Annotated in this window: 96 protein-coding genes, 7 tRNA genes and 1 pseudogene; 42 read left to right on the forward strand and 62 right to left on the reverse strand. The window is 57.8% G+C overall.

Annotated elements, in window-relative coordinates; all coding sequences use genetic code 11:
* Positions 1-68: 68 nt before the first annotated feature.
* The 8 genes from BM395_RS01150 (at position 69) to BM395_RS01185 (ending at position 6,370) form a co-directional block, all read left to right on the forward strand.
* On the forward strand, positions 69-1,127 hold the full coding sequence (locus BM395_RS01150; protein ID WP_069898953.1) for an ABC transporter substrate-binding protein: 1,059 nt from the start codon (positions 69-71) through the stop codon (positions 1,125-1,127).
* Between the two features lie 152 nt (positions 1,128-1,279).
* Positions 1,280-2,086 carry an alkaline phosphatase family protein gene (locus BM395_RS01155; protein WP_090508593.1) on the forward strand — a complete coding sequence of 269 codons (807 nt, stop codon included), beginning with the start codon at positions 1,280-1,282 and terminating at the stop codon, positions 2,084-2,086.
* Positions 2,083-2,937 carry an ABC transporter permease gene (locus BM395_RS01160; RefSeq protein ID WP_425287560.1) on the forward strand — a complete coding sequence of 285 codons (855 nt, stop codon included), beginning with the start codon at positions 2,083-2,085 and terminating at the stop codon, positions 2,935-2,937. The genes BM395_RS01155 and BM395_RS01160 overlap by 4 nt, the downstream gene beginning before the upstream one ends.
* The gene (locus BM395_RS01165; RefSeq protein ID WP_069898957.1) at positions 2,924-3,724 is read left to right on the forward strand and encodes an ABC transporter permease; all 801 of its coding nucleotides are present in this window, start codon (positions 2,924-2,926) and stop codon (positions 3,722-3,724) included. Before BM395_RS01160 ends, BM395_RS01165 begins: the two co-directional genes overlap by 14 nt.
* The gene (locus BM395_RS01170; protein ID WP_090508595.1) at positions 3,721-4,710 is read left to right on the forward strand and encodes an ABC transporter ATP-binding protein; all 990 of its coding nucleotides are present in this window, start codon (positions 3,721-3,723) and stop codon (positions 4,708-4,710) included. The genes BM395_RS01165 and BM395_RS01170 overlap by 4 nt, the downstream gene beginning before the upstream one ends.
* On the forward strand, positions 4,710-5,363 hold the full coding sequence (locus tag BM395_RS01175; protein ID WP_090508596.1) for an HAD family hydrolase: 654 nt from the start codon (positions 4,710-4,712) through the stop codon (positions 5,361-5,363). Before BM395_RS01170 ends, BM395_RS01175 begins: the two co-directional genes overlap by 1 nt.
* A 219-nt stretch (positions 5,364-5,582) precedes the next feature.
* Complete coding sequence (gene msrB, locus BM395_RS01180) at positions 5,583-6,035, forward strand: peptide-methionine (R)-S-oxide reductase MsrB (protein ID WP_069898963.1); 453 nt, start codon at positions 5,583-5,585, stop codon at positions 6,033-6,035.
* Positions 6,036-6,088: 53 nt separating this feature from the next.
* Positions 6,089-6,370: a DUF427 domain-containing protein gene (locus tag BM395_RS01185; protein WP_090508597.1), complete on the forward strand. Its 282-nt coding sequence runs from the start codon at positions 6,089-6,091 to the stop codon at positions 6,368-6,370.
* 104 nt (positions 6,371-6,474) lie between these two features.
* On the opposite strand, the gene BM395_RS01190 is transcribed toward BM395_RS01185, so the two are convergent.
* From BM395_RS01190 to BM395_RS01200, 3 genes are all read right to left on the reverse strand, one after another.
* Positions 6,475-8,028, reverse strand: a complete 1,554-nt coding sequence (locus BM395_RS01190) for an arylsulfatase (RefSeq protein WP_079235535.1) — start codon at positions 8,026-8,028, stop codon at positions 6,475-6,477.
* A gap of 212 nt (positions 8,029-8,240) precedes the next feature.
* Positions 8,241-9,263, reverse strand: a complete 1,023-nt coding sequence (locus BM395_RS01195; protein ID WP_170860530.1) for an NAD-dependent epimerase/dehydratase family protein — start codon at positions 9,261-9,263, stop codon at positions 8,241-8,243.
* A gap of 123 nt (positions 9,264-9,386) precedes the next feature.
* The gene (locus BM395_RS01200) at positions 9,387-9,902 is read right to left on the reverse strand and encodes a 2,4'-dihydroxyacetophenone dioxygenase family protein (protein WP_090508599.1); all 516 of its coding nucleotides are present in this window, start codon (positions 9,900-9,902) and stop codon (positions 9,387-9,389) included.
* A 370-nt stretch (positions 9,903-10,272) separates the two neighbouring features.
* On the opposite strand from BM395_RS01200, the gene qhpR reads away from it, so the two are divergent.
* On the forward strand, positions 10,273-11,304 hold the full coding sequence (gene qhpR / locus BM395_RS01205) for an AraC-like transcriptional regulator QhpR (RefSeq protein ID WP_090508600.1): 1,032 nt from the start codon (positions 10,273-10,275) through the stop codon (positions 11,302-11,304).
* Between the two features lie 56 nt (positions 11,305-11,360).
* On the opposite strand, the gene BM395_RS01210 is transcribed toward qhpR, so the two are convergent.
* Complete coding sequence (locus tag BM395_RS01210; RefSeq protein ID WP_090508601.1) at positions 11,361-12,569, reverse strand: ammonium transporter; 1,209 nt, start codon at positions 12,567-12,569, stop codon at positions 11,361-11,363.
* A gap of 362 nt (positions 12,570-12,931) precedes the next feature.
* Here BM395_RS01210 and BM395_RS01215 point away from each other — a divergent pair, with 362 nt between their 5' ends.
* From BM395_RS01215 to BM395_RS01245, 7 genes are all read left to right on the forward strand, one after another.
* On the forward strand, positions 12,932-13,249 hold the full coding sequence (locus tag BM395_RS01215; protein ID WP_069898973.1) for an ElaB/YgaM/YqjD family protein: 318 nt from the start codon (positions 12,932-12,934) through the stop codon (positions 13,247-13,249).
* A gap of 12 nt (positions 13,250-13,261) precedes the next feature.
* Positions 13,262-13,645 carry a phage holin family protein gene (locus BM395_RS01220; RefSeq protein ID WP_090508602.1) on the forward strand — a complete coding sequence of 128 codons (384 nt, stop codon included), beginning with the start codon at positions 13,262-13,264 and terminating at the stop codon, positions 13,643-13,645.
* Positions 13,642-13,998: a hypothetical protein gene (locus BM395_RS01225; protein WP_239655485.1), complete on the forward strand. Its 357-nt coding sequence runs from the start codon at positions 13,642-13,644 to the stop codon at positions 13,996-13,998. Before BM395_RS01220 ends, BM395_RS01225 begins: the two co-directional genes overlap by 4 nt.
* Positions 13,999-14,053: 55 nt before the next feature.
* On the forward strand, positions 14,054-15,214 hold the full coding sequence (locus BM395_RS01230; protein ID WP_090508603.1) for an EAL domain-containing protein: 1,161 nt from the start codon (positions 14,054-14,056) through the stop codon (positions 15,212-15,214).
* Between the two features lie 207 nt (positions 15,215-15,421).
* Positions 15,422-16,753, forward strand: coding sequence for a deoxyguanosinetriphosphate triphosphohydrolase (locus BM395_RS01235; RefSeq protein ID WP_069898981.1), 1,332 nt, complete (start codon positions 15,422-15,424; stop codon positions 16,751-16,753).
* 3 nt (positions 16,754-16,756) lie between these two features.
* Positions 16,757-17,818 (forward strand): FUSC family protein, encoded by a 1,062-nt coding sequence (locus BM395_RS01240; protein WP_090509177.1) that lies wholly within the window; start codon positions 16,757-16,759, stop codon positions 17,816-17,818.
* Between the two features lie 87 nt (positions 17,819-17,905).
* The gene (locus tag BM395_RS01245; RefSeq protein WP_090508604.1) at positions 17,906-20,869 is read left to right on the forward strand and encodes an HD domain-containing phosphohydrolase; all 2,964 of its coding nucleotides are present in this window, start codon (positions 17,906-17,908) and stop codon (positions 20,867-20,869) included.
* A 79-nt stretch (positions 20,870-20,948) separates the two neighbouring features.
* Here the strand turns inward: BM395_RS01245 and BM395_RS01250 are convergent, their stop codons facing one another.
* Complete coding sequence (locus BM395_RS01250; RefSeq protein WP_069898985.1) at positions 20,949-21,290, reverse strand: YggL family protein; 342 nt, start codon at positions 21,288-21,290, stop codon at positions 20,949-20,951.
* 234 nt (positions 21,291-21,524) lie between these two features.
* On the opposite strand from BM395_RS01250, the gene dacB reads away from it, so the two are divergent.
* Entirely contained in the window at positions 21,525-22,967 is a 1,443-nt protein-coding gene (gene dacB / locus BM395_RS01255) for a D-alanyl-D-alanine carboxypeptidase/D-alanyl-D-alanine endopeptidase (protein ID WP_090509181.1), read from the forward strand.
* Positions 22,968-23,057: 90 nt separating this feature from the next.
* Here the strand turns inward: dacB and rlmKL are convergent, their stop codons facing one another.
* The gene (gene rlmKL, locus BM395_RS01260) at positions 23,058-25,301 is read right to left on the reverse strand and encodes a bifunctional 23S rRNA (guanine(2069)-N(7))-methyltransferase RlmK/23S rRNA (guanine(2445)-N(2))-methyltransferase RlmL (protein WP_090508605.1); all 2,244 of its coding nucleotides are present in this window, start codon (positions 25,299-25,301) and stop codon (positions 23,058-23,060) included.
* A 426-nt stretch (positions 25,302-25,727) separates the two neighbouring features.
* Between rlmKL and rmf the strand changes: the two genes are divergently transcribed.
* The gene (gene rmf / locus BM395_RS01265) at positions 25,728-25,943 is read left to right on the forward strand and encodes a ribosome modulation factor (RefSeq protein WP_075723314.1); all 216 of its coding nucleotides are present in this window, start codon (positions 25,728-25,730) and stop codon (positions 25,941-25,943) included.
* A 148-nt stretch (positions 25,944-26,091) separates the two neighbouring features.
* On the opposite strand, the gene BM395_RS01270 is transcribed toward rmf, so the two are convergent.
* Both BM395_RS01270 and BM395_RS01275 read right to left on the reverse strand, forming a co-directional pair.
* A complete protein-coding gene (locus BM395_RS01270; protein WP_069898989.1) occupies positions 26,092-27,120 on the reverse strand; it encodes a quinone-dependent dihydroorotate dehydrogenase in 1,029 nt (342 codons plus the stop codon).
* A 217-nt stretch (positions 27,121-27,337) separates the two neighbouring features.
* Positions 27,338-27,586, reverse strand: a complete 249-nt coding sequence (locus BM395_RS01275) for a DUF2835 domain-containing protein (protein ID WP_090508606.1) — start codon at positions 27,584-27,586, stop codon at positions 27,338-27,340.
* Between the two features lie 124 nt (positions 27,587-27,710).
* Here BM395_RS01275 and BM395_RS01280 point away from each other — a divergent pair, with 124 nt between their 5' ends.
* On the forward strand, positions 27,711-28,592 hold the full coding sequence (locus BM395_RS01280) for a DUF6685 family protein (RefSeq protein ID WP_090508607.1): 882 nt from the start codon (positions 27,711-27,713) through the stop codon (positions 28,590-28,592).
* Between the two features lie 145 nt (positions 28,593-28,737).
* Here BM395_RS01280 and BM395_RS01285 read toward each other — a convergent pair whose 3' ends face one another.
* Positions 28,738-33,579: an NAD-glutamate dehydrogenase gene (locus BM395_RS01285; RefSeq protein ID WP_069898993.1), complete on the reverse strand. Its 4,842-nt coding sequence runs from the start codon at positions 33,577-33,579 to the stop codon at positions 28,738-28,740.
* A 303-nt stretch (positions 33,580-33,882) separates the two neighbouring features.
* The gene (locus tag BM395_RS01290) at positions 33,883-34,212 is read right to left on the reverse strand and encodes a DHCW motif cupin fold protein (RefSeq protein WP_090508608.1); all 330 of its coding nucleotides are present in this window, start codon (positions 34,210-34,212) and stop codon (positions 33,883-33,885) included.
* 245 nt (positions 34,213-34,457) lie between these two features.
* Between BM395_RS01290 and BM395_RS01295 the strand changes: the two genes are divergently transcribed.
* Positions 34,458-35,702 carry a cation:proton antiporter gene (locus tag BM395_RS01295; protein ID WP_069898997.1) on the forward strand — a complete coding sequence of 415 codons (1,245 nt, stop codon included), beginning with the start codon at positions 34,458-34,460 and terminating at the stop codon, positions 35,700-35,702.
* Here BM395_RS01295 and BM395_RS01300 read toward each other — a convergent pair.
* Together BM395_RS01300 and BM395_RS01305 are read right to left on the reverse strand one after the other, a co-directional pair.
* On the reverse strand, positions 35,699-36,604 hold the full coding sequence (locus BM395_RS01300) for a GGDEF domain-containing protein (protein ID WP_090508609.1): 906 nt from the start codon (positions 36,602-36,604) through the stop codon (positions 35,699-35,701). The two genes, BM395_RS01295 and BM395_RS01300, sit on opposite strands and share 4 nt — an antisense overlap.
* Positions 36,605-36,807: 203 nt before the next feature.
* Positions 36,808-37,200, reverse strand: a complete 393-nt coding sequence (locus BM395_RS01305) for a GFA family protein (RefSeq protein ID WP_090508610.1) — start codon at positions 37,198-37,200, stop codon at positions 36,808-36,810.
* A 504-nt stretch (positions 37,201-37,704) separates the two neighbouring features.
* Here BM395_RS01305 and BM395_RS01310 point away from each other — a divergent pair.
* The gene (locus tag BM395_RS01310) at positions 37,705-38,784 is read left to right on the forward strand and encodes an endonuclease/exonuclease/phosphatase family protein (protein ID WP_090508611.1); all 1,080 of its coding nucleotides are present in this window, start codon (positions 37,705-37,707) and stop codon (positions 38,782-38,784) included.
* Between the two features lie 77 nt (positions 38,785-38,861).
* Here BM395_RS01310 and BM395_RS23510 read toward each other — a convergent pair.
* A pseudogene (locus BM395_RS23510) lies at positions 38,862-39,143 on the reverse strand (LysR family transcriptional regulator); the annotation flags it as partial.
* Positions 39,144-39,535: 392 nt separating this feature from the next.
* Between BM395_RS23510 and BM395_RS01320 the strand changes: the two are divergent.
* The 7 genes from BM395_RS01320 to BM395_RS01350 all read left to right on the forward strand — a co-directional run bounded on the left by BM395_RS01320 (position 39,536) and on the right by BM395_RS01350 (position 47,186).
* A complete protein-coding gene (locus BM395_RS01320) occupies positions 39,536-40,522 on the forward strand; it encodes an AAA family ATPase (protein WP_069899007.1) in 987 nt (328 codons plus the stop codon).
* A gap of 4 nt (positions 40,523-40,526) precedes the next feature.
* Positions 40,527-41,462 (forward strand): DUF58 domain-containing protein, encoded by a 936-nt coding sequence (locus BM395_RS01325; RefSeq protein WP_090508612.1) that lies wholly within the window; start codon positions 40,527-40,529, stop codon positions 41,460-41,462.
* Positions 41,459-41,953, forward strand: coding sequence for a DUF4381 domain-containing protein (locus BM395_RS01330; protein WP_090508613.1), 495 nt, complete (start codon positions 41,459-41,461; stop codon positions 41,951-41,953). Before BM395_RS01325 ends, BM395_RS01330 begins: the two co-directional genes overlap by 4 nt.
* On the forward strand, positions 41,946-42,971 hold the full coding sequence (locus tag BM395_RS01335; protein ID WP_090508614.1) for a VWA domain-containing protein: 1,026 nt from the start codon (positions 41,946-41,948) through the stop codon (positions 42,969-42,971). Before BM395_RS01330 ends, BM395_RS01335 begins: the two co-directional genes overlap by 8 nt.
* Entirely contained in the window at positions 42,968-44,788 is a 1,821-nt protein-coding gene (locus BM395_RS01340; RefSeq protein WP_090508615.1) for a VWA domain-containing protein, read from the forward strand. The genes BM395_RS01335 and BM395_RS01340 overlap by 4 nt, the downstream gene beginning before the upstream one ends.
* The gene (locus tag BM395_RS01345) at positions 44,785-46,428 is read left to right on the forward strand and encodes a BatD family protein (RefSeq protein WP_090508616.1); all 1,644 of its coding nucleotides are present in this window, start codon (positions 44,785-44,787) and stop codon (positions 46,426-46,428) included. Before BM395_RS01340 ends, BM395_RS01345 begins: the two co-directional genes overlap by 4 nt.
* 206 nt (positions 46,429-46,634) lie before the next feature.
* Positions 46,635-47,186, forward strand: coding sequence for a DUF2780 domain-containing protein (locus BM395_RS01350; protein ID WP_069899019.1), 552 nt, complete (start codon positions 46,635-46,637; stop codon positions 47,184-47,186).
* Between the two features lie 117 nt (positions 47,187-47,303).
* Here the strand turns inward: BM395_RS01350 and BM395_RS01355 are convergent, their stop codons facing one another.
* The 8 genes from BM395_RS01355 to BM395_RS01390 form a co-directional block, all read right to left on the reverse strand.
* A complete protein-coding gene (locus BM395_RS01355) occupies positions 47,304-49,673 on the reverse strand; it encodes an efflux RND transporter permease subunit (protein ID WP_069899021.1) in 2,370 nt (789 codons plus the stop codon).
* A gap of 18 nt (positions 49,674-49,691) precedes the next feature.
* Positions 49,692-50,780, reverse strand: a complete 1,089-nt coding sequence (locus BM395_RS01360) for a WD40/YVTN/BNR-like repeat-containing protein (protein ID WP_244528907.1) — start codon at positions 50,778-50,780, stop codon at positions 49,692-49,694.
* Positions 50,781-51,292: 512 nt separating this feature from the next.
* Positions 51,293-53,950 carry an aminopeptidase N gene (gene pepN, locus BM395_RS01365; protein WP_090508618.1) on the reverse strand — a complete coding sequence of 886 codons (2,658 nt, stop codon included), beginning with the start codon at positions 53,948-53,950 and terminating at the stop codon, positions 51,293-51,295.
* Between the two features lie 104 nt (positions 53,951-54,054).
* The gene (locus BM395_RS01370; protein WP_069899027.1) at positions 54,055-54,885 is read right to left on the reverse strand and encodes a DUF2797 domain-containing protein; all 831 of its coding nucleotides are present in this window, start codon (positions 54,883-54,885) and stop codon (positions 54,055-54,057) included.
* Positions 54,886-54,898: 13 nt separating this feature from the next.
* Positions 54,899-55,162, reverse strand: coding sequence for a YeaC family protein (locus BM395_RS01375; protein WP_069899028.1), 264 nt, complete (start codon positions 55,160-55,162; stop codon positions 54,899-54,901).
* A 126-nt stretch (positions 55,163-55,288) separates the two neighbouring features.
* Positions 55,289-56,152 (reverse strand): rhomboid family intramembrane serine protease, encoded by an 864-nt coding sequence (locus BM395_RS01380; RefSeq protein WP_090508619.1) that lies wholly within the window; start codon positions 56,150-56,152, stop codon positions 55,289-55,291.
* Positions 56,149-57,123, reverse strand: coding sequence for a metallophosphoesterase (locus tag BM395_RS01385; RefSeq protein WP_090508620.1), 975 nt, complete (start codon positions 57,121-57,123; stop codon positions 56,149-56,151). The genes BM395_RS01380 and BM395_RS01385 overlap by 4 nt, the downstream gene beginning before the upstream one ends.
* Positions 57,123-58,013 (reverse strand): NAD(+) kinase, encoded by an 891-nt coding sequence (locus BM395_RS01390; RefSeq protein WP_069899031.1) that lies wholly within the window; start codon positions 58,011-58,013, stop codon positions 57,123-57,125. The genes BM395_RS01385 and BM395_RS01390 overlap by 1 nt, the downstream gene beginning before the upstream one ends.
* 140 nt (positions 58,014-58,153) lie before the next feature.
* On the opposite strand from BM395_RS01390, the gene BM395_RS01395 reads away from it, so the two are divergent.
* Complete coding sequence (locus tag BM395_RS01395) at positions 58,154-59,146, forward strand: DUF1853 family protein (RefSeq protein ID WP_244528908.1); 993 nt, start codon at positions 58,154-58,156, stop codon at positions 59,144-59,146.
* Positions 59,147-59,160: 14 nt separating this feature from the next.
* Here BM395_RS01395 and BM395_RS01400 read toward each other — a convergent pair whose 3' ends face one another.
* The 5 genes from BM395_RS01400 to BM395_RS01420 form a co-directional block, all read right to left on the reverse strand.
* Positions 59,161-60,372 (reverse strand): lytic murein transglycosylase, encoded by a 1,212-nt coding sequence (locus BM395_RS01400; RefSeq protein WP_090508621.1) that lies wholly within the window; start codon positions 60,370-60,372, stop codon positions 59,161-59,163.
* A 134-nt stretch (positions 60,373-60,506) separates the two neighbouring features.
* The gene (locus BM395_RS01405; protein ID WP_090509185.1) at positions 60,507-61,430 is read right to left on the reverse strand and encodes a 1-aminocyclopropane-1-carboxylate deaminase/D-cysteine desulfhydrase; all 924 of its coding nucleotides are present in this window, start codon (positions 61,428-61,430) and stop codon (positions 60,507-60,509) included.
* 8 nt (positions 61,431-61,438) lie between these two features.
* Positions 61,439-62,812, reverse strand: coding sequence for a chromosome partitioning protein ParA (locus tag BM395_RS01410; RefSeq protein WP_090508622.1), 1,374 nt, complete (start codon positions 62,810-62,812; stop codon positions 61,439-61,441).
* A 304-nt stretch (positions 62,813-63,116) separates the two neighbouring features.
* Positions 63,117-63,527, reverse strand: coding sequence for a nuclear transport factor 2 family protein (locus BM395_RS01415; protein ID WP_090508623.1), 411 nt, complete (start codon positions 63,525-63,527; stop codon positions 63,117-63,119).
* A 43-nt stretch (positions 63,528-63,570) separates the two neighbouring features.
* A complete protein-coding gene (locus BM395_RS01420; protein ID WP_090508624.1) occupies positions 63,571-65,604 on the reverse strand; it encodes an NADPH-dependent 2,4-dienoyl-CoA reductase in 2,034 nt (677 codons plus the stop codon).
* Positions 65,605-65,816: 212 nt separating this feature from the next.
* Between BM395_RS01420 and BM395_RS01425 the strand changes: the two genes are divergently transcribed.
* Positions 65,817-66,950, forward strand: coding sequence for a carbon-nitrogen hydrolase family protein (locus tag BM395_RS01425; RefSeq protein WP_090508625.1), 1,134 nt, complete (start codon positions 65,817-65,819; stop codon positions 66,948-66,950).
* Positions 66,947-67,984, forward strand: coding sequence for an AraC family transcriptional regulator (locus BM395_RS01430; RefSeq protein ID WP_090508626.1), 1,038 nt, complete (start codon positions 66,947-66,949; stop codon positions 67,982-67,984). The genes BM395_RS01425 and BM395_RS01430 overlap by 4 nt, the downstream gene beginning before the upstream one ends.
* Before the next feature lie 262 nt (positions 67,985-68,246).
* On the opposite strand, the gene BM395_RS01435 is transcribed toward BM395_RS01430, so the two are convergent.
* From BM395_RS01435 to leuC, 18 genes are all read right to left on the reverse strand, one after another.
* Positions 68,247-68,323, reverse strand: a tRNA-Asp gene (locus BM395_RS01435).
* 105 nt (positions 68,324-68,428) lie between these two features.
* A tRNA-Asp gene (locus tag BM395_RS01440) sits at positions 68,429-68,505 on the reverse strand.
* Between the two features lie 32 nt (positions 68,506-68,537).
* Positions 68,538-68,613: transfer RNA gene (locus BM395_RS01445), tRNA-Val, on the reverse strand.
* Between the two features lie 400 nt (positions 68,614-69,013).
* Positions 69,014-69,787, reverse strand: a complete 774-nt coding sequence (locus tag BM395_RS01450; RefSeq protein ID WP_425287576.1) for an SDR family oxidoreductase — start codon at positions 69,785-69,787, stop codon at positions 69,014-69,016.
* Between the two features lie 14 nt (positions 69,788-69,801).
* A complete protein-coding gene (locus BM395_RS01455; protein WP_069899046.1) occupies positions 69,802-71,013 on the reverse strand; it encodes an O-succinylhomoserine sulfhydrylase in 1,212 nt (403 codons plus the stop codon).
* Positions 71,014-71,168: 155 nt separating this feature from the next.
* A complete protein-coding gene (purF, locus tag BM395_RS01460) occupies positions 71,169-72,674 on the reverse strand; it encodes an amidophosphoribosyltransferase (RefSeq protein WP_069899047.1) in 1,506 nt (501 codons plus the stop codon).
* A gap of 46 nt (positions 72,675-72,720) precedes the next feature.
* Positions 72,721-73,275, reverse strand: coding sequence for a CvpA family protein (locus BM395_RS01465; protein ID WP_069899049.1), 555 nt, complete (start codon positions 73,273-73,275; stop codon positions 72,721-72,723).
* A 140-nt stretch (positions 73,276-73,415) separates the two neighbouring features.
* The gene (locus BM395_RS01470) at positions 73,416-74,045 is read right to left on the reverse strand and encodes an SPOR domain-containing protein (RefSeq protein WP_090508627.1); all 630 of its coding nucleotides are present in this window, start codon (positions 74,043-74,045) and stop codon (positions 73,416-73,418) included.
* A complete protein-coding gene (gene folC, locus BM395_RS01475) occupies positions 74,029-75,336 on the reverse strand; it encodes a bifunctional tetrahydrofolate synthase/dihydrofolate synthase (RefSeq protein WP_090508628.1) in 1,308 nt (435 codons plus the stop codon). Before folC ends, BM395_RS01470 begins: the two co-directional genes overlap by 17 nt.
* On the reverse strand, positions 75,333-76,244 hold the full coding sequence (accD, locus tag BM395_RS01480) for an acetyl-CoA carboxylase, carboxyltransferase subunit beta (RefSeq protein WP_090508629.1): 912 nt from the start codon (positions 76,242-76,244) through the stop codon (positions 75,333-75,335). Before accD ends, folC begins: the two co-directional genes overlap by 4 nt.
* Before the next feature lie 226 nt (positions 76,245-76,470).
* The gene (locus BM395_RS01485) at positions 76,471-77,091 is read right to left on the reverse strand and encodes a phosphoribosylanthranilate isomerase (protein ID WP_090508630.1); all 621 of its coding nucleotides are present in this window, start codon (positions 77,089-77,091) and stop codon (positions 76,471-76,473) included.
* A 56-nt stretch (positions 77,092-77,147) separates the two neighbouring features.
* Positions 77,148-78,014: a tRNA pseudouridine(38-40) synthase TruA gene (truA, locus tag BM395_RS01490; RefSeq protein ID WP_090508631.1), complete on the reverse strand. Its 867-nt coding sequence runs from the start codon at positions 78,012-78,014 to the stop codon at positions 77,148-77,150.
* Between the two features lie 3 nt (positions 78,015-78,017).
* Positions 78,018-81,089, reverse strand: a complete 3,072-nt coding sequence (locus BM395_RS01495) for a motility hub landmark protein FimV (RefSeq protein ID WP_090508632.1) — start codon at positions 81,087-81,089, stop codon at positions 78,018-78,020.
* 140 nt (positions 81,090-81,229) lie between these two features.
* Entirely contained in the window at positions 81,230-82,255 is a 1,026-nt protein-coding gene (locus BM395_RS01500; RefSeq protein WP_090508633.1) for an aspartate-semialdehyde dehydrogenase, read from the reverse strand.
* Between the two features lie 129 nt (positions 82,256-82,384).
* On the reverse strand, positions 82,385-83,497 hold the full coding sequence (gene asd / locus BM395_RS01505) for an aspartate-semialdehyde dehydrogenase (protein WP_090508634.1): 1,113 nt from the start codon (positions 83,495-83,497) through the stop codon (positions 82,385-82,387).
* A gap of 51 nt (positions 83,498-83,548) precedes the next feature.
* Positions 83,549-84,631: a 3-isopropylmalate dehydrogenase gene (gene leuB / locus BM395_RS01510; RefSeq protein WP_069899699.1), complete on the reverse strand. Its 1,083-nt coding sequence runs from the start codon at positions 84,629-84,631 to the stop codon at positions 83,549-83,551.
* Between the two features lie 148 nt (positions 84,632-84,779).
* A complete protein-coding gene (leuD, locus tag BM395_RS01515) occupies positions 84,780-85,424 on the reverse strand; it encodes a 3-isopropylmalate dehydratase small subunit (protein ID WP_090508635.1) in 645 nt (214 codons plus the stop codon).
* A gap of 10 nt (positions 85,425-85,434) precedes the next feature.
* Positions 85,435-86,862, reverse strand: coding sequence for a 3-isopropylmalate dehydratase large subunit (leuC, locus tag BM395_RS01520; protein WP_069899069.1), 1,428 nt, complete (start codon positions 86,860-86,862; stop codon positions 85,435-85,437).
* 134 nt (positions 86,863-86,996) lie between these two features.
* Here leuC and BM395_RS01525 point away from each other — a divergent pair, with 134 nt between their 5' ends.
* Positions 86,997-87,878 carry a LysR family transcriptional regulator gene (locus BM395_RS01525; RefSeq protein WP_090508636.1) on the forward strand — a complete coding sequence of 294 codons (882 nt, stop codon included), beginning with the start codon at positions 86,997-86,999 and terminating at the stop codon, positions 87,876-87,878.
* A 119-nt stretch (positions 87,879-87,997) separates the two neighbouring features.
* On the forward strand, positions 87,998-91,663 hold the full coding sequence (locus BM395_RS01530; RefSeq protein ID WP_090508637.1) for a sensor domain-containing protein: 3,666 nt from the start codon (positions 87,998-88,000) through the stop codon (positions 91,661-91,663).
* 68 nt (positions 91,664-91,731) lie between these two features.
* On the opposite strand, the gene BM395_RS01535 is transcribed toward BM395_RS01530, so the two are convergent.
* Positions 91,732-92,178: an Hsp20 family protein gene (locus tag BM395_RS01535; protein ID WP_069899074.1), complete on the reverse strand. Its 447-nt coding sequence runs from the start codon at positions 92,176-92,178 to the stop codon at positions 91,732-91,734.
* 197 nt (positions 92,179-92,375) lie between these two features.
* On the opposite strand from BM395_RS01535, the gene BM395_RS01540 reads away from it, so the two are divergent.
* Positions 92,376-93,125 (forward strand): SDR family oxidoreductase, encoded by a 750-nt coding sequence (locus BM395_RS01540; protein ID WP_242454987.1) that lies wholly within the window; start codon positions 92,376-92,378, stop codon positions 93,123-93,125.
* A gap of 31 nt (positions 93,126-93,156) precedes the next feature.
* Here the strand turns inward: BM395_RS01540 and BM395_RS01545 are convergent, their stop codons facing one another.
* A complete protein-coding gene (locus tag BM395_RS01545) occupies positions 93,157-94,161 on the reverse strand; it encodes a tRNA dihydrouridine synthase (RefSeq protein WP_090508638.1) in 1,005 nt (334 codons plus the stop codon).
* Between the two features lie 142 nt (positions 94,162-94,303).
* Between BM395_RS01545 and BM395_RS01550 the strand changes: the two genes are divergently transcribed.
* On the forward strand, positions 94,304-94,693 hold the full coding sequence (locus BM395_RS01550) for a hypothetical protein (RefSeq protein WP_090508639.1): 390 nt from the start codon (positions 94,304-94,306) through the stop codon (positions 94,691-94,693).
* An 8-nt stretch (positions 94,694-94,701) separates the two neighbouring features.
* Here the strand turns inward: BM395_RS01550 and BM395_RS01555 are convergent, their stop codons facing one another.
* From BM395_RS01555 to BM395_RS01585, 7 genes are all read right to left on the reverse strand, one after another.
* Positions 94,702-95,151: an acyl-CoA thioesterase gene (locus BM395_RS01555; RefSeq protein WP_069899082.1), complete on the reverse strand. Its 450-nt coding sequence runs from the start codon at positions 95,149-95,151 to the stop codon at positions 94,702-94,704.
* 237 nt (positions 95,152-95,388) lie between these two features.
* A tRNA-Glu gene (locus BM395_RS01560) sits at positions 95,389-95,464 on the reverse strand.
* 77 nt (positions 95,465-95,541) lie between these two features.
* Positions 95,542-95,617, reverse strand: a tRNA-Ala gene (locus tag BM395_RS01565).
* Positions 95,618-95,667: 50 nt separating this feature from the next.
* Positions 95,668-95,743: transfer RNA gene (locus BM395_RS01570), tRNA-Glu, on the reverse strand.
* A 64-nt stretch (positions 95,744-95,807) separates the two neighbouring features.
* Positions 95,808-95,883 (reverse strand) — tRNA-Ala (locus BM395_RS01575).
* A gap of 146 nt (positions 95,884-96,029) precedes the next feature.
* Complete coding sequence (gene gltX / locus BM395_RS01580) at positions 96,030-97,511, reverse strand: glutamate--tRNA ligase (RefSeq protein WP_090508640.1); 1,482 nt, start codon at positions 97,509-97,511, stop codon at positions 96,030-96,032.
* A gap of 142 nt (positions 97,512-97,653) precedes the next feature.
* The gene (locus BM395_RS01585; protein WP_090508641.1) at positions 97,654-98,574 is read right to left on the reverse strand and encodes a LysR family transcriptional regulator; all 921 of its coding nucleotides are present in this window, start codon (positions 98,572-98,574) and stop codon (positions 97,654-97,656) included.
* 104 nt (positions 98,575-98,678) lie between these two features.
* Between BM395_RS01585 and BM395_RS01590 the strand changes: the two genes are divergently transcribed.
* From BM395_RS01590 to BM395_RS01600, 3 genes are all read left to right on the forward strand, one after another.
* Positions 98,679-99,728 carry an HlyD family secretion protein gene (locus tag BM395_RS01590; RefSeq protein ID WP_069899088.1) on the forward strand — a complete coding sequence of 350 codons (1,050 nt, stop codon included), beginning with the start codon at positions 98,679-98,681 and terminating at the stop codon, positions 99,726-99,728.
* The gene (locus tag BM395_RS01595) at positions 99,718-101,277 is read left to right on the forward strand and encodes a DHA2 family efflux MFS transporter permease subunit (protein ID WP_069899090.1); all 1,560 of its coding nucleotides are present in this window, start codon (positions 99,718-99,720) and stop codon (positions 101,275-101,277) included. Before BM395_RS01590 ends, BM395_RS01595 begins: the two co-directional genes overlap by 11 nt.
* A 67-nt stretch (positions 101,278-101,344) precedes the next feature.
* Positions 101,345-102,244 carry an EamA family transporter gene (locus tag BM395_RS01600; RefSeq protein WP_090508642.1) on the forward strand — a complete coding sequence of 300 codons (900 nt, stop codon included), beginning with the start codon at positions 101,345-101,347 and terminating at the stop codon, positions 102,242-102,244.
* Positions 102,245-102,290: 46 nt separating this feature from the next.
* On the opposite strand, the gene BM395_RS01605 is transcribed toward BM395_RS01600, so the two are convergent.
* The 3 genes from BM395_RS01605 to BM395_RS01615 form a co-directional block, all read right to left on the reverse strand.
* Positions 102,291-102,812 carry a DUF2937 family protein gene (locus tag BM395_RS01605; RefSeq protein ID WP_090508643.1) on the reverse strand — a complete coding sequence of 174 codons (522 nt, stop codon included), beginning with the start codon at positions 102,810-102,812 and terminating at the stop codon, positions 102,291-102,293.
* A gap of 57 nt (positions 102,813-102,869) precedes the next feature.
* On the reverse strand, positions 102,870-103,646 hold the full coding sequence (locus tag BM395_RS01610) for a class II glutamine amidotransferase (RefSeq protein ID WP_069899096.1): 777 nt from the start codon (positions 103,644-103,646) through the stop codon (positions 102,870-102,872).
* A 157-nt stretch (positions 103,647-103,803) separates the two neighbouring features.
* Positions 103,804-104,265: an MFS transporter gene (locus BM395_RS01615; protein WP_178115980.1), complete on the reverse strand. Its 462-nt coding sequence runs from the start codon at positions 104,263-104,265 to the stop codon at positions 103,804-103,806.
* Between the two features lie 111 nt (positions 104,266-104,376).
* On the opposite strand from BM395_RS01615, the gene BM395_RS01620 reads away from it, so the two are divergent.
* The gene (locus BM395_RS01620) at positions 104,377-106,404 is read left to right on the forward strand and encodes a S9 family peptidase (RefSeq protein WP_090508644.1); all 2,028 of its coding nucleotides are present in this window, start codon (positions 104,377-104,379) and stop codon (positions 106,402-106,404) included.
* On the opposite strand, the gene BM395_RS01625 is transcribed toward BM395_RS01620, so the two are convergent.
* Positions 106,385-106,720 carry a hypothetical protein gene (locus BM395_RS01625; RefSeq protein ID WP_141124068.1) on the reverse strand — a complete coding sequence of 112 codons (336 nt, stop codon included), beginning with the start codon at positions 106,718-106,720 and terminating at the stop codon, positions 106,385-106,387. The two genes, BM395_RS01620 and BM395_RS01625, sit on opposite strands and share 20 nt — an antisense overlap.
* A 144-nt stretch (positions 106,721-106,864) precedes the next feature.
* Between BM395_RS01625 and BM395_RS01630 the strand changes: the two genes are divergently transcribed.
* The gene (locus BM395_RS01630; protein WP_069899102.1) at positions 106,865-107,227 is read left to right on the forward strand and encodes a YajD family HNH nuclease; all 363 of its coding nucleotides are present in this window, start codon (positions 106,865-106,867) and stop codon (positions 107,225-107,227) included.
* A 57-nt stretch (positions 107,228-107,284) separates the two neighbouring features.
* A complete protein-coding gene (locus tag BM395_RS01635; RefSeq protein ID WP_069899104.1) occupies positions 107,285-107,755 on the forward strand; it encodes an RNA methyltransferase in 471 nt (156 codons plus the stop codon).
* A 1,634-nt stretch (positions 107,756-109,389) separates the two neighbouring features.
* On the opposite strand, the gene BM395_RS01645 is transcribed toward BM395_RS01635, so the two are convergent.
* The 5 genes from BM395_RS01645 to rnd all read right to left on the reverse strand — a co-directional run bounded on the left by BM395_RS01645 (position 109,390) and on the right by rnd (position 113,700).
* Complete coding sequence (locus tag BM395_RS01645; protein WP_090508647.1) at positions 109,390-110,619, reverse strand: hypothetical protein; 1,230 nt, start codon at positions 110,617-110,619, stop codon at positions 109,390-109,392.
* A gap of 111 nt (positions 110,620-110,730) precedes the next feature.
* Positions 110,731-111,180 carry a YcgN family cysteine cluster protein gene (locus BM395_RS01650; RefSeq protein WP_069899108.1) on the reverse strand — a complete coding sequence of 150 codons (450 nt, stop codon included), beginning with the start codon at positions 111,178-111,180 and terminating at the stop codon, positions 110,731-110,733.
* A gap of 145 nt (positions 111,181-111,325) precedes the next feature.
* A complete protein-coding gene (locus BM395_RS01655) occupies positions 111,326-112,258 on the reverse strand; it encodes a D-2-hydroxyacid dehydrogenase (protein WP_090508648.1) in 933 nt (310 codons plus the stop codon).
* A gap of 3 nt (positions 112,259-112,261) precedes the next feature.
* Complete coding sequence (locus tag BM395_RS01660; RefSeq protein WP_069899112.1) at positions 112,262-112,555, reverse strand: YcgL domain-containing protein; 294 nt, start codon at positions 112,553-112,555, stop codon at positions 112,262-112,264.
* On the reverse strand, positions 112,552-113,700 hold the full coding sequence (gene rnd / locus BM395_RS01665; RefSeq protein WP_090508649.1) for a ribonuclease D: 1,149 nt from the start codon (positions 113,698-113,700) through the stop codon (positions 112,552-112,554). The genes BM395_RS01660 and rnd overlap by 4 nt, the downstream gene beginning before the upstream one ends.
* A 309-nt stretch (positions 113,701-114,009) precedes the next feature.
* Between rnd and BM395_RS01670 the strand changes: the two genes are divergently transcribed.
* On the forward strand, positions 114,010-115,071 hold the full coding sequence (locus BM395_RS01670; protein ID WP_090508650.1) for an SMP-30/gluconolactonase/LRE family protein: 1,062 nt from the start codon (positions 114,010-114,012) through the stop codon (positions 115,069-115,071).
* Positions 115,072-115,343: the final 272 nt, after the last annotated feature.

The following is a 115,343-nucleotide window of genomic DNA, read 5'->3' on the forward strand; positions in this document are numbered from 1 at the left end:
CGCGCAAGCCTTAGATTAGCTGGGGTACTGCTGATCTAGACCACTACTTTCATGCAAAGGAGTTTCAAATGAAACAACTGCTGCTGGCTTCACTGATGGGCTCGGCCATTGCTTTGGCAACCAATGCCATGGCCGCTGACATGGATGTACAAGCACTGGAAAAAGCTGCTCGCGCCGAAGGCGAAGTAAACAGTGTCGGTATGCCTGACAGCTGGGCCAACTGGAAGGACACCTGGGCTGACCTGAACAAGCTTTACAGCCTCAAGCACATCGATACCGACATGAGTTCGGCGCAGGAAATCGCCAAGTTTGCGGCCGAAAAAGACAACGCCACGGCTGATATCGGCGACGTCGGTGCCGCTTTCGGGCCAATCGCCGTGCAGCAAGGCGTAACCCAACCGTACAAGCCGACGCACTGGGATCAAATCCCCGACTGGGCTAAAGATAAAGATGGCCACTGGATGCTGGCATACACCGGCTCCATCGCTTTTATCGTCAACAAGCAACTGGTCAAGGACATTCCCAAGAGCTGGGCCGACCTCAAGAAAGGCAGCTACAAGGTTGCGATCGGTGACGTAAGTGCCGCCGCCCAAGCCGTAAACGGTGTGCTCGCTGCAGCAATTGCCAACGGCGGTGACGAGAAGAACATTCAACCGGGCCTCGACTTCTTCGGCGAAATTGCCGAACAAGGACGCCTGTCGCTTTCCAACCCGACCATTCAAACCCTTGAGAAAGGTGAAGTTGAAGTGGGCGTGGTCTGGGACTTCAACGGCCTGAGCTACCGCGATCAGATTGACCCAAGCCGCTTTGAAGTGTTGATTCCATCGGATGGCTCGGTGATTTCCGGCTACTCGACCATCATCAACAAATACGCCAAGCACCCAAATGCTGCAAAACTGGCGCGTGAGTACATTTTCAGTGACGCCGGCCAGATCAACCTGGCTAAAGGCAACGCCCGGCCGATTCGTGCAGATCACCTGACCCTGCCAGCTGAAGTGCAGGCCAAGTTGCTGCCGAACGAGCAGTACGCCAGCGTCAAGCCGATCAAGGATGCCGCTGCCTGGGAAGCGACCTCCAAGGCAATTCCGCAACTGTGGCAAGAGCACGTCATTATCAACATGGAGTGACCGTGCCTGCCGGCGCACGGCAATGGTTACGCAGACCGATGTTACTGCCAGCCATTGCCACCTGCCGTCGAATGCACGCAGGGATGCAGCCCGATGCCCGCCTCTGGCGGGCTGACTGCTTCACTGCTAGCCACTGACAGTTGGAGCACGTAATGCAACACAAGGTAATTCTGGTGATCCTCGACGGCCTCAGCTTTCAGGTCGCCGAGCATGCAATGGGCCATTTACTGGCTTACAAAGAGGCCGGACTGGCTGCGCTGTATAAGCTCGAATGCGCGCTACCCTCGCTGTCCAGACCGCTCTACGAATGCATCATGACGGGCACCGTGCCCATCATCAGCGGCATCGTGCATAACGATGTTGTGCGCCTGAGCAGCCAGCAAAGCATCTTCCACCATGCGCGCGAAGCGGGGCTCACAACTGCGGCCGCGGCGTATCACTGGATGAGCGAGTTGTACAACCGGGCGCCGTTCAATCCGGCACGCGACCGCCACACCGTTGCCGAGAACCTGCCGATTCAATACGGCCACTTCTACTACCGTGACGACTATCCCGACTCGCACTTGTTTGACGACGCCGAGCATCTGCGCGTGCAGCACGCGCCGGATTTCCTCTTGGTTCACCCAATGAATATCGACGACGCCGGGCACAAGCATGGCCTCGACTCACCGCAATACCGCAACAGCGCACGGCGTGCCGACCTGTGCCTCGCCGAATACCTGCAAGGCTGGCTGGATGCGGGTTATCAAGTGCTGGTAACGGCCGACCATGGCATGAACAACGACCGCTCGCACAACGGCCGGCTGCCGGAAGAGCGTTTGGTCCCGCTGTTTGTGCTGGGTGATGCCTTTAGCCTTGATCCAGACGCCAAGCCCCGGCAAACCGAATTATGCGGCACCATCAGCCAGCTGCTGGGCGCGCCGCACAACAAACCCTGGTGCAAGGAGCTGCTCAAGTGAGCACGGACCTGACAACCCGCAAACGCGGCAAGTGGCTGGCCGCTTTGTGCCTGGTGCCGTTTGCACTATTTTTTATCGCGTTTCAGATTGCCCCGCTGGTGTGGGTGGCCGTGCACAGCGTGAGTGTCGACGACGGCTGGGGGCTGGCCAATTTCAGCAAGATTTTCAGCTCGAAGTTTTACCTGCAAGCCATCAAACACAGTTTGCAGATTGCCTTCTGGTCGAGCGTGATCGGCATTTTCATCGCCATCCTTGGCAGCTATTCGCTGCATCAGGTGGACTCCAAGCTGCGTGACTTCGTCATGGCGTTTTCCAACATGACCAGCAACTTCGCCGGGGTTCCGCTGGCCTTTGCATTCGTCATCCTGCTGGGCTTCAACGGCGCAGTGACCCTGATGCTCAAAAAAATCGGCTGGATCGAAGACTTCAACATCTACTCGAAAACCGGCCTGATCGTGGTGTACAGCTACTTCCAGATTCCGCTCGGGGTGATGCTGCTGTTTCCCGCATTTGATGCCCTGCGACAAGACTGGCGCGAGTCGGCAGCATTGCTCGGGGCAGGTTCATGGCAGTTCTGGCGGTTTATCGGCTTACCGATTCTGACCCCCGCCCTGCTTGGCACATTCGTCATCTTGCTGGCCAATGCGCTGGGCGCCTACGCCACGGTTTACGCCCTGACGACTGGCAACTTCAACGTCTTGCCGATCCGGATTGCCTCGATGGTTTCAGGTGACATTTCACTCAATCCGGACATGGCCAGCGCACTGGCGATGATTCTGGTAAGCCTGATGGTCGTCGTGACCATTGCCCATCAGTGGCTGTTAAGAAGGAGCTACCATGTCGCGCGCTGAAGTTGGCCTGATCGGTGGCCTGTATCACCGGATTGTGGTCTGGCTATTGTTCCTGATTCTGCTCCTGCCGCTGGCCGGCACCCTGCTCTACTCGCTTTCGACCAGTTGGTCGGCGACCATTCTGCCGGATGGGCTGACCTTCAAGTGGTACCTGGAGTTATGGAGCGACTCGCGGTTTCTCGCCGCGTTCGGGCAGTCGCTAATCGTCTGTTTCGGCGCGCTGGCGTTATCTGTGGTGTTGATCCTGCCGCTGTTGTTCGTGGTGCATTACTACTTCCCCAAGCTCGACAGCCTGATGAACATTCTGATCCTGCTGCCCTTCGCCATTCCGCCTGTGGTGTCTTCGGTTGGCTTGCTGCAAGTGTATGGCTCCGGCCCGCTGGCGATGGTCGGCACGCCGTGGATTCTGATCGGTTGCTATTTCACCATTGCGCTGCCTTTCATGTACCGCGCCATCACCAATAACCTGCAAGCCATCAACCTGCCGGACCTGATGGACGCTGCGCATCTGCTCGGAGCCAGCACCTGGAAAGCAGCGCTGTTTGTGGTGCTGCCGAACCTGCGCAAAGGCCTGATGGTTTCACTGTTTCTGTCGTTCTCGTTCTTGTTTGGCGAGTTTGTGTTCGCCAACATTCTGGTCGGCACGCGCTACGAAACCCTGCAGGTCTACCTCAACAACATGCGCAACAGCAGCGGCCACTTCAGCAGCGCGCTGGTGATCTCCTACTTCTTTTTCGTCTTGCTGTTTACCTGGGCAGCCAACCACCTGAACAAGGACAAGTCATGAGTTTTCTGAGCATTCAGGGCCTGCACAAAAGTTACGGCGACACGCCTATTTTCAGCGACATCAACTGCACCATCGAACAAGGCGAATTCATCACCCTGCTCGGCCCTTCCGGCTGTGGCAAGTCGACCCTGCTGCGCTGCATCGCCGGCCTTACCAGCGTCAATAGCGGGCAGATTCTGCTGGATGGCCACGATCTGGTGCCGGTCGCGCCGCAAAAGCGTGGCATCGGCATGGTCTTTCAAAGCTATGCCCTGTTTCCCAACATGACCGTTGCCGAGAATGTCGGCTTTGGCCTGCGCATGCAAAAGATTGCCAAGGACGAAAGCCGCCAGCGGGTCAATGAGGCGCTGACCATGGTCGAGCTGCAAGACTTTGCCGAACGCCTGCCGCAACAGCTCTCCGGAGGCCAATGTCAGCGTGTGGCTCTGGCCCGCTCACTGGTGACCCGCCCGCGCCTGTTATTGCTGGATGAGCCGCTCTCGGCGTTGGATGCGCGAATTCGTAAACACCTGCGCGAACAGATTCGCGAGATCCAGCAAGAGCTGAACCTGACCACGATTTTCGTCACCCACGATCAGGAAGAAGCGCTGGTCATGAGCGACCGGATCTTTCTGATGAACGCCGGCAAGATCGTCCAGAGCGGCGACGCCGAAACGCTGTACACCGCGCCGGTCGACAACTTCGCGGCAGGCTTCATCGGGAACTACAACCTGATCGACGCCGAGGTCGCCAGTCAAATGCTCGGCCAGCCAATCAAACGCGGCGTGGCGATCCGCCCCGAAGCCATCACCATTGGCACCGATGGCCCGATCGCCGCTACTATTCGCAGCCATAGCTTGCTGGGCAATGTGATCCGTTACCGGGTTGATGTCAGCGGCGTCGAACTGCTGGTCGATGTACTCAACCGCGATGCCAATGACCTGCACAGCAAAGGCAAACCTGTCACCTTGAGCATTGATAACAGCGCGATTTTGGAGGTGGGCTAATGGCCCTGGCAATTTTTGATCTGGACGACACGATCATCAACGGCGACTGCGCGACCTTGTGGAGCGAGGAGATGGTCAAGCTCGGCTGGGTCGACGGCGAGTCTTTCATGGCCCGCGACCATGAACTGATGGCGCTTTACGCCAAAGGCGAGCTGGCGATGGAAACCTACATGCAGTTCAGCCTCTCGCCGCTGGTCGGGCGCACCGAGGAAGAGCTGGCGTTCGTCATTGAGCCCTTTGTCGAGGAAGTTATCGAGCCACGTTTTTACAGCGATGCAACGCGCTGCATTGCCACGCACCGTAAAAATGGCGACCGCATTCTGGTGATCTCCGCCTCGGCGCACTTTCTGGTCAGCGCGATTGCCGCACGTCTGGGAATCGACGAGGTGTTGGCGATTGACCTTGAACTCAGCCGCGGCACTTACACCGGAAATACCCAAGGCGTTCTGACCTATCGCGAAGGCAAAGTTTGCCGGCTCAAGGATTGGCTGCAGGCCAATGACGAGTCGCTGCAGGGCGCCTATTTCTATTCCGATTCGCGCAATGATCTGCCCTTGCTGCAGCAAGTCGACAAGCCGCACACGGTCAATCCAGACCCGGTGCTCAAGGCCCATGCCGAACAAGCCGGCTGGCCCGTTCTCAACTGGCGCTAGCCAGCCCCCGCCTGTTCAGCGCAGCCGTTCTGGCTGCGCTGTTGTAATTTTTACAGCGATTGCGCGTCTGTTAACCTGTCAGCAGTTGTGCGCCTGAACCCGGCTTTTGCTCGGCAAAACCCGGGCTGTCCACGGCTTATAATCATTGGCCGTGGCCACACTCAGCGCCCGCACTGACATCCGCACTCTATCTGTAGCAACAGGTTATTGGAGCCTTACATGCAAAACTGGAATGACGTAATTGCCCGCGCCACCAACGGCAATCCGGCCCCTGATCGTAAAGTCACCAAGACTGATGCGCAGTGGCGCGAACAGCTCAGCGAAGAGCAATATCGGGTTGCCCGCCAAGCCGGTACCGAACGCCCGCACAGCTCAGGCATGTGCAGCTTGTTCGAGCCTGGCATTTACAAATGCGTATGCTGCGACACCGAGTTGTTTGACGGCAGCAGCAAGTTCGAGTCGCACAGCGGCTGGCCATCATTTACCCAGCCGATCAAAGACAACGTAGTGGCCTACAACGGCGACAACAGCCATGGCATGCAGCGCATCGAAGCGGTGTGCAACGTCTGTGACGCCCACCTTGGTCACGTGTTTCCCGACGGCCCGCCACCGACCGGCCTGCGCTTCTGCATGAACGCAGTCGCCATGGCCAAGGTCAGCACCGAGTCCTAACGCCGCAGTTGGCGCAACGCAAGCTGCGGTGCGCCGACTGTTCAGGAGTGATGATGAAAGCGATATGGAATGACCAGGTAATTGCCGAATCCAACGCCACCGTGATGGTTGAAGGCAATCATTACTTCCCGCCAGAAGCGCTTGTGCGGGTCTATTTCCAACCCAGCGATCACAACACACATTGCCCATGGAAGGGGCAGGCTCACTACTACACATTGCAGGCCGAGGGCAAAACGGCAGTTAACGCTGCCTGGTATTACCCCGAGCCTAAAGAGGCCGCCGCCAATATTCGCGGCCACGTTGCCTTCGGCAGTGGCGTGGTGGTGAGCGACTGATACAAAACAGGCAATCCAAATGTATTACGGGCCACCTTCAAGGTAGCCCGTAATTTTTTTGCTTACTGCAATGTTTGAACCTGCACTGTTTGCAGACGCAGTGCTTAACGGCTCTTGAGATCCAGCAGTTTTTCGGTCATCTGGTCAACTGTGAAGCTGGCCGGACGCTGACGTGGCGGATAATCCTGGAAGGTCATCAGGAAGTTCTGCACGCGGTGCATCGCCGGGAAGCCGACCACGAATACTTTCTTGTCCCACCACAGGTTGTAGCTGTTGGAGTCGGTGTCGGCTCGCTCGTAAGGGTCACGACGCAGGTTGAATATCTTCGGCGCACGCAGGTCTACGAACGGGTCACGCCATACGTCGAAACGACGGGCGCGCTGTTCGGCGAAAACCACTTTCCAGTCACCGTCACGCACGGCAAGCAGCTTGCCGTCATCGCTGAAGTAGTAGAAGTCGGTACGCGGGCTTTTCTCTTCTTTGCCTTCGAGATAAGGCAGCAGGTTGTAGCCGTCCAGGTGCACTTTGAACTGCTTGTCACCCGCCTTGTAGCCCGCCAGCAATTTCTCTTTGACGTCGGGTACGCCAGCCGCTGCAAGCAAGGTTGGCACCCAGTCCTGCGCCGAGACGATTTCGTTGGAAATCTTGTTCGGCTTGATTTGCTCTGGCCAGCGGATCATTGCCGGAACGCGGAAACCGCCTTCCCAGTTGGTGTTCTTCTCACCCCGGAACGGAGTAATACCGGCGTCTGGCCACTGGTTGAAGTGCACGCCGTTATCGGTGGTGTAAATCACGATGGTGTTCTTGGCAACGCCCAGATCATCCAGCTTTTTCAGCAGTGTGCCGACCTGATTATCGTGCTCAACCATACCGTCGTTGTAGAAACCCTGACCCGAAAGGCCCTCGGATTCTTTGCGCAGGTGGGTGTAATAGTGCATGCGCGTGGAGTTAAACCAGACGAAGAATGGCTTGTCGGCTTTAACCGCCTTGTCCATGAAATTCAGCGACGCATTGAGGAACTCGTCGTCAATGGTTTCCATGCGCTTGGTGTTCAGCGGGCCCAGGTCTTCGATCTTGCCGTCGGCCGTGCTGTGAATGATCCCGCGCGGGCGAATGGCTTTATCGATGACCGGGTTCTTGGTCCAGTCCGGATCTTCCGGGCCTTCTTCGGCGTTGAGGTGATACAGGTTGCCGAGGAACTCGTCAAAACCATGGTTGGTTGGCAGGAACTCGTCACGGTCACCCAAGTGGTTCTTGCCGAACTGACCCGAGGTGTAACCCAGCGGCTTGAGCAACTCGGCCAGCGTCGGGTCTTCTTTTTGAATACCGACTGCCGCGCCCGGCACGCCTACTTTGGTCAGGCCGGTGCGCACCGGATGCTGGCCGGTAATAAAGGCCGAACGCCCTGCGGTGCAACTTTGCTCACCGTAATAGTCGGTGAAAATCATGCCTTCGTTGGCGATACGGTCGATGTTCGGGGTTTGGTAACCCATCAGGCCATTGCTGTAGCGGCTGATGTTGGAGATACCAATGTCATCACCCATGATGACCAGAATGTTGGGTTTGTCCGCCGCACTTGCAAACGGCGTGATGCAAACCGAAGCGACTAGCAGCGCCGCCTTGGTAAGCGGCAACAATTGAAACCGAAATCTACTCATGATCAATCCTTTTATTTCTTATTAGGGGCTGCCGCGTCTCTTCAAAACGCCCGGTTGAAAACACTCAAACCAGCAACTTGGCAGTCAATAGTCTTGATTTTCATTGGCGTTGAAGTAGACCTTTTAGCAGTTTCATACGACTTATTAAACCCGTCAGACCCACCATCAACTCCGGCAATAACCGCAGTTGGATCAGCCTGATAACGACCGGATCAGTTCATCTGACCGGTTTCACGCAGCCACGCTTCAGCGCGCCGCATACCCTCCTGCAATGTAACTTTCGGCTGATAGCCGAGCATTTTCGCCGCCTTAGCACTGGAGATATTTCCCGTGCGGGCGAACATGTACATGATGTCCGGGGTTACTTCATCGTCACGTTTGAGCAGAGTATTGACGCCCCACAGTACGCGCGCAAGGCCAACTGCCAGGCACAGCGGTAAGGTTCGCGGTGAACCTTCACGACCGGCCCAACGCCAGTGATGTGTGAAGAATTGTTTGACGGTCACAGGGCCCATGCCGCACAGATGGAAGATCTGGCCACGGCCCTCGGGCAAGCCACTGGCGAGCATCACGCCATCGAGCAAGTCATCGATATAAACCGGGGTGAAGATGCCGTTGCCTTTACCGGGCAGGATAAGTTTGCCGGCTTTGCACATTTTGAAAGTTTCACTGACCCAAGGGCGTGAACCCGGCCCGTAAACATCGCCTGGCCGAATCACTGTGCACTCGATTTCGCCTGCGGCGTGAGCGGCCAACGCCACATGCTCACTGGCACCTTTGGCGACGCCGTAACGGTAGTCAGAGCCGATCACTACATCGGTTTTCTCATCCGCGTTATCCGGATACTGCCAACCCAACGCGGCAATCGAGGAGATCTGCACGAAGCGCTTGGCACCGCTGGCAATTGCCACATCGATGCAACTGCGCACAGCTTGCACTGAGACTTCCCGGTAAAGCTTCCAGGACGCGGCCAACGACACAACTGCTGCGGTGTTGATGAACAGATCACAGCCTTTGGCATGTTCGGCCCAGCGCTGTGGTTGGGTCAGATCACCCGCCACCACGTTGTGACTGGCATCCGCCGTGATATCCATCCCGCGTACATCAGCGCCCAGGGCTTTGTAGCGCAACAATAGCGAGCGACCAATGAAACCATTGGCGCCGGTAATAAACACGGAACGGGGAATCTCCGGGGTCTGACCCTGTGCACCGGCAGGCATCTGAGCGGATGACATAAGCTTTCCTTTCGCGTTGTTGCCGTGCTGCCGAAACCGGCCAACAGCAATTATTATTGTGATGATGCGAACACGAAAATGCGCCGCCGAGAGTATCGGCTGGCGCATTGTTAACCGCTTTGATCAGACCGTGTACTCAGCCTGAGCGGGACGGATGTACTTGGCAGGTTGCAAGCCACGTTCCTTAACCAGATGATCGATTATTTGCATGATGCTGCTGGCGTCCATCAGGTTGACGTAGTTGCCATCGGCATCAAAGTTGATATTGGCACCTTGCACGACCATTACGGTGTCAGTCGGCTCGGTATTGTCAGCCGGAACCGAGAAGGTGTGAACCGAACCGCCCGGCTCAAACAGGTAACTGCCGGCCGTTTGCGGCTGGTTCGGGTATTCAACGTAGTTCCACTTACCGCTCAGGGTGAACAGGTGAACAGTGCCGGTGTGATAGTGGCATGGCAGCGCTACGCCCGGATCAAAGATCACACGAAGTGCCCAAGTACCCGCCGACGGATCCAGAAACAACGGCTGGACGTTGACGCCAGGGAAATGTGGGGCCAAGGCGTTTTCGTAGATGGGGAGTTCCTGAGTATTGAGCGTCAGCAGTTCTTTATGATCAAAAACTGGAATTGGCATTACCATTATTGTTTTCCTTGTAGTTATCCAATCACGGGGGATTGGGGCTCATACTGCCCCGCGCTGGATGACCACGCTTGACAAAGCGCGCCAGCATTTAGCCAAATGGCGACAGCCTTTTCGCCGAAGCCACTGTCCGCGTTTATCGGAAAACACCGCAGCCAAGTCGCCAAAATCTGTGCGCAGCCCAGCAAAACCCGTGATTTTTGCCACAATTGCAGGCATTCCCAACAAAACGATAATGGCGATGCGTGAGTAACTCATGCATCGTGCGCGGGTTAATATTCAGTGCCTGGCGGTTTACGCACGTTGAGCTTGGGTTGCGCGGTGACTCGGCCGGGACTATTCACGAATCGTCTTTTTAGCGACTAAAAACATGTCCGATATTTCACGCGCATCGTCACTTGCCCGTTTTTATGAATTTGCCCAGAGCCAAGGCATAGATCCGTATGAAATATTGAGCGAAGTCGGCTTACCGCGCGATATTGCAGAGCACCCTGAAGAACTTATCTCCTACCGTAAATTCACAGCTACGCTGCAGCTCAGCGCACAGCGCAGCGCTAACCCATTGTTCGGCCTGCAGTACGGTTTGTTTCAAGGGGTTAGCGTTTTTGGCCCGCTGCTCTATCTGATTCGCAATACCAGCAATGTCGGCCGGGCACTGCATGAACTCGCCCACTATTACCACCTGCATTCAAGTGCAGCTCAGGTGGTCATTGAGGTTCACGGCAACCACGCCACCCTGAGTTACACCGCAGAGGAGCAAAGCCTGCCTGGTCAGCGCCAAGCCGCCGAGCTTGCAATGGGTGTAGGTCACCAGCTCATGCGCACCCTGATCGGTAATCGCTGGCAGCCGGAGACGGTGATGTTCCAACATGCGCCAGGGGCTCCGCTGGCCATGTACCGGCGTATGCTCGGCGCCACGCTGCAGTTCAACAGCACCCATAATGCCTGGCTGTTTGACTCACGTTTCATGAATATTCCGCTTGAGACTGCGGATGCTGAATTGCACAGGCTGATGCGTCAGCATGTCGATACCCTGGAACGGGTTACGGTCGATCAACTGCCCGATCACGTTCAACGCGTGCTGCGTAATCTGTTGCCCAAAGGCCGGGTCACGGTTGAGCAGGTTGCCGAATACCTGGTACTTAGCCCAAGAAGTTTGCAGCGATACCTCGCCAATGAAGGCACCTCGTTCAAGATCCTGCTCGATGAAACACGTCAGGCCATGGCCCGTCGCTATCTGAGCGAGTCGACCATCAGCTTCACCCAACTGGCCGGGTTGCTCGGTTATTCGGACCTGAGTGCATTCTCGCGGGCCTTCCAGAACTGGTTCGACATGAGCCCGACGCAATGGCAAAAATCCAATCGTCAAGCAGACACGCCGAATTCACCCGAGCAGGACTGAACATGGCGCTGAACAGCTGCGCAGGCCTGCGCAGCTGTTCAGTCGAACACGCGGCGTCAATCCTGACTGACAGCACCGATTTTATGAATTGAAAGGTCAGCGCCGTAGTACTCCTGCTCCTGCGTCAGACGAATGCCGAGTGATGCTTTGAGTACGCCGTAGACCAGCAAGCCACCGACAAGCGCCACCACGACGCCCAACACCGTGCCCAGCAACTGGCTGACAAGGCTGACGCCGCCCAGCCCTCCCAATGCTTGCTGGCCAAAAATGCCGCAGGCAACACCGCCCCACACACCGCAGAGCCCGTGCAGCGGCCAAACGCCGAGCACGTCATCAATCTTCCACTTCACCTGCGTCGCGGTGAATGCCCAGACAAACAGCGCGCCCGCCACCGCGCCAGTCGCCAGCGCGCCAATCGGATGCATCAGGTCAGAGCCTGCGCACACCGCGACCAGCCCGGCGAGCGGGCCGTTGTGCAAAAAGCCCGGGTCGTTGCGCCCAACCAGCAGGGAGGCGACTGTGCCCCCGACCATTGCCATTAACGTATTGACCGCCACCAAGCCACTGACGCTGCCCAGCGTTTGTGCGCTCATGACGTTAAAGCCGAACCAGCCGATCACCAGAATCCACGAGCCGAGCGCCAGAAACGGAATGCTCGACGGTGCGAATGCGACCAACCGTCCATCACGATAACGGCCATCGCGGCGCCCGAGCAGCAACACAGCGGCCAAGGCCAACCAACCGCCTACCGCATGCACCACGACCGAGCCTGCAAAATCATGAAACGGAGCGCCAAAGCTTGCTTCCAGCCACGCCTGGAAACCGAAGTTGCCGTTCCAGATCAGCCCTTCGAAGAACGGATAGATAAACGCCACAATCAATACCGTGGCGCAGATCTGCGGCCCAAACTTGGCGCGCTCTGCAATCCCGCCCGAGATGATCGCGGGAATCGCAGCGGCAAAGGTCAGCAGGAAAAAGAACTTCACCAGCCCGTAACCGTGATCAGCCGTCAGCACGCTCGCGGGCTGCAAAAAGGTCACGCCGTAGGCCACCCAGTAGCCGATAAAGAAGTACGCCAGCGCCGAAACGGCGAAGTCGGAAATGATTTTCGACAAGGCGTTAACTTGGTTCTTTTGTCGGACCGTGCCGACTTCAAGAAAAGCGAAGCCGGCATGCATGGCCAGCACCATCACGGCGCCGAGCAGAATAAAGAGGGTATTAGAGCCCTGAATCAGGGTCTCGACAGCACTGTTGATTGTTTCCATCAGCGAAGCAGTCTCCACGACAAAAAGCACCAAAGCGAATCATTCAAGGTAATAAACGCACCACAAAGAAGCGCTTGCACCGATCTGGCTTTTGCTTCCGCAAGACCAGACGCACCTTAACTGTTCGCCCTGTTTTTTATTTTTGGCTTTTCTCTATAAATATTAATGGCTTATCCATGCCACACGATTTTTCTATACGCCTGACCAAGCCCCATAAACGGGCAACACTGGAAAACTGCGCACCAGCTTAAAGCAATTCCTGTACCAGCCATTGCGTAACCCAGGCTTATAACTAAGCTGAACCCTCAGGCCGATAAACACTCATATGCATGTACACTGTTATTAACCCAAGGAGTTACGCCATGCCTCGCAAATCATCTTCAAACGCTGGCCAGGACGAACTGCTACAAGAATTTCAGGCACTTGTTAAAGACACGGAAAAGCTGCTTCAGCAATCCGCCGATCTCACGGGTGATAAAGCCGAAGACCTGCGCACCCAGATTCATCAAAGCCTCAGCCGCGCACGTGCCACCATGCACAACGCCGAAGCTTCTGTGCGCGAGCGCAGCAAAGCCGCAGTTGACGCGACTGAGAGCTATGTACAAACCCACCCTTGGCAGTCCATGGGAATCGCAGCAGGCGTTGGCATGTTGCTGGGCATGTTGATTACCAAGCGTTAACGAGACCACGACATGGATGAAACACCGCACGCCTCCAGCAGCCGCGCCAACACGCCACAACGTATTGGCGCCGCCCTGATTGGGCTGTTGCAAGGACACATCGAACTTTTCGGTGAAGAACTCAAGGACCTGCACAAGCACTCACTGCAATTGCTGGTACTCACCAGCTGCTGTGTGGTGTTTGCCTTGCTGCTGGTCCTTGGGTTGTCTGCTGCCCTGCTTATTTATTACTGGGACAGCTATCGCCTCACGGTGATCTTCAGCCTGTGCGGTTTTTATGCCTTTGCGTTGCTTGCCAGCGTGTTGGTTCTGACCTCACGCATACGCAATGCCTCTGCCCCATTCAGCGCCAGCCTTGAAGAGTTGGCCCGTGACCGCGAGCAATTGCTGCCATGAACCCAGCCAACCTGCCTGTTAAGGCCAGCAAAAGTGAACTGCGCAAGGCCATGCTGCGCATGCGCATGGAACTGCATCGTCAGGAACTGCGTCATGAGGCGTTGGTGTTAATGCAACCCCTGCGCAACGCGCAAAATGTCGGCCAATACCTGGGCACCAGCAATGCGCCATTATGGATTGCCGGTGGCGCAGTGTTGATGACGACCTTTCTTGGCAAAAACAGTAATTGGCGCCGCTGGCTGAGAATTGCCTTGGTCGCCTTTCCGCTACTCAGGCGCCGCCCGCCTCGCCCGCCTCACCCAACAATGAGCCCGGTGCCAACGACTGAGAATGGCAACGATCTTGCTAGCTGATTGTATTGGCGTGGTCATCTGCCACGCCGTACCGCCTAACAGCTAAGGATCTAACGTGCTCGACGGTCAACCGATCGCCGTCTTTCAACCGTTCATTGATACCGCCACCGGACGCATTGCCGGCGTTGAAGCGCTCGCACGCCTGCGCGGCGACAACGGCGTTTTGCATTCCGCCGGCCCACTGTTCAGTGATCCGAAAACTCCCAGCAGCGCGTTGCGCCGGCTCGACCGTGAAATCCGTGGTCAGGCGTTGCAGCAATTCCAGCAGGCACCTGCCGATTGGTTTCTCAGCCTGAACATTTCCCCGCGCTGGATCACCCGCCTGCGCGCCGAACAACCGCTGCCCAGTCTCAAGCAACTGCAACTCAGCAAAGTTGACGCAAGCCGTGTGGTGTTTGAAATCACCGAGCTCAGCGGCACCAGCTCGCGCCTGAAAAAAGCCGTGGAGCAATATCGCGAAGCCGGTGCGCGCGTGGCAATCGACGACTTTGGCGCGGGCTACTCGCAGCTCGACCGCGTTCTGGCATTGCAGCCCGATATTCTCAAGCTGGACATGCAACTGTTCCAGGATGCCGCACGCGGTGGCCCAAGCAGTGAAGTGGTTCGTGCGCTGGCTAAAATGGCCGAGAAGACCGGTTGCTGGATCATTGCCGAGGGCGTTGAAACCGAAGCCCAACTGCATTTTGCTCTCGAATGCGGAGCCCGCTATGTGCAAGGTTTCTTGTTCGCCAAACCCTCGCCCACGTTTCATTCAAGCGATGCCTTTGTTGAGCACTTTGCCCAACTGCGCGACCGCTACGTTGCGCAAAAGCTCAACGAGCGACTGACGCAAATCGATCAGCGCAAACACATGCAAGCGCTGCTCAATAGCCTCGCGGCCTGGCCGCTGAATAAACCGCCACCGGCTCTGCCCGCTAGCGACAGTTACCCTTGGCTGATTCGCATCTATCAATGTGACGCGAACGGCAATCAAGTCACCGCCAATTATCAGCGCCACGCAGACACATGGCTGGAAGACAGCCGCTATCTTGGCCACAACTGGTCGTGGCGGCCTTACTTTCACCAGCTGGTCAGCGAGGGCCGTGAAGAGTCGCGCATGATTTGCTCAGGAACCTACCGCGATGCCACCAGTAACCTGTATTGCCTAACGGCCGGGCAATTCATCAATGACGGCCAACATTTACTGCTGATGGATATCGACGCCAGTGGTTTCTAGGCGAACCTCGCACAGAAAAACGTGTCTACACGCAGCACAACCACCGCACGGTTGCCGCGCATATCCACGCTCCAGATCGCTCACCCCTCTTGCGGACACGCGCTGGAACACCGAAGCTAGCAGCTGATTGATGCTGACTGCGGGCATTGGCTCGCGCTCAATACTGCTTTGCAACCGATTAAAGCCACTGAATGGCGAGGATTAGCCTTGGATTGGCAAACACTGCTCACCCGCGAACGACTCGGTAAACCGACCCACAGCAACGATGAACTCGGCCGTAGCCCTTTCCACAAAGACCACGACCGAATTATCTTTTCCGGTGCATTTCGCCGCCTCGGCCGCAAAACCCAAGTGCACCCGGTTTCCAGTAACGACCATATCCATACGCGCCTCACTCACTCGCTGGAGGTCAGTTGCGTCGGCCGCTCACTCGGCATGCGCGTGGGCGAAATGATCCGCGAATCCTTGCCGCAATGGTGTGAGCCCAGCGACTTGGGCATGGTGGTGCAATCGGCTTGCCTGGCGCACGATATTGGCAACCCGCCGTTCGGTCACTCCGGTGAAGATGCTATTCGCCACTGGTTCCAGCAAGCAGCCGGGCGCGGCTGGCTGGACGACATGAGCGACAGCGAGCGCGGCGATTTCCTCAACTTCGAAGGCAACGCGCAAGGCTTTCGCGTGCTGACCCAGCTCGAATACCACCAATTCGACGGCGGCACCCGGCTCACTTACGCAACCCTTGGCACTTATCTCAAGTACCCGTGGACGGCGCGTCATGCGGAGGCGCACGGCTACAAGAAGCATAAGTTCGGTTGCTACCAGAGCGAATTGCCGCTGCTGGAAAACATCGCGCAAAAACTCGGTTTGGCAAAAATTGAAGACCAACGCTGGGGACGGCATCCGCTGGTTTACCTGATGGAAGCAGCGGACGACATCTGCTACGGCCTGATTGACTTGGAAGATGGTCTGGAGATGGAGCTGCTCGAGTACGGCGAAGTTGAAGCGCTGCTCCTCGACCTGGTGGGCGATGATCTGCCGCAAACCTATCGCCAGCTCGGCCCGCAAGACTCAAGAAGACGCAAGCTGGCAATCCTGCGCGGTAAAGCCATCGAACACCTGACCAACGCGGCGGCCAATGCGTTTGTCGATCAGCAGCGGGCCCTGCTCAGCGGCCACCTCACAGGGGATCTGGTCGAGCACATGCATGGCCCGGCCAAGCGCTGTGTGCAGCGGGCGAAAGCCATGGCACGCGAGAAAATATTTCAGGACAAGCGCAAGACGCTGCACGAAATCGGCGCCTATACCACGCTGGAAATCTTGCTTAATGCATTTTGCGGTGCTGCACTGGAACAACATGGAGGTCGCGCACCGTCGTTCAAGCACCGACGCATTCTCGACTTGTTAGGCAACAATGCACCCGACCCGCACGGACCGCTGTATGACTCGTTTCTCCGCATGATTGATTTCATCGCCGGCATGACCGACAGCTATGCAACCGAGATGGCCCGTGAAATGACAGGACGTTCAAGCCCGGTATAAATGATGAAAGCAGCGTTGCAAAAAGTACTCGGCTGGCACGCTGGCCCACCCGCGTGGGGCCCCGCAATCATTGCGGGCCTGGGCTGCGGATTGCCACTTCTGCTTGGGCTGTTCAGTGCACATCCGGGGTTTCTCTGGGCCGCGCTAGGCGCATTCCAGGCTTCACAGGTCAATCCGATTCACCGGCTGGGCATGTTGCGCATGCTGCTGTTGATCAGCCTCGGGGCGTGGAGCGCAGGACTGGGCTTGTGGGCGGCTGCAGACCCGGTACTCAGCCTTTGTCTGTTCAGTGTTTTTGGTTTTTTGCTGGCCTGGCTGCAACGCTTTGGCACCGAAACCGGCAAGCTGGGCATCAGCCTGACCATCTGCCTGTGCATGGGCCAGGGCCAATATGGCCTGAGCAGCCTGAGCAACCCCTATGCCGTGGGCATGTTATTCATTCTGGGCGGTTTGTGGGTGATGTTGTTGGCGTTCGGCCAACGCGGCCTGCACGGCATGCGCATGTGGCCCTACATGCCGCGCTTCATTAGCATACTCAAAGTGCTGTGGCGCAATGCCAAGCGCCAATCCGAATACCGCTGGCGCCTGCATGCACTGGCCTGCACCCTGGCTTTTGGTCTCGCTGGCCTGAGCGTGAACCTGACTGGCATCAGCCACGGGCACTGGATGACACTCGCCGTTCTTGGCACCCTACCATTGAACTGGGCGACCGGTTTGCTTAACACGCTGCGCCCGCATTTCGTCACCCTGTGCACCGCGATCCTGATTTTCCTTTTTGGCTACAGCCTGCACAACCCCGCGATCATGGTCGCCTCTGTGCTGCCCTTGATCGTATTCTGCCGGGCCCTGCAAGCCCATGAATACGGCGCATATGTACTGCAGATAGCCGTATGTTTCTTGCTGCTGGCCGAAAGCCTGTCACGCGACTGGCAAATAGCCCCAACGCGACTCCTGAACAGCACCATTGGTGTGGTTATTTCCGTGGTGATTACCCTGCTCATATACGCCTGCGCGCACTGGCTGAGAGGTCGCAACAGCCAAACTGGCTCCTATAAGACTAAATAACACTTTGTGGTGATACGAAATCTTTCATAATTGCAAACAGCCACTATGCTGATTGCATGATTTCGCATCACTCAGGGAGTTTGGGCCATGCCCGATGCATCAAGGAATGCGCGCTTCAGGTTTCCCCTTCATGTGCACATCAGTGTGTTATTCACCCTCCTGCTTCTCAGCACCGGAATAGTTCTGGGGATTTACAACTACTACCAGACCAGCAAGATTATTCTCAGCAACAGTGATGAGATGTTTGGACTGGTCAGCAATCAGGTGAATGCCGACCTCGATCACACCTACCGGCCAATCCGCAACCTCATCGGCATGCTTGCGTTGGACATGCGCAACAAGGGCATGGATCGTCACGAACGCTTGGCGTTATTGCCGGTGTTCGCTCAAGCGCTGCGTGACAATCCCAAACTGGCTTCGCTGTATCTCGGTTACGGTGATGGTGATTTCTTCATGGTCCGACCGCTGCGAAGCGATGCGCTGAAAGAGCGCTTTGATGCGCCAGCCGAAGCGGTTTATCAAGTCTGGAGCATCAACCGGATCAACTCAGGCACAGCGGTTTCTGAATACCTGTTCTATAACGAAAACCTCGAGCAGTTAAGCACTCAGCAAAATCTCGAAGAAGCCTACAACCCAATTTCACGGCCGTGGTACAGCCATGCGCTGAATATCACAGGCCAGTACACCACGGCGCCGTATCTGTTTTTCTCCACTGGGGACGTCGGTATCACGGTTGCTCAGCACGCCGCCGATAACATCGTTATCAGTGCAGACATAACCCTTGCCAGCCTCTCGGCTACGCTGGCCTCACATAAGATCACGCCCTCCACTCAGGCGGTTATGTACAGCCCCGACGGGCTGGTGGTGGCTTATCCGGATGTCAGTCGTCTGACAAACCCTCAAGACCCGACCCAGCTCACGCCCATTGCCAATCTGGCGCCGGTGCTCGCTGACTTCCAGAAAATGAAACTGGATAAAGACTTTGTCGGCGCCATGGAAATCAAGGGCCGACGCTGGCAAGTCGCCTATCGCATGCTGCCAGCGGCCGGCCCGAACGGGCTGCGGCTGGCATTGCTGGCACCCGAAGATGAACTGCTCGCCGATGCCTACCGGATTCGCTGGCAAGGCGCCGTGCTGACGATTGCAATTTTGCTGCTGTGCATCCCGATTGGCTGGCTGATGTCGCGCATACTGGTGCGTCCGCTCAATGGTCTGGTCAATGAAGCCGAAGCCATTCGCCGGTTCAATTTCAGTCACCCGGCAACTGGTCGCTCGCCGGTGCTGGAAGTGGACGAACTGGCGGTATCGATGGGCCGCATGAAGGACACTATTTTCAGCTTCCTCGAGATTACCGCCAGCCTCTCTGCCGAAACCCGTTTCGACAAACTGCTGGAGCGCGTGCTTCAGGAAACGGTCGGTATCAGCCAGGCCCATGGCGGCGTTCTCTATCTGACCAATGCCGATGGCAGCAGCCTGCTGCCTTACGGAGTATTTCTCAACGGCCAGAAACAAGACGTCAATGAGCACCATATGCCGAGCTACAGCATGGACGGCGAGAACATGCCAACCTGGCTCAAAGAACCGGCGCTTGGCGGCAAAAGCAGCGCGGTGTCGATCGGTTTTGATCAGGCGGGCGAGTTCAAGGATCTGCTCACCACACTCGAGACGCCACGCGCACAAATGGTCGTCACCGGCCTGCACAATCGACAGGGTGCCACGGTCGGCACATTGCTTCTGCTGCACCGTGAAGATGGCATCAGCGCAGACCCGAATATTTTAAGCCCGGCGCGCGTCGCATTCGTCGAAGCTGTCTCCGGGGTGGCGGCATTGTGCATCGAAAGTCAGCGCCTGCTTGAGCGGCAAAAGAATCTGCTCGACTCGTTCATTCAGTTGATGGCCGGCGCAATCGACGCCAAGAGTCCCTACACCGGCGGCCACTGTCAGCGCGTACCGGAAATAACCCTTATGCTCGCCCGCGCCGCAGCGCAAAGCGATGCGCCACCCTTCAAGGACTACAACCCAACAGACGAAGAGTGGGAAGCCCTGCACATCGGCGCCTGGCTGCATGATTGCGGCAAAGTCACAACGCCTGAATACGTCGTCGATAAAGCCACCAAACTTGAGACTTTGTACGACCGCATTCATGAGGTGCGTTGTCGGTTCGAAATTCTCAAGCGCGATGTCTGGATCAGTTATTGGCAAAACTGCGCGCAAGGGGGTGATGCCACGAGCCTTGCCAACACCCGGGATGCCTTGCTTGCTGAGCTCGATGAAGAGTTCGCCTTTGTCGCCAAGAGCAACCTCGGCGGCGAAGCAATGGCGGATGAAGACATCGCGCGGCTCAAGCAGATTGGCCAACGCACCTGGCTGCGAACCCTGGATGACCGGCTTGGAGTTTCGTGGGAAGAGTCAAAACGTCAGGAACGCAGTCCGCCACCGACCTTGCCGGTACTCGAGCCATTGCTGGCAGACAAACCGGAGCACTTGTTCGAGCGCCCAGCCAGCGAGCTAATCGAGGAAGACAACCGCTGGGGCTTTCGCCTTGATGTACCGGCCTACAAATTCAACCGCGGTGAGTTGCATAACCTGGGGGTGACTCGCGGCACGCTGACGGCGGAAGAGCGTTACATCATCAACCACCACATCGTGCAGACCATCATCATGCTCGACCATCTGCCCTTCCCGCCACACCTGCAAAACGTCGCGGAAATTGCCGGCGGTCACCACGAAAAAATGGACGGCACGGGATACCCGAAACGCCTGAGCAAAGAGCAGATGAGCCTGCCTGCACGGATGATGGCCATCGCCGATATTTTCGAGGCACTGACAGCAGTCGACCGACCTTACAAGAAAGGCAAGTTGCTGTCGGAGTCATTGAATATCATGGCCGGCATGTGCCGGGGTGCGCACATCGACACGGACCTGTTCGGCTTGTTTATCAGCAGCAGAGTTTACCGGCGTTATGCCGAGCGCTTCATGCAGCCAGAGCAAATCGATACGGTAGATGAGTCGGCACTGTTGGCCAAGGCGGGATTCAGCGTGGAGTCATAAATGGCTTGGGCTATGCTGGCAGGCAGCGATTACAGCCCACACAACCCGGCATTGCGCCGGGTTGCATAGAACTTGAGGATTACGCCTTGTTGATTGGCGTTTCCGGGTACCACACGTCAAGCAGCGGGCTGACGGTGAAATCGGTCAGCTCGCTACGGCCCTTGAGCCACGCTTCAACGCTGGCACGTTGCTCTTCGCTGACCGAGCCACGCTGGTCCAGGCAAACCAGACCGTAGTCATCGCCACCGACGTAGCCCAGGTTGTTGGCTTCCATGGCTTCTGTCAAAAATTGCTCGAGGAATGTATCGATGACTTCTTCAGTCAGGTCTTCCTTGAAAGTCAGGTTGAGTTCGAAACCCAACTCCTGAAATTCATCTACGCAGAGTTTTTTACGCAGACGACGGGAACGGTTAGTAGCCATGAAACAATCCTCAAAAGTAATTACGCCCACTACTTTAACAGTTTAAGGCCGAACATGCCCGACTCTCGACTAGTCGCGGCCAGTGGCAATTAGCAATCATCAAAGAAATTCAACCGACGGACGCACATGCTTACAAATCCGTTGTAGCCTTGATGCATAATGCGAAGCAATTTTATGCCGCACCTGCAACCTCTCGACGCTTCATTTCAAATCACGCCCAGGGGGCGTTACTTCATGCTTAAAGCCCTGCGCCATTTGGCCATCGCCAGTTTCCTGATCCCCTTGACGCTGCCGCTCACCGTAAGCGCTGCCTCTTACCTGCCGAGCAATGTCGAAAAATCCCTGAAAGCCAGCAAAGTCAGCCCGCAATCTTTATCCGTTGCGGTCGTTCCATTGAGCCGTGCGGGCGATAGCAATTTTTACAACGCCGATGTCTCGGTCAATCCGGCATCGACCATGAAAATCATCACCACTTATGCGGCGCTCGAATTGCTCGGGCCGACCTATCAGTGGCGCACAGACTTCTATGCCGACGGCCCGGTGCGCGGCGGCGTGCTCAATGGCAATCTCTACTTCAAGGGCGGTGGCGACCCGAAGCTCAACATGGAGAAACTCTGGCTGCTGCTGCGCGACCTGCGCGCCAACGGCGTGACCAAGGTGACCGGCGATCTGGTGCTCGATCGCAGCTACTTCAAACAGCCACAACTGCCCGCATTCAATGATGATGGCGGCGACAAGAACAAACCATATCTGGTGACCCCGGACTCACTGCTGGTCAACCTCAAGGCCGTGCGCGTGGTCACCCGCAACGATGGCGGCAAGATCAACGTTTCTATCGAACCACCGATTGCGACCATTCGCGTCGATAACCGGGTCAAAGCCCTCAAGGCCGCCAAATGCCCGGCCTGGCCTGAAGTGCGTCTGAATCCGGTGGCCGAATTCGATGGCACCACGCTGATTGTCGACGGCAAGCTGGCCGATGGTTGCAGCTCACAGGCCTACCTGTCGCTGCTCGATCACCCAAGCTATGCCGCTGGCGCAGTCCGCGCGATCTGGGCCGAACTGGGCGGCAGCATCCTCGGCAAAGACCGTCAGGGCAGTGTCCCGAGCAGCGCCAAATTGCTCGCGCGGGCCTACTCACCGGATCTGGTCGAGATCATTCGCGACATCAACAAATACAGCAACAACACCATGGCCCGTCAGTTGTTTCTCAGTATCGGCGCCAAGTACCGCACCCCTGCCGACGCCGATGATTCGATGGCAGCGCAGCGCGCCATTCGCAGCTGGCTGGCACGCAAAGGCATCACCGCCACGCAACTGGTGATGGAGAACGGCTCCGGTCTGTCGCGCGCCGAACGCGTGAGTGTGCGCGAGATGTCGAAGATCCTGCAGACTGCGTGGAAAAGCCCCTACGCCGCCGAGTTCATCAGTTCGCTGCCGTTAACCGCAATGGACGGCACCATGCGCAAGCGTTTGCGTCGCACTCCAATGGAGGGTCAGGGCCACATCAAGACCGGCACCCTGAACAACGTCCGTGCTATTTCGGGCTTCAGCCGCGACAAGAACGGCGATTACTGGGCGGTCGTGGCAATTCTCAACGACCCTAAACCGTGGGGCGCATCCGCCGTACTCGACCAGGTGCTGCTGGACGTCTACAAGAACCCCAGAACCAAGTAATCCGCAAGCAACAAAAAGCCCCGACAGTCTTTACGACTTCGGGGCTTTTTAATGCCTGAAATAACAGCGCCAGTCTCGCTGGCGCCAGCCTCAACCGCGCGCGGTAATACGCCAGGCGCGGTGAATCTTGCTGTTGCGGGCAAAGTCCGGATCGAGTGTCGAGGCGCTGATCTCTTCAACCGCATAACGCTCAGCCAGATTGTCATCCAGCTGGAATTTACGGAAGTTGTTCGAGAAATACAGCACACCGCCATGCGCCAGTCGGGCCATGGCCAGATCAAGCATGGACGCGTGATCGCGCTGGATATCGAAAATACCTTCCATGCGCTTGGAGTTGGAGAACGTCGGCGGATCAATAAAGATCAGCTCGTATTCGCCACGGTCTTCCGCCAACCACGCCATCACATCGCCCTGCTCAAGGCGGTTCTTGTCAGAGAAGCCGTTGAGCGAGAGATTGCGCCGTGCCCAATCGAGGTAGGTTTTCGACAAATCCACGCTCGTGGTCGTACGAGCGCCGCCCTTGGCCGCATGCACGGTTGCCGTGGCTGTGTAGCAGAACAGGTTGAGGAAGCGCTTACCGGCAGCCTCACGCTGGATACGCATACGCAGCGGACGGTGATCGAGGAACAGACCGGTGTCGAGATAATCCGTCAGGTTGACCAGCAGCTTGACGCCGCCCTCGGTCACTTCCATGAACTGGCCCTGAGTGCTCTGACGCTGATACTGCTTGGTGCCCGTCTGGCGCTCACGGCGTTTGACCACCACTTTGCTCTTGTCGATATTCAATGCCTGCGGAATAGCCGCCAACGCATCGAACAAGCGCGCCGAGGCTTTTTCCGGGTCAATCGAACGCGGCGCTGCATATTCCTGCACGTGAACCCAGTCGCGATACAGGTCGACAGCCAATGCGTATTCCGGCATGTCGGCGTCATACAGGCGGTAGCATTCGATGCCTTCCTTGCGTGCCCACTTGCCAAGCTGCTTGAGGTTTTTCTGCAAGCGGTTGGCAAACATCTGCCCGCCTTCGCTCAAACGCGCCAACTCGACCGGCGCTTGCGCAGGGCTCGGTGCAGCCTTGCTGACCGGAGCCGGCGCTGCGGCCACTTCATTTTGCTCGCGTTCACGCTCACGCTGCTCAGGAGAACGACGCTCGCCGGTTACAAACTGCTCGGGCTGAACCTTGATCAGCAACAGCTTGCACGGCAAGGCACCGTTCCAGAACGAATACTGCTTGTGGCTGCGAATGCCCATGCGCTTGCCCAGATCCGGCGCGCCGGTGAATACCGCCGCTTCCCAGCCCATGCACGCCTGACGCAGACGTTCGCCGAGGTTCTGGTAGAGATACAACAGGCTGGCTTCATCGCCCAAACGCTCGCCGTAAGGCGGGTTACTGATGATCAGGCCTTTTTGATTCTGATCCGGTCGCGGCTCAAACGTAGCGACCTCGCCCTGATACACCTTGACCCAGTCACTCAGACCGGCGCGATCAATGTTGTTGCGCGCCGGTTGGATCAGGCGCGGATCGGCCTCATAGCCGCGAATCCACAGCGGTGGCTTGGCCAAGCCAGCAGCCGCACGCGCCACGGCCTCGTCATGCACCTTGTTCCACAAGACCGGGATGTGGCCCAACCAGCGGCTGAAGCCCCACTTTTCACGATTGAGGTTTGGCGCGATATCGGCCGCGATCATCGCCGCCTCAACGAGGAAGGTGCCCACCCCGCACATCGGGTCAGCCAGCGCGCCGCCTTCGGCAGCAATACGCGGCCAGCCAGCACGGATCAATACCGCCGCCGCGAGGTTTTCTTTCAGGGGCGCAGCACCTTGCTGTAGACGATAACCGCGCTGATGCAGGCTGTGACCAGACAAGTCGAGCGACAGCACCGCCTCACCCCGGTCGAGGCGCAAATGCACGCGCAGGTCCGGGCTGATCTTATCGACCGAAGGCCGGGTGCCGTCGCGCAAACGCAGCTTGTCGACGATCGCATCCTTGACCTTCAGCGCGCCGAAGTGGGTGTTGTCGATGCCGGAACCATTGCCGCTGAACTCAACCGCCAGGCTGCCATCGGACTCAAGGTGCTCAAACCAGTCCACTTCAAGCACGCCTTCGTAAAGGCTTTCGGCGTCCTTGACCGGAAAACGCTTGAGCACCAGCAGCACCCGGTTTGCCAGTCGTGACCACAAGCACAGCCGGAAAGCTGTCTCCATAGACGCGAAACCGCGCACCGCAGACGTCTGCTCGCGCGCGTCCTCCAACCCCAGCTCCCCCGCTTCATCAAGCAACAGGCCTTCAAGGCCTTTGGGACAGGTGAGAACTAGTTCGAATCGATCCGACATGGTAAATCCAGTGCCTCGTGAAATTAACGGCATGTTGAGTCAGTCAACACGGCCAAAATAAGTGACAAAACGTCACAGAGCGACACTTCGTCGGAATAAATATCATTCAACAGCCAGCGCATCCAGCGATGGCAAAACATCAGTATGGCCTGCGCAAAGCCAAGCGCCACAGGGACTTGGCTGCTAACCTTAATTTGTTAGGTCGAGGCCTTATGGCCTAAACCTAATAATTGTTGCACGCTTATGACAAAACGATCATTCCCAGCGCAGCACGCATTGGTTAGAAATCTACACAGGCCGCATCGCAACGAAGCGGCTCAGGAGGCTCGTAACGCCGGCAGCGGACTCCAACGGCAGAACCATTACTGCCTGACCTCACGTCGAGGTCTACAGGACATTACAGTCAACAAACGAGGGCAACACCCTATGAGAAGACTTAAGCGTGATCCTTCAGAAAAAGCTTTTTTGCGCGGTTATCAATATGGCGTCCATGGTAAATCCAGAGAGCTCTGCCCATTCACCAATCCATCTGTCCGCCAAGCCTGGTTAAACGGCTGGCGCGAGGGCCGAGGCGACAACTGGGATGGTATGACCGGTACCGCCGGTATTCATCGACTCAACGAACTTCACGCTGTCGGCTAAACAGGACACGTCCGACTTCATCAAGCACGCCTCAATCAGGCGGCGGGCTTAGGCCCAGAGGGCTCCTTTAAGGAGCCCTTTTTATTGCCGCGGGAAAGGCAAAAATCACGGCCGCAGTCATGCAAACCTGACTGCAGAAAAGCCAAACTCAAGCCTTTTTGGGTAATCCTGCGATAGCGTCAACCGCTTCGCGAATCAGCGCCGGGCCTTTGTAAATGAAGCCGGAGTAAATCTGCACCAGGCTCGCGCCCGCGGCGATTTTCTCGGCGGCGTGTTTACCTTCGGTGATGCCGCCAACGGCAATGATCGGCAAACGACCCGCCAACTCAGCAGCCAGAACCGAAACAATATGCGTGCTCTTGTCACGCACCGGCGCACCCGACAAACCGCCCGCCTCATCGGCGTGATCAAGCCCTTTGACGCCCTCACGGCCCAACGTGGTGTTGGTGGCGATGACCGCATCCATACCGGTTTCAACCAGCGCATTCGCTACTTGCACGGTTTCTTCATCGGTCATGTCCGGGGCAATCTTGATCGCCAGCGGCACACGCTTGCCATGCAACTGGGTAAGATCTTCCTGACGCAGCTGCAACGCTTCGAGCAACTGCTTGAGCGAGTCGCCAAACTGCAAGCTACGCAGCCCCGGCGTGTTCGGCGAACTGACGTTAACCGTCACGTAGCTGGCATTGGCGTAGACCTTGTCCAGACAGATCAGGTAATCATCAACCGCGCGCTCAACCGGCGTGTCGAAATTCTTGCCGATATTGATTCCCAGCACGCCGCGGTACTTGGCCGCCTGCACGCGCTGCAACAGATGATCGACGCCGTGGTTGTTGAATCCCATGCGATTGATGATCGCCTCGGCTTCCGGCAAACGGAACAGTCGCGGTTTCGGATTCCCCGGCTGCGGACGCGGTGTCACAGTGCCGATTTCAACAAAACCGAAACCCAGTTGGGCAAAGCCATCAATTGCATCGCCATTTTTATCCAGCCCTGCCGCCAGCCCCACCGGGTTGGCAAACTCCAAGCCCATCACCTTGACCGGCAAGCTGGCTGGCGCCTTGTTGAACAGGCCATTGAGGCCCATACGGCCACCGGCCCCGATCAGGTCGATCGACAGCTCATGGGACGTCTCAGGGGATAATTTAAACAGCAGCTCGCGGGCCAGGGTATACATGGGCAGGCTTAGCTCGATAAGGGCGAATGAGTAAGACCGGCGATTATACAGCCCATGCGTTAGGCTCGCGAGGCATGTGCGGCATTGAGGCTGGATAAATTGCAGAAATCAGCAAGAATCAATCTGTAACGTCGCGCAAATACCGGTATTGCGGGGCACGCAATCAATCCTGAGTGAAGCGTGTCAGGTCGTTTCGTAGCGTTTGGGCTGCTGTGAGTCAAGCGTATTGATCAGATGAAAACGATGCTGGAGCGCGACGCAAACTAAGAAGTTGACCGGACTCGGTGAATTCCATGATAAAAGTCCCCTGCACGCCCGCATGGCCGATAAAGGGCCGCAAGTGATGGGCAGGGATACTCACAAGACGGCCGTCTCGACTTTTCAATTGAATACGATTGGCCTGACCTTGATAAACTAAACGTAACCGTTCGGCCGGCAGAGATACATCCAGCAGGAGCTTTGGCATGGAGATACTTTGCAAATGAATGCCCTTATATTGCCATATCACGCAGGTATAACCCGCAAGTAAGCATCACTGAAATTGCAATGTTGCCTACTGGCAGCCAAGTACCTGGAGTTCTTGCCCGACCATGTCTCACCCAGAAATACCGGTTTCCATCAGTATGCGCCTGAGTACGCTGGCCAAGAATTTTGGCCTCGGCGGCCGTGCAACGCGTCAGTTGCTCGAACGGGCCAGCGCCCTCAAACTGCCCTTCGCGCCACTGGCCGCCCCCTCGCAAGCAATCCACCTGCAATCAGGCATGCAACTGCAGCGCTTGCTGGACCTGCCGCGCAGCGCACTTTCTGGCCCGGTGCAAGAAGACAAGGCACTGGCGCATGCCGCGCTGAGCAAACTGGTGACCCTGCAAGAACACCGGGAAGACAGCTTCGACCTGCGCAAACTGCACGGTTTCAGCGGCGCCAGCCCAAGCGGTGAGGACTACTTAAGTGTTGAAGCCTTTGCCGCCAGCGAAGCGTGCCGGCATGTGCGAATCATCAGCTACAAGGACTTTGTCCGCACCCTGAGCGTGGCCCTGCCGCGTTTTCTTGCGGGCGAGCCAATCGTGTTGCGCCAGACCAGCTGGAACGGCGACTACCTGTATTGGGCGAGCGACGTGCATACTGAAGAGCTGGCCTGCGCCGTGGGTTACGCACGGGTTCGCCAACTCGAAACCAACCTGCCGGCGCAGATAAGCCGCTATACCTTGAACCGCGCTGCCGTCAAAGCCCTGGAAAAGGATTTTTACGTCTTCAACATGCCCGACGCCGCCTGGCAAGACAGCGCATTCATGAGCCTGCTACTCGACACCGGCCTGCCCTATTCGCGCCTGTCGATGAACCGCACAGCCAGCGGCAATGAAGTGTTGCTGCTGCCCAAAAGTTCAAAAGAAGCCAATGCACTGGGTCAGGGTTTGTTGCTTGCGGGCGCACCCAATGTAACCGAGTACTTGTTGCCGCTGAGCGACGCCTGAAGCGAATCACCGGGCGTTAACCGTTTGCCGCGATTACGGCTCAACCCCCGCGCTTAACACACAGCCTTACCTCCCCTGAATAAATCGCCAGCCATAAAAAACCCCGCATTCTCAGCGGGGTTTTCATGGAGCTTAACAGCGACTATTAGCTGCTTTGAGCCAAGTCGAGCAACTCGCGGTTGGCTACCGAGTACATCGCATAATCGGTACCGGTTGCCGCACGCAGCTCCGCCAGCATGACCTTCCAGCGATCGACCATACGGCGATGCTGCTCCAGCCACACGCCGACACGCTCCTCGATATCAACCGGGCCATCAGTCATCTGCAACACCGAAACGGTAATCGCACGCTGTTGGGTGTCCAGATCATCGCGGAACGCTTCACGCGCCAGTGCTTGCCAGTTGTTCTCGACCGGCAGGCCCGATATCTGCTGCAAGTACCACGACAGCTCGAGCTTGTCGCCCACGGCAAAGTAAGCCACGGCCACATCGGAAGGCTCCTGCACCGTGACATCCGACGCTTCGATAATCGGCAGCAAGGTATACAGGTGACTGGTTCCCGCCACCACACGCGCCAGATCCTCCGGCACACCGGCCTCAACATAACCCTGGAAGCGTGCCAGCCACTGCTCGCGGGCCGGGCCTTCGAGCAATTCGTCGAGGCTCAATGCCAGCGCTGCAATGCGCGGTGCGAAGTGGGCAACATCACGGGCGGCATCAATATCGCTGCGACGGCTGCGCAAGAACCAACGCGTAGCACGACGGCCCAGACGCATCAGCTCGTCCATCATTTGCAGCTGCAAGTCTGCCGGCACTTTGTGATCCAGCGCCTCGATCTGCTGCCACCAGTGCGGCAAGCGGAACACATCACGCACGATCACGTAAGCGCCGGCCACATTGGCCGCACTCATGCCAGTGGACTCCTTCAAGCGCTGCACGAAGGTGATGCCCATGTGGTTGACCAGATCGTTGGCAATCTGGGTGCTGACGATTTCACGCTTGAGGCGATGACGGCGCATCGACTCGCCAAACTTGTCGGCCAGCAACGGCGGGAATGCGGTTTCCATTTCGCGTGCTAGATACTCATCATCCGGCACGGTCGATTTCAGCAGCGATTCCTTGAGGTCGATTTTGCTGTACGAGATCAGCACCGACAGCTCCGGACGAGTCAGCCCCAAACCATTGGCAGTACGCTCGTTAAGCTCCTCGTCAGACGGCAGGAACTCCAACGCGCGGTCGAGCTTGCCGGCATTTTCCAGAGCCGCCATCAGGCGCTTGTACTCGCCCACACGATCGCGAACCCGGTACTGCGCCAGCGACAGCGCCTGCACCTGCTTGTAGTTGTTGCCCAGCACCAGACTGCCGACAGCGTCGGTCATCTCGGCCAGCAGCTTGTTGCGCTGCTTGCCGGTCATGTCGCCTGCGGCCACGGTTTCATTGAGCAGGATCTTGATATTCACTTCGTGGTCGGAGCAGTCCACACCACCGGCGTTATCAATAAAGTCGGTGTTGCTCGAGCCGCCATTCAGGCCGTACTCAACACGCCCCAACTGCGTCATGCCGAGGTTACCGCCCTCGCCCACAACCCGGGCGCGCAATTCGCGACCGTCTACACGCAGGGTGTCGTTGGCCTTGTCGCCAACATCGGCGTGGCTCTCTTTGCTCGACTTGACGTAGGTACCGATACCGCCGTTCCAGATCAGGTCTACCGGTGCCTTGAGCAGCGCGTTGAGCAACTCGGTTGGCGCCATCTTGTCGGCGCTGATGTCGAAACGCTGCTTCATTTCAGCGCTGATCGGGATGCTCTTGGCGCTGCGCAGGAAGATACCGCCGCCTTGCGAAATCAGCGCGGTATCGTAATCGGCCCAGCTCGAACGCGGCAGATCGAACAGACGCTGGCGCTCGACAAAGCTCTTCGCCGTGTCCGGATTCGGGTCAATGAAGATGTGCAGGTGGTTGAACGCGGCCACCAATTGCAGTTTGTCCGACAGCAGCAAGCCGTTGCCGAATACGTCACCGGCCATGTCACCGATGCCGATAACGGTGGTCGGGTCTTCCTGCACATCAATACCGTGTTCACGGAAGTGACGCTGCACCGACACCCAGGCGCCTTTGGCGGTAATGCCCATGCCTTTATGGTCGTAACCGGCAGAGCCGCCCGAGGCAAAGGCGTCGCCCAGCCAGAAGTCGTATTCCGCCGCGATGCCGTTGGCGATGTCCGAGAATGTGGCCGTGCCTTTGTCGGCTGCGACCACCAGATACGGGTCATCTTCGTCGTGACGGACCACGTTCGACGGCGGAACCACTTCACCCTCTTTGAGGTTGTCGGTGATGTCCAGCAAGCCGCTGATGAAGATGCGATAGCAAGCGATCGCCTCGGCCTGAATCTCGTCTCGCGTGCCGCCGGCTGGCAAACGACGCGGTACGAAACCACCTTTGGCGCCGACCGGCACGATAACCGCGTTTTTCACCTGCTGAGCCTTAACCAGGCCCAGGACTTCTGTGCGGAAATCTTCCTCACGGTCAGACCAGCGCAAACCGCCACGGGCAACCTTGCCGCCACGCAGGTGCACGCCCTCAACGCGAGGCGAATAGACGAACACCTCGAACATCGGCACCGGCTTGGGAATTTCCGGAATCAGACGCGGATTGAACTTGAAGCTGAAATACGACTTGTTGTGACCGCTGGCATCCGGCTGATAGAAGTTGGTGCGCAGCGTGGCCTTGATCAGATCAAGGTAGCGCCGCAGGATGCGGTCTTCGTTGAGCACGGCAACGTTATCCAGCGCGCTGGTAATCGCCTGCTCAAGCTTTTGCTGCTTGTCTTCAAGGTCTTCAACGGTAAGTTTGCGGGCCAGATAGAAACGGGTACGGAACAGGCGCACCAGCTCTTTGGCAATGTCGGCGTGATTAACCAGCGTTGCCGCCACATAGCTCAGCGAGAAGCCCAGACGAATCTGCTTCTGATAACGCGCAAAGGCGCGCAGGAAAGCCACTTCGCGCCACGGCATCGCCGCCATCAACACCAGTCGGTTGAAGGCATCGTTTTCAGCGTTGCCACTGACGATATTGACGAAGGCATCTTGCAAGGTGTCGTTAAGTTGCTGGATATCGACATCCAGGCCTTCGGCATAGGTGAAGGCAAAGTCGTGAATCCAGAACTCGCGGCCATTCTTTTGGCGCAGGCGATACGGGAACTCACCAAGTACGCGCAACCCGAGGTTTTCCAGAATCGGCAATACATCAGACAGCGGCAGCGGCGTATCGGCGTGATACAGCTTGCAGTGCAGCAGGTTGTCGCCCTGCGCCAGCGGCTGATAGAAACTCATTACCAGCGGACGCTCGGCATTCAGGCTGAGCAAATGCTGCATGTCGACCACGGCCGAATGCGGCGCAAAACGCTCGCGATAGCCTGCCGGGAAACCACTCGGGAACTCGGCCAGCACGTTGGTGCCATGCGCCTCGCCGAAGCTCTCGACGACCAGACTGGCAAAGTCATCCTTCCAGGAACGGCAAGCCTGAATCACTTCTTTCTCAAGCTGCGCGGTGTCGATCTGGGTTTTGTTCTTCGGGTCTACCCGCAGAATGAACTGCACGCGAGCCAGTACCGACTCGGAGAAGAAGGTCCAGAACTCGCAGTCGGTAGCCTGCAAACGCTCCATGAGCACTTGCTCGATTTTTTGCCGGGTCTCGGTCGAGTACACATCGCGCGGGACATACGCCAGGCAGTAGCAGAAACGCCCGTACGGATCGCGGCGCAGGAATACGCGAATCTTGTTGCGCTCCTGAATCTGCACGATGGACAGCGCGGTGTTGAACAGCTCTTCAGCGGGGGTCTGGAACAGGTCATCACGCGGCAGGACTTCGAGTACCTGCGCCAGCTCCTTGCCCAGATGCGCACGGCTGGCGAAGCCCGAACGCTGCTCGATAATCGCAACCTTGCGGCGGATAAACGGAATATCCCAGACGCTCTCGGCGTACACGGCCGAGGTATAGAGGCCCATGAAACGGCACTCTTTGACCACATTGCCTTTGCTGTCTAGCTCGCGAATCGAAACAAAGTCAGGGTACGCCGGACGATGCACGCGGCTTGGAATCGCCGCTTTGGCGAAAGACAACAACTGCGGTTCACGCAAGTAAGCCAGCGCTTGTGGCTCGATGTGCAGATCTTCCGGCTTGAGGCCGGCGCGCAGCGTCTTGGAAAGGCCAAGCAGGGATTTTTCGTCATAGATGATGTGGCCGCCATCAGCCGCATCCGCAACGGTGAACTCCTCGTAACCGAGGAAGGTGAAATGGTCGTCCAGCAGCCACTGCATGAACACCTTGATCTCATCCAGCTCAGCGGCATCGACCTTAAGCTTGGCTTTGCCCAGCCAGGCGTGCAGCTCTTGCGCCTTGTTGCGCATTGGCTGGAAGTCGGAAACGCTCAGGCGAACATCCTTGAATACGTCGAGAATGGCCTTTTCCAGCGTGCGCATTTCGCCAGCACTGGCGCAGCGGTCGATCTCCAGAAACATCAGTGCTTCTTCGCTGATGTCGTCGCCAGTCGTGCCCTTGGGCAGAATTTCCAGCAGATCGCCCTTCTTGTCGCGGCGTACGCTGAACACACTGTTCTGCAAGGTATGAATGTTGTAGCCGCGACGGTTGAGCTCCATGCGAGCCGAATCAACCAGGAAGGGGCTGTCCGCATGCAGCACTTCAACCGCGGTATGGGTCGATTGCCAGCCATGCTTTTCGTAATCGGGATTGAATACTCGAACTTCGGGCTTGCTCGGATCAAAACGCTCCAGCATGCGCCTGGATGAAAGGGTGCAACCTACCAGGTCTGACAGTCGACGCTGGGTAAGCTCTTCGAGCGCGATGATGCCGAAAAATTGCTCGGCGAACAGTGCCATTTGCGGCAGGTCCTGCTCGCTCACGTGCTGCGCCAGTGCCGCTTGCAGTTGGTGCTGGAAATCGGCTTTGCTGGCCGCCGTAAAGAACGCCATGGGTTGTGCTCCGTTTGGCTTTAAATTCAACTAAGGCAGTTGCGAGTCGTGACTAAGGACTGAAGTTCCTAACAACATTAGTCTACGAGGCGGCGATTGCATTCCAATTGCAGCCTCTCATAGGTATGGCGCTGTCTGCGACTCGCTGGTCACATTTGCCCGTTGAGCTTAACGATGGAAGCCCCGGTGACGCTTGTCGCGCTGCGACATTTTCGTTCAAGAAGCGGGAAAGCCGGGTTTTGGTTGGGCATATCCCAACCCAGGCCTGAGAAGTGACAGCAGATATGACCCGCGGTTTGGGGATTAATCGACAATGAACAAGCGAGCGCCGCTGTGGGTCGAAGAACGGTGTGCTTCGCCGTTATGGCTCACTTGATAGCTCATGCCGGGGCTGAGGGTGAACTGGCGGCCATCGTCCAACTCAGTGATCAACTCACCTTCCAGACACAACAGGATATGGCCCCGTGTGCACCAGTGATCCGCCAGATAACCGGCGCTGTATTCGACCATGCGCACGCGAGTCGAGCCAAACTGACAAGTCCGCCAAAAGGCACTGCCGCTTGCGCCTGCATGCTCGACTGGCTCAATTTTCGCCCAATCGGTAACACCGAAAGAAAAGCCACTGAGATCCATAATTGCCCCAAAGTTGGTTTGATCACTCGACAGTAACCGCTAGGCTGCTAGCCAGACAGATACAGATGGGCAGGATTATTTCGATACGCCACGCGCTTGGCAGACCCGCTTTTCCAAGTTGTCGAGCGCAGCTTGTCTTAAGGCAACTCAGACCTGCTCAGGTATTAGCTAGATGGCAACGTAGCTTTTCGCTGCAGTAATGCGCCGTTCAAAGTAAAAGCCCCACACAAGGACCCTCCTCGCTAATGCTGGACATAATCGCCGCGTTTCTTTGCATCACCGCACTGCTGGCCTATCTGAACCGCCGGTATGTAGGCCTGCCGCCAACCATTGGGGTGATGGCAATTGCGCTGGTGCTCTCGCTGCTGAACATGGCATTGGACAAGCTCGGGTTTCACGCCCTGCACACCTATGAGCAATCGTTGCTGAAGTCCATCGACTTCTCCGAGTTGTTGATGCAGGGCATGCTGTCGCTGCTGCTGTTCGCGGGCGCGCTGCATATTAACTTGTCGCATTTGCGCGCCTTTCGTTGGCAAATTGCCTCACTGGCGGTTGTCGGCACAACCTTGTCGACCCTGTTTATCGGATATGCGCTTTGGTACTTGCTGGCACTGACCGACCTCGATTTGCCGCTGGTCTACTGCTTGGTCTTCGGCGCGTTAATATCGCCCACAGACCCGATTGCAGTTCAGGGCATTCTCAAGTCAGCCGGTGCTCCCGAGAGTGTTGAGTTGGTTATTTCGGGCGAATCGCTGTTTAACGACGGCGTCGGCGTGGTGCTGTTTTCACTGATTCTGGCCATGATCGCCAGTGGCAACACCCCGACCGTTCTGGGCGCATCAGAACTGTTAGTCAAGGAAGCCGGCGGCGGTGCGTTGCTGGGGGCCGTGTTCGGCTTTGTCGTCTATCGAATGCTCAAGAGCATCGACAGTTACCACGAAGAAGTCCTGATCACTCTGGCGTCCGTGCTCGGCGGCTATGCACTTGCGACCCACCTGCATGTCTCCGGGCCGCTGGCGATGGTGGTAATGGGCTTGATCGTGGGTAATCAGGGGCGCTCACATGCGATGTCGGAGCAGACCGAGAAGAACGTCGACATGTTCTGGGAATTGCTCGACGAAATTCTCAACGCCGTGTTGTTCGTCATCATTGGCCTGGAAGTGGTCTTGATTCATTTTTCCAACGCACTGCTGGCCACAGGCTTGATGGTAATCGTGCTGACCCTGGTATCGAGACTGCTGACCGTTGGTGCGCCGATCGCGCTACTGGGTGAACGCTTCCGGTTGCCCAAAGGCTCATGGAGCGTGATCACGTGGGGGGGCCTGCGCGGCGGGATATCGGTCGCTCTGGCGTTGTCGCTGCCACACGGCGATGCCCGCGACATCGTCGTTTCGCTGACCTATCTGGTGGTGGTGTTTTCTATCTTGGTCCAGGGCATGACAATCGGCAAACTGGTCAAACGCGTGATCCCCTGCAGAGACAAGAGTTAGTCCGCAAAGACCACCCGGTCTTTACCCAGTCGCTTGGCATCATACAAGGCGGCATCGGCCCGCTTTAGCGTGTCTTCATATGAACCGTCGGCCGGTAGCATTATTGTCACGCCAACACTTGATGTAGCGGTGCTTGCGCCGACCGAAAAGCGGCTCAACTTCTCGGCGAAACTCTGGTGCAGGCGTTCGGCAAATTGCAAGGCTTGCTCATGCCCGGTGTTGGGCAGCGCGATGACAAACTCATCGCCGCCAAACCGGCAGGCGGTGTCGTTTTGGCGCAAGTGTGATCTGCACATATCGGCCACAGCCATGATCATGTCATCGCCAACATGGTGACCAAACGCATCGTTGACCTGCTTCAGGTTGTCCAGATCGAACATCAGAACAGCTGTCGGTACACGATGACGAACAAAGTTCTGATAGTGACCGGACAAATCACGCTCAAGCTTACGACGGTTATACAGGCCGGTAAGCTGATCGGTATCGCTCAGCTCTCGCAGCCTGACCTCCAACTGGTGGCGCTCGGAGATATTACTGGCGACCCAAAGCACCACATCTTCATCGTCGACCTGAAAGTCCAACGCCTGAATTCGCCCTTCAAACCAAATCGGCTCTACAGGTCCCTCATCAGACAACCCTTTTACGTCCCTGTTGCTTAGTTCGTACTCCTCAACCAGTAGCTTCCCAGTCGCCAGGGCCCGATCAATTTGTTCGAGAAACCAGTTGGCTTTTTCGGTTTTGACCAGATCAGTGATGGTCAAACCGACCAACCCGCTGCCGTCGTGGTAATAGCGCGTGTCACGGCCACCAAAAACCGCGACATATTTACCGCTGCGCGAGAGGATAAAAGCAGGGTCTGGCAAAGCCTCCAATACCGAGGCCATCATTTCGACGTTGATCATTTAATGCATCTTCGGGTGTGCTGCTGACGAGTGACGAGCACTCAGAACGGAAATTCATATGCCGCCAGGCCATAAATTTCAAAATATGAATGCCTAGATTACCCGAGACCCAAAAACCAGTCAGAGCTAATTACCGAAAGCCCGCTGCAGCGCATCTGCGCGCGTGAGGCTAATCAGGCCAGCTGAGCGCGGATTTTGTCTGGCTAGTCTTCAGAACGCCCGCCTCCCTCACGATCACGCTGATAATGGTGTTTAAGGGAGAATGTTGGCAGCCAGGATTCACGGCGGATGACCCAGCTTTCGTAGGTGGGCATCAGTTGGTCAGGTGCATCGAGTGAGCCCAGATGCACCTCTACCTCGTCTGCGCTGCGGGCGAAGACTGACGAGCCGCAGTTAGGGCAGAAACACCGGCCTGCGTAGTCACGCGTTTCGCCCTTGATGCTCACGGCAGTCTCGGCAAATATCGCGCAGGCATTGAATAAGGCCCCGTGGTGTTTGCGGCAATCAATACAATGACAAATGCCCACCCGATAAGGCTGGCCCAACGCCACAATTTGCACCTTGCCGCAGAGGCAACTGCCCGTGTACTGCTGCATCTCAGACCTCCAACATCCAGCCTTTGATGCACCGTTTTATGCCTGAATTCAGCTCACCGCAAGTGATCGTGGCTCACGATCAGCCCGCCCACACAGTGAGTGAGCTGCAACGGCTTTGCAGGAATCTATTGATTTACTAAGCGTGATTGACGTCTCTGTGTGTGGGGCGAGTCGTTTGGCCAGCCTTGGGTTTTTCACTGGGCCGTCATAAAGATGCGCCTGCGTCACACCAAGCGAAAACTTCCAGAACACTAACCAGCCTTACGATCTACGCTGATGGCGAGCGTTCGGTCCTCCGAACAGCGTTAGCCTTGTTCGGACTTTTCGCAATCTTACTGGTCAGATGAAACTGAATGATCTGTTTCAGTTGTCAGAGGTGAATAAAGCCACAATGCCGAAATCCAGCAGATAGGCTTTCTTTAATCTGCATTGAGAGCGAGCCAGGCGCGGGTGGTTCTCGATAATTAATGCTGCAGTGTTTAAAACTCAACCACAGGAAATAGCATGTTAATAGTGTTGACCATCGCCACGTTGTTGATCGTCATCGCCAGTGCGCTGCCGTTATCCAGGCATCAGCATTGGGTCGTCAGAGTGATGGACTTCCCCCGAGTGCAAATCGCTTTCATGGCTGCGGTTTTACTTGTTATTAACTGCTTGTTTCTCGACTTAACTCGCGCATTCAGTTGGTGCTTAGTGGCCGCTGCAGGCGTGTGCTTATTGTGGCAGTTGAAGTGGGTATTACCTTACACACGCGTTTGGTCAAAGGAGGTTAACGCGAGCAAGGGCAGCGATCCTGCTCGCGAGCTCAGCATCATCACGGCAAACGTACTGAAAACCAACCGCAACAGTGACGCTTTAGTGGAGCTGGTCTCGCAGTATCAGCCCGATATTCTAGTCACGTTGGAGTCTGATAAATGGTGGGAAAGCAGGCTTGAAGCAATAGAAGTTGATCTGCCGTACAGCGTTAAGTGCCCGCTGGACAACCTGTACGGCATGCACGTTTACTCCAGACTGCCCTTTAGTGACGAAGTGCTTTCATTTTTAGTGGAAGACGATGTTCCGTCAGTTCATCTGTCGTTGCAGCTGCGCTCAGGCGATAAAGTGTGCATGCACTTTGTTCACCCCGCGCCCCCAAGCCCGACTGAAAATTCAGAATCAACTGAACGCGATGCGGAGTTGATTTGCATCGCTAAGAAAGTTGCGCAAACGCAGGGCCCGGTTATTGTGACGGGTGATCTGAATGATGTGGCGTGGTCTTTCACCACTCGCCTGTTCCGTAAAATTAGCGGTCTGCTTGATCCACGGATTGGGCGGGGAATGTTCAACACCTTCCACGCGGACTACCCGTTTTTACGTTGGCCTTTAGACCATCTGTTTCACAGTGCACATTTCAAGCTCAAGGATATAAAGCGCCTACCTTCTATCGGTTCGGACCACTTTCCATTGTTTACCGTACTGGTGTGTGAGCCTGAACGCGGTGCCAGTCAGAATGGCATTGCAGCTGACAGTGAAGATCACGCTGTGGCACAAGATATAGTCGACGAAAAAGACGTCACTACAGACGATGTGCCAAAACCTAATTAATGCCCTGGACTGAACCCGGTTTCGCAGAGGGCCTGAGCCTCTTCTTGAGCCGGGAACTATCAGCTAGCTTGATTCGCCTAACCTGAGTCGCAGGCAACTAAGCCCTCAATGAAGACTGTTTCTGCCCGGCTCATGTGTTGCTCACGGCTCCACAAAATATGGATATCCACGTCAGCAATGCCTTCTGCGGGCGGTAGCCGCCTGAGTAAGCCCGCCTGCACATCTTTGATCGCTGGTGAAGTTGACGAAGTTTTCTCGTTGTAACTCACCTTCGGCAATGGACTGCTGCCCGAAAAAGGCATGATGACGACCGCCAAAAAAGCCTAGCGCTGACGTAGAAAAAGACGCTGTTCGAGTTTTTGATGCTGTGCTTAAAACTGCGCTTAAGGTTAGCAACAAGCAGTGTCAGGTGAGATCCGAGCCGGTGATCACGCCTTTAAATCCGCACTCTTCACTCTGCGGTCAGCTGCAAGTGACCGTTCACGCGCAGCGCACTGCACCAGCAAAAATGAAATCTTCCTGTTGAGTTGCGCTCGAATCGCTCGAAATCGGCCGCCTGGGCCAGTACGATAGCCGCCACACTTATGCGACCATATGCCGGATAGCGAGAGTGCACCTGCTTTTCATTGCACGGCGTGTAACCATCACCTGCAAATGCTACTGATTACCTACGCCAATTGGCCTGGCTCTACCCGTTGAACGGGGCCGTTAGAGCAAGCCGTAACATTCGAATGGGTACAGGATTGGTATTTTGGAAACCAAAGAAAACTCGCAAGGCCCGCAGTACAGGGCTGCATTGCTTGAGCTGCGTAATTTCCTCTCTTCGCAGATTCTCGGCCAGGAAAAACTGGTAGAGCGCCTGCTGATCGCATTGCTGGCCGACGGCCACATGCTGGTTGAAGGCGCGCCGGGGCTGGCGAAAACCAAGGCCATCAAAGAACTGGCGGAAGGTATCGAAGCTGAATTCCATCGCATTCAGTTCACCCCAGACCTGCTCCCAGCTGACATCACTGGCACCGAGATTTATCGACCGGAAACCGGCAGCTTTGTGTTCCAGCAAGGGCCGATTTTCCACAACTTGGTACTGGCTGACGAAATCAACCGGGCACCGGCCAAAGTCCAATCGGCGCTGCTTGAGGCCATGGCCGAGCGTCAGGTGAGCGTGGGCCGCAGCACCTATGACCTGTCGCCGCTGTTTCTGGTAATGGCCACACAGAACCCAATCGAGCAGGAAGGCACCTATCCGCTTCCGGAAGCCCAGCTCGACCGGTTCCTGATGCACGTAAAAATCGGTTTCCCCGACGCCTCCGTCGAGCGCAAGATTCTGATGCAAGCTCGCGGCGAAGCGCTTCATGGTGAAGAGAAACCCGAGCACCGGGTCAGCCAGCACGCCATTTTCGCAGCGCGCAAGGAAATCCTCGGTCTGTACATGGCTGATGCGGTAGAGGAATACCTGGTGCAATTGGTGATGGCGTCACGCACGCCCGCCAAATTTGATCCGGAACTCGCCGAGTGGATTTCCTATGGCGCCAGCCCGCGTGGCTCGATTGCGCTGGACCGTTGCGCGCGCGCTCATGCCTGGCTTGCGGGACGAGACTTTGTCAGCCCCGAAGACATTCAGGCGGTGCTGTTCGATGTGCTGCGCCATCGCATCATCCTGTCGTTCGAAGCGGAGGCTGCCGGTATCGACCAAGACCGCGTCATCCAGCGCATTCTCGATGTAGTCGCCGTCGCCTGACCCTATGCAAACCCTTGCAGCCCAGCCTGGCATCCGCGTTAACCTCGCCGAGTTGATCGAGATGCGCCACCGTGTGCGCGAAGTGCAGCTGTTTTCGACAGCCGCCCGACGCAGCCCGCTGATTGGTCTGCACCACTCGAAACTGCGCGGGCGTGGCGTCGACTTTGATCAGGTGCGGGTGTATCAGGCTGGCGATGATGTGCGCACGATTGACTGGCGGGTGACGGCGCGCACTCAGGAGCCGCACACCAAGATGTTCCACGAGGAGCGCGAGCGGCCCATCTACATCATGGTGGAACAAAGCCAGCGCCTGTTTTTCAGCACCGGACTGATGTTCAAGTCGGTGCTGGCCGCTCAAGCCGCCAGCCTGATTGGCTGGGCGGCACTGGGTCATAACGACCGGGTTGGCGGGCTGGTGTTTGGTGACAACGAACATCACGAGATCAAACCGCGTCGCAGCAAGCAAAGCCTGTTGCAACTGCTCAGCCGGCTGGCGCGGGCCAATCAGGCACTGCCCGGCGACCCGAACGCCGGCCGTGACAGCTTCGGCCTGGCACTGCGCCGCGCACGGGAAATTTTGCGCCCCGGCAGCCTCGCGGTGATCATTTGTGATGAGCGCACCCTCAACGACAGCAGTGAACAACAATTGGCGCTGCTCGCGCGCCACTGCGATGTGCTCCTGCTGCCGCTCAGCGATCCACTCGACCATGCCCTGCCCGCCGCCGGTTTACTGCGGTTTGCCGAGAGCGGTGCCAAACTCGAACTGGACACCCACAACGCAGACTTGCGCCGTGCTTATCACGAGCAGGCGCAGGCGCGACAGGCACGCTGGGAACGCCTGGCATTGAAGCTGCGCGTGCCGTTGCTGGCGCTCGACACCCAACGCGAGATGGTCGACCAACTGCGCGACCACCTCAACGGTTCAAGGGCCTCGAAATGAACCCGCTGGATCAATTGCAGCCACTTATCCAGCCAGACCCAATCAGCCTGTGGCCGCCGGCACCGGGCTGGTGGTTGCTGGCTGTATTGCTCCCTGTCGTACTCTGGGGCCTGTACCGGCTGCTGAAAAAGCTACGCCGTAACCAAGCCGACAAACAGCCAGACATCAGCCAGGACCCGCTGCGACTGGCAGCGCTGAGCGAACTTGAAGCCCTACAAAAACCCTATGACGGGATGCAGGCCGGTCCCTGGCTACAGTCGTTGAATAGCTTGCTCAAACGGCTGTGCGTGCAGCGTTACCCCGACAGCCAGTGCCATACATTGACCAGTCGCCAATGGCTGGCCTTTCTCGACAATCGCTGTCCGGCTGCCGGGCTGACCCGCTGGATGATTTTGGTTGAAGGTGCTTATCGCCCTCATTGCCTGCTCGATGACAAAGCCATTGCCGGGCTCAATCAGGCAGTCGACACGTGGATTCGCAAACATGTTTGAATTTACCTGGAGCTGGGTATTTCTGCTCGCGCCGCTGCCGTGGGTGTTGCGCTGGCTTCTGCCCGCAGCAGACAGCGGCGATGCGGCGCTGAATATCAACTTCATCAATGAACTCGAAGGCCTCAGTGGCCGCAAGGCGCGCACCGCATTGCCCAGCTGGCGGCGACAGGCGCGGTTCATCTTGCTGTGGATATTGCTCCTGAGTGCGGCGGCGCGGCCTGAATGGGTCGGCGAGCCGCTGCCCTTGCCTGCCAGCGGCCGGGATTTGCTGGTGGCCGTGGATGTGTCTGGCTCCATGGAATATGCCGACATGCGCTGGAATGACGAAGAAGTCAGCCGCCTGACACTGGTCAAGAACCTCTTCGGCAGTTTTATCGAAGGCCGCACAGGGGACCGCGTGGGCCTGATCCTCTTTGGCAGTCAGGCCTACTTGCAGGCGCCACTGACCTTCGACCGGCAAACCGTCAGCACCTGGCTGAACGAGGCAGTTATCGGGATCGCCGGTAAAAACACCGCGCTGGGTGATGCCATCGGCCTGGCCGTGAAACGCCTGCGCGAGCGTCCCGCCGAAAGCCGGGTATTGGTGTTGGTCACAGACGGCGCCAACACAGGCGGTCAGATCGAGCCACTGGTTGCAGCCAAACTGGCAGCCGAGGAAGGCGTGAAGATTTATCCGATCGGTATCGGCGCCGACCCTAAATCGGGCGGCCTGCTAGGCATGTTCGGCTTCAATCCCGGGCTCGACCTTGATGAGCCCACGCTCAATGCAATTGCCGACCTGACCGGCGGGCAGTATTTCCGTGCGCGCAGCAGTGATGAGCTTCGCGCTATTGAAGAAACCCTGGACCGCCTCGAACCCGTTGAGCAAAAACCGACACTCGCGCGCCCAGCCAAGGCGCTTTACGCATGGCCACTCGGCGCAGCGCTGTTGCTTAGCCTGCTGCTGGCACTGCATGAGTTGTGGCCGCAACTGCAGCGCCAAATGCGTGCGTTCAAACGGCAGCCGAGCGAATCATGAGCCTTTTATCACTTTGGCCCCATTGGCTACGGCCTTTCTGGCTGCTGCTTATCCCGCTATTTCTGACCCTTTTATGGCTGCTGTGGCACCGCGAAAAACGCAGCGGCCGCTGGCAACAGCTGCTGCCCGTGGCTTTTCACTCGGTTCTGCTGAGCGGCGGCCAGGGGCGCAGCAGTCGCACGCCAATTGTGCTGCTCGGTTGCGCCTGGCTGCTGGGCTTGCTCGCAATGCTGGGGCCAAGCTGGCAGCAGGTTGAACAGAACAATCTCAAACCTGCCGACCCGCTGGTGGTGATTCTCGAACTGAGCCCGCAAATGCTCGCCAGTGATGTCACGCCAACCCGCCTTGAACACGCCAAGCGCAAGATCATCGACCTGCTGCAGATACGCAAAGATGCGCAAACGGCGCTGGTGGTATTCGCCGGTAGCGCGCACACCGTGGTCCCGCTCTCGGACGACCTGGGCACGAGCCGTAACCTGCTGGAATCCTTGAAGCCCGACATCATGCCCGAACCGGGCCATCGCGCCGATCTGGCGGTAGAAAAGGCGCAGCAACTGCTCAAGCAAGGCGCGCAGGGGCAGGGCCGATTGCTGCTGGTGGTGAGCGAACTGAATAACAGCGAGCGCCAGAACATCGCCAGCACTTTGGGCACTCATGGCCAGCGCCTGAGCATTCTCGGTATCGGCACCCAGCAAGGCGCGCCGATTGTCCAGGCCGACGGTGGTTTCCTAAAAGATGCTCAGGGCGCAATTATGATCCCCCGCCTCGACAGCAGTTCACTCGCTCGCTATGCCACCAGCATTGGCGCCCAATACCGCCAGTCCCGCCTCGACGACCTCGACTTAAAAGGGCTGGGCCTCTTGGGCGGGCCACAGAAGCTGCGCGAGGAAGGCGAGAAACAACAGTTGCAGGTATGGGCTGATCAGGGCCACTGGCTGGTGTTGGCGCTGGTATTACTGGCGGCATTCGCTGGCCGTCGCGGCTGGATATTCTGTGTGCCGCTGCTGCTCCTGAGCCTGCCGCAAAATAGTTACGCATTCGGCTTTGACGATCTCTGGTTGCGCCCCGACCAACAAGGCCAACGCCTGCTGCAAGCGCAGCGTCCGGCAGAGGCCGCGAAACGTTTCAGCGACCCGCAATGGCAGGGCCAGGCGCTGTATCAGGCAGGCGACTATGCCGGGGCGGCAGAACGGTTTGCCCAGAGCGACAGTGCTGCCGCCCACTATAATCGCGGCAATGCGCTGGCGCGCAGTAACGAGTACGAGGCGGCAATCGAAGCCTATGAACAAGCTCTGGATCTGCAACCTGATCTTGCTCAGGCCCAGCAGAACAAGGCTCTGATCGAGCAATTGCTGCAACAGCAACAGCAGTCGCCACAAAATCAGCAGGATTCACAACAGCAAGACTCGCAGAACTCGCAAGAAAACAGCCAGCAAGGATCTGAGCAAAACAACAGCCAGGCGCAATCCTCGCCCAATGCGCAAAACGCTGATGGCTCGACTGATGATCAGACCAGCGAGCAATCGCCAGGGCAAGATCAGGCCGCAGACAGCCAACAGGACGGTCAGAGCGCCGAGCAATCCAGCGCCGGAGATGATGCCGGGCAGCCGGACGCGCAGGCCGCTCAACAACAAGCCCAGCAGGATCAGGCAACGCAAGCTGCCGCCGACAAGTTGGTCAAATCGACCGAAGCCATCGATGGCGAGCGGCGCCAGTCACTAGAACAATGGCTGCGGCAAATACCCGATGATCCGGGTGAATTGCTTAAACGCAAATTTTGGTATGAACAGCAACAGCGTCAGGAAAACCCTCAATGACCCGCCTGCTTTGCATTTTCCTGTTGGCCCTTTTTGCGGCTACTTCAGTCAGCGCCAAGGACCTCATCGCCAGCGTCGACCGCAGCACTTTGAGTGTCAGCGAGACGGTGGAGTTAAGCCTGGAGTCCGACGACACCACGCTGTTCGGCAAACCGGATCTGAAACCGCTCAACGAGTTGTTCGATGTGCTCGGTACGCGGCAAGTCAACCGCCTGACCACCCTCAACGGCGAGGCCAAGGCCACGACTCGCTGGATCGTCACCCTGCAACCGAAAACCACTGGCACCGTGGTCATCCCCTCGCTCAGCCTTGAAGGCATGCACAGCCAGCCGATCACCCTGCAAGTGGTCGAGGCCAGCAAAGACGCGGACAGCAGCAAGATGGCGCCGGTATTCATTGATGCCAGCCTGGATAAGGATTCGGTCTATGTGCAGGAACAAGCCGTGCTCACGCTGCGCATTTATCACTCGGTTTCACTGTATGACGACAGCAGTCTGACCCCGCTGGAAATCCCCGACGCACGGGTCGAGCCGCTTGAAAAACCACGCACCTATGAGAAGCTGATAAATGGTGTACGCCACGGCGTGATCGAGCTGCGTTACGCGATTTATCCTCAGCACAGCGGCGCCCTGGAAATTCCTTCGCAGGCATTCAGCGCCACCGCGGTTGCGGCCAACGACAGCGATGACTACAACCCCTTCGGCCCGCGTCCCGGCAAAGTGGTCCGTGTGCGCTCACCGCAGATCCCGCTCGAGGTCAAAGCCAAACCGGCCAGCTATCCGGCTGATGCACCCTGGCTTCCGGCGCACAAGGTCACACTGACTGAGAGCTGGAGCCCGGATCCGGCAAGTGCCAAGGTCGGCGATTCGCTGACCCGCAATATGATGCTCAATGTCGAAGGTCTGTCCAGCGCTCAACTGCCGCCGCTGGCGACACCCGATGTCAAAGGCCTGCGCCGCTACCCCGACCAGCCGACCCTGAGCAATCAGGTCACTCCGCAAGGCATCACCGGCAGCCGCGAAGAACACGAAGCGTTGGTGCCCAACCAGCAAGGCAAGGTCGAATTACCGGCCATTACGTTGACCTGGTGGAATACCCTGACCGATAGCCTTGAGCAGACCAGTATTGCCGCGCGCACGCTGGACGTAGCCGCCAATCCACAACTAACCGAGCCGCAGATTCCGGTCGAGGCGTTGCCGCCTACCGTAATTCAGGGACCAGCAGTCTGGCCGTGGCAACTAAGCACTGCATTGCTGGGCCTGACGACCTTCATTGCGCTCGGCTTATGGTGGCGCGCACGACGCCTGCCGGCTGTTTCCAAGACGGCCCAAACCGGCCCAAGTCCACGCACCCTGCTCGACGAACTCAAACGCGCGTGCCAGGCCAATGAGCCTAACCAGACCCGTCAGGCACTCGATGCGTGGGCCCGCCAGCAACCGTGCACGCTTGCCGAAATGGCAGCGCGCGACGTGCCGCTTTCAGCCGCGCTGGATGAACTCAACGGTGCGCTTTACAGCGAAACCGGCCAGCAATGGCAAGGTGAAGCCTTGTGGCAGGCTATTCGCTCGCTGCCGGCCCTCGAAGCGCAACAGCCCGCTACTGTAGAGGCCAGCGCGCTGCCGCCCCTCTATCCACGCTAAGAACGCCCTGCCCCGGCTGATTAGCCGCGGGCGGGCCAGTTTGGCGGAACAGGCACACAGCTCTGGGCCTTTTGTGCTGTCCGCCAGCGGCTTCTTGCTACTATTAGGGAACCACTGGCTGCAACTCAGGTCGATGCACAATGCACGCCTCGTGCAGCGTACAAAGCCGATTGCTAATGCGGTTCTCTCATATAAGGAATGCCCTCATGTTCAAACCATCCAAGGCTCTGCTGATCAGCCTGACGCTGGCCGCTTCGCCAGCTTTTGCCTTCACGCTGGATGACGCCACAAATGCTGCCAGCGGCGTGGCATCCGGCATGGGCGGCTCCGCAGCCAGCGCACCCATGACCGGCCAGACCGGTGATTTGCTCAGCGCCCTCTCGGGTCAACTTGGGGTCACGCCCAATCAGGCAGCCGGCGGTACCGGCGCGCTGCTCGGGCTGGCCAAGAACAAGCTCGACCCTAGCCAGTTCAGCGAGCTGAGCAAGGCGATTCCGGGCCTCGATCAATTTACCGGCAACAGTGAACTGATGGGTCAGGCAGGCAGCCTGCTCGGCAAGGCAACTGGCAGCCAAAGCGGCCTGGGCTCGATGATGGGCAACGCCAACAGCATGGCCGATGTGAGCAAGACCTTCAGCGCGCTGGGCATGAACAGCGACATGATCAATCAGTTTGCGCCTGCCCTGCTCGACTATTTCGGCAAGCAAGGCCTCAGCGCGCCGCTGCTGCAATCGCTGGGCAGCATCTGGGGAGTCTGATCACGCGCGGCTAGCCGGGGGTAAAGCAAGCGGTTAGGCGCAGCGCCCGATAGCAGAGAAAAAAAACCGCGGCTCAATGGCCGCGGTTTTTTCTTACCTGCGAAAAGTGCTCAGGGATCAGGCCGACTTGGCCAGCTCCTTGTTACGCAACTTCTGCGGGTTGATCAGGAAGCGTGCCAGTGCTGGCAGCAACCAGATGGCGCCGAACATGTTCCACAGGAACATGAAGGTCAGCATCAAGCCCATATCTGCCTGGAACTTGATCGCCGAGAAGATCCACGTTGCCACACCAATGGCCAGACACACGCCAGTGAACAGCACCGCTTTACCCGTCGACTTGAGCGTCTCGTAATAAGCTTCCTGCAGGCTCAGGCCTTGACGCAGGTAGGTTTCGAGACGGCTGTAGATATAGATGCCGTAGTCGACACCAATACCCACACCCAAGGCGATTACCGGCAAAGTCGCCACCTTCACGCCGATGCCCATGTAAGCCATCAGTGCGTTACCCAGCACCGAAGTCAGCACCAGCGGCAACATCACGCACAAGGTCGCGGCGACAGAGCGGAAGGTCAGCAGACACATCATCCCGACCGCAGCATATACAGCCAGCAGCATGGTGGTTTCAGAGTCGGCGATAACCTCGTTGGTTGCCGCCTCAATACCGGCGTTACCGGCTGCCATGATGAACTGCAGGTTCTCGCTGCTGTTGGCCTTGGCGAAATCTTCAGCGACCTTCACCGCACGCTCCAGCGTGGCAGCTTTGTGGTCGTTGAGGAACACCAGTACCGGCGCTACCGAGCAATCTGCGTTATACAGGCCATCGGCGCGGGCGATCGAGTTGTTCAGAATGTCCTGGTTACGCGACAGCGTTTCCCACTTCAGGCTGCCCTCGTTCATCCCCTTGATCACCTGACGCGACACCGTGACCATCGAAATGGCCGACTGCACGCCCTCGGTGTTCTCCATCTGCCACATCAACTGATCCATGGCATTCATGGCCGGATACGTCGAGCATTGCTCAGGCGGCGTCTTGACCATGATCACCAGTACATCGGAGCTGGTGGAGTAATTCTGGATAACAAAGTTGTTGTCGAGGTTGTAGCGCGAATCCGGACGCAGTTCAGGTGCACCCTGATCCAGGTCACCGATTTTCAGGTTCTGGCCGTACCAGACGCCACCCACCATGGCCATCAGAGCAATGACGATGGAAATCGGTGCCACCACAGGGTGCGCAAAGTTGGAAATGGCGCGCCAGAACGGATGCTCGCGCACCGCGTCTTCACGGCTGACCTTCACTGCCTTCTTGCTGATACCGATGTACGAAATCGTCACAGGCAGCAGAATCAGGTTGGTCAGAATAATTACTGCCACACCCATCGAGGCGCCAATGGCCAGCTCGCGGATTACGCCGATATCAATCAGCAGCAGCGTAACGAAGCCCACCGCATCCGAGAGCAAAGCCACCAGCCCCGGGATGAACAACTGACGGAATGCCATACGCGCAGCCGACAGCGAGTCCGTGGCATCGCTGGACGCCATGGCAATGCCGTTGATCTTCTGCACCCCGTGCGAAATACCGATGGCAAAGACCAGAAACGGCACCAGCATCGAGTACGGGTCGAGACCAAAGCCCACAGTTTTCAGCAGGCCCAACTGCCAGACCACCGCAATCAACGTGGTGATAATAACGGCCAGCGCACTCTTGAAGCAGCGGGTGAACCACAGCAGCAGAACGAAGGTGATACCGATCGCCACCGCAAAGAACAATGCCACGCCGACCAGGCCATCAATCAGGTCGCCGACCTTCTTGGCAAAGCCGATGATGTGGATTTTTACGTTGGGATTCTGCGCCTGATACTTCTCGCGAATCTTCTCTTCCAGCTCATGCGAGAACTTCTGGTAGTCCAGCGGCACCAGCTTGCTCTGGTCTTCCGGGTCTGGATACGCCTCAAGCAGCGGCACATCGACAATGCTCGACTTGAAGTTGTTGCCGACCAGACGGCCAATCTGACCAGACTTGAGAATGTTGTCGCGCAACTCCTCAAGGCTTTCTTCAGAGCCATCGTAGGTTTGTGGAATCACCTCGCCACCGGAGAAACCTTCTTCGGTCACTTCGGTCCAGCGTACGCTTGGGCTCCACAACGACTTAAGCCCCGAACGGTCAACGCCGGAGATGTAGAACACCTCGTCGTTGATCTGGCGCAGGGTTTCCATGTACTCCTTGCTGAAGATGTCGCCATCGACCGCTTCAACCGAAATGCGCACCGTGTTGCTCAGGTTCGACAGGTCGTTGCGATGCTCCAGCATCTTCTGGATGTAAGGGTGGCCCAGCGGAATCATTTTCTCGAAGCTGGTCTGCGGGCGAACCTGCGAAGCCTGGTAAAAAAGGAAAACGCTAATCAACAGACACAGCACAATAACGGCCGGTCGGTTGTTGAAAATCAACCGCTCCAAGAAGGAAGCGGGCTTTTGTTGATGCTTACTCATGCAAACTCTCCCGGCTTATTATTGTTGGCCCAGCTCGGCGCCAGTAGGCGTGGCGATGTGCAATCCACCCTGCCCCACCAGAATCAGGTTGCCGTTATCCAGTGCTGCAACACTGGCAATTGACAGTCGGTCGAGACGATTGACCAGACTGAAACTCTTGCCGTTGTCGGTGCTTTTCAGAACAGTGCCGCCGTGACCCACGATAATGATCGAGCCGTCGGCCAACAGCGTGCTGCTGCTCAGGCCAAACTCGATCGGGCCGTTACCCGGCGTATGAACTACGATTTGCTCCCAGGTGTCGCCAAAGTCGGTCGAGCGGAACACGTGGCCGCGCAAACCGTAAACCAGCAGCGTGCGTGACTCGGCAGTTGGCGCAACGCCAAACAGTGAACCCTCGTACGGGCCCTGCAAGGTTTCCCAGGTTTGGCCCCAGTCCGGGGAGCGGAAGATCACGCCCTGCTCACCGACGACCATCAGGCCGGCATCTTTAACCGGGACAATGGCGTTGAGGTGATAACCGTCTTCGTTGTCCATGCGGTCACTGATGTCTTCCCAGTTCGCGCCGCCATCCAGGGTTTCCAGCAGCGCACCGTAGGCGCCCACGGCAAAACCGTGCTGGGCATCGTTGAACCAGATATCCAACAGCGGCGCTTCACGGGTGAGGTCTTCGAACTGTTTGGTCCAGGTCGCGCCGCCATCAGTGGTGGCGAGAATCTGCGAGTCGTGGGCGACCGCCCAGCCTTTCTGGTCATCGACAAAGTAGGCAGCCGTAATCATCTGCCGGGTTGGCACTTTGGCCTGCACCCAGTTTTTACCGCTGTCGTCGGAATAGAGAATGTGCCCGCGGTCACCAAACACCAGCATGCGTTTACCTGCATGCACGACGTCGAGCAGCAGCGTGCGGGTGGCATGAGCAGATTCAACAGAATAATTGGTAGCGGCTTCGCCGGCCTGAACCTGTAGCGGCGCAGTGGCGAATGTTAAAGCACAAAGCACGCTGCATAGCGAGAGTGTTTTGGCCAGCGGCGAGTGGACGCGTAACGCCGGTGTGCGCAGGTTTCTTGCGACCAGACCGGACTGGGTGCGCCGCATGACGGGCTCACTCATAGACCTTCCCCTTTGTTTTTATTAGATACTTCTGCTTTTACGCAGGTTTCTTATGCTACTGAGCAAACTTGCAGCCTGACAATCAACGCGACGTTATGTTTTGTTAACAGCCAGTGACCGGGCAGTCAGAGCAAACGCTGATGCTAAAGCACTGCCTTGGATCAATTCCTGAAAAAATCAGGCTACCACTCAGACACCCAAGAGCCTTAACCATACGCAACCCTGAAGCGAATTCAAACGCTTGTATCATTAAACTTGGCTTTATTCATCAGATTTAAGCGACTTATTCGCCGCACTGATCACGTTGTAATCCAATCAACGATTGTCTGGCAATTATCTGCGCCTGACTATCCGCCCGAGCGCCGCCAAATTGCTGGGCAAAACCCTAATTGCAGCGCAGCACTAACAGCCAGACAAAAGAAAACGGGTTGTGGATTCCGAGCAGAACTCGGCAGCCACAACCCGTTTCAGGGCAATATGCAATTGCCCGGTGACAGTAGCGCGATGGCGGATCAGGCCAGGCTCTTGCTCACCACTTCATAGACATCGCTGGACAGCTCACCCGAAGCCAGAATGCGCTCAAGCTCAGCCTTCATCAGCGCCTGACGCTCAGGGCTGTATTTGCGCCAGCGCGTCAGCGGCGACAACAAGCGCGAGGCGATTTGCGGATTGAGCGCGTTCAGGGTGATTACCTGATCGGCAAGGAAGCGATAACCGCTGCCATCGAGTTGATGGAAGTTGATCGCATTCTGGCCGCCAAAAGCGCCAATCACAGCCCGCACCTTGTTCGGGTTTTTCAGGTTGAAGGCCGGATGCTGCATCAGCTCCTCAACCCGCGCCAGGCCACCCGGCATGGTGCTGGCAGCCTGCACGCTGAACCACTGATCCATCACCAGTGCGTTGTCCTTGAAGAACTCGGCGAAGCTGGCGAGGGCCTTGGCACGCGCCTCGGTGTGCGTGGAGTTGACCAGCACCGCCAACGCCGCCATGCGCTCGGTCATGTTGTCGCAATGCTCGAATTGCTCCAGACACGCTTCAAGCACTTGCTCTTTGCCGGTAAGCATCAGGTAAGACAGCGCGATATTTTGCAGGCGACGCCGGGCAAAGTGCTCGGCTTCGGCCACATACGGGCTGTTGCGCGAGACTTCGCGATAAGCCTGATAACGCTGCCACAGAGGCGCGTACAGGGCCTGCGCCAGCGCTTCGCGGGCAAATTCGCGGGCAGCGTGAATGGCATCGACATCCGCCACTTCTGCAATTTCAGTCAGGTAGCCTTCACCCGGCAACGAGAGCATTTCCGAGACCATGGCCGGATCCAGCGTCTCATCGGCCAACACCGTTTCAAGCGCACTGATCAGGCGCTGATCCATAACCATTGGCTCGCCACGTTGCTGTTGGCCCACCAGTTCTTCAAGCACCTGCACGGCCAATTGCTGGCTGGCTTCCCAACGGTTGAAACCATCGCTGTCGTGCTGCATGAGGAACATCAACTGATCGCGGCTGTAAGGGAAGCTCAGCTTGACCGGCGCCGAGAAGCTGCGCAGCAGCGACGGCAACGGCTGCTCGGCAACACCGACAAACACCACTTGTTGCTCGGCCTGATCAATCGAGATCACACGCGTGTCAGCACCCGCCGCGGCTTCACCTTCAAGCTGCAACGGCAAGGCCTGGCCTTGCGCACCGATCAAGCCAAGCTCAACCGGAATCACGAATGGCAGCTTCTCGGTCTGCCCCGGCGTGGCTGGGCAGCTTTGCTTGAAGGTCAGGGTGTAACGTTGCGCGCCAGCGTCATAAGCCTCGCTGACCTGCAAACGCGGCGTACCGGCCTGGCTGTACCAACGTTTGAACTGGGTCAGGTCAACGCCATTGGCATCTTCCATGGCCTTGATGAAATCGTCACACGTTACGGCCTGGCCGTCGTGGCGCTCAAAGTACAGATCGCTGCCCTTGCGGAAGCCATCGGCGCCGAGCAGGGTCTGGATCATGCGCACCACTTCACTGCCCTTCTCGTAGACGGTCAGAGTGTAGAAGTTGGAGATTTCAATGAACGCATCCGGGCGCACTGAGTGAGCCAGCGGACCGGCGTCTTCGGCGAACTGATGGGTGCGCAGGTAAGCGACATCTTCAATGCGCTTGACCGTCGGCGAGTTCATGTCGGCGCTGAACTGCGAGTCACGGAATACCGTGAAGCCCTCTTTCAGCGACAACTGGAACCAGTCGCGGCAGGTCACGCGGTTGCCCGACCAGTTGTGGAAGTATTCGTGGGCAACAATTGCTTCAACCCGCTGATGCGCGGCGTCGGTGGCGGTTTCGGCCTTGGCCAGCACGGCGCTGGAGTTGAAGATATTCAGGCCCTTGTTTTCCATGGCGCCCATGTTGAAGTCGTTCACCGCGACGATCATGAAAATATCCAGATCGTACTCACGGCCGTAAGTCTGCTCGTCCCAGCGCATCGACTTTTTCAGGCTATCCATGGCGTGCTGGCACTTGTCGATATTTTCAGGCTCGACATAAATGCGCAGCGCCACTTCGCGCTCGGTCATGGTGGTAAAGGAGTCTTCGACACACCAGAGATCACCCGCCACCAAGGCAAACAGGTAGGCCGGCTTCATGAACGGGTCTTCCCACGTTGCCCAATGCCGGCCGTCTTCTTCGCTGCCGCTGGCAATCGGGTTGCCGTTCGACAGCAACACCGGATAGCTGTGCTGCTCGGCACTGAGCGTGGTGGTGAACTTGCTCATGACATCCGGGCGGTCGAGGTAATAGGTAATCTTGCGAAACCCTTCCGCCTCGCACTGGGTGCAGAACATGCCGCTCGACTTGTACAGGCCTTCCAGCGCGGTATTGGTTTCCGGGTGGATGCGCACACTGCTGTCGATAACAAAGCTGGCGCTGTCCGGTTGCAAAGTCAGATGGCTGTCAGTGAGCTGATAGTCCGCCTCGCCCAACTCGCGATCATTGAGCGCCAGCGACAACAGCTCAAGCTCCTGGCCGTCGAGTTCCAGCGGCGGCAAATCACTGCCGAGCGCGGGGTTACGGCGCATCACCAATTGCGCATGCACCAGCGTGTGGTCGTCATGCAGTTCGAAGGTCAGGTGCGTCTCATCGATCAGGTAATCGGGCGCCTTGTAGTCCTTCAGGTAAATCATTTTCGGTTGTTCAGTACGCATGGTCGCCTCGTCGATTGAGAGATACACAAGCTGCTTGCGAAATGGAGTGCGGCGTGGGGTTTACAGACGCAAACCCACACGCCGTATACAGCAGTTTTACCGGATCAGAAGGCGCTGACAGCAATCTGATAGGCGGTGTATTTACGAATATTGATAACCCCGGTGTCGAACATCAGATATTGGCCTTTGATGCCGAGCAACGTGCCTTCTGCCAGCGGATTCTTGTCGAGGTTGAAGCTGGTGATCTTCGCGGGATAGCCATCAATCGGATAGGCAATCTCGACCGGCTCACCATCGTTCAACGGCTGAATGGCTTGAATACCAAAGCGCTGTTGCAGTTGTTCAATGCCTTCACCGCAACTGGCAAACAATTGCTCGCGCACAGCGCGCAGGTCAACCGGCGCTGCATCGCCTTTGAGCAAAGCGCGCCAGTTGGTTTTATCCGCGACCTGGCTGCGCAGCAGGTCTTCAACAAAGCCTGACTGCTGACGCGTTGCAACGCGCAGGATCGGCAGCGCCTGGGTCGCGCCCTGATCAATCCAGCGGGTCGGAATCTGTGTGGCGCGGGTAATCCCGACCTTAACCCCGGATGAGTTGGCCAGATAAACAACGTGATCAGTCATGCAGAACTGCTCGCCCCAACTCGGCTCGCGGCATGTGCCAGCGTCGTAATGGCAGCGCTCGGGGCTCATGATGCAGATATCGCACTGCGCCAGCTTTTGCATGCACGGGTAGCAATAACCCTGGCTGTAGCTGCTCTTGGTCTTACGCCCGCAATGGCTGCAATGGATCGCGCCGAGGAACTCCAGCCGCACGGTTTTGCCCACCAGCGGATTAACCGGGACTAATTCATCATTCAGCCGAAAGGCGTACTGCACAGGTGCTTCAAGTTGCACCTGCATTTTGCTCAGGGAACCGCGAGCCAACTCACTCATTTAAAAACAGCCATCAATGCAAAGTATCGGAGGATTTGAACAGAAGATTAGGCACCGGCGCAGATTTCGAACTGCATTCTTGCGGACCCATGTAACCAATGCGCTCTTCTTCCGGGAGGTTTTTGATTTCCCAGGCGATGAGCGCCTGCAGGCTCAGCTCTTTCTGTTCCTGAGTCAGCTTGCGGCCGTCTGGCCATTTGCCGATCTCAACCGCGAGCTTGAGGCTCTGGTAGATTTCAGGGGTGATGTTTGCAATGGTTTCATTAAAAGACGACATGCGCGCCTCCCGACAGAGTGGGGCAAAAAATCATTTTAACAGGCCAACGCGCAATCTCGCGATGCGCAGCGACCGTCGTGTGTCTTGCGCCGGGCTTGCGCACTGAAATCGCGCAAGCCCGGACAATTATCGGCGGGCGCGGGCCAAGAGGCCGCCAACCAAGCCAGTGGCGCAGCCTGCAACCAGACCGCCAACATGCGCCGCGTTGGCAATAGAGCCAAACTGCAGCAGCTCGAAAATACCGGTCATGCAAATCAGCAACCAGGCCAGCATCATGATCAATACGCCAGGCGGCAGCCGGTATTGCGCATTAGGTGCCAGGCGCTGGTAAATCCAGCAGTGCCCGAGTAAGCCGTAAAGCACACCGGAAAGCCCGCCGAACAGGCTTGGGCCGCCAAACTGATACTGCGCAACGTTGGACGCAAGACCAAATACCAGCGTCAGCGCGATCAGCATCAGCGGGCCCTGATAACTCTCAATGCGCCGTCCCAGCTCCCAGTACCACAGCGAGTTCATCGCCAGATGCAGGAAGCCGAAATGCAGCAGCATCGGCGTTAGCAGTCGCCACCACTGGCCGCTGTCCATGGTGTGCGCGAGTGAGGCGAAGTAGATGTAATCGCCCTTGATTTGAAAGTCGACAAAGCTGAACCAGCGTACGGTCTCGAAGTTATCGCCGAGCAAGGTGATGGCCGCGACAATAAAGGTAATCAGCAGCACTCCACTGGTCACCGGGTTGCGCTTGATCTGCTCGACAAAGCCCAGCATCGACCGCTGCGGTTTGTCCGCGGCCAACTGCAACTCCTCGCTGCCGTGCGGGTACTGCGCATACAGTTCGCGCACCTGCACAGCCAACGCCTCGCCTGGCACCCAGAGCACTTGTTCGCCAGACTCTTCGGCGACCCGGTGCGGCACCTGCAGGCGCTGCAACATCGCGACAAAGCCGCTGAGATTGGTCTGCATCGGTAAACGTAGGACGGCTACAGCGCTCATTGTGGCAACTCCGGTTTTTCTACATCGACCCAGACGAATTTATTGGCATCAATGCGATGCTCCTGATCCAGCCGATACGCGACCAGTTTTCCATACAGCACCGCGCTGTAATCGAGGCAGGCCAGATTGCTGCGGATCGCCGAAGGTTTGCCACTGCGCCAGTAATGACCGACAAACAACATGGGTTGGTCGGACGGGTATTGCAGCAACTCGTTTTTCTGCAACTCGCTGAGCGGTGTGCGCGCCGCCAACTCGGGCAAGGCATCGGGCTGGAAAACGATATCGCCATAAGTCTGCGGGTTCTCTTCCCAGAACTTGGTGCGAAAGAACGAACGCGTAAAGCCATCGTCACTGGTCAGCGTCAGCCCGTGCGGCAAGCGCATGTCGGTGCCGCGCAGCAGGCGGTTGAATACGGTATTGGCAAAGCTGCCATATACCGCCGAGGCCTTGAGGAATTTCTCGTTGATCAGGCCATCCGGGAACTGTGCACGCAGCGGAGTGATCAGGCTGTCATCCCAACAGGCGTGCACGGCGCGAAAACGCCCGGCGTCGATAAACAACGGCAGCTGATAGAACCAGTCATGCAACTCACGCCACTCCGCCGGATACGCCGCAAACTGCTCAAGGGTTTCGGCGATCAGGCGCGTATGGCGCTCGGAATGCTCACGCACATGCAAGCGCCCACTGCCGGGCGGTGCGGGCGTCTCCCAGGCCAGCGCATTGAACTCATGGTTGCCCATGATGCAAGCGGCCTGCCCCACCTCGACCATGTCGCGCACCAGATGCACGGCCTCACGAATGCGCGGACCGCGATCAACGATGTCACCGAGAAAAATCGTCTGCCGGCTGGGATGACGCCAAACGCCGGAAATTTTCCGATAACCCAGCTTATCGAGCAGGCGCTCCAGGGTATTCGCGCAGCCGTGAATATCGCCTATGAGGTCATAACTTCGTTCGGGATCCAGGCGCATTAGTCGCCTCCGCCACCAAGGCGACTGCCCCAACCCAACTTGGTACGGCAGACCTCGTAGTAATTGTGATCCAGCGGATGGATCAGGCGTAACTTCTGCGGCTTCTTGCTGACCGTGACGGTGTCGCCCGGCGCACAGGTGAAGTGATTCTGGCCGTCGCAGGAAACCTGCGGATATATCTGCAAATCCTTGGACACGACGATTTTCAGCTCGCTGTTGCCATCAACCACGATCGGCCGGCTCGACAGCGTGTGCGGATACATCGGCACCACCACAATGGCGTCCAGTTTGGGGTGCATGATCGGCCCGCCGGCAGACAACGCATAGGCGGTGGAGCCGGTGGGCGTTGATACGATCAAGCCGTCAGCCTTCTGGCTGCAGACAAACTGACCGTCGATGTACAGCTCGAACTCGATCATGCGGGTCGATTTACCCGGATGCAGAACCACATCATTAAGAGCGTCGCCCTGCCCGATCGCCTCGCCATTGCGACGGACTTCAGCCTGCAACAAAAAGCGGTTTTCGCTGAGGAAATTGCCTTCAAGTACCTCGGCGACCTTCATTTCCAGATCATCCGGGCGGATGTCACACAAGAAGCCCAGACTGCCGCGGTTAACCCCAAGCACCGGGGTTTTATGGCGGCACAGCGCGCGTGCAGCGCCGAGCAGGCTGCCATCGCCGCCGATGACGATGACCAGGTCGCAAATTTCACCGAGACTCTTGCGCGAGGCTGTCTGCAGGCCGTGGCCCGGCAGCACTTCAGCGATGGTGTCTTCGAGAATGACGTGCAGATGACGGTCGAGAAGAAACTTCTTCAAGCGTCGAATAGTGTCCAGCACCTGAGTGCTGCCCAAGCGGCCAATGATGCCGATATTTCGAAATTGCTCCATGGGGCTCTCGCAGGCTCTGGGTCTTTAAGGCTTTGATTATGGGCGAAAGGCGTTCAGCGCGGCAAACTTGCGACGCGAAACAATCTGCCCGTAGCCGTATGTGTCAGATGGGTGCTGGCAGGCCCAATTGCAACCGCAACATGCACATCAAGCGCTTGAAGCGCTATGCTCGCTGGATGAATCCTTTTGAAAACCTGCTCGATCTGCCCATGCGCCTGCAGCAACCTGCGGTGCGCGATCTGGCCTGGGTGATTATTGCCCCACCCCTGCTGCAAACAGCGCCGTGGCCGCAGCGCCATCCGTTGCAGGCAAGCCGCTGGCTAAGCGCCCCTGAACAACTGGCCGATTGGTTACTGCAACTCGACCAGCAACCCGATGCCCTGCGCCAGTGGCTGGCAGAGCGTTCAGTGCGCAGGCTCGGTTTGTATTATGAGCGGCTGTGGCAATTCGCGCTGAACGCCGCGCCGGACGTTGAGGTCTTGGCCGCCAACCTGCCCATCCGCCAGCGTGGCCACACACTCGGCGAACTGGATTTACTGCTGCGTGATGCCGAGGGCGTTCATCACCTTGAACTGGCGATCAAACTGTATCTGGGCGCGGACGCTGAACAAGGTGAATCGCCGGCGCATTGGCTGGGCCCCGGCAGCCATGACCGACTGGATATAAAACTTGATCACCTGTGCAACCACCAATTGCCGCTTTCGTCCCGCGAAGAAGCACGCGGCGCCTTGGATGAGTTGCAAATAAACACGCTCAACGCGGCGATGTGGGTCTCGGGATACTTGTTTTATCCGTGGCCGCAACCCTGCTCGTCACCGACCGATGTCAATGCACAGCACCTTAAAGGCATCTGGCTGCATCAATGCCAATGGGCCGACTTTCTGCGCACTCAGGGCGACGCCTGCTGGCAGGTTCTGCCACGCCACAACTGGCTGGCGCCAGCACGCATCAGCGACGCTGATCACTGGTCGCGCGAGCAACTGCACATCTGGTTTGCCACCCTCGGCCCACACGAAAACGCCCAGCTATTGGTGCGCACAGAGCGCAGCGCATGCGGCGACTGGCTGGAAAAGCAGCGCCTGTTTATCGTGTGCGACGACTGGCCCAATACTCAGGGCGCAGCCGCCCACTAGCTGTGTCGATTAACTTACTGCGCCTGCAACGCGCGGAGGATTTTCTTGCCGGCGCGACCGTCCTGCGGCTGCATGCCCAATCGCTTTTGTTCACTGACGATTGCACGGCGCGTCAGCGTACCGATCATGCCGTCGGCCTCGCCGATCTCGTAACCCCGCGCCAGCAGCAACTCTTGCACTTGCTTACGCTCGGCGCGGCTGAGGCCCGGATCATCGGTTGGCCACGGCGTGACAAACTCGCCCTGCCCGCGCAGACGGTCAGACAAATGCGCAATCGCCAGTGCGTAGCTCTCAGCCGCGTTGTAGGAATAAATCGCATCGAAGTTGCGCATCACGATAAACGCCGGCCCTTTGACCCCGGCAGGCAACAGAATCCCAGCGGCGGTATCACTTGAAGGCAACGGCGAACCGTCAATTTTGCGCACGCCAGCCGCCGCCCATGAACTTAATGGCCGCTTGTTCTTACGCCCGCTATTGGCGGAATTGAAGCCACTCGGCAACTTGACCTCATAACCCCAGGGCTGGCCCGTCCGCCAGCCGGAACGCTTGAGGTAGTTGGCGGTAGACGCCAATGCATCCGGGATGCTGGCGACCAGATCGCGGCGGCCATCGCCATCGCCGTCCACCGCAATACGCTGATAGGTCGAGGGCATGAACTGGGTGTGGCCGAATGCGCCGGCCCAGGAACCGTTTAGCTCCTCAGCCTGAATATCGCCGGACTGCAGCAGTTTGAGCGTAGCGAACAACTCGCCCTGAAAGAAGCTCTGACGCCGACCGTAGCAGGACAGCGTCGACAGCGAAGTCAGCAGCGGGCGCTTGCCGAAGGTTTTACCGTAGTCACTCTCAACGCCCCAGACGGCGACGACCGTGGCCGCGTCTACGCCGTATTGACGGGAAATCTTCTCCAGCACCGCGGCATGCTGCTTGAGCATCGCCTTGCCATCATCGACCCGCTGCTGATCGACCAATGCTGCGAGGTAGTCCCAGATCGGGGTGCTGAATTCGGGTTGCGCGTCGAGCAGTTCGATCACGCTCATGTCTGGCGCGAGATCGGCGGTGTAGCGCTTGTAGGTCGCGGCCGAGACGCCTTTGGCTTGTGCCTTGCTTTGCAGGCCGGCCAAACATTGCTGGAATCCGTCTGCCGCATCCGCCGCACTAGCCGCCGCACTAGCCGCCGCACCCATTAACAGCAGCGCTGCACCTGACACCAAACGATTGCTCGCCATTATCGCCCTCCATAACGTCACCGCTGGCGCCACTGCGCCGCTCTTCACACCATGGTAAGGCACGCGCCCCATGCGCTGACAAGTGCCGGGGCGCAACAAATCGTGATTAGACCGAGAGCCAACTTGCTCAAATGCTACTGGAACGCTGCCAATACCGCCGCACGCCCCTGCAAACCGCCAGTATGAATGAAGATCAGCCGGCTGCCCTGAGCAACCAGACCGGCTCGCACATGTTGCTTCAGAGCAAACAAGGTTTTAGCGGTATACAGCGGCTCCAGCGGGATATTCATCTGCTGCTCGCACGCCTGCATAAAGCTCACCAGTTCACTGTCTACCTTGGCAAAGCCGCCACGGCACGCATCGAGCAGTTGATAGCCGCTATCCGCCAAACCTGCCTGGCCGAGTAACTGCGTAACCTGCACTTGTACGCCGTGCGAAGCCGGTACGGCCATAGCGCCGTATACCGGATGCGCGCCAGTCTCGGCCATGACCAGCCCGGCCAGCGTGGTACCTGTGCCAGCGCCAAGCCAGAGTGCGTCGTAGTCTGCCCAACCGATCGCCGCCAATTGCTCATGGATCAGGTCAATGATAGGCGCACAGCCACGCGCGCCCAACAAGCCGCCGCCCCCTTCCGGCACCGGCTGAAAATGGGCGTATTGCTGCTGCCACGGCACCCAGAAATCGGCCTCATGGCGTTTTCGATAGCCGCCATAGCCGAGCCAATGCAACTGCATGCCGAGCGCTTTGAGATCGGCAACAGTAGGGGTTTGGCATTCTGTGCCGCGCAGCAAGCCAACGGTTGGGAAATTGAAGCGGGCTCCGGCACTGGCCAGAGCATGCAAATGGTTGGAGTGTGCGCCGCCCAGGCTCATGACTCCGCTGCAACCGGCGGCATCGGCCTGTTGCAGATAACCACTGAGCTTGAACCACTTATTGCCACTGATGAGCCGGTCAGTCAGGTCAAGACGCAAGACAGCCAGCTCGATCCCTGCCGCGTCCAGCCAATCGAGATGCACCTGCTGCAGCGGAGCAGAAGGCGCCCAGTCAGGCGCGATCAGAGGCAAGGCTAGCCAGTAGTCTGCATGCGACTGGCGACCATGTGCCGGGCACAGCAGTTCGACTCGTCGGCAACAAAGCGGCTCGGGCTATCGACCCGGTCAATCGGAATCGAGCAGCGTTCGCCGCTCGGCAACAAGGCCACACAGCACGGCTGTTGGTAGTGTTCCAGCCACTGCCGGTACTGGTCTTCGCCAACGAAACACTTGGCAGCCACATAAGCCATGGTGTTGCGCTGGTAGTGGGTAATATCCTTCAGCGGGATAGTCAGATGGCCCGCGCCTGGATGGTAGACAACAAAGACCACGCCCAGCTTGGCGAGCCGCTCCAGCACTTGCTCGCCGGTTTGGCTAGATGCATGTTCGAGTTCGTGTTGCAGCCGCTGCTGTTCAGCCTGCAGCTTGGTATTCTTCTGCTCAGCGCGCTTGAGGTTTTTCTGCAACGATGCAATCTGCTCTTGGTATTCGACCACTGCGGTGTTGATCCGCGCTTTGATCTCGCTTTCAAACTGCTTACGCAGCGCTGCGGTAGAGGATTTATCGTCGCGTTCGAGGCGGTTGAGCTGCTCAGTGAGTTCTTCCCGAGAGGCCTGGAAGGTCGCCGCCTGAATCGCCAGCTGGGCCTTGAGCGCAACATTGAGCTCGACTTGCTGCTGGAGCGACTCCTCGGCAAGGCGAACCTTTTCCTGCTGCTCTGCTGAGAAATCGGCACTGGTAAACTTAAGTTTGGCCAGCTCCTCTTCGTACTGTTTAGTCAGGCTGGTGATGCGCAGGCGTTGTTGCTTGATCAACTGTGCAGCCTTGACCCGCTGCTCCTGATTGATCTTCTCGGCCAGTTCCAGCGCATCCGGATCACCCGCTCGCGGCGAGTCGGCAATGTGCCAGTTTTCTTCGCCACTGACTTGCAGCTCTGCAGCGCTGGGCGCCACGCTCGCCTCATCTTCAACCAGCAGGCCCAGCGTGTTACGGGTAATCGCCTCTCTGGCTGCCGTCAGATGGTTCTTGCCGGGCGCCATATTAGGGTCCCACAAATGACCCTGGTGCCAGGAAACCGGACATTGGCTACGGCACGCCAGGCGGATCGGGCCCGCGCCCAGATCAGGGCCGCGCCCCGCCCGCTCAGCCAAATGCTGGAGGGGAATGTTCCAGCTCTTGTCGGGGCGACCGCTCTCGTCGAACTCCAACAGAAAACAAACCACCGAACGAATTTTAAGCCGTGGATTGATGGACAGGTGGACCATACGCACCTGCTTGCCGACATAGCTGGGCATGTTGACCACGCCATCGAGCAATGCCTCAAACTCTGGGTAGAGCATTTGCGTACAGATGCCGCCCTGCTCATTGAAGAACAGAACGGCTTCAACCGTCTTCGGTTTTTTCTGCATCCGTGTCACATCCCTTGATTCATCAGCCCTGACAGCTGGCAATGCATGCGCGCAAGAAAATAGTCCATGCGGCAGCCCTTCATCGCTGCGCAAGTCTAGGAGAAAACCTCAACCTGGCAGTGTGATCGGGTTGGCAAGCGACTTGCGCATACGCCCAGATGAGCAAACAGCAGGCTGAAACTGTGATCGGCTTGGAAGCTAGCGTCAATCCCGCGCAGTCAAAAAATAGTCGTTAAATAGCCTGGGCACAAAAAAGCCGGGGCTGTTTATAGCACCCGGCTTATGGTCGTTTTGTGACCGCGACTCAGAGTTGCAGTCGGCGCGCCATCTCGGCACCCAGTGCCTGCAAGCCTGACATCGGCCTGATCATGACTTCGAACTCGCAGATTTTGCCGTGTTCGTCGAAACGAATCATGTCGATGCCTTTAAGCTCACGCTCGCCGACCCGCGCACTGAACTCAAGCACCAGGTTCAAGCCGTCGCCAGTGGCAAGCTCGCGGTGATAGCGAAAGTCCTCAAACACCTGCAAAACCGTGTTGAGAATATGCGCCACCTTGGCTGCCCCCTCATAAGGGTGAAAAGCCATGGGCGAACGAAACACCGCCTGCGGATTGAGCATCGCCGGCAATTCGGCGAGATTCCCGGCGGCAATCATCGCGTGCCACTTTTCGAGCGATGCCGCCACAGCGGGCTGTAAATCCAGTGCTTGTTGCATGATAGAAGCTCCTTGCCGTTTTTATTGTTAATGTCGAGCCGTCTTAGAGTTCAGCAGCCAGTCGCGAACCCTGATTGATTGCACGCTTGGCGTCCAGTTCAGCCGCCACATCTGCGCCGCCGATCAGGTGAACGCTCTGCCCACCGGCGACCAGACCATCCTGCAGTTCACGCAGCGGATCTTGGCCTGCGCAGACGATCACGGTGTCAACCGGCAATACCTGCGGCTCACCGCCGGCAACACTGATGTGCAGACCGTTGTCATCAACCTTGAGGTATTCAACGCTGTTGATCATCTGCACGTTCTTGTTTTTCAGGCCCGCGCGATGGATCCAGCCAGTTGTTTTGCCCAGACCGTCGCCGACCTTGGTCTTCTTGCGCTGCAGCAGGAAGACTTGGCGTGCTGGTGCATGCACCTCAGCCTGAATACCGGCAACGCCGCCACGGGCATCCAGTTGAGCGTCGATGCCCCACTCCTTCCAGAACGCATCACGGTCGAGGCTGGTTGCAGCACCCGCGTGAGTGATGAACTCGGAAACGTCGAAACCAATGCCACCCGCACCGATTACCGCCACGTTTTTACCGACTGGCTTGCGCTGCAAAATCGCATCCAGGTAATTGATCACTTTAGGGTTGTCGATACCCGGGATTTCAGGCGTGCGCGGCGCAATACCGGTGGCCAGAATCACCTCGTCGTAACCGCCCTTGATCAGGTCATCGGCGCTGACGCGGGTTTGCAGGCGTACATCGACACCGGTGCTTTTCAGCTTGCGATCGAAGTAACGCAGAGTCTCGAAGAATTCCTCTTTACCCGGCACACGCTTGGCGACATTGAACTGCCCGCCAATTTCTTCAGCCGAGTCGAACAGGGTCACCGAGTGGCCGCGTTCAGCAGCAACCGTGGCCGCAGCCAGACCAGCAGGGCCAGCACCGACCACCGCAATCCTCTTCACGGCAACAGTCGGAATGTAATTGAGTTCGGTCTCATGACAGGCGCGCGGGTTGACCAGACAGCTGGTCAGTTTGCCGCCGAAGGTGTGATCAAGGCAGGCCTGGTTGCAGCCGATGCAGGTGTTGATCTCGTCGCTGCGACCCGCCGCCGCCTTGTTGACGAATTCAGGATCAGCCAGGAACGGACGCGCCATCGACACCATGTCGGCGTCGCCCTCGGCCAACACTTGCTCAGCGATTTCCGGGGTATTGATACGGTTGGTGGTGATCAGCGGGATGCTGACCTGGCCACGCAACTTGGCCGTGACCTTGGTAAATGCAGCGCGCGGCACCTTGGTGGCGATGGTCGGGATACGCGCCTCGTGCCAGCCAATACCGGTATTAATGATGGTCGCACCGGCCTTCTCGATGGCCTTGGCCAGCATGACCACTTCATCCCAGGTGCTGCCGCCTTCGATCAGGTCGAGCATCGACAGGCGATAGATGATGATGAAATTCGGTCCTACTGCCTTGCGCACGCGGCTGACAATTTCAATCGCCAGACGCATGCGGTTCTCATAGCTGCCGCCCCAGCGATCCGTGCGCTGGTTAGTGTGCGCAACGAGGAACTGGTTAATGAAATAACCTTCGGAACCCATGATCTCAACGCCGTCGTACTCGGCTTGCTGTGCGAGCAAGGCGCAGGTAACGAAATCGGCAATCTGCTTCTCGATACCCTCCTCGTCCAGCTCGGTCGGCTTGAACGGGTTGATCGGCGCCTGAATGGCGCTAGGCGCAACGGATTTGGGGCTGTAGGCATAACGACCCGCATGCAAAATCTGCATGCAGATCTTGCCGTCCGCTTCATGCACGGCGCGGGTCACAATCTTGTGCTTTTCGGCTTCCTCAGCCGTGGTCAACTTTGCCGCGCCGGAGTAAACGCCGCCTTCCACGTTCGGGCCAATGCCGCCGGTCACCATCAGGCCGACACCGCCACGGGCGCGCTCGGCAAAGTAGGCCGCCATGCGCTCGAAACCATCCGGTTTCTCCTCAAGACCGGTGTGCATCGAACCCATCAATGTGCGGTTCTTCAGCGTGGTGAAACCCAGGTCTAGCGGGGCCAGCAGGTTGGGATACAAAGCGCTCATGGCGATCTCCAGTTCAAACAGTGCAATTCACGGAGTGCTGCAATCTCGGGACATTCACGGATCGCAGTCGGTATGAGCTGCACAATAAGTAGCTGCAGGCTTTGCCTCAATGACTGTAAATAACAAATTATTGATCATAAATGACAGGGCGACTTGGCAACGGCGCGCGACTCCCCTACCCTGACTGAAGAAATTCTGACAGCGAAATCACCATGCACAAACTGACCAAGTACGCCCTGCTTCTGCTGATTATCGGTGGCGCTGGCGTCTATCTGTACTGGGCCAAACAGCGACCGGACGTAGGTATTTTCCTGACCGACCTGCGCAGCCAACTCAGCGTCAATCAGGGCCAGCCGAGTGAGCGCGGGAATCTGTTGGGCATTCAACCCTTGCTCTATGCCAGCGATTATCAGAGCCGCGAAACCTTGCACCTGAAGCTGGCGGCCTATCTGCAAAAAGCCCGCGACAAAGGCCTGCTCAATAGCAAAACCGTGGCCGTGCTGCCTGAGCATATTGGTACCTGGCTGGTGGCCAGCGGCGAGAAGCCCGAGTTCTACCAAAGCGACAGCCTGGTAGAGGCCATCGGCTGGCTGACGGCCAGCCATCCGCTGGCAATTCCCAAGGCGCTGATGGAAACGCCCAGCGACAAGGAATTCAGTGACGCCCTGTTCCGCCTCAAGGCCAAACAGATGGCCAAGGACTATCAACAGTTATTCGGTACGCTGGCCAAAGAGTTCAGTATTACCCTGGTCGCTGGCTCGATTGTGCTGCCTGAACCCCGTGTCGAGTCTGGCCAGCTAAAAATCGATGACGGCCCTCTCTACAACATCAGCGTGGTGTTTGGTGCGGACGGCTCAATCATTGGCCCGGCGCAGCGCAAGGTGCATCTTTCCAGCCGCGAACGGCGCTTTATTGCTGCTGCCCCGCTGGAGCAGTTGCACGCCATTGATACGCCAGCCGGAAAACTGGGCGTTTTAATCGGTACAGACAGTTGGTATCCCGACAGTTATGCGGCGCTGGCCAAGCTCGACATCAAATTGCTGGCAATCCCGGCCTTTATCAAAGGCAAGAATCAGTGGGAGAAGCCGTGGCGCGGTAACAAAGGTGCTCAGGAGCCCGCCTTCATCGCACTCAAGGAAGCGCAATCGACCGAAGCCAATGCCTGGCAACAATTGGCCATCCCCAATCAGCTGAAAGCCAGCGGTGCCGAGGCCGGCGCACTGGTATTCAGCCGTGGGCAGTTATGGCGCATGTCGATTGACGGGCGCAGTATCGCCAGCGACTCCCGCGAACATGCGCTGGCCGGCAATGCGCTCGGCGCACACCTGATCAATATCTGGTTATGAACAGCCCGCGGGTTCGCCTCGGCGATCTGTCAGTCGGCTTCATCGACAGCCTGGCTGGCGCCATGCGCGGATTGGACCACGACCCCAAGCCGCTGCTCGATAGCTACGGCCTTGATACCGCGCGCCTGGCGACCCCAAGGGCGCGTTTGTCGATCCCGCGCTACATGCGCCTCGGCCATGCGGCAATCGAGCAAACCGGGACTCCTGAACTGGGCCTGTTAATGGGCCAGGCCATTAAACTGGGCCAGCTGGGGCTGGCCGGTGTTACCGCCATGCAGGCGCCGACAGTGCGCGATGCGGCGCGGACACTGACCCGCTTCGAGCCGCTTTACGCGTCCAACTACCGGGGCCAGTCGAGCCTGCACGAAGACCCGCAAGGTGCCTGGTTGCGGTTTTACTCAATCAGCCCTTACAACGCCTACAACCGCTTTGTGATCGACTCAGTGATGTCTGGCTGGCTGCAACAACTCAGCAACGTCTGCGGCGAAGCGCTGAGCATCGACAAGGTCCAGATCGAATTCGAAGCACCGGCCTACAGCGCGCATTATCAACAGCGCTTTGCCTGCCCGGTCGAATTTGCCAGCAGCCACAACCAGCTGCGCTTGAACCAAGCCAGCCTCAGCCGGCGCAACCCGAACCACTGCCCAAGCACCTGGCTGCATTTACTGGAGTTGTGTGAACAGCAACTGGAGCAACTGACTCGCACCCGCAGCCTGCGTGAACAGATCACCCTGCTATTGGGGCCATTGCTGCACGGTCGTGAGCCGGATTTGAATGAGATAGCTGCACGCCTGCAACTGCCGAGTTGGACGCTGCGGCGTAAACTTGCCGAAGAAGGCACGCAGTTTCGCAGCATTCTCAATGAGACCCGCCGCGACCTGGCCATGGCGTATATTCGCGACACCGAACTGGCTTTTGGCGAGATCGCCTACCTGCTCGGCTTTGCGTCGGCAGAGGCCTTCCAGCGCGCCTTCAAGCGCTGGAACCAGCAAACCCCGGGAGAGTTTCGCCGCAGCCAGCGCAACGCCGGCTAAGGCGGTTAAAATCGACGAACCTCAGAGTTCGGTAGCGTCTTCTTCAAGCTCCGGCAGGTCGAACTCACCCGCGCGGCCTTCGAGCAATTCTTCTTGATAGTCTTCCATTAGTCTCTCCTCAATCTTCAGGATTTTCTGCGATGAGCTTAGGTTCAGCAGCAGAATAAAAACCAACGATTAAGAATTTATGACAAGAGGCGAATATCTGTAAATCGCAGGCAATAAAAAACCCTCAGATATTGCTATCTGAGGGTTTCGTATATGGCGCAGCGGACGGGACTCGAACCCGCGACCCCCGGCGTGACAGGCCGGTATTCTAACCAACTGAACTACCGCTGCGTGTTACGTGAGCTTGCGCTCGGTAAACACGTTACTTCATCTGGCATCACAACAAATCGCTTCGTTTGTGGTGCCTCATCCCAGGCCAGCCTGAGATGGAAAATATGGCGCAGCGGACGGGACTCGAACCCGCGACCCCCGGCGTGACAGGCCGGTATTCTAACCAACTGAACTACCGCTGCGCATTTTATGAACTTTCGTTCAACTCTCGAAGTGGTGGGTGATGACGGGATCGAACCGCCGACCCTCTGCTTGTAAGGCAGATGCTCTCCCAGCTGAGCTAATCACCCTTGCCTTCGTGAGGACGCGAAATTTACGCGTGGGGCACACCTAAGTCAATACCCTGCTTAAAGTTTTTCTTAAAAAGTGGAAAATAATCAGGTGTTTATGCAGCGCGCGAAACAGTCAATAGGCTTACGCAAAAAAACAGCCACTAAAATCGAATAAATTGGTTATTTTTCAATCACATCGAGAGCTTTGCAGAATTACGCACTAATGCCCTGCGAAAGGTATTTTTTAAAATTATTTCTTCCGCGGGCCGATTTAATTCAAGTTCGCTGCAAATAATTGCTGCAACGGTCAGCATTTAAAGCTTGATTGAGTTTTATATGGGCAGCGGCCCCGCACTCGCAAACAAAAAAGCCCCGAATCACTTCGGGGCTTTTGCTTTAGTCGTAACGGGCTCAACAGTTAATCGAGGTAATTCATTTTCCGGCTGAATCCACCGTCGACAACAATTTCCTGGCCCGTGACAAATGCACTGCTGCCAGACAGCAACCAGGCAACTGCCGCCGCCACATCTTCAACCTTGCCGACACGCCCTACCGGGTGCTGAGCATGATCCTCAACTCGTAGTGGCTCATCACGACGCGCCTGTGAATCACGCGAGTCGATCCAGCCAGGACTGACTGCATTCACCCGCACTTCTGGCCCCAGGCTGATTGCCAGCGAGTGAGTCAGCGCCAGCAAACCGCCCTTGGACGCAGCATACGCCTCGGTATCGGCCTCGGACTGATGCGCTCGGGTTGAGGTGAGATTAACGATGGCGCCACGGTGTGCGCGCAAATACGGCACGCAATGTTTGGCCAACAGCATTGGCCCGGTCAGATTTACGGCCAAGGTGCGTTCCCAGCGCGACTGACTGAGGCTTTCGAGTGGCGGGTTATGCGGATCAGCCACCGCCGCGTTGCACACCAACGCATCGAGGCGGCCAAACTGGCCGAGCACTTCTGCCACGCCAGTCGTAACCTGCGCCTCATCGGCGACATCCATCGACACGAACCAGGCACTCTCGCCCAGCGCCTTGGCCACAATCGAGCCGCGCGCGCGATCGATATCCGCCAGCACCACCTGCCAGCCTTCAGCGATCAACCACGCGGCAATGCCCAAACCGATGCCTTGCGCGGCACCGGTGACCAGCGCCACACGGCCCAGCGCAGAACCGTCGTCCTGCATCCAGTCCATCTCGGCTTGCTCAGTCAAAGCGCTGCCAACCCGCGAGCCAGATCGTTTTGCAGATCAGCCAGATCCTCAAGCCCAACGGCAACGCGAATCAGGTTGTCGGCAATCCCGGCATTCGCGCGCTCTTGTGGCGACAGGCGCCCGTGCGACGTGGTTGCAGGGTGAGCGATGGTGGTTTTGGTATCGCCCAGATTGGTGGTGATCGAGATCACCCGAGTGGCATCAATAAAGCGCCACGCCGCCTCTTTACCGCCTTTGACCTCAAAACTGACCACTGCGCCGAATGCACTTTGCTGACGCTTGGCCAGCTCATGCTGCGGATGGCTCTGCAAACCGGCGTAGTAGACCCGCTCAACACCCGGCTGCTGCTCAAGCCACTCGGCGAGGAACTGCGCACTGGCGCAATGCGCTTGCATGCGGATGCGCAAGGTCTCCAGCCCCTTGAGGAAAATCCAGGCATTGAATGGACTCAGGGTTGGCCCCGCTGTGCGCAGGAAGCCGACCACTTCTTTCATCTGCTCGGCACGACCGGCAACAACGCCGCCCATGCTCCGGCCCTGGCCGTCGATATATTTGGTTGCCGAGTGCATGACGATGTCTGCGCCAAGCTTGAGCGGTTGCTGCAAGGCTGGCGTACAGAAGCAATTGTCGACAGCCAGCAACGCATTATGGGCGTGGGCGATTTCGGCCAGCGCGGCAATATCGACCAACTCTGCCAGCGGATTCGAAGGCGACTCGACAAACAGCAGCTTGGTGTTGGGTTTGAACGCAGCGCTCCACGCATCCAGATCGGACAGCGGCACGTAATCAACTTCTACGCCGAAACGCTTGAGGTATTTTTCAAACAGGCTGATGGTCGAGCCGAACACACTACGCGACACCAATACATGGTCGCCGCCGCTGCACAGGCTCATGACGATAGCCATGATTGCCGACATGCCGGAGGACGTAGCTACGGCCTGCTCTGCCCCTTCCATAGCGGCAATGCGCTCTTCAAAGGCACGTACAGTCGGGTTGGTATAACGCGAATAGACATTGCCCGGTACTTCACCGGCAAAGCGCGCAGCCGCGTCGGCTGCGGTGCGAAATACATAACTTGAGGTGGGGAAAATTGCTTCGCTGTGCTCACCTTCAGGCGAGCGACGCTGACCGGCTCGTACCGCCAGCGTATCGAATGCGGCACCTTCTAGGTCGCTGTCCAGTCGTCCTGCTTGCCATTCTTGCGTCATCTGCTTTTCCTCGGTGCGAGCATGGCGCAACGCTGTGCGCCTGCCGCTTGTTCCCTGCCGAAAGCTGCTGCTACAAGCCTGACTCTCCCTCAACACTGCCGGCGCAATTGAGCGCGGCAGTGGATACAAGGGCACAGCAGCTGTAAGGCACTGACTTAGTTGTTGTGCAAATCAATGATGGCGCTGTTGACCATCGACATACTCATGCTCGAATCGTTACGTGCACGCTCGATTTTGGCCAAGTATGCCTCGTCAACATCACCGGTAACATACTTGCCGTCGAACACCGCGCAATCGAACTTGCCGATCTTGATCTTGCCGCCGCCCACCGCATCAACCAGATCTTCGAGATCCTGATAGATCAGCCAGTCAGCGCCGATCAACTCGGCAACCTGCTCGGTCGTACGGTTGTGGGCGATCAGCTCGTGCGCACTCGGCATGTCGATACCGTAAACGTTTGGATAACGCACGGCTGGAGCCGCCGAGCAGAAGTAGACATTCTTGGCACCGGCTTCGCGGGCCATCTGAATGATCTGCTTGCAGGTCGTGCCACGTACGATCGAGTCATCGACCAGCATCACGTTCTTGCCGCGGAACTCAAGCTCGATGGCGTTGAGCTTCTGGCGCACGGACTTCTTGCGCGCCGCCTGGCCCGGCATGATGAAGGTACGGCCGATGTAGCGGTTCTTGACGAAGCCTTCGCGGAACTTCACGCCCAGATGGTTGGCCAGTTCAAGCGCTGCCGTGCGGCTGGTATCCGGAATAGGGATAACCACGTCGATGTCGTGCTCGGGACGCTCACGGAGAATCTTCTCAGCCAGCTTCTCGCCCATGCGCAGGCGCGCTTTGTAGACCGAAACACCGTCCATGATTGAGTCCGGACGCGCCAGGTATACGTGTTCGAAGATGCATGGCGAGTATTCAAAGTTTTCGGCGCACTGACGCGTGTGCAGCTTGCCGTCTTCAGTGATGTAAACCGCTTCACCCGGCGCCAGATCGCGGATCATGGTAAAGCCGAGCACGTCGAGGGAAACGCTCTCGGAGGCGATCATGTACTCAACGCCTTCGTCGGTGTGACGCTGGCCGAATACGATCGGACGAATACCGTGCGGATCGCGGAAACCGACGATGCCATAACCGGTGATCATGGCAACAACGGCGTAACCGCCCTTGCAGCGTTTGTGCACATCGCTGACCGCGGCGAATACATCTTCCTCGGTCGGCTGCAAACGGCCGCGCTGGGCCAGTTCGTGGGCAAAGACGTTAAGCAGCACTTCCGAGTCGGAATTGGTATTAACGTGACGCAGGTCGGACTGGTAAATCTCTTTAGCCAGTTGCTCAACGTTGGTCAGGTTACCGTTGTGTGCAAGCGTGATGCCGTAAGGCGAGTTGACGTAGAAAGGCTGCGCTTCGGCCGAACTTGAGCTACCCGCAGTCGGGTAACGCACGTGACCAATGCCCATGTGCCCAACAAGGCGCTGCATGTGGCGCTGCTGAAACACATCACGAACCAGACCATTATCCTTGCGCAGGAACAGACGCCCCTGATGACTGGTGACAATACCGGCAGCATCCTGGCCGCGGTGCTGCAAAACGGTCAAACCGTCATACAGCGCCTGATTGACATTCGATTTACCAACAATACCGACAATGCCGCACATTTGGCGCAACCCCTACGTTATAAAACAGACTGAATACTGGAGGCTCTCAAGGCGTTTTAGGCATTGAGAGCACCTCCTTGAACGGCAGATCAGCAGGTGCGCTGACGCCGCTTGCGAGCCACTCACTGGACAAACCCAGGATCAGGTTTTTTGACCAGTCAGCGACCAAGAGAAAATGTGGAATCAAGGCAGACTCATGCCACCAGGTGTCCTGTTGCACAGGCGCAAGGCTGAGCAAGCCGACCAACAGCACAACCAACAGGGCGCCGCGTGCGCCACCGAAAACCATGCCGAGAAAACGATCCGTGCCAGACATTCCGGTCACGCGAATCAGCTCACCGACCAAATAATTGACCAGCGCGCCTACCAGCAATGTGGCAATAAACAAGATCGCGCAGGCTGCGATAACCCGCATCGAAGGCGTTTGAATGTAAGCGTCGAGATGCTGCGACAAGGCACCGCCGAACATCCAGGCAACGACGCCTGCGACGATCCACGTGAGCAATGAAAGTGCTTCCTTAACGAAGCCACGGCTCAGACTGATCAGACTTGATATGGCGATAATGGCGATAATCGCCCAATCGACCCAGGTAAATGCCACGATGAAGGCTACCGTTTGAATAGGCGCAGCATTTTAGCAGAGCCGCTGCCCGCAGGGTAAGCCAAGGTTGGCCGTTGGGATGAAAAACCTATGACGGGATGCTGCCACGGACGGTTCAGCACTGAACAGTCCGTGATCAATCAGTTGGCTTCCGGCTTGAAACGAACGATAAATCCATTGAGTTTCAATTGGCCGTTGATCTTTTCGCGCGCCTTGTCGGCGTCGCCACGATCAATGTACGGGCCAACAAACACCCGATTCATGCCATCGAAGGTACGAATATAGGCGTCATAGCCCTGACTGCGCAGAGTGCCTTGCAGTTTCTCAGCCCCTGGCCGACTGGACAGGCTGGCCAATTGCACCGACCAACTGACCGGCAAGGTGTTAGCGTCCAGATGCTTCTGCGGCGCAGGCGCGGCCTCAGCCTCGGGCTCAACTGGCTTGGCCGGCGTTTGCGCAACAGCAGGAGCCTCTTCAACAGGCGGCGCCGGAAGCGGTTCAATGGGCTCAGGTGCAGTGTCTGCAACCGGATTGGCAGGCTCGGGCGCGGAGTCTTCAATACTGGCATCCGGCACCGGCTGGGGCACGGGCACCGGATCAAGCGCAACCTCAGCCGCCGGCGGCTCAGCGGGCATGGCCGGGGCTTCTACCGAGACCCGACGCAGCTCATCCTGACGCGACAGCAGCATCGGCAAAAAAATGACGGCCAGCGCAACGAGCACCAACGCGCCGACAATTCGCTGCTTGAATCCTTTATCCAGCAAAGCCATCCTGATCTTCCCCTTTGGCATGGCGGGCCAGCCATTCCAAGGCTTCGGCCACACAATAAAACGACCCGAACAGCAAGATCTCGTCTTGCTCCGTAGCCTGCGCGCATTGTGCCATTAAAGCAGTCTGAACATCGCTATAGACCGCCACTGCCGCGTTTTTATCCTGTAAAAAATCAGCAAGTTCGCTCGCAGGACGCGAACGCAGGGTCGGCAAAGGGGCTACAGCCCAATCCGCCACATGCTCAAGCAAGGGTTCGACCACGCCGGCCAAGGCCTTGTCGCCCAACAAACCAAACACTGCCAGGCGCTTGCCAGCCGGTGGACGAGCAGCCAGACGCCCCGCCAGATATTCAGCCGCATGCGGATTGTGACCAACATCGAGCAGCAGCTTGAGGGTCTTGCCGCTGAAGTTGATGGTGCGCCGTTCCAACCGACCGGTTACACGGGTAGCCTGCAAGGCAGTCGCCAGTTCCTCGGGCTGCCAGGGCAAGTCGAGCAGCGCATAAGCCTGCAACGCAAGCGCGGCGTTTTCCTGAGGCAAATCCAGCACCGGCAATTGCGTCAATGTCAGGCTCTGCCCTGCCCCGTCCACACCGCGCCACGACCAATAGTCATCGCTCTGCGCCAGATCGAAGTCGCGCCCACGCAGAAACAGCGGCGCGTCAATCAGGGTGACTTGATCCAGCAGCGTCTGCGGCGGCTGCAAGTCACCGCACAACGCAGGCTTGCCCGGCCGGCAAATACCGGCTTTCTCGAACGCTACGCTGTCGCGGGTATCACCGAGGTATTCAACATGATCCACACCAATCGATGTGATCACCGCCAAATCGGCATCGACCAGATTGACCGTATCGAGGCGACCGCCGAGGCCCACTTCAAGCACCACAGCGTCCAAACCTGCGCGCTGGAACAGCCAGAACGCCGCCAGCGTGCCCATTTCGAAGTAAGTCAGCGAGATATCGCCGCGCACTTGCTCCAGCGCAGCAAAGGCCTCGCACAGTTGCTCGTCCGAGACTTCCTGGCCATCGAACAGCACCCGCTCGTTGTAACGCAGCAGGTGCGGTGAGCTGTAAACGCCCACTTTGAGGCCCTGAGCTTTCAGCAGCGATGCGATAAACGCGCAGGTCGAGCCTTTGCCGTTGGTGCCGGTAACCGTGATAACGCGTGGCGCAAGCCGGGCCAGGCCCATGCGTTCAGCCACGGCGCGACAACGATCCAGCCCCATGTCAATTGCAACGGGGTGGAGTTGCTCCAGATAGGCAAGCCAACCTGCCAGAGAACGCTGGGTCATTCAGCAGTCGCTACCGCAGCCTCGACCGGGGCCTCTACTTTCTGAGCAGGTGTTGGCTTGCCGGTAAACTGCGCCAACAGGCGCGCCAGACGCGGACGCAATTCTGCGCGCGGAATAATCATATCGATAGCGCCGTGCGCCAGCAGGAACTCGCTGCGCTGGAAGCCCTCTGGCAGCTTCTCGCGTACGGTCTGCTCGATAACCCGCGGGCCAGCGAAACCGATCAGCGCGTTAGGCTCGGCAACGATGACATCACCCAACATGGCCAGACTGGCCGATACGCCGCCGTAAACCGGGTCGGTCAGCACCGAGATAAACGGAATGCCTTCCTCGCGAAGACGCGCCAGCACAGCCGAGGTCTTGGCCATCTGCATCAGCGAGATCAACGCTTCCTGCATACGTGCGCCGCCCGAGGCCGAGAAACACACCATCGGGATACGCTGTTCCAAGGCCACGTTGGCGGCACGCACGAAGCGCTCACCAACGATTGCACCCATGGAGCCGCCCATGAAGGAGAACTCGAACGCCACGGCTACCAGCGGCATGCTCTGCAGCTGCCCTTTGAACGCGACTAGCGCGTCTTTCTCGCCGGTCTGCTTCTGTGCTGCCACCAGGCGGTCTTTGTACTTTTTGCTGTCGCGAAACTTCAGGCGATCGACCGGCTCAAGATCGGCACCGATTTCTTCACGGCCTTCGGTATCGAGGAAAATATTCAGACGCGTACGTGCATCGATACGCATGTGATGCCCGCACTTGATGCAGACATCCAGGGTCTTTTCCAGCTCGGGTTTGTACAGCACCGCATCACACGATGGGCATTTGTGCCACAGGCCTTCCGGTACCGAGCTCTTCTTGACCTCGGAACGCATGATCGAAGGGATCAGCTTATCTACCAACCAGTTGCTCATGCTCTTAACTCTCCAAAGCTGTAGGCCCGCCCGCGCTAACAATAACGCAATCAGGCAAATTCACGAGTGCAGTCACTTGAGGGGCCGGCACCGGCATCCGGCAATTGCCACCAACGCCCATTACCCGCCTCCTTGATCAGACTTCAATTGCATCACTTGCAACCTGCACTTTTGGACGGCACTGATCGGTCAGCCGTCACATCAGGTCGCGCAGTTCATCGAACCATCAGCACGCTCTTACTGCTGCAACAAACGCACGTACCTTAGCAGCATCCTTGATCCCTTTGCTTGCTTCCACTCCACCACTGACATCAACAGCATACGGCTGAACCTGCGCAATCGCGCTGGCAATATTCTCGGGCGTGAGACCGCCAGCAAGAATTATCGGCGTATCAAGCCCCTTAGGAACCAATGACCAGTCAAATGCCTCGCCAGTTCCCCCGGGGATTCCCGGCACGAACGTATCGAGCAAAATGCCACTGGCCGCCGGATACTCGCCAATCATGGCCGCCACATCATCATCGCTCTTGATCCGCAACGCCTTGATAAAGGGCCGGTTGTAACCGGCGCAATCCGCCGCGGTCTCATCACCATGAAATTGCAGCAAGTCCAACGGCACCTGCGCCAGCAACGCGTTCAACTGCTCACGCGGCATATTCACAAACAAACCGACAGTGGTCACGAATGGCGGCAGCGCAGCGAGAATAGCCTGCGCCTGAGCAATATTCACGGCACGCGGGCTTTTCGGATAAAACACCAGGCCAATTGCATCCGCACCGGCGGCAATCGCAGCCAGTGCATCTTCTATGCGGGTAATGCCACAGATCTTGCTGCGAACAACTGACAACGGTGAGTTCCTTGAGCAGATAAAACGCTATACGACCGATGGTAGCAAAAGGCCTTTCAGCCGTCAGTCCTCACGTCGGGCAAGCCGGATAGAAAGTGTGGCCCCAAGTAACGGGACGGCAACTCGAACGTGTCCGGATAATCGACCTGCACCAAATACAGCCCGTAAGGGTGCGCGGTCACACCACCGGTACGGCGTACGCGGCTTTCAATCACCTCGGCGGCCCACTCGACAGGTCGCTCACCCGCACCAATGGTCATCAGCACACCGGCGATGTTGCGCACCATGTGATGCAAAAAGGCATTGGCGCGAATATCCAGCACGATGAACCGGCCAGTTTGCAGCAGCTCAAGGTGGTGAACGGTCTTGATCGGCGACTTGGCCTGACACTGACGCGCGCGGAAAGCACTGAAGTCGTGTGTTCCCAGAAATGCTTTGGCCGCTTCGCGCATGCGCTCGATATCCAGCGGACGATGGTTCCAGGTGACAGCTTCGGCCATGTGCGCCGGTCGAATCTGGTCGTTATAGATGACATAACGGTAGCGCCGCGCCTGGGCACAGAAACGCGCATCGAATTCGCGCGGCATGATCTTGGCCCAGCAAATGCTGATGTCATGCGGCAAATTCATGTTGCCGCCCATCATCCAGGCGTGTGTCGAGCGTTCGACGTGCGTATCGAAATGCACCACCTGCCCACTCGCGTGAACCGCAGCATCGGTACGCCCGGCGCAACTCAGCGCAATTGGCGCACCACCGGCGACTTTGCTCAAGGCCTGTTCAAGCTTGCCTTGAACGGTAGGCACGCCATCTTTTTGCCGCTGAAAACCACGATAACGTGAACCGTTGTATTCAACGCCGAGGGCGACCCTGAAAAGATCAACGGCGGCCGAGTTGGCCGCCGTTTCTGGAAAAGCTTCGGACATGTATCAAACCAATTTAGCGATCAGCTCTTTAGCTTCTTGCTGCTGACCATCGTTACCTTCGGCGATGACTTCATCGAGAATGTCTTTAGCACCCTCGGCATCACCCATATCGATATAGGCTCGCGCCAGATCTAATTTGGTCGCAGTTTCATCTGTACCGGACAGGAAGTCAAAGTCGTCTTCACCGTCGAAGTCCTCTGCCGCCAACGACTCGGCTGTGACTTCAGGCACATCGGGCAGGTCAATCTCTTCCGGCTGGTTCTCTGCCAGGCTGTCGGAAAGCTGCTCCAACTCACCGCTGACATCTTCAAGCTTGACCTCAAAAGACTCCGCCGCTGCTTCAGGCTTGTCTTCTGCGCTGATCGTCTCATCCAGCGACAGGTCGAAATCAGCAGGCAAATCGAGGGTATCGAATTCAGCCGTCTCTTCTGCCTTTGGGGTGATCGCGGTGGTGTCTTCGCTCAGCTCATCCTCGAAGTCGAGCAGGAACTCATCCTCTGCAACTGGCATGGCAGCAGGTGTTTGTGGCTCATCTGCAGCGAAATCGAAGTTGAAATCATCGAGTTCGTCCGTCAGCGTAACCGGCTCTTCAGACAACTGTTCATCAAGCTGCAGATCCTCGAACCCGGCGAGATCACTGTCTGCATGAGTTTCAGCGGTCGACTCAACTGTCGGCTGCGCTGGCGCAGGTGTCGGGGCATCAAGGTCTTCAAGATCATCCAGATCGAAGTCGAAAGCATCGTCTTCAACCGGCGCTGCGCTCTCAACCGGAGCCGCCTGAGGAGCTTGCGGCTCATCATCAATGCTCAAGTCGTCCAGATTGAAGTTTTCAGCATCATCCAGCGCTGCGCTGTCGGCTGCCATCAACATGGCAGCACCGCCAGCAACAACCATAGCCGGATAACGCGCCTTGAGTTGATCGATTTCAGCAGCCGAACCGCCGAAATCAAGCAGCTCGCTTTCCTGACGGACAAACCCTTCGCGGTCGCCCATCTCGGCATAGACTTCCATCAGTTTGAGGCGCAAGTCGGCCCGCTGAGGCTCATCATTGATGGCGTTAACCAACAGTTCGGCAGCCTGATTGAAGCGACCGTAAGCGATATAAATGTCCGCCTCGCTCAATACATCGGCGGTTTTAGCAGTGACGGGTTCCTCGCCTGCCTCGTGCGCGATCACAGCCGCATCGGCGTCCTGCTCATCAAGGCTGCCAGCCGGCAACTCGACATCATTTTCAAAGTTGTAATCGCCAGCCAGCTCTTCCTGCGCAGCAGCTTCTTTAGCCGCATTGCGCCGTGATACCGCCATCAGTGCCAACAGCAGTAGCAGCAGCGCACCACCCGCAGTTGCACCCAGCAACATTGGATTAGCCATCAAGCTGTCCAGCGCACTCTCTTCTGCTGGCGCATCTGCCGGTGTTGGCGCAGGCGTAGGCTCAGCGGTTGCCGGAGCAGGTGCCGGCGCTGCAGCGGAATCCGCAACGACTGGCTGAGCTTGGTCCGACTCAGGCTCTTCGCTGTAGTTGTAATCGGTTTCAGCCGGAGCCTGCGCGGCCTCAGCTTGAGGAGATGCAGGGTCGGCTGCCACAGGATCGGCTGCCGCAGGACCGGCTGCCACAGGATCGGCTGCCGTAGCGTTGGCGGCAGTTGTGTCGGCGGCTGCATCAGCATCGGCAGATTCAGCACCGGCTGGAGCAGCATCCGCTGCCGCAGGTTCGCCTGCCGCAGGATCGCCTGCCGCAGCATCGGCTGCCACATCACCGGCTGGGGAACTTCCCGAAGCATCAGTGCCAGATTCATTCGATGGAGACGCGCCAGCTGCAGCGTTATCGGCTGCGGCGCCTGCAGCGGCGCCAGCTACACCAGCGGCAGCGGCGGCAGTACCGTCTTCACCCAATTCAGCCTGAAGCTTGGCCAACTGGCTGTCTTTGAGCTGGATCAGGCGTTGCAGTTTATCAAGCTGGCTTTGCAGATCGCCCATGCGGCTCTGTAGCTCTTCGTTTTCGCGACGAGTCGAGTCGAGGCTCTCTTCGGTCACCGCCAGTTTGTTGCTAAGTACTTTGGTGTCGGCCTTACCGGTGTCAGCACCGGCAGTCGCCTTGCCGGTTTCAGCTGAAACCAGTTTGAGGTTGTCATCTTCTTTGATTTCAGCAGGTGCCGCGCCCGCAGCGTTGCGTTTGGTGGCATCCAGCTGGCGCGGATCAGCCGCGGCGGTAGTACCCGCGCGCCAGGCGGTGTTCTGCTGGCGAACTTCGGCGATTGCCTGCGGCTGAGTACGGCTGTTGATCTGCTGATCGTCCGGCAGGCGCAAGACCTGACCACGTTTCAGGCGGTTGATGTTGCCATCAATGAAAGCGTCCGGATTGAGGTCCTGAATCGCCAGCATTTTCTGATGAGCACTGCCATTGCCCGGCGTGCGCTCAGCAATCTGCCACAGCGTATCGGCACTGGTGGTCTTGTAAACGCCCGCTGTTTCAGCGCTGACTTTTGGCGTCTGGGTCGGTTCAGCTGCTGGCCCGCGGTAAGCCGAGGACTCGCGAGCAGGCGTCGGCGCTACCGGAGTCGGCGCAGACGCTGTCGGCATGGAGGCGTACGCTTTGGCTGTACGGGTTTCTGCAGGTTGCTGCAAACCGGTTACCGGTGCGCGTGGCGCTGCGGCGGCAGCGGCTTGCGGCGAGTACAGCGGCGGGTCGAGCAACAGGGTGTATTCACGCAGCGCACGACCATTCGGCCACAGCACTTCAACCAGGAAATTCAGATACGGTTCGCGCACCGGCTGGCTCGACGTCACCCGGATGATGCTCTTGCCGTTAGGCTTGATTACCGGGGTGAACTTGAGATCAGTGAGGAAGTAAGCACGTTCCACACCCGCCTTGGTAAACGCATCCGGAGAGGCGAGCTTGGGCAGCACTTCTTGATTACCCAGGTCGCGTGCCTCCAGCAATTCGATGTCAGCGACCAGTGGCTGGTTAAGCGCTGAGCGCAACGTCACCTCGCCCAAGCCCAGCGCCTGCGCCATACCGGAGGAGAGTGCCGAGGCCGCCGCAATCGCCAGCACCAGTTTGCGAACCCGAATCATATCGTTATCCTTAGTTTTATCTTTTTTTCCCGGCAAGCGAGAGGATCTTGATAACTATCGAGGGCACATAGCTGATGTCAGCTGAGCACTCGATAATTAATTAAACCAGTGTTGCCAAGCTCGAAAGATTCTTCAAACTTCTAGGTAAGTATCTTTGACAGATGGTCTTTTATCAATAACTCAGCTAACTGCACTGCGTTGACAGCAGTACCTTTTCGTACATTATCAGACGTAATCCACAAATTGACTTCCCTTTCATCTTCAATCCCGCCGCGCACTCGCCCGACATAGATCACATCTTGGCCCACCGCATCGCCAACTGCGGTCGGATAATCGCCTGGCTCTACGTATTCGATTGCCGGCGACGCATCCAGCGCCGCGCAAACTGCCGGTATATCTACAGCAGCTTCGGTTTGCAGCGATACGTTAAGACTGTCACCAAAGAATACCGGCGCCTGAATACAGGTCACCGCGACCTTGAGCTGCGGGCGTGTCAGCAGTGTTTTCAATTCATTACCTATGCGCCGTTCCAACGCGCCATGCCCACTGTTGTCCGGCTCTTCAACTTGAGCGAGCAGGTTAAACGCGATTTGCCGGTCAAACAGACGCGGCTCCATTGCCCGCGCGTTGAGCAACTCTGCGGTCTGGCGCGCCAGTTCAGTCACGCCTTGGCGATCGCGACTCGAGACGGCCAAGCACGCCGTTACACTGGCGCGCGTCACTTCAACCTGCCCGGCAATGGCCGCCAGCACACAACTCAGCGCCACACTCACCGCTGCCGGGCTGCTCACCCAATAAGGTGCTTTGAGTAAAGCCACCACCTGCGGGTTAACGTCAGCTACCACAATCGGCGCTTGCCCGGCCGGCAACCCTGCACTCAGGTCAATCACCGCACAACCACCACGGCGCACTGCCTCCAGGCACTCGCGGGTGACATCGGCTTCATCAACAAAGAAGGCAATCTGCACGTTGGCGAAGTCGAATTCATCAGCAGCGCGCACCCGCAGGTTCTTGCCGCGGAACGTTACGCTGTGGCCAACAGCCTCATCCACGCCCAGCAGATGCAAGGTCTTGAGCGGAAAATCACGCTCTTCGAGCACTTGCACCAACGCCTCACCGATAGCGCCGGTGGCACCGATTACAGCTACATCTACAGTCGCACTCATAACATCACTTCTAATCAGATCCGGACATGCACTCTATAGTGCACCTCTTAAACGCAAAAGAGCGATTGCCACGGGTCAATCAACCCGTAGAAATCGCTCTTCGGCAAATGGCAGCCTGTAGCGGGCGAATTAACGCTCCAGCAGGATACGCAGCATACGCCGCAATGGTTCGGCCGCGCCCCACAGCAATTGGTCACCAACAGTGAACGCACCCAGGTACTGCGAACCCATATTGAGTTTGCGCAGACGACCGACAGGTACGTTCAGGGTGCCGGTTACCGACGTCGGGCTGAGGTCAGCAATGCTGCTCTCGCGATGGTTTGGCACCAGCTTGACCCATGGGTTGTGCTGGCTGATCAAACCTTCGATGTCCGAGATTGGCACATCCTTGTTCAGCTTGATGGTCAATGCCTGGCTGTGGCAACGCATGGCGCCGATGCGCACGCAGATGCCGTCGACTGGAATCGGGCTCTTGAAGCGACCCAAAATCTTGTTGGTCTCAGCCTGCGCCTTCCACTCTTCACGGCTCTGGCCGTTTGGCAGCTCCTTGTCGATGTAAGGAATCAGGCTGCCCGCCAGAGGCACACCGAAGTTATCAGTCGGGAACGACTCGCCGCGCATGGCTTCAGCCACTTTACGATCGATGTCCAGAATCGCGCTGGCCGGATCAGCCAACTCATCGGCAACCGAGCTGTTAACCGCACCCATTTGCTTGATCAGTTCGCGCATGTTCTGCGCACCCGCGCCGCTGGCCGCCTGATAAGTCATGGCGCTCATCCACTCGACCAGACCCGCTTCAAACAGACCACCGAGGCCCATCAGCATCAGGCTCACGGTGCAGTTGCCGCCGATGTAGTTCTTGGTGCCAGCATCGAGTTGATGATCGATCACTTTGCGGTTGACCGGATCGAGCACAATGACTGCGTCATCAGCCATACGCAGCGAAGATGCCGCGTCGATCCAGTAACCCTGCCAGCCCGCTTCACGCAGCTTCGGGAACACTTCATTGGTGTAGTCGCCGCCCTGACACGTCAGAATCACGTCCAGACTTTTCAGCTCATCAATGCTGTAGGCATCTTTGAGTGGCGCAATGTCTTTACCAATAGCCGGGCCCTGGCCACCAACATTGGAGGTGGTAAAGAACACGGGTTCGATCAGGTCGAAATCCTGCTCTTCCAACATGCGCTGCATCAGCACGGAACCTACCATGCCACGCCAACCGATCAGTCCTACACGCTTCATAACAACTACACCTATGTGAACAGTGTGCCGGAGCTTCCGGCATCCAGAAATTTATAAACTACGCAGGGCCTCGACGACCGCATCACCCATTGCCGCAGTGCCCACTTTTTGAGTGCCCGCAGAGTGGATGTCGCCAGTACGCAGACCTTGATCAAGCACCTTGCTGACGGCTTGTTCAATAGCAGCTGCCGCTTCAAGCTGGTTGAAGCTGTAACGCAGCATCATCGAAACCGAAAGAATGGTTGCCAGCGGGTTGGCAATGCCCTGGCCGGCGATATCCGGTGCAGAACCGTGACACGGCTCGTACATGCCCTTGTTGTTCGAATCAAGGGATGCCGATGGCAGCATGCCAATAGAACCGGTGAGCATGGAAGCCTCATCCGACAAAATGTCACCGAACATATTGTCGGTCACCATCACGTCGAATTGCTTCGGTGCACGCACCAGCTGCATCGCCGCGTTGTCGACATACATGTGCGACAGCTCGACATCCGCATAGTCCTTGGCAACCTCTTCAACCACTTCACGCCACAGCTGGCTGGACGCCAATACGTTGGCTTTGTCGACCGAGCAGAGACGCTTGCCGCGCACACGGGCCATGTCGAAACCGACGCGTGCGATACGGCGGATTTCACTCTCGCTGTAAGGCAGTGTGTCGTAGGCCTGACGCTCACCGTTTTCCAGCTCACGGGTGCCGCGTGGCGCACCAAAGTAGATGCCCCCGGTCAGCTCACGAACAATCAGGATATCCAGCCCCGCCACCACTTCCGGCTTCAACGAGGAAGCATCAGCGAGCTGCGGATAAAGGATGGCCGGACGCAGGTTGGCGAACAAACCCAGCTGCGCACGAATTTTCAGCAGGCCGCGCTCAGGACGAATGTCGCGCTCGATCTTGTCCCACTTCGGACCACCAACAGCACCGAGCAGAATGGCATCGGCTGCTTGCGCACGCGCCAGCGTCTCGTCTGCCAGCGGCACGCCGTGCTTGTCGATAGCCGCGCCACCGATAACGTCATGGCTCAGCTCGAAATCGAGCTTGAACTTGTCATTGGCCAATTCCAGCACCTTGACCGCCTCGGCCATGATTTCCGGGCCAATACCGTCACCGGGGAGAATCAGAATCTGCTTGCTCATGCTTTCCTCATGTTCTTCTGCGGCTGCCATTGGCGCGCCATCAATAATCGGGTGTAGCGCCTTAAGCTGTCACTAAAGCCACGCCGAGCCGGGTATTACACAGGCTCGGCGCTGCGCTAGCAATAGCGCTCAAGGGTTGTTGTAAGGCTTAGGCGTCGCGAAACAACCACGGCTGCTTCTGCTTATAACCGGCCTCGAAGCCGCGAATAGCCTCAGCATCCTGCAAGGTCAGGCCAATGTCATCGAGGCCGTTAAGCAGGCAGTGCTTGCGGAATGCATCGACTTCAAAGCTGTACTGCTTGCCATCGGGACGCGTGACTGTCTGCGCTGCGAGGTCAACGGTCAACTCGTAGCCTTCAGTGGCTTCAGCCTGCTCGAACAACTCATCCATTTCGGACTCTTCAAGGATGATCGGCAGCAAGCCGTTCTTGAAGCTGTTGTTGTAGAAAATATCGGCAAAGCTGGACGCCAGAATGGTCCGGAAACCGTACTCTTCCAAAGCCCAAGGCGCGTGCTCGCGGCTGGAACCACAACCGAAGTTCTCGCGTGCAAGCAATACGCTGGCACCTTGATAACGCGGGAAGTTGAGTACGAAATCCTCATTCACCGGACGCTGCGAGCTGTCCTGGTTCGGTTGCCCGACATCCAGATAGCGCCACTCATCGAACAGGTTCGGGCCGAAGCCAGTCCGCTTGATCGACTTCAAGAACTGCTTGGGAATGATCTGATCGGTATCAACGTTGGCACGATCCAACGGCGCGACAAGACCGGTGTGTTGGGTAAAAGCTCTCATGTCGGTCTCCTCAGGCCTGAATCAATTCACGAACATCAACAAAACGACCGGTCACGGCCGCCGCTGCAGCCATCGCCGGACTCACCAGATGGGTGCGTCCACCGGCGCCCTGACGGCCTTCAAAGTTACGGTTGGAGGTCGATGCGCAATGCTCGCCGCTGCCGAGTTTGTCCGGGTTCATCGCCAGACACATCGAGCAGCCCGGCTCACGCCATTCAAAGCCTGCCTCGATAAAAATCTTGTCCAGACCTTCCTGCTCGGCCTGCTGTTTAACCAAGCCCGAACCTGGCACCACCATCGCCTGCTTGATGGTGGCGGCAACCTTGCGGCCCTTGGCCACTTCGGCGGCGGCGCGCAAATCTTCAATGCGCGAGTTGGTGCACGAACCGATGAACACGCGATCAAGCTGGATATCGGTAATCGCCTGATTGGCGGTCAAACCCATGTACTTCAGCGCACGGGTGATCGAGTCGCGCTTGACCAGATCAGCTTCAACTGCCGGGTCCGGCACATTCTGATCAACAGCTAGGACCATTTCCGGCGAAGTGCCCCAGCTGACTTGCGGCTTGATGTCTTCGGCGCGCAACTCAACCACGGTGTCGAAGTGAGCGTCGGCGTCGGAGACCAGATCGCGCCACTGCGCCACGGCCTGCTCCCACTGCGCGCCCTGTGGCGCGAACGGACGACCCTGAACGTACTCGATGGTCTTGTCATCGACCGCCACCATACCGACGCGGGCACCCGCCTCGATCGACATGTTGCAGATGGTCATGCGGCCTTCCAGCGACAAGTCGCGGATGGCGCTGCCGGCAAATTCCAAGGCGTGCCCATTGCCGCCTGCGGTGCCGATTTTGCCGATCACGGCCAACACGATGTCTTTAGCGGTAACGCCGAACGGCAATTTGCCTTCAACGCGCACCTGCATGTTCTTCATTTTTTTCGCGACCAAACACTGCGTGGCCAGCACGTGCTCGACTTCCGAGGTGCCGATACCGTGCGCCAATGCGCCGAAGGCACCGTGAGTCGAGGTGTGCGAGTCACCACAAACCACAGTCATGCCTGGCAAGGTCGCGCCCTGCTCCGGGCCTACAACGTGAACGATGCCCTGGCGAATGTCGTTCATCTTGAATTCAAGAATCCCGAAGTCGTCACAGTTCTCATCCAGTGTTTGCACCTGAATGCGCGACACTTCGTCGGCTATCGCCTCAAGACCGCCCTGACGCTCGGCCTTGGTGGTTGGCACGTTGTGGTCCGGCGTCGCGATGTTGGCGTCGATGCGCCACGGCTTGCGGCCAGCCAGACGCAAACCCTCGAAGGCCTGCGGAGAGGTCACTTCGTGAAGGATATGGCGGTCGATGTAGATCAGCGACGAACCATCGTCACGGCGTTTTACCTCGTGCATTTCCCAGAGTTTGTCGTAAAGCGTTTTGCCGGCCATCAGCGTGTTCCTCATCAGCATATTTCTGTGCTTCAGGAGTATCCCTTTAGCTTATGTGGCCAATTTTATGGGGTTGGTTTAAATTACTCAAATTCATATTTTTCATCGATTGGATTACTAGCAGGAATACCAGAATGGACCTGGCCGCACTTAATGCCTTTATCGCCATCGCCGAATCGGGCAGCTTCTCCGAGGCTGCCGAGCGCCTGCATTTAACCCAGCCCGCCGTGAGCAAGCGCATTGCCAGCCTGGAGCAGCAACTCAAGGTGCGCTTGTTTGATCGCCTGGGCCGTGAAGTGAGCCTGACCGAGGCCGGCCGGGCCCTGCTGCCGCGCGCATACCAGATTCTCAACGTACTGGAAGACACGCGTCGCGCCCTGACCAACCTGAGCGGTGAGATCAGCGGTCGCCTGACCCTCGCCACCAGTCACCACATTGGCTTGCACCGTCTGCCGCCATTGTTAAGGGCTTTTACCCGCAGCCACCCGAAAGTCGCGCTGGATATACAGTTTCTCGACTCCGAGGTCGCATACGAGGAAATTCTGCACGGCCGCGCAGAAGTGGCCGTCATCACCCTGGCCCCGGAAACGCAGGCGCCCGTGCAGGCTGTACCAGTCTGGGACGACCCTCTCGATTTCGTCGCAGCGCCCGAACATCCACTTGCCGCTAAACCCGCGATCACTCTTGCCGATATAGCGGATATTCCGGCGGTATTTCCGGGCGAAAACACCTTCACTCATCACATTGTCCGGCGCCTGTTTGAAGCTGAGGGCCTGACCCCAAACATCGCCATGAGCACCAATTACCTAGAGACAATCAAAATGATGGTTTCTATTGGGTTGGCCTGGAGCGTACTGCCGCGCACGATGCTAGATGATCAGGTGACACGCTTACCGCTGCCGGGTATCCAGTTAACCCGAAAACTAGGCTACATCCTGCACACCGAGCGCACCCGTTCCAACGCGGCGCAGGCATTCATGAATCTTCTCGATGCCCAGCGGGACGGTGTTGCATAATCATTCAGCGAACAGCTAACGTTGCTAAAATCTGTGAACAATAAATTGGTGCATATGCCCAAACACCCTCTCTTCCTTCGGCAAACTGGGCAGCACATATCCCCTGTAAAAGGCGGTCTATGAGCAACCGCCCCGATATCGAATACCCGGACCCTTTCCTTGAGCCACTGGATGACGGCGAGTTCGAGAGTACCTGGGAACAATTTCCGCACCTGCTCAAGGCGCTGAATGGCGCACGCATGGGTGCGTGGCACTGGCACGTAAATAGCGGCCGGATCACCGGTTCGCGCGCCTCACAGGCAATCTTCGGGATTGACACCGACAAGCAACCACGCAAACGAATCGACTACTTCAGCCTGGTACCGCAGGCAGACCACAAACAAATCAGAGCCCTGTTTACTGATATCTGCCGGGGTAATCTCAGCGAGCAGACCATGCGCCACCGGATCATGTGGCCCGATGGCAGCCTGCATTGGCTGGAGATCAACGCCAGCCTGAAACGCGACGAGGATCAAATCGCGCTTTACGGCGTTGTGCGTGACATCACCCGTCAGCAGGAACAGGCGCATGCACTGGCTGAATCCTCAAGAAGTTTTGACAGCCTGTTTCAGCTGAGCCCGGACTCAGTCGCACTGGTGCGCAAAGCGGACTCGATCATTACCGCGGTCAACCAGCACTTTGAAAACAGCTTTGGCTGGTCGAGCCAGGAGATATACGGCAAGTCCACTTTTGACGCGAATATCTGGACCGAAGCCAATGACCGCGACACGCTGCGCACCGCACTTGAGTCGACCCTCGAGCCGCTGAGCAAGAATGTCACCCTGCGCCGCCGCGATGGCAGCCTGACTGATGGCATTCTCAGTGTTCAACTGATCGAGATTGATCAGGTCGACTACGTGCTTTGCACCTTCACTGACACCTGCGAAAAAAAGCGCACCGAACAAGCACTGCGCTTCAGTGAAGAAAAGTTCGCCAAGGCGTTTCAGTACAGCCCGGACGCGGTGGTCATCAGCGAGAAATACAGCGGCAAACTGATTCAGGTGAACCCGAGTTTCGAGCGCCAATTCGGCTGGAGCAATGCCAACGCCATCGGCAAGACAGCCAGCCAATTGGGCGTCTGGCAGCACCCACAAGACCGCATGAGAATGATCGAAGCACTTGAGGCGAACAGCCTGCAAGAGTTCGAGGTCGAGCTATGCGACAAACAAGGCAAGCCGAGCACCAAGCTGTTGTTCGGCGATGAAATCGAGCTGAACAATCACGACTGCCTGATATTGACCATTCGCGATATCAGCCGGCAAAAAAGCCAGGAACGCGCCCTCAAAGACAGCCAGGCGCGCCTCGATCTGGCGCTGGACTCGGCCAATCTGGGGACCTGGGACTGGCATATTCCGAATAAAACCCTGTTTGGCTCACAACGCGCCGCGATGCTGCACGGCCTACCGGCAGAGGAATACCAGGGTCCGTTCAGCACATTCTTTTCTCACGTCCATGCCCAAGACCAACAACGCATGTACCAGGACTATCGCGCGTTGCTGGCGAGCGATCAGCCGACCTATCAGCTCACCTACCGCTCGCAACTGCCCGACAGCTCCACGCGTTATCTGGAATGCATCGCCCAACTCAGCCGCGACGCCGCTGGCAATCCCCTGCGCCTGACGGGCGTGGTGATGGATGTTACCGAGCGCACGTTGCGTGAGCAGACGCTCGCTGCATCAGAGGAGAAATACTCCGCACTGTTCCAGGCAAGCCCGGAGCCGATCTGCGTATCGCGGGCGGAAGATGGCACCATGATTGAGGTCAACCCCAGTTTTTGCAGGACCTTTGGCTGGAGTCAGGCCGAGCTGATTGGTAGCAAAAGTACCGACCTGAAAATCTGGCGCACCCCCGATCAACGTATCGAACTGCATGAGCGATTCATGCGCGACCATGAACTGAACAACGAAGTAGTGCAGTTCATAACCCGCTCAGGCAAAGAGTTGACCTGCATTCTGTCGAGCCGACTGATCACCGTCGACCAACATGAATGCATCACCACCACATTCCGCGACATTACCGATCAACAGGCCGCAGAAGCCGCGCTTGAAGCCAGCCAGGACAAGTTTGCCAAAGCATTCCATTCAAGCCCGGACGCCATCACCATTACCGAGCGTGCGACCGGTCGCTACATTGAAGTGAATGAAGGCTTCCACCGCCTGACCGGCCATCGCAGTGAAGACATTATTGGCCTCACCGCCAACGAAATTAATATTTGGGAAAGTCAGGCAGAGCGCCAACGCGTGCTCGACAGAATAGAAAACGCGCGCAGCACCGTGCACATGGAAATGCGCTGCCGCCATCGTGACGGCAACATCATTCCGGTCGACATCTCGGTTCAGACTATCGAGCTGAACAACGTGCCTTGCCTGCTGATGACGGTACGCGACCTTTCCGAGCTCAAGGAAGCGCAGGCTCAGGTCCAGCATCTGGCTTACCACGACTCGCTGACCAACTTACCCAACCGCGCATTGCTGATGGATCGTCTGAGCCAGCAAATTGCTTTGCTCAAGCGCCATGACTTGCGCGGCGCCCTGCTGTTTCTCGACCTGGATCACTTCAAACACATTAACGACTCTCTCGGCCATCCGGTTGGCGACAGCGTGCTGAAAATGGCCACTGCGCGCCTTGAGGCCAGCGTACGCATGGAAGACACAGTAGCGCGACTCGGTGGTGATGAGTTCGTGATTTTGTTGTCTGGCCTGGAAGGCGATATGAGCCGCGTAACCGAGCTGGTTTATCGCCTGGCCGATGGTTTCCGCTCTCTGCTGGCCGAACCGATGCTGATTGACGGACACCGGCTGCAGGTCACGCCCAGCATCGGCATGGCGCTGATTCCGGATCATGGCCAGACCCCGGCCGATTTGCTCAAGCGTGCCGACATTGCCCTCTATCGCGCCAAAGACCTGGGGCGTGACACCGTGCAGATGTTCGACGCCTCCATGCAAGAAGTTGCCAGCGAACGTCTGCGCCTTGAAAGCGACTTGCGTCTGGCCTTGCAACGCTCCGAGTTCGAGCTGTACTTCCAGCCGCAGGTGGACGCACTGACCAACCAGATCATTGGCGCGGAAGCATTGCTACGCTGGAATCATCCGGTACTGGGCGCTCAGTCCCCTGCCCGGTTCATTCACATTCTCGAAGAAAGCGGGTTGATTCTCGAAGTCGGCAGCTGGGTTCTCAACGAGGCCTGCGCCAGCTGCGTGGCGTTGATCGAAGAAGGCCTGATCGCGCCCGAGAACTTCAGCCTCTGCGTAAACATCAGCCCGCGCCAGTTCCGCCAGAAAGACTTCGTCCAGCGTGTCGAGAACTGCCTGCGCCAAAGCAGCTTGCCGATGCTCAAGCTGGAAATTACCGAAGGGATTGTGATTCAGAACATCGAAGACGCGATCGCCAAGATGAATAAGCTCAAGAAGCTGGGCATCAGCTTCGCAATGGATGATTTCGGCACCGGCTACAGCTCGCTGACCTACCTCAAAAAGCTGCCGGTTGATGTGATCAAAATCGACAAGTCGTTCATTCAGGACTCGACCAGCGACCCGAACGATGCAGAGATTATTCGCGCCATTATTGCCATGGCTCACAGCCTGGAGCTGACCCTGATTGCCGAAGGCGTTGAAGAACAGGAGCAACTCGACTTCCTGCTCAAGCAGAACTGCAACCTGTATCAAGGTTACCTGTTCAGCAAGCCACTGCCACTCGACGCATTCCGTCAGCTGCTACGCGACGCGCAAAACCCGCTGATTCACTAAGCAAACGCCTCTCACGAAAACGCCCCCGACAAAGCGGGGGCGCTGCTTTGGCTGAGTGCCTCAGACGCTTAGCTGTTCAGCGCTTGAGTCGCACTGTTGATGGCGATGCGCTTGGGCTTGGCTTCTTCTGGCACAACACGTACCAGGTCAATATTAAGCAAGCCGTTGATCAGGCTCGCCGAGCGCACTTCAATGTGGTCCGCGAGACGGAACGACAACTTGAAAGCCCGTTGGGCAATGCCCTGATACAGGTAGCTGACACTTTCGGTTGGTGCTTCACGCTTGCCACCGGTTACAGTCAGCACGCTACGCTCTACCTGCAACTCAAGGTCTTCATCTTGAAAGCCGGCTGCGGCAACCACAATTCGGTATTGATCTTCACCGTGCTTTTCAACGTTGTACGGTGGGTAGCTGCTCCCGCCTTCATTGCGCATGGCCGACTCAAACAAATCATTGAAGCGGTCAAAGCCAACGGACTGACGCAGCAGCGGGGTCATGGAAAATGCAGTACTCATGTGTTTCTCCTGATATTCAGCGAGGGTGTTCAATTAACTGCTTGCACCCACTAAAAAGTGGCTTTGGTACAAGCTGACGAGACCCGACTTCGGCATCTCTCAGGAATAAAAATGTGGACGGCAAAATCATTTTCAAGAGTCGGTTGTAAAATTTTTTACCTAGACTGTTTGCTCACTCAACCGCACAAGGAGGCTTCATGCACAGCAAAGTCATGTTGATTACCGGGGCCAGTCGCGGCATTGGCGCCGCCACTGCAAGGCTCGCCGCCGCGCGGGGTTACGCCGTGTGCATCAACTACCGGCAACAGCAGGACGCAGCAACACAACTGGTTGCTGAGATCCGCGCAGACGGCGGCGAAGCATTTGCCATCCAGGCTGATATCAGTGACGAGAACCAAGTTGCGGAGCTGTTCAAACAGTTCGACCAACAGTTCTCGCGGCTCGATGTACTGGTCAACAATGCGGGCATGCTGGAATCGCAAAGCCGCCTCGAAGCGATCGACGGCGCGCGCCTGCAGCGGGTGTTTGCCGCCAATGTTTACGGCAGTTTTTACTGCGCACGCCAAGCCATTCAGCGCATGTCGACACGCCGTGGCGGTAATGGCGGCGCGATCATCAACCTGTCGTCTATTGCCGCCAAACTTGGCGCACCAGAGGAATACATCGACTACGCCGCCGCCAAGGGCGCGATTGACAGCATGACAGTGGGCCTGGCCAAAGAATTGGCCGCTGACGGCATTCGGGTCAACGCTGTTCGCCCCGGCGTGATCGACACCGAGATTCATGCCAGCGGCGGCGAGCCGGGACGCGTTGAGCGTGTCAGCAAGAGCATCCCGATGCAGCGCGGCGGCCAACCCGAAGAAATCGCCGAGGCAATTTTGTGGCTGGCCAGCGATGCGGCGTCTTACACCAGCGGGGCGTTACTCGACGTAGCCGGCGGGCGCTAGAAATCCGCCGAGAACGTGACGACTCACGGCTCTATGCGCATTGCGCCTGGGCTTGCAGCGCATGCTGCGCGTGCAGGAAGCGTTCGCGGTCGAGCTGTACTGCGAACAACTGATCGATGCGCTCGCAGTCCGTCTCGCGGCGCAAAACGTTGAACAGCTCAACAGCTTCGGGGTAGGTTTTAGTCAGCAACGCCAGCCATTGCTTGAGCCGTCCCGGCGCCGAGCGCTGGGTCATCTTGTAGCGCGCCTGCACCCAGAAATCGGTGAGTAACGGCATGAACTCGGCCCAGCTCATTTCGGTGACAGGCAGGCCCGCGCGCACCTGAGAGATCTGCCGGGCCAAATCCGGACGCGCGACAAGGCCGCGACCCAGCATGATGTTATCAACACCACTGATCTCACGGCAGCGCTGCCAATCTTCAAGATTCCAGACTTCGCCATTAGCAAACACCGGCACGCTCACGACATCCTGCACGCGCGCCACCCATTCCCAATGCGCCGGCGGTTTGTAGCCTTCGACCTTGGTGCGGGCGTGAACAACGAGCTGTTCGGCGCCGCCCTCGGCGAGGGCACGCGCGCAGTCCATGGCGCCATCCTTGTGCTCGAAACCAAGGCGCATCTTGGCGGTGACCGGAATGTTCGCGGGCACGGTTTTGCGCACCTCGCACAAGATCTCGTGAAGCAACTCCGGCTCTTTCAGCAGCACCGCACCGCCACGGGATTTATTGACTGTCTTGGCTGGGCAGCCGAAGTTCAGGTCGATCACCGGAGCGCCCAACTCGCAAGCCAGCGCGGCGTTATCAGCCAGGCATTTGGGATCGGAGCCCAACAATTGCACCCGCAGCTGGGTGCCCGCTGCCGTGCGCGAGCCGTTGTGCAATTCTGAGGCGAGCTTGTAGAAGGTCGCCTCCGGCAACAGGCGCTCCGTGACACGAATGAATTCAGTCACACACCAGTCGATACCCCCGACGCGCGTCAGCACATCGCGCAGAATATCGTCAACCAACCCCTCCATGGGCGCCAAAGCGATTTGCATAACTGTACTCTCAAGAACCTGTCGCGCCTTGCACTGCGCAGCAGGGGCGTATTGCGTTAAATGACAACTCTGCGGATCAATTCCACGGACTTATCGAAGCGAATGCTGCACACTAACCCGACGCTGATCCCGGAGGATATTTATGCGTTTATCGCTGCTGCCTGTATGCCTGCTCACCCTGATGGTCAGCACGGCTGACGGCGCCCAAATATTCGAGCAACCTGGCCTGAAACCCATGCCCAACAAAGCTGCGCACGTCGTATTCAGTCGCGACCGAAATGCGCCCACAGCCTGCGACGTAGCCATTCTGGTCGGCGGTTTGCACGGCGCCGAACTGGGCATCGGCGAATCGGTGACCCTGAACATCGAAGCCGGCGAGCAAAACATCCTGATGATGACCTCGCCTGCCGGCTACTGCGGCAATCTCAATCTGCGCAACAGCCAGTCGCTGATCATTGCGCCGGGAGAAACGCGCTACTTCCAGATCAAGGTCACCAACGACTCGATTTTCATCGCGCCAGAAGCGCAGTAACTGCGCGCTTACAATTCCAGAGGATAAGGCTGGCGCAGTGCCTTGCCGTAGCCCTCGATAAACTCGCGCGGCATGCGCTTGGGCTTACCGCTCGACAACTCGATGCAGACAAAAGTGGTCTTGCCGCGCAGCAGGGTCATGCCGTCCTCGGGGCGCACGATCTGGAACTGACGGTCCATCTTCAAACGCTGGTCAGACTCCACAATCCACGTCGCGACCTGCAACTGCTGATTCTCATAGGCACTGGCCAGGTAATCGATCTCGTGCCGCACCACCGCCATTGCCCGGTTCAGGCGCTGGTATTCAACCAGATCCAGCCCCAGATACTGCGTGTGGCGCCACGCGCAGCGCTCCATCCACGTGATATACACCGCGTTGTTGGCGTGCCCCAGACCGTCGATATCATCGGCGGTTACCGCAATATCGATCACGAACGGATTATCAAGATCCCAATTCATCCCTGCCTCCCTTCTCGCCCTTCACGCCCAGCGCAGCGGCCTGCCAAGAGGCCTCGACGCATGAGCGTTGCATGGACACGATAGCTTCACAGGCATGTGCCTGCACCTACGCGCAACACTGCCAGAGCCCTTGTACCAGCACAACTGCGATATGTACGGGGATAAAAACAGCAGACAAACAAAAGGGCCATTCCGTTAAGAATGACCCTTTAAAAAACCCGCACAGCGGGTAAAAATTGGCGTCCCCTAGGGGACTCGAACCCCTGTTACCGCCGTGAAAGGGCGGTGTCCTAGGCCACTAGACGAAGGGGACAAAACCTTCGAAACCAAGCCAGCTAATCGCTGACTCGTGGCAGTTAGCAAATCAAATGAATTGAACCGCTAAAAAATTGGTGGAGATAAACGGGATCGAACCGTTGACCTCTTGCATGCCATGCAAGCGCTCTCCCAGCTGAGCTATACCCCCAGATTTATCGCCTCTCGGCTCACAACACCTTGCGGCACTGCGTTTTAAAATGGCGTCCCCTAGGGGACTCGAACCCCTGTTACCGCCGTGAAAGGGCGGTGTCCTAGGCCACTAGACGAAGGGGACAAAACCTTCAAACTCGACCCGTTCAATGAACCGATCGTGGCAAGCCTTACGGCTTTAAAGAGATTGGTGGAGCTAGACGGGATCGAACCGTCGACCTCTTGCATGCCATGCAAGCGCTCTCCCAGCTGAGCTATAGCCCCATCTCAAGGACGGGGCGCATATTAAGTGCGCCCCCGCCTACTGTCAACAAAATTTTAGACCTTTTGAAGATTCTTTATGCTGACAGAACAACCACTTACCCGCTTTTAGCAGTTTCAGCGATAAACCTTCAGCGCCGCATGCCGTGTCAGGCAATGTTGCTCAGAAGCTTTTCCCACTCTTTGTTTTCTTTTTTCGACACGCCGCCCAGCAACTCGATTGCCTGACGCAGGCGGAAGCGAGTCAAATCCGGGCCGAGAATTTCCATGGCGTCGAGCACAGAAACCGAGCTGCTCTGGCCGGTAACGGCGGCAAACATCAGCGGCATGGCATCGCGCAGCTTCAACTCAAGCGATTCGACCACGGCCTGAATGCAGCCCGTGATGTTGTCCTTTTGCCACTGACGCAGCGATTCCAGCTTCCACAGAATCAACTGCATAAGCTGACGCACCTGATCGGCTGAGAGCTTCTTGTGCTCGAACAGCTTGGCATCCAGATTAAGCCCGCCCGAGAAGAAGAAACCTGCCAGCGGCGCAATCTGACTGAACGTCTCGACGCGGCCCTGAACGTGCGGGGCAATCTGCATCATGTAATCGGAGTTGAATGCCCACTTCTGCGCGCCAGCCGCAAAGTCCTCGACGCTCAGCTCACGCATCCACTGGCCATTGAGCCAGGACAGCTTCTCCAGATCGAAGATTGGCCCGCCGAGCGAAACCCGCTGAATGTCGAAGTTGGCGATCATCTCGTCCAGCGAGAATTTCTCGCGCTCATCCGGCATCGACCAGCCCATGCGGCCGAGGTAATTGAGCATCGCCTCTGGCAGGTAGCCCATGCGCTCGTAGAAGGTGATCGACGTCGGGTTCTTGCGCTTCGAGAGCTTGCTCTTGTCCGGGTTACGCAGCAGCGGCATGTAGCACAGCTGCGGCTTTTCCCAGCCAAAGTATTCGTAGAGCAGAATCAGCTTGGGCGCCGATGGCAGCCATTCCTCACCCCGCAACACGTGCGTGATGCCCATCAGATGGTCGTCAACCACGTTGGCGAGGAAGTAGGTTGGCAGGCCGTCGGTCTTCATCAGCACCTGCATGTCCATGCGGTCCCACGGAATCTCGACTTCGCCACGGAGCATGTCAGGCACCACGCACACGCCTTCCGTCGGCACTTTCATGCGCACAACATGTGGCTCACCGGCTTCGATGCGCGCCTGCGCTTCGGCATTGGAAATGTGCATGCAGTGGCCGTCATAACGTGGCGTCTGCTTGGCTTCCATCTGTTCCGCACGGACCTTGTCCAAACGCTCGGCACTGCAAAAACAATTGAACGCGTGGCCCTGGTCGATCAACTGCTGGGTGTATTGCTTGTAGATATGCCCACGCTCGCTCTGCCGATACGGGCCATGCGGGCCACCGACATCCGGGCCTTCGCTCCACTCAATACCAAGCCAACGCAACGCATCGAAGATCTGCTGTTCGGATTCGCGAGTCGAACGCACCTGATCGGTGTCTTCGATACGCAGGATGAATTCGCCGCCATGCTGACGGGCGAAACACAAGTTGAACAGCGCGATATAGGCAGTGCCTACGTGTGGATCGCCGGTGGGGGATGGCGCAATACGGGTACGAACGGTGGTCATGGCGGCTCTCGGGGGATAAACGCAAGAAGGTGCAATGGGTTGAATCACAGAGGCGCGCCCTGCTCAGCCAGAAACAGCCAGCAGCGCAGCGCTTAACCGTTGCGCGGCAAGCCAGCCGCGCACAGGGACTCAACAACCTGAATCAAGGCTTGGATATTAACAGGCCGGGGGGCTTGGGCTCCAGTTCAAAGCCATCAAGCGCTTGCAGCGCATTGATCAGAAAGTCGAGAAAGGCTTTGACCTTCATCGCCTGAAAACGCCGCGACGGATACACCGCATACAACTCACCCACGGGCAATTCCGCTTCCGGCAATACCTCAACCAGGCGCCCTTCGGCGACTGCCTGCGCGCAGATCATGTCCGGTAAACCGGCAATCCCGGCACCAGCAAGCACGGCCTCGCGGGCGAAGGTGATGTTGTTGCAGGTCATCACGCTGTGGCAGGCAACGCTTTGCCCGAGCAGCGGCCAGTAGCGCGGTGAGTCGTGACCAAGAACGATGGCCCGGTGTGATGCGAGATCACTCACCGTTTGCGGCACACCATGAATGGCCAAATATTCGGGACTGGCGCAGAGGCTTCTCGGCGTTTCCAGCAGCTTGCGGGCAATCAGGGTCGAGTCTTGCGGCTGACCGACGAGCAAGGCGATATCGACGCCCTCCTCGACCGGATCGACATAGCGCGCAGTCAACTCCACTTCGGCGGTGATCTGCGGGTATTGGCGCATGAATGCACCAATCGCATGCGCCAGAAACAGTTGTCCGAACTCTATCGGCGATGAAATGCGCAGCAAACCGGAAGGCTCGCGCTGCAACTGCATGACCGCCTGCTCAGCTTCGGCGAAATCAAACATGATCTGCCGGCAACGGTCGTAATAAGCCTGACCCACCTCGGTGAGACGCAATTTACGCGTGGTCCGGTTGAGCAGACGCACGCCCAACCGGTCCTCAAGCAACGCCAGACGCCGACTGACTGTCGACTTCTGCATGCCCAACCCTTTCGCGGCCAGGGTAAAACTGTGGCACTCCACAACGCGCGTGAAGATCAGAGCATCATCGAGCCCCATTATTGTTCCCCATAAGCAACAAAGTTTCTGAATTCTACCCGCTACAGCTTCTTAAGGAACACTGTTAGATTCTAAGGACTAATACCTATAACTTGAGTTTGTTCATGCCTGCCCAGCTAAAACGTCGCTTATCCCTGTTTGTACTGTTGGTTGCCCTGATAGCTGCGGCGCTTCTGGCTCACTGGTTGCTGATTGGTCGATACGTCGAGTCAACTGACAACGCATATGTACAAGGTGAAATCACCCGCGTCTCCAGCCAGCTCAACGCACGCATTGATCAGGTACTGGTAAAAGACAATCAGCACGTCGAAAAAGGCCAACTGCTGGCCGAGCTTGATTCCAGCGATTTCGAACTTGCCCTCACCCGCGCCCGCGCCGCCCTTGCAACCCGCGAAGCACAACTGGCGCAAACCCAGAGCACACTCAGCCAGCAGTCGAGCATGATCGCAGCCAGCGCTGCCGAGGTGGCCTCGACGCAAGCCTCGCTGAGCCGCGCCAAAGTCGACTTGTCCCGCGCCAAAACCCTGCGCAAGCCTGGTTATGTGTCTGAGGAACGGGTCACCACACTCGACGCCGACCAGCGCATTGCCAGCTCCCAAGTCACCAAGGCCCAGGCAGACCTGCAAGCCCAGCGCCAGCAGGTGAATACCCTGCAAGCCGAGATCAAGAGCCTCAACGCACAAATCTCCAGCGCCCGCGCCGACATCGCAAAAGCCGAACTCGACCTCAAGCGCACCAAGATCTACGCCCCCATCAGCGGCTTTATCGGCCAGCGGGCAGCGCGCAACGGCCAATACACTCAAGTGGGCGGCTATCTGCTGTCGATCGTCCCGGATCTCGACATCTGGGTGCAGGCCAACTTCAAGGAAACCCAGATTGGTCACATGCAGGTTGGCCAGCAGGCCGAACTGGTGTTCGACAGTTTCCCCGATACGCCGATCGAAGCCACGGTACAAAGCCTGTTTGCCGCTTCCGGCGCTCAGTTCAGCCTATTACCGCCAGACAACGCCACCGGTAACTTCACCAAGGTTGTGCAGCGCATTCCGGTAAAGCTGACGTTCGCTGCACACAATCCGCTGCAAGGCAAAATCCGCCCCGGCATGTCCGTTGAAGTCAAAGTAGACATCAAGGCAGACGTGCAACATGGCGGGTGATCAGCTGGTTCGCCCTACCGGCGAGCCGAGCAGGCGTGACTGGATTGCGGTAATGAGTGTGATGCTCGGCGCGTTTATGGCGGTGCTGGACATTCAGATTACCAACTCCTCGCTCAAAGACATTCAGGGCGCACTGGCAGCCACGCTGGAAGAAGGCTCGTGGATTTCCACCTCGTATCTGGTGGCCGAGATCATCATGATCCCGCTCACAGCCTGGCTGGTGCAATTGCTCTCGGCGCGGCGTCTGGCCATCTGGGTTTCAATCGGCTTCCTGTTCTCGTCCCTGCTTTGTTCGATGGCGTGGAACCTAGAAAGCATGATTGTGTTCCGCGCCATGCAGGGGTTTACCGGCGGCGCGCTGATCCCGCTCGCCTTCACCATGACCCTGATCAAACTGCCGGAACATCACCGCGCCAAAGGCATGGCGCTGTTTGCCATGACCGCGACCTTTGCGCCCTCCATCGGGCCGACTCTCGGCGGCTGGCTGACCGAGAACTTCGGCTGGGAATACATCTTCTACATCAACGTGCCGCCTGGCCTGTTGATGATTGCAGGCTTGATGTACGGCCTGGAAAAGAAAGCGCCGCATTGGGAACTGCTGAAAAGCACCGATTATGCCGGCATCGTCACCATGGCCATCGGGCTCGGTTGTTTGCAGGTATTCCTCGAAGAAGGCCATCGCAAAGACTGGCTGGAATCCAGTTTGATTGCAGGTTTGGGCGCTACCGCCAGCATCAGCCTGATCGCGTTTGTGATTTTGCAGTTCTCCAAGCCCAACCCGCTGATCAACCTGCGCGTGCTCGGTGAGCGCAATTTTGGTCTCACCAGCATTTCCAGCGTCGGCCTCGGTATGGGCCTGTACGGCTCAATCTATGTGTTGCCGCTGTATCTGGCGCAGATACAGAATTACAACGCGCTGCAAATTGGCGAAGTGATCATGTGGATGGGTATTCCCCAGCTGTTCCTGATTCCGCTGATTCCCAAATTGATGAAATTCATCACCCCGAAAATCCTCTGCGCTCTGGGCTTTGGCCTGTTCGGCGCGGCCAGTTTTTTTTCCGGCACACTCAACCCGGATTTCGCCGGCGAGCAGTTCAATCACATCCAACTGGTCCGCGCCCTTGGCCAGCCGATGGTGATGGTCACGGTATCGCTGATTGCCACCGCCTATATTCGCGCCGAAGATGCCGGCTCGGCCTCGAGTCTGTTCAACATTCTGCGCAACCTCGGCGGTGCAATCGGCATTGCCCTGCTCGCCACGCTGCTCGACAGCCGCGCGAAAGTCTATTTCGACTACTTGCGTGAAGCACTGGTGCCGACCAACCCGCAAGTGGCCGAACGCATCGCGATGCTCACCAGCAAGCTGGGCAGCGAACAGGCCGCCTTGGCGCAGATCAGCCAGATCACCCACCAGCAAGCCGCGATAATGGCCTACAATGACGCCTTCCATTGGATTGGTATTGCCCTGTGCGTCAGCATGACCGCGGTGCTGCTGACCAAAAGCCTGCCCAAAGCCGCCACCAATTCAACGGCAGCCGCCGCCCACTGACGGCGCAGGCCCGGAGCTACTTTTAACCAGCGCGCCCACTTGGGCGCGCGCTTGTTTTAGGTCAATCATGCCCACTGCAACTCCCCGCGCGCGCAGCCTGCTGCTGATCGGCGCGTTCGCCGTCATTTATCTGGGCTGGGGTACAACCTACCTGGCCAACCATTTCCTGCTCAAAGAACTGCCGCCATTCGTGTTGGGCTGCCTGCGCTTTACGCTGGCAGGCAGCCTGGCGTTTATCTGGGTCGTTCTCAGCGGCAAGTTGCAGCTGCAACGCAGCGATCTCGGCGGGGTCTTCATCGGCGGCCTGGCGCTGATTGCAGTCGGTCAGGGCGCATTGATTTACGCCAACCAGTTCTTGCCGACCGGCATGGTGGCGATGCTCTACACCACCCTGCCGCTTTGGAGTGTGGCGCTGGAATGGGTACTCGGAGAGCGCCCGCCAGTCTGGGTACTTTTCGGGTTGGCCATTGCGTGCACCGGCATTGTGTTGCTGATGAGCAATGGTCTTGAGACCAGCGCATCGGGGCCGCAGTTGTTTGCCGGCCTGGTTGTCGTCAGCGCCACGCTGATCTGGGCATGCGGCGTGTGGATGTTGCGCAAAAGACCGGCGTTTCGCTCCAGCTGGCTCGGTTTGAGCCTGCAAATGCTGGTGGGTGCGGTGTTACTGGGCTTGTTTGGCGTGCTGCATGGCGACTGGCAACACCTCGATTTGGGCGGGCTGAGCCAACAGTCATGGTTGTGGATGGCATATCTGGTGCTGCCGGTCAGCCTTGGCGTTTATCCTGCCTACTTCTGGCTGCTGCGCGAAGTACGCCCGAGCCTGGTATCGACCTTTGCCTTCATCAATCCGGTAGTGGCGCTGTTGCTTGGCTATCTGCTGCTGGGCGAGCAACTCAGCGCACTGGCCATGCTCGCTTGCGTCATCACGTTGGGCGGGGTGATGCTGATCATTCTCGGCAGGCGCTGACAGCCGCAGCGCATAGCGGCTGGCAGGCGAGACAGAGGCGTCACTTTTACCAGTGACGCTGACGCATGCGACTGTCTCCGCGAAAGCCGAGCAGCCAGCCAATGGCGCGCAACAGCCCCTCTATCAGCCAGGCCAGCAACAGGGCGCAGGCAATGCCCCAGGCGATGGCTTCGGGGGCCAGGAGCACCTGATAACGATATGCCGCGTAGGTTTCATTGAGCAGCGCCGGATCGGCGCGTGTCAGCAAGTGCCAGGCTTGGGCGTACCACGGGCCCTGCATGGCCTTGGCCTCAGCTTCTAGCAGGCCGGCGCGCGAGACCAGCGTACTGACGCTCTGCGCATCATTGCGCATAACCGGGTCTTTACTCTCGCGGTAGTAGGCGATGAGCTTGTTCAGATCGCCGCCGAAAAACCGGCTGGCAGTGGCGCGAAAACCCTGAATACTTTGCGTGGATTCGGTCAGGTGCGCATCGACACGCTTACTGTAGTCCGCCATAAAACCCGGGATCTGCACCCCGACCAACAACCCCAGAGCGAATAATGCCAAGCGCAGATAGCTCATCAACATGCACGTCCCCCTGTCCTGTTATCCACGAGTGTCTTTACCCACAATGGGCCTGTCGTTCTAGGCGCTCAGCCCCTGAGCAATGCACTCACCGCCGCGCCACAGTCGCCATTCACCTGGCTGATAAACCTGCCAACGTTCGTTATCGGTCAAGGCCTCGGTTGCCAGCACGGTGACCACATCATCCGGCGTGGTTTCCGCCTGAAAATCCACCTGCAAGTCCGCATCACGCAAATGCGCAGGACCAAATGGCGCCCGCCGCGTTATGTGCGCAAGCTTGGTCGAGCAGAAGCTGAACAGCACATCGCCATCGCTGAGCAGACAGTTGAACACACCTAGACGACGATATTCCACACAGGCCTCAACCAGCACCGGCAACAGTGTTTCAAGGCTGGTGGGCCCCGTACATTGCGAGCGTAGACGATTTAACAGGTCACAGAACGCCGCTTCACTGTCGGTGTCACCCACCGGGCAATAAAACGAGGGTTCAGGATTGAAATTGGCGAGTTGACCATTGTGCGCAAAGCACCAGTTGCGCCCCCACATTTCACGCACAAACGGATGCGTATTGGCCAGGCACACCTTGCCGACATTGGCCTGACGGATATGCCCGATTACCACTTCACTCTTGATCGGATAGCGCTGAACCAACTGCGCCACCTCGGACTCACTGCTCGCACGCGGGTCTTGAAAAAGGCGCAGGCCGCGCCCCTCATAAAAACCAATGCCCCAGCCATCGCGATGCGGTCCGGTGCAACCGCCACGCTGCATCAGCCCGGTAAAGCTGAAGACGATATCGGTGGGTACATTGGCACTCATGCCTAAAAGCTCACACATGGCTAATTTCCTTGCGCCAGGCATCACAAAGTCGCGGCGTGACAAACACTTCGGCGGATAAAACCCGAGCGCTAATCAAAGCATAAAAGTAGATACAACCTACAGACCAGCGGCCAAGCCGCCAAAAGGATGCAGCCGGCCAGTTGCCGGCTGCGACTTAGAGACGCGGCTCGATGCGCCCGCCAGTATTCGCGGCCTGCGGTCGTCCTTCAGCCATGATTTCACGCAGTGTGGGGGCGTCTTCATCAGCCTCTTCGACTGGGTTGGCAGGCTGCTGCCGGTTGCGCCACCAGCGCTCGATGGGCCAGCGCACAGCAACGAAAACCAGGTAGACCGCGAGAGCAATCATGCCGTAGAGCGCAAGGTCCGCCACCGCACGCCAGGCGTTGTTGCCCACATTAAACAGCATATCCAGCGCGATAACCGCGATAGCAGGTGCAAACAACTCCCGGGCCGGATCAACAATCGTCGGGCTCAGCAACAGCACCGCCATCACCACACGCAATGGTTCGCGCACATAACGCCACATCCAGCCAGTCATGCGCAGCCAGACCAACAGGCAGCCAAGCGCAGCTATTGCGTAGGCGGCCCAGGCGAGCAGGTTGTCGTTCTCAATCATAATGCTGCGGTTTCCTGACATGGCGAGGGTCACTAATAGCGGCTTATGATAGCGACTTTTAATCGATCCGGCGCGCCTGCTGTTGATCAACCCTGAATCTGGAGCCGTTATATGCTGCCCGCACCCATCGCAAAATCCAATCAAGGGGCTGATCCTTACAGCTGGCTGGAGAACCGCGACAGCCCCGAAGTACTTGACTATCTCAAGGCAGAAAATGCCTACCTTGAAGCCCAGTTGGCGGAGCAGCGTGAGTTGCGCGACAACCTGTTCGATGAGATCAAGGGACGTATCCGCGAAACCGATTTATCGCTGCCCTCGCCTTGGGGACCGTATCTCTACTATCAACGCACCACGGCAGGCGATGAATACCCGCGCCATTACCGCTGCAAGCGCCCGGCCGACGACTCACTGCAAGTCGACAGCGCCTCGGAACAACTGCTGCTGGACCCTAATGAATTAGCCGGCGGCGGCTTTTTGTCGCTGGGCGCGTTCAGCATCAGCCCGGATCATCAGCGCCTCGCTTATAGCCTTGACACCAGTGGCGAGGAAACTTATCAGCTGCGGGTCAAGCAACTCGACAGCGGCGACACCCTCGAACTGCCGTTCGAACAATGCGATGGCAGCATGACCTGGGCTAATGACAGCCAGACCCTATTCTTCGCCACCCTTGATGAAACCCACCGCCCGCACCAGCTGCACCGCCACAGACTTGGCGAAGCTGGCAGCGCACTGGTAATCGACGAGCCGGACGGGCGCTTCTTTGTCAGTTGCTACCGCAGCAGTTCCGAGCGCCAGCTATTGCTGATGCTCGGCAGTAAAACCACCACCGAAGTCTGGACGCTCGACGCGCAAACACCCGAGCAGCCTTTCAACTGCGTGGCCCCGCGCGAGGAAGACCACGAATACGAGGTGGATCATGGCCAGCTCAACGGCCAATGGTGCTGGTTTATCCGCAGCAACCAGAGCGGCATCAACTTCGCCCTTTACACCGCAGCCGAACACACGCCTCAGCGCCAGCACTGGCAAACACTCATAGAGCACAACCCGCAAGTCATGCTGGAAGGCGTAAGCCTCAACCATGCGGCGTTTGTTCTGAGCCTGCGTGAAGCTGGGCTGCCGGTAGTCGAAGTGCATCCGCAGGAATTGCCCGAGTACCGTATCCAGCTGCCAGATGCGGCATACAACCTTTATGTGCAGGACACGCTGGAGTTTGCCAGCAGCACCATTCGTCTGCGCTACGAGGCACTCAATCGCCCGGCACAAATCCGCCAACTGACGCTGACAAACGGCGCACAGCAGGTGCTCAAAGAGACGCCCGTCGAAGGCCCATTCGATGCCGATGCCTATGTCAGCCAACGCATCTGGGCCACCGCTGCCGACGGCACTCAAGTGCCCATCAGCCTGGTCGCCAAACGCGAAGTTCTCGGCCAGCCTGCACCGTTGTATCTATACGGCTATGGCGCTTACGGCGAATGCCTCGACCCGTGGTTCTCGCACGCACGCCTGAGCCTGCTTGATCGCGGTTTCGTCTTCGCCATCGCCCACGTGCGCGGCGGCGGCGAATTGGGCGAAGCGTGGTATCGGGCAGGCAAGCTCGAACACAAACAAAACAGCTTCAGTGACTTTATCGCTTGCGCCGAGCACCTGATTGCCGAGCGCTACACCAGCAGCCAGCAGCTGGTTATCAGTGGCGGCAGCGCCGGCGGCTTGCTGATGGGCGCCGTGCTGAATCAGCGACCGCAACTGTTCGCCGCAGCCATCGCCGAAGTGCCATTCGTCGATGTGCTCAACACCATGCTCAACCCGGATCTGCCGCTCACGGTTACCGAGTACGACGAATGGGGCGACCCGAATCAGCCCGAGGTATACGCGCGCATCAAAGGCTACGCGCCATATGAAAACGTCAGCGCCCAGCCCTACCCCGCCATGCTGGTGGTAGCCGGCTACAACGACAGTCGGGTGCAATATTGGGAGGCCGCGAAGTGGGTGGCGCGCCTGCGTGTGCGCAAGACCGACGATAACCTGTTGCTGCTGAAAACCGATCTGGATGCCGGGCATGGCGGCATGAGCGGCCGGTATCAGGCGTTGAAAGATGTCGCGCTGGAATACGCGTTCATCCTCAAGGTGCTGGGTCTTTAGCCTTCTCACTGTTGCGCTGGCGCTGCTGCTCAAGCAATTGCAGGTCTTTATCCGGCGGCGCCAGGCTATCGACAGGCCGGCGCAATGGCGTCTGCGCTGCTGGCTTATCGGTTAGCGACGGGCTGATCAGCGGGGGATTGTTCGGCGCAGTCGAAGGCATGCCGCGTGGCGTGACCGGTGTATAGGGTTTCTGGTTGGCCGTACCGGCGCCGCCACTGCCGCCGGAGACCGAAGGCATTGGATACGTCTGCGCAACAACACCTGCACTCGCCCCCAGCAACGCAAAGGTGCACAACATTACGGCTAAGGCTTTCACGGCAGTACTCCCAAGGCTTAAGCCAAAATTGTCAGGTACATTGCAGTTTAGGCCCAAGCCGCTAAAAAGCCGCAATACAGTTGTTCTCCCGGCGCCAAGGGCAGACTAAACTAAGCCCATATACGCACCGCCACGGACAGACTAATGAGCACCGACAACCCCACCGCCAAGCTAGACCGTATCCTTGCTGACGCCCAGCGCAGCCGCGAAGCCGGTTACCGCGATAAGGCCCTGAAGATGTATCCGCACGTGTGCGGGCGCTGTGCCCGGGAGTTCTCCGGCAAGCGCCTGAGCGAGCTGACCGTTCATCACCGCGATCACAACCATGACAACAACCCGCAAGACGGCTCCAATTGGGAACTGTTGTGCCTGTTCTGTCATGACAACGAGCACTCGCGCTATACCGACCAGCAATACTTCAGTGAAACCACCGCAGGCAGCTCCGGCCCGAAAGTGACCCACAAAGCCTTTGCCGACCTGGCTGCATTGCTGAAAAGCAAAGAGTAAGCCCAAAGCGTTGTCAGGCCGTATAATTGCGCCCTTTGCATTCAAAGGGCACTTTCGGTGGCAAACAAACGATTCAGCTGCATCGGCCTGTACAACCCCAAGTCGCCAGAAAATGTCGGCGCGGTGATGCGTGCAGCTGGCTGCTATGGCGTCAGCAGCGTGTTCTATACCGGCGTGCGCTATGACCGCGCGCAGAGTTTTATCACCGACACCAAACGCGTCCATCTGGACATCCCGCTGATCGGCATTGATGACCTGAAGAAGATCGTCCCTTTGGGCTGCACGCCGGTGGCTGTTGAACTGGTCGAAGGCGCGCAAGCGTTGCCGACCTACACCCACCCGGACCGGGCGATTTATATCTTCGGGCCAGAAGATGGTTCGCTGAATCAGGAGATTCGTGATTGGTGTGAGGATGTTATCTACATCCCGACCGAGGGCTGCATGAACCTCGCGGCGACGGTGAATGTGGTGCTGTATGACCGGATGGCTAAAGGGTTGAATACCAAGTCGGGGCCGCTTTATTACTGAGGATTGGATGGGGTTTTGATCTGCGGTATGGCGGCCGGACGGCGTCGCTTGGCGGCATTGGGCGTGGAGGTTTAACTGATTCGCACGGCGGTATCTGCGCCCGTGAGATCGCCCGACGGATTGCGTTGCTTCGCGCCGCTATCCATCCTCCGTATGCGTTAGAACTACACCGAATTTTCGAATGGGGGAGAAAGGAATCCGCGTCGCGGCTTCCGACATGACGATCTATCTGATTCACCCGGCGGCATCGGCGCCTGTGCGATCGCCCGACGGATTGCGTTGCTTCGCGCCGCTATCCATCCTCCGTATGCGTGAGATCTGCACCGAATCGTCGATGGGCGGAGGTTGGAATCCGCGTCGCGGCTTCCGACATGACGATCTATCTGATTCACCCGGCGGCATCGGCGCCTGTGCGATCGCCCGACGGATTGCGTTGCTTCGCGCCGCTATCCATCCTCCGTATGCTTGAGACTTGCACCGCATCGTAGACGGGCGGAGGTTGGAATCCGCGTCGCGGCTTCCGACATGACGGTCTATCTGATTCACTCGGCGGCAACTGCGCCTTCTTAATCGCTTGACGGATCGCGTTGCTACGCGCCGCTATCCATCCTCCGTGCGATTTGCCTTTGGGGGCTTCTCGGTTTTTTGAACGCTGGCGCTAAGCTGGGATTGTTGTAATTCTTTAGTCAGCCTTTCGCCTTTACGGCGAGTGACTTTCTCTTTGTTTGCGCAAAGAGAAGAGTAACCAAAGAGAAAGCGCACCCGGCATGCGGGTTTTGCTGCGCAAAACTTCCCTCGCTCCGGCGCCGTTCCGTTGGTCGCCATCAAGGGACGTCCCTGTCCCTTGATGGCTCATTTGGCGTCCTTGCCAAATGCCCAACTCCACACCACCTCCACTCAGCCTCCTGACGGGACCAGGCGACCGAGTTGTTTGTGCCGAATGCGCTATGCAGGGGTTGAAGCAAAGCAGCGGTTGCAGCCTGTAATGCGATTTTCCAAACACCGCCAACGCCCCTTTCCAGCAGGCCAAATGCAATCGTTGTGCAGTGGGTTGAGCAGCATGGATGCTGCGAGAGTCGCGCTGGGCCAAGGACGGCCCATCGCGGCGTGCCCACGGAGCAACGATGGAATGCGGGAAGCCGAGCGCAGCGAGGCCCAATGGAGGGGCAAGATCTTTTGGTTACTTTTCAATCGATTGTGAAAAGTGACTCGCCGTAAGGGCGAAAAGGTGACCGGAGAACGAAAACAAATCAGGCTTAGCGCCAGCGTTAGACAACCGATTCAACGCAAGACCCGAACAAAGGAGCATGGATAGCGGCGCGAAGCAACGCAATCCGTCGGGCAATTTCACAGGCGCCGATGCAGCCGAGTGAACCCGACGAATCGCCATGTCGGAAGCCGCGATGCGGATTCCAACCTCCGAAAAACCATCATTCGAAAATCGGCGCAAGACCAAACACCCGGAGGATGGATAGCGGCGCGTAGCAACGCAATCCGTCGAGCGATCTCGCAGGCGCAAATGCCCTCGAGTGAACCCGCCGGAATAACCATGTCGGAAGCCGCAAGCGGATCCCCACCAACACAAATCCACAAAAAAGGCCGCCTCGCGGCAGCCTTTGTCCCGTCATCAACGGTTATTTGAGCAGCTTGGTGTCAAGCACGTCTGACGGCTTGCCCATCACGCTCTCGCTGATATCAATCACGTCTTTGGTGGTGACCTTGTCCAGTCGCATCAGGCCGCGTGCGACGTCATCAAGCGAGCGGCCGTTGGCGTCCTTGGTGGCTTTGCGGATTTCGCGGTCCAGGTCCTGGAACAGCAACACCGCCCGCGCGGTTACCGGGCCGGTCGAGTTTTCGGTGCGCAGGCTTTTCACCGGACGGCTCCAGTCAATCAGCTTCTTGCGCACGATCTGGTAGCGATCTTCGCTCATGCCGCCGGCACGGCGCATCAACTCAATGGCGTAATACTCGGCCAGACCTTCGCTGATCCAGTCGCTCTTGTCGGCGTCGTTAATGCGGCTGAATACATGCACCAACTCATGCACCAATGAACTGGTGCCGTTCTCGCTGACCAGCGGACGATCCGCGTGCATAAAGTACGAGTTGGACGCCGACAGGCCGCCGCGCCACATCGGATCACCGGCCCCTACGATCAGCAACTTGGCGGGATCACGCGGGAATACCGACTGCATTTCCGGCCAGATGAACGTCAGCAGCGTCAGCACGTCCATGCGATGCATGCCTTCGTCTTTTGGCGCTGCCACGGTTACATCGGTCAGGCCCAACTGCGCGCGGCGCGAGCCGATTTTACCGGCCAGCATCCAGCCCGTCGGGCGGTCGAATTTACGCAGCGGATTATCAATGCGGAACTTGTTCTTGCCGATGCGCGGCCAGCCAGTTTCGACCGCAGGCCAGCCCTTGGGCAGATCAAACTGCAGGCGCGCTACCAGCTCGGTTTTGTCATGAATGCTCATCGCCGCGCTTGGCACCAGATTGTCGCCGCGAAACAGCGCCCAGTCCGGCGTCATGCGTGCATCGAAGCGCTTGTTGTCGCGCTCGTGGCTGATCTTTACCCGGTAGGTCAGCTTCGACTTGCCCTTGCCCGGCTTCCAGATCCCGCGCTCGGGACTTTCCTGAGTCCACTCGCCATCTGCAGCTGTAAAGTCGCTGTAGGCACCGTTTTTACCAAGATTGAACGACAGGCTGTTGATCGGCTCGCCGTCCTCGAACGTCATGCTGACTTCGGCCTGATCGGTCTCTGGCAAGAAACTTACGTTGTAATCGAGATCAACTTTTTTAGCGGCCCAAAGTGGCGCGCTGATGCCCAGCAGTGCAACAGACAACAGAGTACGACGAATCGACATTGCAAGCAGCTCCAGAACAGACTGATCAGATATAGGTAGACCTGCAGCGCCCCGCACAGTTGCAACGTGCGGGCGCCGCAAAGCATTTAAACAGCGAGAAATGCGCCGGTATCAACCCGCGCGGAATATCAGGTGATCCTCCCAGTCATCCTCGGGTACGCTTTGCTCGCTCAGCATGCGCCCGGACTGGGAGATACGCTCGATGTGCACAGCCTCAGGATCACCGCAGACCAGATGATGCCAGAGCGGCAGATCCTTGCCTTCGCTGACCAGACGATAACCACAGGTCGGCGGCAACCACTGAAACTGATCGGCCTGAGCGGGGGTTAGCTGAATGCAATCCGGCACGAATTGGGTCCGGTTAGCATAGTCAGTACAGCGGCAAGTCTTGAGATCGAGCAGTTTGCAGGCGATGCGCGTGTAAAAAACACTGCCATCGTCTTCATCTTCAAGCTTTTGCAGGCAGCACAGGCCGCAACCATCGCACAGCGATTCCCACTCCTGCTGATCGAGCTGATCAAGCGTTTTGCGTTTCCAGAAGGGTTCGACTTTAGCTGCCATGGTGTTAACGACGCGAGTACTGAGAATGGGTCGGCAGTCTAGCGTGCCACCTCGATGCGGCCAAGATGGCGAAACCCGCTCTGCGCAATAAAAGTATAGCGCCTGAGCCGAAAAGCTCCGTTTGCGTCCGGCAACACCTGAAAACCTAGTAACCGCGCGCGAAATCCACAGCGCCGTGAAGCCGCTCGCCGTTATTGAAGCGCTGCAGGTTGTCGATGAATAACTGCGCCATCAGCGCTGGCTGAGTCGGTGCAGAGCTGTGGCCGGTGAGCAACAGATTGGGCGCGCCCCAAAACATATGCCCCGCTGGCAAGGGTTCCTGACGACAAACATCAATCACCGCCGCCGCAATTTGCTGTTGTTGCAGGGCACTGACCAGATCCGCATCGACGACCGCCACGCCGCGCCCCGCATTGATAAAGACCGGACAGGCCTGCATCGCAGCGAATGCCTTTGCGTCGTAGATATTCTGTGTTGCGGGCGTGTCGGGCAGCAGGTTGACGACATAGTCGGCGCTGGCAAATTGCGCCGTCAGGGCGTCCATTGCCAACACCTTGGAAAATGGCGCTTGCTGGCGAGCCTGACTGGCGATGCCGGTCAACTCGACGCCAAACGGCTGCAGGAACTCTGCAACCGCCTGACCGATATCGCCACAGCCCACAATCAACACCTTGAGCCCGGCAAGACTGCGCGGCAGGCGGTTATCCCAGTGCTGCTGAGCTTGCGCCGCGCGCCGGGCAAACAGGCTGCGCTCGTGCGCAAGCATATGCGCCAGCACATATTCGGCCATGACCTGACCAAAGATGCCGACCGCACGGCTTAGCTGGTAATCCTTGGGCAGATCTGCCGCCAGCAGCGGCGTGATGCCGGCCCAGGTGGATTGCAGCCATTGCGGCTTATGCCCGCCACGCAACAGCGCAGCGAGTAAATCGGGTTGCCCGAGCCAAATGTCACAACCGTCGGCCAATGCCAGCAGCGCGTTTACATCCGCCTCGGCGCGCACCTCGATGTGCCCGGTGGCAGGCGCCAGCAGCTCGGCGTAGCGCGCATGTTCGGCTTCGGCAATCAGCAGGCGCATGGGTTATACCGGATCGTTACGACGCAGCAGTTCTTCGGGCAGGTGCTCGATGTAGTCGTCTTCCGGCGGCGGCATTTGCAGGTGATAACCCTGCTTGTCGAGATTGGCCAGCACCTCGTTGATGTCTTCACGGGCCAGCGCACGCTCGGGCGTAAGGACCATACTGAAGGCCAGCGTCGGCGTACCAAAAGCGGCCATCAGGGTTTCAGGCACGCGCTTGAGCTCATCGCTTTTCAGCACATAAAGGTACATCTCGTTTTTACGCGAGCTTTTGTAGATCGAACAGATGCGTTTCACGCCGTTTCTCCAGCGGTGTTGTTGCTGATTTTATCGAGGCAATCAAGCAATGCCTGGCCCATTAACTCGCGGCGCCAGCCACGGAGCGAATCGGGCAATTGATACGGGCCGTTGGGGTAGCCGGACTTGAGCAAAGCTTCGAGAATTTTCTTGCGCAGCATCAGCTCGGGGGCGATGTTCAGCCGCTCAGCTTCGCGCTGACCCATTACGCGCAGCTTCTTGAGAATGCCCGACGCTTCAATCGGCAAGGGTTCTGGCAGCGCCTCCGGCCAACTCGGCTCAGGTGTCGAGCCTGCTTCACGAATCAGATTGAGAAGGAACTCGCCGTCCTGACGCACGGTTTTAGGGTGCATCTCTTCGATACGCGCCAATGTGACCAGATTATCCGGCTGCGTGCGGGCCAATGGCCATAAAGAATGCTCACGCAAAATACGATTGCGCGGCAAGTTACGCGCACGCGCCTCATGCTCGCGCCATGCACAGAGCTCACGCAACACGGCGAGCTGCTGGCGATTGAGTTTCCAGGCCAGCTTGGCGTCTTTATAAAGCTCATCGGGCGCGACTTCGCGGCTCAGATTAGCCACCATCTCGGCGCCATCTTCCAGCACCCACTCGGCCTTGTCGGCCGGCAGGCGCGATTGCAGCTCTTTATAGACATGCGCCAGATGCACCACATCTTCTGCGGCGTAGCTGATCTGGGTGTCAGACAGCGGCCTGCGCAGCCAATCGGAGCGGGTCTCGCCTTTAGGCAATTCGATGTCCAGCAGAGTCTGCACCAGACGCGAATAACCCATCGAGAAACCGATATTCAGGTAACCGGCAGCAATCTGGGTGTCGAACAAGGGCACGGGGACGCTGCCGGTGAGACGCATGAAAACCTCAAGGTCTTCGCTGCACGCATGCAAAACCTTGGTCACTGCCGGATTTTCCAGCAGAGCGGCAAACGGCGACCAGTCAGTGATCTGCAGCGGATCAATCAGATAAGCGTCCTTACCCTCGCTGACCTGGATGAGGCCGGCAATCGGGTAAAAGGTATCGACCCGCATAAACTCGGTGTCCAACGCCACAAAAGGCAAGCCCTGCCAGTGCGCGCAATGTTGTGCCAGACTTGCATCGTCCAGAATCCACTGAATATCAATCGCCACACGGCTCTCCCCATAAAGAATGCGACGCAGTATATATGCCCGCGCCCTCCGCGGGGCAGCAACTGCGGCAATGCGGCCACAAGCCTGCAAAATCAGTCGCTAACGCCCGCAAACGACTCAAGCCTGAAAATGGCTACGGACTATTCCACAGCATAGGCAATTCACCGCCAGCAACGCCGCGCGCTCATCGGCAACTGACCTATACGCCCTGAATACTGGCGCAGCACACTTAGCAATGGTTATCACAGCCGCGCATGGATTGTGTAACCTGCGAGCGGACCTCTGTCTTCACCACAAGGAATAACAACAATGAAAAAAGTGCTCGGCCTGCTGCTTCTGCTGATTGCCGCCGGTGCGATATTTCTCGGCATCACGCCAAGCCCGATTGATCCGCTGGCCTGGAACGCACCGACCGCACCGACACTCACCGGCGTGCTGGAACCGAATGACACGCTGATGAAGGCCGAACTTGTCGGCAAAGGCAAACTGCATGGCCCGGAAGACACCGCAGTAGATGCTCAGGGCCGCGTTTATGCAGGCCAGGCAGACGGCACGATTGTGCGCATCGACAGCAATGACAAGGTTGAGCTATTCGCCGACACCCAAGGCCGGCCGCTGGGCATGGACTTCGATGCACAGGGCAACTTGATCGTTGCAGATGCCTATAAAGGCCTGTTGTCGATTGATCCGCAGGGTGCGATCAAAGTGCTCACAACCGAAGCCGACGGCCTGCCATTCGCCTTTACCGACGACCTCGACATTGCCAACGACGGGACGATTTACTTCAGTGACGCCAGCTCACGCTTCGAACAACCCGATTACTTGCTCGACCTGCTGGAAGCCCGCCCGTGGGGCCGCCTGCTAAGCTACTCGCCAAGCACCGGCAAAACCCAGGTGCTGCTCAAAGACCTGTATTTTGCCAACGGCGTGGCCCTGTCGGCCAAAGAAGACTTCGTACTGGTAAATGAGACGTATCGTTACCGCATCACCCGTTATTGGCTCAAGGGCGACAAGGCCGGACAGCACGAGGTGTTCATCGACAACCTGCCGGGGCTGCCGGACAACCTTGAGGGCGATCGCGCCGGAACGTTCTGGGTGGCGCTGCCCTCCCCGCGCAAATCGGACGCCGACTTTCTGCATCAGCACCCTTGGCTCAAAGCACAGATCGCCAAGTTGCCGCGCGCCATGTGGCCGAAAGCGACGCCTTACGGGCTGGCGATTGCGATTGACGAGCAAGGCCAGATTATTCAGAGCCTGCACGACACCAGCGGCAGCCACTTGCGCATGATCACCTCGGTAAAACCAGTGGGCGACTACCTTTATTTAGGCAGCCTGGAGAACGACCGCATCGGCAAACTGAAGATCCGCTAAGCCACGCCGCCAAGCCCGCCACACGCCCTGTGTGGCGGGCAGTTTTACTCAAGCAGCACGCCTCACTTGCCATTCGGCAAGCTTCTCACGCACGCATTACCGCTCATCAGTCGCACCACCGGTATCACCTGCAGATGCAGGGCCCGAGCAGCAATCGCGACTACGCTTAATCCTCTGTCCCCGGCACTTTTGCTCACGGCGCAGTCCCGGCGCTGGCCCGCAGACGCTGCAGCCGCACAACCGAGCAAAGGGACAGATCTCAAGAAGTGCCG

Origin of the sequence: Pseudomonas marincola, assembly GCF_900116605.1 — a bacterium.
Taxonomy (GTDB): domain Bacteria; phylum Pseudomonadota; class Gammaproteobacteria; order Pseudomonadales; family Pseudomonadaceae; genus Aquipseudomonas; species Aquipseudomonas marincola.

Coding starts and splice junctions, on each gene's coding strand:
- BM395_RS01670 (WP_090508650.1), top strand. CDS start 114,010: ATGAAAAAAGTGCTCGGCCTGCTGCTTCTGCTGATTGCCGCCGGTGCG.
- BM395_RS01215 (WP_069898973.1), top strand. CDS start 12,932: ATGCCTCGCAAATCATCTTCAAACGCTGGCCAGGACGAACTGCTACAA.
- BM395_RS01335 (WP_090508614.1), top strand. CDS start 41,946: ATGTTTGAATTTACCTGGAGCTGGGTATTTCTGCTCGCGCCGCTGCCG.
- BM395_RS01530 (WP_090508637.1), top strand. CDS start 87,998: ATGAGCAACCGCCCCGATATCGAATACCCGGACCCTTTCCTTGAGCCA.
- BM395_RS01450 (WP_425287576.1), bottom strand. CDS start 69,787: ATGGACTGGATGCAGGACGACGGTTCTGCGCTGGGCCGTGTGGCGCTG.
- leuC (WP_069899069.1), bottom strand. CDS start 86,862: ATGGCCGGCAAAACGCTTTACGACAAACTCTGGGAAATGCACGAGGTA.
- BM395_RS01155 (WP_090508593.1), top strand. CDS start 1,280: ATGCAACACAAGGTAATTCTGGTGATCCTCGACGGCCTCAGCTTTCAG.
- BM395_RS01590 (WP_069899088.1), top strand. CDS start 98,679: ATGCCTGCCCAGCTAAAACGTCGCTTATCCCTGTTTGTACTGTTGGTT.
- qhpR (WP_090508600.1), top strand. CDS start 10,273: ATGTCCGATATTTCACGCGCATCGTCACTTGCCCGTTTTTATGAATTT.
- BM395_RS01290 (WP_090508608.1), bottom strand. CDS start 34,212: ATGGATCTCAGTGGCTTTTCTTTCGGTGTTACCGATTGGGCGAAAATT.
- BM395_RS01175 (WP_090508596.1), top strand. CDS start 4,710: ATGGCCCTGGCAATTTTTGATCTGGACGACACGATCATCAACGGCGAC.
- BM395_RS01470 (WP_090508627.1), bottom strand. CDS start 74,045: ATGGCTTTGCTGGATAAAGGATTCAAGCAGCGAATTGTCGGCGCGTTG.
- BM395_RS01310 (WP_090508611.1), top strand. CDS start 37,705: ATGTTAATAGTGTTGACCATCGCCACGTTGTTGATCGTCATCGCCAGT.
- leuD (WP_090508635.1), bottom strand. CDS start 85,424: ATGAGAGCTTTTACCCAACACACCGGTCTTGTCGCGCCGTTGGATCGT.
- BM395_RS01455 (WP_069899046.1), bottom strand. CDS start 71,013: ATGACGCAAGAATGGCAAGCAGGACGACTGGACAGCGACCTAGAAGGT.
- BM395_RS01275 (WP_090508606.1), bottom strand. CDS start 27,586: ATGCCAAAGCTCCTGCTGGATGTATCTCTGCCGGCCGAACGGTTACGT.
- gltX (WP_090508640.1), bottom strand. CDS start 97,511: ATGACCACCGTTCGTACCCGTATTGCGCCATCCCCCACCGGCGATCCA.
- BM395_RS01380 (WP_090508619.1), bottom strand. CDS start 56,152: ATGAGCGCTGTAGCCGTCCTACGTTTACCGATGCAGACCAATCTCAGC.
- BM395_RS01325 (WP_090508612.1), top strand. CDS start 40,527: ATGCAAACCCTTGCAGCCCAGCCTGGCATCCGCGTTAACCTCGCCGAG.
- BM395_RS01225 (WP_239655485.1), top strand. CDS start 13,642: ATGAACCCAGCCAACCTGCCTGTTAAGGCCAGCAAAAGTGAACTGCGC.
- BM395_RS01535 (WP_069899074.1), bottom strand. CDS start 92,178: ATGAGTACTGCATTTTCCATGACCCCGCTGCTGCGTCAGTCCGTTGGC.
- BM395_RS01350 (WP_069899019.1), top strand. CDS start 46,635: ATGTTCAAACCATCCAAGGCTCTGCTGATCAGCCTGACGCTGGCCGCT.
- BM395_RS01415 (WP_090508623.1), bottom strand. CDS start 63,527: ATGCAACAAGCACTGGATTTACAGCCCGCTGTGGCGGCATCGCTCGAA.
- folC (WP_090508628.1), bottom strand. CDS start 75,336: ATGACCCAGCGTTCTCTGGCAGGTTGGCTTGCCTATCTGGAGCAACTC.
- BM395_RS01185 (WP_090508597.1), top strand. CDS start 6,089: ATGAAAGCGATATGGAATGACCAGGTAATTGCCGAATCCAACGCCACC.
- BM395_RS01555 (WP_069899082.1), bottom strand. CDS start 95,151: ATGAATTGGGATCTTGATAATCCGTTCGTGATCGATATTGCGGTAACC.
- BM395_RS01395 (WP_244528908.1), top strand. CDS start 58,154: ATGCACATCAAGCGCTTGAAGCGCTATGCTCGCTGGATGAATCCTTTT.
- pepN (WP_090508618.1), bottom strand. CDS start 53,950: ATGCGTACTGAACAACCGAAAATGATTTACCTGAAGGACTACAAGGCG.
- BM395_RS01280 (WP_090508607.1), top strand. CDS start 27,711: ATGTCTCACCCAGAAATACCGGTTTCCATCAGTATGCGCCTGAGTACG.
- BM395_RS01420 (WP_090508624.1), bottom strand. CDS start 65,604: ATGAGCGCTTTGTATCCCAACCTGCTGGCCCCGCTAGACCTGGGTTTC.
- BM395_RS01330 (WP_090508613.1), top strand. CDS start 41,459: ATGAACCCGCTGGATCAATTGCAGCCACTTATCCAGCCAGACCCAATC.
- purF (WP_069899047.1), bottom strand. CDS start 72,674: ATGTGCGGCATTGTCGGTATTGTTGGTAAATCGAATGTCAATCAGGCG.
- BM395_RS01650 (WP_069899108.1), bottom strand. CDS start 111,180: ATGGCAGCTAAAGTCGAACCCTTCTGGAAACGCAAAACGCTTGATCAG.
- leuB (WP_069899699.1), bottom strand. CDS start 84,631: ATGAGCAAGCAGATTCTGATTCTCCCCGGTGACGGTATTGGCCCGGAA.
- BM395_RS01170 (WP_090508595.1), top strand. CDS start 3,721: ATGAGTTTTCTGAGCATTCAGGGCCTGCACAAAAGTTACGGCGACACG.
- BM395_RS01545 (WP_090508638.1), bottom strand. CDS start 94,161: ATGCAAATCGCTTTGGCGCCCATGGAGGGGTTGGTTGACGATATTCTG.
- asd (WP_090508634.1), bottom strand. CDS start 83,497: ATGAAGCGTGTAGGACTGATCGGTTGGCGTGGCATGGTAGGTTCCGTG.
- accD (WP_090508629.1), bottom strand. CDS start 76,244: ATGAGCAACTGGTTGGTAGATAAGCTGATCCCTTCGATCATGCGTTCC.
- msrB (WP_069898963.1), top strand. CDS start 5,583: ATGCAAAACTGGAATGACGTAATTGCCCGCGCCACCAACGGCAATCCG.
- BM395_RS01360 (WP_244528907.1), bottom strand. CDS start 50,780: ATGAGTGAGCCCGTCATGCGGCGCACCCAGTCCGGTCTGGTCGCAAGA.
- BM395_RS01655 (WP_090508648.1), bottom strand. CDS start 112,258: ATGCGCCTGCTGATTGCCGAAGCCGAACATGCGCGCTACGCCGAGCTG.
- BM395_RS01340 (WP_090508615.1), top strand. CDS start 42,968: ATGAGCCTTTTATCACTTTGGCCCCATTGGCTACGGCCTTTCTGGCTG.
- truA (WP_090508631.1), bottom strand. CDS start 78,014: ATGTCCGAAGCTTTTCCAGAAACGGCGGCCAACTCGGCCGCCGTTGAT.
- BM395_RS01250 (WP_069898985.1), bottom strand. CDS start 21,290: ATGGCTACTAACCGTTCCCGTCGTCTGCGTAAAAAACTCTGCGTAGAT.
- BM395_RS01390 (WP_069899031.1), bottom strand. CDS start 58,013: ATGGAGCAATTTCGAAATATCGGCATCATTGGCCGCTTGGGCAGCACT.
- BM395_RS01285 (WP_069898993.1), bottom strand. CDS start 33,579: ATGGCGTTCTTTACGGCGGCCAGCAAAGCCGATTTCCAGCACCAACTG.
- dacB (WP_090509181.1), top strand. CDS start 21,525: ATGCTTAAAGCCCTGCGCCATTTGGCCATCGCCAGTTTCCTGATCCCC.
- BM395_RS01195 (WP_170860530.1), bottom strand. CDS start 9,263: ATGTCATCCGCTCAGATGCCTGCCGGTGCACAGGGTCAGACCCCGGAG.
- BM395_RS01410 (WP_090508622.1), bottom strand. CDS start 62,812: ATGCAGAAAAAACCGAAGACGGTTGAAGCCGTTCTGTTCTTCAATGAG.
- BM395_RS01595 (WP_069899090.1), top strand. CDS start 99,718: ATGGCGGGTGATCAGCTGGTTCGCCCTACCGGCGAGCCGAGCAGGCGT.
- BM395_RS01300 (WP_090508609.1), bottom strand. CDS start 36,604: ATGATCAACGTCGAAATGATGGCCTCGGTATTGGAGGCTTTGCCAGAC.
- BM395_RS01355 (WP_069899021.1), bottom strand. CDS start 49,673: ATGAGTAAGCATCAACAAAAGCCCGCTTCCTTCTTGGAGCGGTTGATT.
- BM395_RS01210 (WP_090508601.1), bottom strand. CDS start 12,569: ATGGAAACAATCAACAGTGCTGTCGAGACCCTGATTCAGGGCTCTAAT.
- BM395_RS01400 (WP_090508621.1), bottom strand. CDS start 60,372: ATGGCGAGCAATCGTTTGGTGTCAGGTGCAGCGCTGCTGTTAATGGGT.
- BM395_RS01615 (WP_178115980.1), bottom strand. CDS start 104,265: ATGATTGAGAACGACAACCTGCTCGCCTGGGCCGCCTACGCAATAGCT.
- BM395_RS01240 (WP_090509177.1), top strand. CDS start 16,757: ATGAAAGCAGCGTTGCAAAAAGTACTCGGCTGGCACGCTGGCCCACCC.
- BM395_RS01190 (WP_079235535.1), bottom strand. CDS start 8,028: ATGAGTAGATTTCGGTTTCAATTGTTGCCGCTTACCAAGGCGGCGCTG.
- BM395_RS01550 (WP_090508639.1), top strand. CDS start 94,304: ATGCGTTTATCGCTGCTGCCTGTATGCCTGCTCACCCTGATGGTCAGC.
- BM395_RS01525 (WP_090508636.1), top strand. CDS start 86,997: ATGGACCTGGCCGCACTTAATGCCTTTATCGCCATCGCCGAATCGGGC.
- BM395_RS01345 (WP_090508616.1), top strand. CDS start 44,785: ATGACCCGCCTGCTTTGCATTTTCCTGTTGGCCCTTTTTGCGGCTACT.
- BM395_RS01500 (WP_090508633.1), bottom strand. CDS start 82,255: ATGAGTGCGACTGTAGATGTAGCTGTAATCGGTGCCACCGGCGCTATC.
- BM395_RS01430 (WP_090508626.1), top strand. CDS start 66,947: ATGAACAGCCCGCGGGTTCGCCTCGGCGATCTGTCAGTCGGCTTCATC.
- BM395_RS01200 (WP_090508599.1), bottom strand. CDS start 9,902: ATGGTAATGCCAATTCCAGTTTTTGATCATAAAGAACTGCTGACGCTC.
- rlmKL (WP_090508605.1), bottom strand. CDS start 25,301: ATGTCGGATCGATTCGAACTAGTTCTCACCTGTCCCAAAGGCCTTGAA.
- BM395_RS01645 (WP_090508647.1), bottom strand. CDS start 110,619: ATGTCGATTCGTCGTACTCTGTTGTCTGTTGCACTGCTGGGCATCAGC.
- BM395_RS01305 (WP_090508610.1), bottom strand. CDS start 37,200: ATGCAGCAGTACACGGGCAGTTGCCTCTGCGGCAAGGTGCAAATTGTG.
- BM395_RS01150 (WP_069898953.1), top strand. CDS start 69: ATGAAACAACTGCTGCTGGCTTCACTGATGGGCTCGGCCATTGCTTTG.
- BM395_RS01585 (WP_090508641.1), bottom strand. CDS start 98,574: ATGGGGCTCGATGATGCTCTGATCTTCACGCGCGTTGTGGAGTGCCAC.
- BM395_RS01385 (WP_090508620.1), bottom strand. CDS start 57,123: ATGCGCCTGGATCCCGAACGAAGTTATGACCTCATAGGCGATATTCAC.
- BM395_RS01605 (WP_090508643.1), bottom strand. CDS start 102,812: ATGTTGATGAGCTATCTGCGCTTGGCATTATTCGCTCTGGGGTTGTTG.
- BM395_RS01540 (WP_242454987.1), top strand. CDS start 92,376: ATGCACAGCAAAGTCATGTTGATTACCGGGGCCAGTCGCGGCATTGGC.
- BM395_RS01425 (WP_090508625.1), top strand. CDS start 65,817: ATGCACAAACTGACCAAGTACGCCCTGCTTCTGCTGATTATCGGTGGC.
- BM395_RS01370 (WP_069899027.1), bottom strand. CDS start 54,885: ATGAGTGAGTTGGCTCGCGGTTCCCTGAGCAAAATGCAGGTGCAACTT.
- rmf (WP_075723314.1), top strand. CDS start 25,728: ATGAGAAGACTTAAGCGTGATCCTTCAGAAAAAGCTTTTTTGCGCGGT.
- BM395_RS01165 (WP_069898957.1), top strand. CDS start 2,924: ATGTCGCGCGCTGAAGTTGGCCTGATCGGTGGCCTGTATCACCGGATT.
- BM395_RS01620 (WP_090508644.1), top strand. CDS start 104,377: ATGCTGCCCGCACCCATCGCAAAATCCAATCAAGGGGCTGATCCTTAC.
- BM395_RS01610 (WP_069899096.1), bottom strand. CDS start 103,646: ATGTGTGAGCTTTTAGGCATGAGTGCCAATGTACCCACCGATATCGTC.
- BM395_RS01220 (WP_090508602.1), top strand. CDS start 13,262: ATGGATGAAACACCGCACGCCTCCAGCAGCCGCGCCAACACGCCACAA.
- BM395_RS01630 (WP_069899102.1), top strand. CDS start 106,865: ATGAGCACCGACAACCCCACCGCCAAGCTAGACCGTATCCTTGCTGAC.
- BM395_RS01245 (WP_090508604.1), top strand. CDS start 17,906: ATGCCCGATGCATCAAGGAATGCGCGCTTCAGGTTTCCCCTTCATGTG.
- BM395_RS01295 (WP_069898997.1), top strand. CDS start 34,458: ATGCTGGACATAATCGCCGCGTTTCTTTGCATCACCGCACTGCTGGCC.
- BM395_RS01495 (WP_090508632.1), bottom strand. CDS start 81,089: ATGATTCGGGTTCGCAAACTGGTGCTGGCGATTGCGGCGGCCTCGGCA.
- BM395_RS01270 (WP_069898989.1), bottom strand. CDS start 27,120: ATGTATACCCTGGCCCGCGAGCTGCTGTTTAAATTATCCCCTGAGACG.
- BM395_RS01375 (WP_069899028.1), bottom strand. CDS start 55,162: ATGTCGTCTTTTAATGAAACCATTGCAAACATCACCCCTGAAATCTAC.
- BM395_RS01600 (WP_090508642.1), top strand. CDS start 101,345: ATGCCCACTGCAACTCCCCGCGCGCGCAGCCTGCTGCTGATCGGCGCG.